General features: G+C 70.3%; 107 protein-coding genes (2 of these 107 only partly in view). 55 read left to right on the top strand and 52 right to left on the bottom strand.

What is annotated here, in order from left to right:
* Nucleotides 1–262 carry the beginning of a TetR/AcrR family transcriptional regulator gene (locus tag RS86_RS14155; RefSeq protein ID WP_045272861.1) on the bottom strand. 689 nt of this gene lie to the left of the window's left edge, so 262 of the gene's 951 nt are visible here — the first part of the coding sequence; it begins with the start codon at nucleotides 260–262; its stop codon lies beyond the left edge, outside the window.
* Between the two features lie 114 nt (nucleotides 263–376).
* Between RS86_RS14155 and RS86_RS14150 the strand changes: the two genes are divergently transcribed.
* Both RS86_RS14150 and RS86_RS14145 read left to right on the top strand, forming a co-directional pair.
* Nucleotides 377–1,300 carry an ATP-binding cassette domain-containing protein gene (locus tag RS86_RS14150; RefSeq protein WP_045272860.1) on the top strand — a complete coding sequence of 308 codons (924 nt, stop codon included), beginning with the start codon at nucleotides 377–379 and terminating at the stop codon, nucleotides 1,298–1,300.
* The gene (locus RS86_RS14145) at nucleotides 1,297–2,121 is read left to right on the top strand and encodes an ABC transporter permease (protein WP_082076793.1); all 825 of its coding nucleotides are present in this window, start codon (nucleotides 1,297–1,299) and stop codon (nucleotides 2,119–2,121) included. Before RS86_RS14150 ends, RS86_RS14145 begins: the two co-directional genes overlap by 4 nt.
* A 131-nt stretch (nucleotides 2,122–2,252) precedes the next feature.
* On the opposite strand, the gene RS86_RS14140 is transcribed toward RS86_RS14145, so the two are convergent.
* Nucleotides 2,253–2,675 carry an ArsR/SmtB family transcription factor gene (locus tag RS86_RS14140; protein WP_045272964.1) on the bottom strand — a complete coding sequence of 141 codons (423 nt, stop codon included), beginning with the start codon at nucleotides 2,673–2,675 and terminating at the stop codon, nucleotides 2,253–2,255.
* Nucleotides 2,676–2,751: 76 nt separating this feature from the next.
* Here RS86_RS14140 and RS86_RS14135 point away from each other — a divergent pair, with 76 nt between their 5' ends.
* The 4 genes from RS86_RS14135 (at nucleotide 2,752) to RS86_RS14120 (ending at nucleotide 7,498) form a co-directional block, all read left to right on the top strand.
* A complete protein-coding gene (locus RS86_RS14135; RefSeq protein WP_082076792.1) occupies nucleotides 2,752–4,182 on the top strand; it encodes a TrkH family potassium uptake protein in 1,431 nt (476 codons plus the stop codon).
* Between the two features lie 123 nt (nucleotides 4,183–4,305).
* A complete protein-coding gene (locus RS86_RS14130) occupies nucleotides 4,306–4,977 on the top strand; it encodes a potassium channel family protein (RefSeq protein ID WP_045272962.1) in 672 nt (223 codons plus the stop codon).
* Between the two features lie 158 nt (nucleotides 4,978–5,135).
* Nucleotides 5,136–5,924 carry an ABC transporter ATP-binding protein gene (locus RS86_RS14125; RefSeq protein ID WP_045272859.1) on the top strand — a complete coding sequence of 263 codons (789 nt, stop codon included), beginning with the start codon at nucleotides 5,136–5,138 and terminating at the stop codon, nucleotides 5,922–5,924.
* Nucleotides 5,906–7,498 carry a hypothetical protein gene (locus RS86_RS14120; protein WP_045272858.1) on the top strand — a complete coding sequence of 531 codons (1,593 nt, stop codon included), beginning with the start codon at nucleotides 5,906–5,908 and terminating at the stop codon, nucleotides 7,496–7,498. Before RS86_RS14125 ends, RS86_RS14120 begins: the two co-directional genes overlap by 19 nt.
* 76 nt (nucleotides 7,499–7,574) lie before the next feature.
* Here the strand turns inward: RS86_RS14120 and proC are convergent, their stop codons facing one another.
* Nucleotides 7,575–8,411: a pyrroline-5-carboxylate reductase gene (proC, locus tag RS86_RS14115; RefSeq protein WP_045272857.1), complete on the bottom strand. Its 837-nt coding sequence runs from the start codon at nucleotides 8,409–8,411 to the stop codon at nucleotides 7,575–7,577.
* 127 nt (nucleotides 8,412–8,538) lie between these two features.
* Here proC and RS86_RS14110 point away from each other — a divergent pair, with 127 nt between their 5' ends.
* Complete coding sequence (locus RS86_RS14110; protein WP_045272856.1) at nucleotides 8,539–9,510, top strand: cation diffusion facilitator family transporter; 972 nt, start codon at nucleotides 8,539–8,541, stop codon at nucleotides 9,508–9,510.
* A gap of 16 nt (nucleotides 9,511–9,526) precedes the next feature.
* A complete protein-coding gene (locus RS86_RS14105; protein WP_045272855.1) occupies nucleotides 9,527–10,417 on the top strand; it encodes an alpha/beta hydrolase in 891 nt (296 codons plus the stop codon).
* A gap of 225 nt (nucleotides 10,418–10,642) precedes the next feature.
* Here RS86_RS14105 and RS86_RS14100 read toward each other — a convergent pair whose 3' ends face one another.
* Nucleotides 10,643–11,110: a nucleoside deaminase gene (locus RS86_RS14100; protein ID WP_327037103.1), complete on the bottom strand. Its 468-nt coding sequence runs from the start codon at nucleotides 11,108–11,110 to the stop codon at nucleotides 10,643–10,645.
* A gap of 95 nt (nucleotides 11,111–11,205) precedes the next feature.
* Between RS86_RS14100 and RS86_RS19940 the strand changes: the two genes are divergently transcribed.
* The 3 genes from RS86_RS19940 (at nucleotide 11,206) to upp (ending at nucleotide 12,726) form a co-directional block, all read left to right on the top strand.
* Nucleotides 11,206–11,817, top strand: a complete 612-nt coding sequence (locus RS86_RS19940) for a hypothetical protein (RefSeq protein WP_152642184.1) — start codon at nucleotides 11,206–11,208, stop codon at nucleotides 11,815–11,817.
* The gene (locus RS86_RS14090) at nucleotides 11,814–12,014 is read left to right on the top strand and encodes a DUF6186 family protein (protein ID WP_045272854.1); all 201 of its coding nucleotides are present in this window, start codon (nucleotides 11,814–11,816) and stop codon (nucleotides 12,012–12,014) included. Before RS86_RS19940 ends, RS86_RS14090 begins: the two co-directional genes overlap by 4 nt.
* Before the next feature lie 79 nt (nucleotides 12,015–12,093).
* Nucleotides 12,094–12,726, top strand: a complete 633-nt coding sequence (upp, locus tag RS86_RS14085) for a uracil phosphoribosyltransferase (protein ID WP_045272853.1) — start codon at nucleotides 12,094–12,096, stop codon at nucleotides 12,724–12,726.
* A 37-nt stretch (nucleotides 12,727–12,763) separates the two neighbouring features.
* On the opposite strand, the gene RS86_RS14080 is transcribed toward upp, so the two are convergent.
* Together RS86_RS14080 and nadE are read right to left on the bottom strand one after the other, a co-directional pair.
* On the bottom strand, nucleotides 12,764–16,480 hold the full coding sequence (locus tag RS86_RS14080) for a TM0106 family RecB-like putative nuclease (RefSeq protein ID WP_082076790.1): 3,717 nt from the start codon (nucleotides 16,478–16,480) through the stop codon (nucleotides 12,764–12,766).
* Between the two features lie 90 nt (nucleotides 16,481–16,570).
* Nucleotides 16,571–17,389, bottom strand: coding sequence for an ammonia-dependent NAD(+) synthetase (gene nadE, locus RS86_RS14075; RefSeq protein ID WP_045272852.1), 819 nt, complete (start codon nucleotides 17,387–17,389; stop codon nucleotides 16,571–16,573).
* Nucleotides 17,390–17,501: 112 nt separating this feature from the next.
* Here nadE and RS86_RS14070 point away from each other — a divergent pair, with 112 nt between their 5' ends.
* From RS86_RS14070 to RS86_RS14050, 5 genes are all read left to right on the top strand, one after another.
* Nucleotides 17,502–18,059: a nucleoside phosphorylase gene (locus tag RS86_RS14070; protein ID WP_045272851.1), complete on the top strand. Its 558-nt coding sequence runs from the start codon at nucleotides 17,502–17,504 to the stop codon at nucleotides 18,057–18,059.
* A 106-nt stretch (nucleotides 18,060–18,165) separates the two neighbouring features.
* Nucleotides 18,166–19,770, top strand: coding sequence for a carboxyl transferase domain-containing protein (locus tag RS86_RS14065; protein WP_235281783.1), 1,605 nt, complete (start codon nucleotides 18,166–18,168; stop codon nucleotides 19,768–19,770).
* Between the two features lie 113 nt (nucleotides 19,771–19,883).
* Nucleotides 19,884–21,923 (top strand): acetyl/propionyl/methylcrotonyl-CoA carboxylase subunit alpha, encoded by a 2,040-nt coding sequence (locus RS86_RS14060; RefSeq protein ID WP_045272958.1) that lies wholly within the window; start codon nucleotides 19,884–19,886, stop codon nucleotides 21,921–21,923.
* Nucleotides 21,920–22,405, top strand: coding sequence for a MaoC family dehydratase (locus tag RS86_RS14055; protein ID WP_045272849.1), 486 nt, complete (start codon nucleotides 21,920–21,922; stop codon nucleotides 22,403–22,405). Before RS86_RS14060 ends, RS86_RS14055 begins: the two co-directional genes overlap by 4 nt.
* On the top strand, nucleotides 22,402–23,220 hold the full coding sequence (locus RS86_RS14050) for an HpcH/HpaI aldolase/citrate lyase family protein (RefSeq protein ID WP_045272848.1): 819 nt from the start codon (nucleotides 22,402–22,404) through the stop codon (nucleotides 23,218–23,220). Before RS86_RS14055 ends, RS86_RS14050 begins: the two co-directional genes overlap by 4 nt.
* 44 nt (nucleotides 23,221–23,264) lie before the next feature.
* Here the strand turns inward: RS86_RS14050 and RS86_RS14045 are convergent, their stop codons facing one another.
* Nucleotides 23,265–24,626: a nitrate/sulfonate/bicarbonate ABC transporter ATP-binding protein gene (locus tag RS86_RS14045; RefSeq protein WP_045272847.1), complete on the bottom strand. Its 1,362-nt coding sequence runs from the start codon at nucleotides 24,624–24,626 to the stop codon at nucleotides 23,265–23,267.
* A 97-nt stretch (nucleotides 24,627–24,723) separates the two neighbouring features.
* Nucleotides 24,724–26,469 (bottom strand): ABC transporter permease, encoded by a 1,746-nt coding sequence (locus RS86_RS14040; RefSeq protein WP_045272846.1) that lies wholly within the window; start codon nucleotides 26,467–26,469, stop codon nucleotides 24,724–24,726.
* Nucleotides 26,470–26,685: 216 nt separating this feature from the next.
* On the opposite strand from RS86_RS14040, the gene RS86_RS14035 reads away from it, so the two are divergent.
* Nucleotides 26,686–27,066: an ArsR/SmtB family transcription factor gene (locus RS86_RS14035; RefSeq protein WP_045272845.1), complete on the top strand. Its 381-nt coding sequence runs from the start codon at nucleotides 26,686–26,688 to the stop codon at nucleotides 27,064–27,066.
* A gap of 16 nt (nucleotides 27,067–27,082) precedes the next feature.
* Here the strand turns inward: RS86_RS14035 and RS86_RS14030 are convergent, their stop codons facing one another.
* Nucleotides 27,083–27,661, bottom strand: coding sequence for a TetR/AcrR family transcriptional regulator (locus RS86_RS14030; RefSeq protein ID WP_045272844.1), 579 nt, complete (start codon nucleotides 27,659–27,661; stop codon nucleotides 27,083–27,085).
* Between the two features lie 88 nt (nucleotides 27,662–27,749).
* On the opposite strand from RS86_RS14030, the gene RS86_RS14025 reads away from it, so the two are divergent.
* From RS86_RS14025 to RS86_RS14010, 4 genes are all read left to right on the top strand, one after another.
* Complete coding sequence (locus RS86_RS14025) at nucleotides 27,750–28,907, top strand: acyl-CoA dehydrogenase family protein (protein ID WP_045272843.1); 1,158 nt, start codon at nucleotides 27,750–27,752, stop codon at nucleotides 28,905–28,907.
* A gap of 95 nt (nucleotides 28,908–29,002) precedes the next feature.
* Entirely contained in the window at nucleotides 29,003–29,263 is a 261-nt protein-coding gene (locus tag RS86_RS14020) for a hypothetical protein (RefSeq protein WP_045272842.1), read from the top strand.
* Nucleotides 29,264–29,306: 43 nt separating this feature from the next.
* Nucleotides 29,307–31,127, top strand: a complete 1,821-nt coding sequence (gene glmS / locus RS86_RS14015; protein WP_045272841.1) for a glutamine--fructose-6-phosphate transaminase (isomerizing) — start codon at nucleotides 29,307–29,309, stop codon at nucleotides 31,125–31,127.
* A 97-nt stretch (nucleotides 31,128–31,224) separates the two neighbouring features.
* Complete coding sequence (locus tag RS86_RS14010) at nucleotides 31,225–32,409, top strand: thiolase family protein (protein WP_045272840.1); 1,185 nt, start codon at nucleotides 31,225–31,227, stop codon at nucleotides 32,407–32,409.
* 32 nt (nucleotides 32,410–32,441) lie between these two features.
* Here the strand turns inward: RS86_RS14010 and RS86_RS21095 are convergent, their stop codons facing one another.
* From RS86_RS21095 to RS86_RS13995, 3 genes are all read right to left on the bottom strand, one after another.
* A complete protein-coding gene (locus tag RS86_RS21095; RefSeq protein WP_045272839.1) occupies nucleotides 32,442–35,459 on the bottom strand; it encodes an AAA family ATPase in 3,018 nt (1,005 codons plus the stop codon).
* Entirely contained in the window at nucleotides 35,459–36,640 is a 1,182-nt protein-coding gene (locus RS86_RS14000; RefSeq protein WP_045272838.1) for an exonuclease SbcCD subunit D, read from the bottom strand. Before RS86_RS14000 ends, RS86_RS21095 begins: the two co-directional genes overlap by 1 nt.
* Before the next feature lie 130 nt (nucleotides 36,641–36,770).
* Nucleotides 36,771–37,079, bottom strand: coding sequence for a GNAT family N-acetyltransferase (locus RS86_RS13995; protein ID WP_152642182.1), 309 nt, complete (start codon nucleotides 37,077–37,079; stop codon nucleotides 36,771–36,773).
* Between the two features lie 328 nt (nucleotides 37,080–37,407).
* Between RS86_RS13995 and RS86_RS13985 the strand changes: the two genes are divergently transcribed.
* On the top strand, nucleotides 37,408–38,130 hold the full coding sequence (locus tag RS86_RS13985) for a winged helix-turn-helix domain-containing protein (RefSeq protein WP_045272836.1): 723 nt from the start codon (nucleotides 37,408–37,410) through the stop codon (nucleotides 38,128–38,130).
* 207 nt (nucleotides 38,131–38,337) lie between these two features.
* Nucleotides 38,338–39,285: a DNA-3-methyladenine glycosylase family protein gene (locus RS86_RS13980; protein WP_045272835.1), complete on the top strand. Its 948-nt coding sequence runs from the start codon at nucleotides 38,338–38,340 to the stop codon at nucleotides 39,283–39,285.
* 33 nt (nucleotides 39,286–39,318) lie between these two features.
* Here RS86_RS13980 and RS86_RS13975 read toward each other — a convergent pair whose 3' ends face one another.
* The 4 genes from RS86_RS13975 to RS86_RS13960 form a co-directional block, all read right to left on the bottom strand.
* The gene (locus tag RS86_RS13975) at nucleotides 39,319–40,149 is read right to left on the bottom strand and encodes an ABC transporter ATP-binding protein (protein ID WP_045272956.1); all 831 of its coding nucleotides are present in this window, start codon (nucleotides 40,147–40,149) and stop codon (nucleotides 39,319–39,321) included.
* Nucleotides 40,150–40,223: 74 nt separating this feature from the next.
* Nucleotides 40,224–41,273, bottom strand: coding sequence for an iron chelate uptake ABC transporter family permease subunit (locus RS86_RS13970; RefSeq protein ID WP_419177702.1), 1,050 nt, complete (start codon nucleotides 41,271–41,273; stop codon nucleotides 40,224–40,226).
* Nucleotides 41,266–42,273, bottom strand: a complete 1,008-nt coding sequence (locus RS86_RS13965; protein WP_045272834.1) for an ABC transporter permease — start codon at nucleotides 42,271–42,273, stop codon at nucleotides 41,266–41,268. The genes RS86_RS13970 and RS86_RS13965 overlap by 8 nt, the downstream gene beginning before the upstream one ends.
* 19 nt (nucleotides 42,274–42,292) lie before the next feature.
* Entirely contained in the window at nucleotides 42,293–43,285 is a 993-nt protein-coding gene (locus RS86_RS13960) for a siderophore ABC transporter substrate-binding protein (RefSeq protein WP_045272833.1), read from the bottom strand.
* Between the two features lie 104 nt (nucleotides 43,286–43,389).
* On the opposite strand from RS86_RS13960, the gene RS86_RS13955 reads away from it, so the two are divergent.
* Complete coding sequence (locus RS86_RS13955) at nucleotides 43,390–44,157, top strand: siderophore-interacting protein (protein WP_045272832.1); 768 nt, start codon at nucleotides 43,390–43,392, stop codon at nucleotides 44,155–44,157.
* Between the two features lie 38 nt (nucleotides 44,158–44,195).
* Here the strand turns inward: RS86_RS13955 and RS86_RS13950 are convergent, their stop codons facing one another.
* Nucleotides 44,196–44,873, bottom strand: a complete 678-nt coding sequence (locus tag RS86_RS13950; protein ID WP_045272831.1) for an HAD family hydrolase — start codon at nucleotides 44,871–44,873, stop codon at nucleotides 44,196–44,198.
* A 3-nt stretch (nucleotides 44,874–44,876) separates the two neighbouring features.
* Nucleotides 44,877–45,287 (bottom strand): RidA family protein, encoded by a 411-nt coding sequence (locus RS86_RS13945; RefSeq protein ID WP_045272954.1) that lies wholly within the window; start codon nucleotides 45,285–45,287, stop codon nucleotides 44,877–44,879.
* A 174-nt stretch (nucleotides 45,288–45,461) separates the two neighbouring features.
* Here RS86_RS13945 and RS86_RS13940 point away from each other — a divergent pair, with 174 nt between their 5' ends.
* From RS86_RS13940 to RS86_RS13925, 4 genes are all read left to right on the top strand, one after another.
* Complete coding sequence (locus RS86_RS13940; protein WP_235281782.1) at nucleotides 45,462–45,686, top strand: hypothetical protein; 225 nt, start codon at nucleotides 45,462–45,464, stop codon at nucleotides 45,684–45,686.
* Nucleotides 45,687–45,714: 28 nt separating this feature from the next.
* Nucleotides 45,715–46,131, top strand: coding sequence for a VOC family protein (locus tag RS86_RS13935; protein WP_045272829.1), 417 nt, complete (start codon nucleotides 45,715–45,717; stop codon nucleotides 46,129–46,131).
* A gap of 549 nt (nucleotides 46,132–46,680) precedes the next feature.
* On the top strand, nucleotides 46,681–47,094 hold the full coding sequence (locus RS86_RS13930; protein ID WP_045272828.1) for a VOC family protein: 414 nt from the start codon (nucleotides 46,681–46,683) through the stop codon (nucleotides 47,092–47,094).
* A gap of 117 nt (nucleotides 47,095–47,211) precedes the next feature.
* Nucleotides 47,212–47,628 (top strand): VOC family protein, encoded by a 417-nt coding sequence (locus RS86_RS13925; RefSeq protein WP_045272827.1) that lies wholly within the window; start codon nucleotides 47,212–47,214, stop codon nucleotides 47,626–47,628.
* A 79-nt stretch (nucleotides 47,629–47,707) separates the two neighbouring features.
* On the opposite strand, the gene RS86_RS13920 is transcribed toward RS86_RS13925, so the two are convergent.
* On the bottom strand, nucleotides 47,708–48,394 hold the full coding sequence (locus RS86_RS13920) for a MarR family winged helix-turn-helix transcriptional regulator (RefSeq protein ID WP_082076789.1): 687 nt from the start codon (nucleotides 48,392–48,394) through the stop codon (nucleotides 47,708–47,710).
* 94 nt (nucleotides 48,395–48,488) lie between these two features.
* Here RS86_RS13920 and RS86_RS13915 point away from each other — a divergent pair, with 94 nt between their 5' ends.
* Nucleotides 48,489–50,657, top strand: a complete 2,169-nt coding sequence (locus RS86_RS13915) for an MMPL family transporter (RefSeq protein ID WP_045272826.1) — start codon at nucleotides 48,489–48,491, stop codon at nucleotides 50,655–50,657.
* 27 nt (nucleotides 50,658–50,684) lie between these two features.
* On the opposite strand, the gene RS86_RS13910 is transcribed toward RS86_RS13915, so the two are convergent.
* The 3 genes from RS86_RS13910 to RS86_RS13900 form a co-directional block, all read right to left on the bottom strand.
* The gene (locus tag RS86_RS13910; RefSeq protein ID WP_045272825.1) at nucleotides 50,685–52,148 is read right to left on the bottom strand and encodes an MFS transporter; all 1,464 of its coding nucleotides are present in this window, start codon (nucleotides 52,146–52,148) and stop codon (nucleotides 50,685–50,687) included.
* 83 nt (nucleotides 52,149–52,231) lie between these two features.
* Nucleotides 52,232–53,566, bottom strand: a complete 1,335-nt coding sequence (locus RS86_RS13905; protein ID WP_045272952.1) for a M20/M25/M40 family metallo-hydrolase — start codon at nucleotides 53,564–53,566, stop codon at nucleotides 52,232–52,234.
* A 10-nt stretch (nucleotides 53,567–53,576) separates the two neighbouring features.
* Nucleotides 53,577–54,338 (bottom strand): CPBP family intramembrane glutamic endopeptidase, encoded by a 762-nt coding sequence (locus RS86_RS13900; protein WP_045272824.1) that lies wholly within the window; start codon nucleotides 54,336–54,338, stop codon nucleotides 53,577–53,579.
* Between the two features lie 55 nt (nucleotides 54,339–54,393).
* On the opposite strand from RS86_RS13900, the gene RS86_RS13895 reads away from it, so the two are divergent.
* On the top strand, nucleotides 54,394–55,161 hold the full coding sequence (locus RS86_RS13895) for an SDR family NAD(P)-dependent oxidoreductase (RefSeq protein WP_045272823.1): 768 nt from the start codon (nucleotides 54,394–54,396) through the stop codon (nucleotides 55,159–55,161).
* A 28-nt stretch (nucleotides 55,162–55,189) separates the two neighbouring features.
* Here the strand turns inward: RS86_RS13895 and RS86_RS13890 are convergent, their stop codons facing one another.
* Together RS86_RS13890 and RS86_RS13885 are read right to left on the bottom strand one after the other, a co-directional pair.
* Nucleotides 55,190–55,843, bottom strand: coding sequence for a response regulator (locus RS86_RS13890; RefSeq protein WP_045272822.1), 654 nt, complete (start codon nucleotides 55,841–55,843; stop codon nucleotides 55,190–55,192).
* The gene (locus RS86_RS13885; RefSeq protein ID WP_082076788.1) at nucleotides 55,840–57,621 is read right to left on the bottom strand and encodes a sensor histidine kinase; all 1,782 of its coding nucleotides are present in this window, start codon (nucleotides 57,619–57,621) and stop codon (nucleotides 55,840–55,842) included. The genes RS86_RS13890 and RS86_RS13885 overlap by 4 nt, the downstream gene beginning before the upstream one ends.
* A gap of 143 nt (nucleotides 57,622–57,764) precedes the next feature.
* Here RS86_RS13885 and RS86_RS13880 point away from each other — a divergent pair, with 143 nt between their 5' ends.
* Complete coding sequence (locus tag RS86_RS13880; protein WP_045272821.1) at nucleotides 57,765–59,309, top strand: CitMHS family transporter; 1,545 nt, start codon at nucleotides 57,765–57,767, stop codon at nucleotides 59,307–59,309.
* Nucleotides 59,310–60,097: 788 nt separating this feature from the next.
* Here RS86_RS13880 and RS86_RS13875 read toward each other — a convergent pair.
* From RS86_RS13875 to RS86_RS13840, 8 genes are all read right to left on the bottom strand, one after another.
* Nucleotides 60,098–61,747: an amidohydrolase gene (locus RS86_RS13875; protein WP_045272820.1), complete on the bottom strand. Its 1,650-nt coding sequence runs from the start codon at nucleotides 61,745–61,747 to the stop codon at nucleotides 60,098–60,100.
* 42 nt (nucleotides 61,748–61,789) lie between these two features.
* Nucleotides 61,790–62,269: a DUF3237 domain-containing protein gene (locus tag RS86_RS13870; RefSeq protein ID WP_045272819.1), complete on the bottom strand. Its 480-nt coding sequence runs from the start codon at nucleotides 62,267–62,269 to the stop codon at nucleotides 61,790–61,792.
* 13 nt (nucleotides 62,270–62,282) lie between these two features.
* Nucleotides 62,283–63,962 carry a nickel ABC transporter ATP-binding protein NikE gene (gene nikE / locus RS86_RS13865; protein ID WP_052680281.1) on the bottom strand — a complete coding sequence of 560 codons (1,680 nt, stop codon included), beginning with the start codon at nucleotides 63,960–63,962 and terminating at the stop codon, nucleotides 62,283–62,285.
* Nucleotides 63,959–64,819, bottom strand: coding sequence for an ABC transporter permease (locus RS86_RS13860; protein WP_045272818.1), 861 nt, complete (start codon nucleotides 64,817–64,819; stop codon nucleotides 63,959–63,961). The genes nikE and RS86_RS13860 overlap by 4 nt, the downstream gene beginning before the upstream one ends.
* Entirely contained in the window at nucleotides 64,816–65,769 is a 954-nt protein-coding gene (locus RS86_RS13855) for an ABC transporter permease (protein WP_045272817.1), read from the bottom strand. The genes RS86_RS13860 and RS86_RS13855 overlap by 4 nt, the downstream gene beginning before the upstream one ends.
* A 99-nt stretch (nucleotides 65,770–65,868) precedes the next feature.
* Nucleotides 65,869–67,482: an ABC transporter substrate-binding protein gene (locus RS86_RS13850; RefSeq protein ID WP_235281781.1), complete on the bottom strand. Its 1,614-nt coding sequence runs from the start codon at nucleotides 67,480–67,482 to the stop codon at nucleotides 65,869–65,871.
* A 117-nt stretch (nucleotides 67,483–67,599) separates the two neighbouring features.
* Nucleotides 67,600–68,058 carry a DUF3237 domain-containing protein gene (locus RS86_RS13845; RefSeq protein ID WP_045272815.1) on the bottom strand — a complete coding sequence of 153 codons (459 nt, stop codon included), beginning with the start codon at nucleotides 68,056–68,058 and terminating at the stop codon, nucleotides 67,600–67,602.
* Nucleotides 68,058–69,725 carry a CocE/NonD family hydrolase gene (locus RS86_RS13840; protein WP_045272814.1) on the bottom strand — a complete coding sequence of 556 codons (1,668 nt, stop codon included), beginning with the start codon at nucleotides 69,723–69,725 and terminating at the stop codon, nucleotides 68,058–68,060. The genes RS86_RS13845 and RS86_RS13840 overlap by 1 nt, the downstream gene beginning before the upstream one ends.
* Nucleotides 69,726–69,916: 191 nt before the next feature.
* Between RS86_RS13840 and RS86_RS13835 the strand changes: the two genes are divergently transcribed.
* Nucleotides 69,917–70,489 carry a TetR/AcrR family transcriptional regulator gene (locus tag RS86_RS13835; protein ID WP_045272813.1) on the top strand — a complete coding sequence of 191 codons (573 nt, stop codon included), beginning with the start codon at nucleotides 69,917–69,919 and terminating at the stop codon, nucleotides 70,487–70,489.
* Between the two features lie 546 nt (nucleotides 70,490–71,035).
* Here RS86_RS13835 and RS86_RS13830 read toward each other — a convergent pair.
* Together RS86_RS13830 and RS86_RS13825 are read right to left on the bottom strand one after the other, a co-directional pair.
* Nucleotides 71,036–72,163, bottom strand: a complete 1,128-nt coding sequence (locus tag RS86_RS13830; protein WP_160299695.1) for an HNH endonuclease — start codon at nucleotides 72,161–72,163, stop codon at nucleotides 71,036–71,038.
* 83 nt (nucleotides 72,164–72,246) lie between these two features.
* Nucleotides 72,247–72,762, bottom strand: coding sequence for a methylated-DNA--[protein]-cysteine S-methyltransferase (locus tag RS86_RS13825; protein WP_045272811.1), 516 nt, complete (start codon nucleotides 72,760–72,762; stop codon nucleotides 72,247–72,249).
* 137 nt (nucleotides 72,763–72,899) lie between these two features.
* Between RS86_RS13825 and RS86_RS13820 the strand changes: the two genes are divergently transcribed.
* Both RS86_RS13820 and RS86_RS13815 read left to right on the top strand, forming a co-directional pair.
* On the top strand, nucleotides 72,900–73,358 hold the full coding sequence (locus RS86_RS13820; protein WP_045272810.1) for a carboxymuconolactone decarboxylase family protein: 459 nt from the start codon (nucleotides 72,900–72,902) through the stop codon (nucleotides 73,356–73,358).
* A gap of 33 nt (nucleotides 73,359–73,391) precedes the next feature.
* Nucleotides 73,392–74,318 (top strand): sigma-70 family RNA polymerase sigma factor, encoded by a 927-nt coding sequence (locus RS86_RS13815; protein ID WP_045272809.1) that lies wholly within the window; start codon nucleotides 73,392–73,394, stop codon nucleotides 74,316–74,318.
* A gap of 41 nt (nucleotides 74,319–74,359) precedes the next feature.
* Here RS86_RS13815 and RS86_RS13810 read toward each other — a convergent pair whose 3' ends face one another.
* Nucleotides 74,360–75,481 carry a DUF4232 domain-containing protein gene (locus tag RS86_RS13810; RefSeq protein WP_082076787.1) on the bottom strand — a complete coding sequence of 374 codons (1,122 nt, stop codon included), beginning with the start codon at nucleotides 75,479–75,481 and terminating at the stop codon, nucleotides 74,360–74,362.
* A 119-nt stretch (nucleotides 75,482–75,600) separates the two neighbouring features.
* Here RS86_RS13810 and RS86_RS13805 point away from each other — a divergent pair, with 119 nt between their 5' ends.
* Genes RS86_RS13805 through RS86_RS13795 form a run of 3 tightly spaced genes read left to right on the top strand, consistent with a single transcriptional unit; the run spans nucleotide 75,601 to nucleotide 77,596 of the window.
* Nucleotides 75,601–76,182: a cation transporter gene (locus RS86_RS13805; RefSeq protein WP_045272808.1), complete on the top strand. Its 582-nt coding sequence runs from the start codon at nucleotides 75,601–75,603 to the stop codon at nucleotides 76,180–76,182.
* A gap of 20 nt (nucleotides 76,183–76,202) precedes the next feature.
* A complete protein-coding gene (locus RS86_RS13800; RefSeq protein ID WP_045272807.1) occupies nucleotides 76,203–76,565 on the top strand; it encodes an ArsR/SmtB family transcription factor in 363 nt (120 codons plus the stop codon).
* Nucleotides 76,565–77,596 carry a cation diffusion facilitator family transporter gene (locus RS86_RS13795; protein WP_045272806.1) on the top strand — a complete coding sequence of 344 codons (1,032 nt, stop codon included), beginning with the start codon at nucleotides 76,565–76,567 and terminating at the stop codon, nucleotides 77,594–77,596. The genes RS86_RS13800 and RS86_RS13795 overlap by 1 nt, the downstream gene beginning before the upstream one ends.
* Before the next feature lie 10 nt (nucleotides 77,597–77,606).
* Here RS86_RS13795 and RS86_RS13790 read toward each other — a convergent pair whose 3' ends face one another.
* Entirely contained in the window at nucleotides 77,607–78,359 is a 753-nt protein-coding gene (locus tag RS86_RS13790; protein ID WP_052680279.1) for an AAA family ATPase, read from the bottom strand.
* Nucleotides 78,360–78,466: 107 nt separating this feature from the next.
* Between RS86_RS13790 and RS86_RS13785 the strand changes: the two genes are divergently transcribed.
* Nucleotides 78,467–79,414 (top strand): endonuclease/exonuclease/phosphatase family protein, encoded by a 948-nt coding sequence (locus RS86_RS13785; protein WP_052680278.1) that lies wholly within the window; start codon nucleotides 78,467–78,469, stop codon nucleotides 79,412–79,414.
* Nucleotides 79,415–79,422: 8 nt separating this feature from the next.
* Here the strand turns inward: RS86_RS13785 and RS86_RS19935 are convergent, their stop codons facing one another.
* Nucleotides 79,423–80,025, bottom strand: coding sequence for a hypothetical protein (locus RS86_RS19935; protein WP_152642181.1), 603 nt, complete (start codon nucleotides 80,023–80,025; stop codon nucleotides 79,423–79,425).
* Nucleotides 80,026–80,029: 4 nt separating this feature from the next.
* Nucleotides 80,030–81,298, bottom strand: coding sequence for an ammonium transporter (locus tag RS86_RS13770; RefSeq protein WP_045272803.1), 1,269 nt, complete (start codon nucleotides 81,296–81,298; stop codon nucleotides 80,030–80,032).
* Nucleotides 81,299–81,464: 166 nt separating this feature from the next.
* Between RS86_RS13770 and RS86_RS13765 the strand changes: the two genes are divergently transcribed.
* Nucleotides 81,465–82,508: a zinc-dependent alcohol dehydrogenase family protein gene (locus tag RS86_RS13765; protein WP_045272802.1), complete on the top strand. Its 1,044-nt coding sequence runs from the start codon at nucleotides 81,465–81,467 to the stop codon at nucleotides 82,506–82,508.
* A gap of 36 nt (nucleotides 82,509–82,544) precedes the next feature.
* Here RS86_RS13765 and RS86_RS13760 read toward each other — a convergent pair whose 3' ends face one another.
* The 6 genes from RS86_RS13760 to RS86_RS13735 all read right to left on the bottom strand — a co-directional run bounded on the left by RS86_RS13760 (nucleotide 82,545) and on the right by RS86_RS13735 (nucleotide 89,815).
* A complete protein-coding gene (locus RS86_RS13760; protein ID WP_052680276.1) occupies nucleotides 82,545–83,471 on the bottom strand; it encodes a CPBP family intramembrane glutamic endopeptidase in 927 nt (308 codons plus the stop codon).
* A gap of 113 nt (nucleotides 83,472–83,584) precedes the next feature.
* Nucleotides 83,585–84,805, bottom strand: coding sequence for an RNA polymerase sigma factor (locus tag RS86_RS13755; protein ID WP_045272801.1), 1,221 nt, complete (start codon nucleotides 84,803–84,805; stop codon nucleotides 83,585–83,587).
* On the bottom strand, nucleotides 84,802–85,170 hold the full coding sequence (locus RS86_RS13750; protein ID WP_045272800.1) for a YciI family protein: 369 nt from the start codon (nucleotides 85,168–85,170) through the stop codon (nucleotides 84,802–84,804). The genes RS86_RS13755 and RS86_RS13750 overlap by 4 nt, the downstream gene beginning before the upstream one ends.
* Nucleotides 85,171–85,236: 66 nt before the next feature.
* Nucleotides 85,237–86,808, bottom strand: a complete 1,572-nt coding sequence (locus RS86_RS13745; protein ID WP_045272799.1) for an MFS transporter — start codon at nucleotides 86,806–86,808, stop codon at nucleotides 85,237–85,239.
* 105 nt (nucleotides 86,809–86,913) lie between these two features.
* The gene (locus RS86_RS13740; RefSeq protein ID WP_045272798.1) at nucleotides 86,914–88,827 is read right to left on the bottom strand and encodes a heavy metal translocating P-type ATPase; all 1,914 of its coding nucleotides are present in this window, start codon (nucleotides 88,825–88,827) and stop codon (nucleotides 86,914–86,916) included.
* Between the two features lie 94 nt (nucleotides 88,828–88,921).
* Nucleotides 88,922–89,815 (bottom strand): LysR family transcriptional regulator, encoded by an 894-nt coding sequence (locus RS86_RS13735; RefSeq protein ID WP_052680275.1) that lies wholly within the window; start codon nucleotides 89,813–89,815, stop codon nucleotides 88,922–88,924.
* A gap of 78 nt (nucleotides 89,816–89,893) precedes the next feature.
* On the opposite strand from RS86_RS13735, the gene RS86_RS13730 reads away from it, so the two are divergent.
* Genes RS86_RS13730 through RS86_RS13720 form a run of 3 tightly spaced genes read left to right on the top strand, consistent with a single transcriptional unit; the run spans nucleotide 89,894 to nucleotide 93,833 of the window.
* Nucleotides 89,894–91,477: an aminotransferase class I/II-fold pyridoxal phosphate-dependent enzyme gene (locus tag RS86_RS13730; protein WP_235281780.1), complete on the top strand. Its 1,584-nt coding sequence runs from the start codon at nucleotides 89,894–89,896 to the stop codon at nucleotides 91,475–91,477.
* Nucleotides 91,474–92,940, top strand: coding sequence for an amino acid permease (locus RS86_RS13725; RefSeq protein WP_045272797.1), 1,467 nt, complete (start codon nucleotides 91,474–91,476; stop codon nucleotides 92,938–92,940). Before RS86_RS13730 ends, RS86_RS13725 begins: the two co-directional genes overlap by 4 nt.
* Complete coding sequence (locus RS86_RS13720; protein WP_045272796.1) at nucleotides 92,937–93,833, top strand: universal stress protein; 897 nt, start codon at nucleotides 92,937–92,939, stop codon at nucleotides 93,831–93,833. The genes RS86_RS13725 and RS86_RS13720 overlap by 4 nt, the downstream gene beginning before the upstream one ends.
* A gap of 18 nt (nucleotides 93,834–93,851) precedes the next feature.
* Here RS86_RS13720 and RS86_RS13715 read toward each other — a convergent pair whose 3' ends face one another.
* The 3 genes from RS86_RS13715 to RS86_RS13705 form a co-directional block, all read right to left on the bottom strand.
* Entirely contained in the window at nucleotides 93,852–94,547 is a 696-nt protein-coding gene (locus RS86_RS13715; RefSeq protein ID WP_235281779.1) for an NADPH-dependent F420 reductase, read from the bottom strand.
* Nucleotides 94,548–94,620: 73 nt separating this feature from the next.
* Nucleotides 94,621–95,541 carry a S1C family serine protease gene (locus tag RS86_RS13710; RefSeq protein ID WP_045272795.1) on the bottom strand — a complete coding sequence of 307 codons (921 nt, stop codon included), beginning with the start codon at nucleotides 95,539–95,541 and terminating at the stop codon, nucleotides 94,621–94,623.
* 144 nt (nucleotides 95,542–95,685) lie between these two features.
* The gene (locus RS86_RS13705) at nucleotides 95,686–95,892 is read right to left on the bottom strand and encodes a three-helix bundle dimerization domain-containing protein (protein ID WP_045272794.1); all 207 of its coding nucleotides are present in this window, start codon (nucleotides 95,890–95,892) and stop codon (nucleotides 95,686–95,688) included.
* Nucleotides 95,893–96,303: 411 nt separating this feature from the next.
* Here RS86_RS13705 and RS86_RS13700 point away from each other — a divergent pair, with 411 nt between their 5' ends.
* Together RS86_RS13700 and RS86_RS13695 are read left to right on the top strand one after the other, a co-directional pair.
* The gene (locus tag RS86_RS13700) at nucleotides 96,304–96,936 is read left to right on the top strand and encodes a LysE family translocator (protein ID WP_200892813.1); all 633 of its coding nucleotides are present in this window, start codon (nucleotides 96,304–96,306) and stop codon (nucleotides 96,934–96,936) included.
* A 271-nt stretch (nucleotides 96,937–97,207) separates the two neighbouring features.
* Nucleotides 97,208–97,963 carry a class I SAM-dependent methyltransferase gene (locus RS86_RS13695; RefSeq protein ID WP_045272792.1) on the top strand — a complete coding sequence of 252 codons (756 nt, stop codon included), beginning with the start codon at nucleotides 97,208–97,210 and terminating at the stop codon, nucleotides 97,961–97,963.
* 12 nt (nucleotides 97,964–97,975) lie between these two features.
* On the opposite strand, the gene RS86_RS19930 is transcribed toward RS86_RS13695, so the two are convergent.
* Nucleotides 97,976–98,503 (bottom strand): hypothetical protein, encoded by a 528-nt coding sequence (locus tag RS86_RS19930; protein WP_052680274.1) that lies wholly within the window; start codon nucleotides 98,501–98,503, stop codon nucleotides 97,976–97,978.
* A 169-nt stretch (nucleotides 98,504–98,672) separates the two neighbouring features.
* Between RS86_RS19930 and RS86_RS13685 the strand changes: the two genes are divergently transcribed.
* Together RS86_RS13685 and RS86_RS13680 are read left to right on the top strand one after the other, a co-directional pair.
* The gene (locus RS86_RS13685) at nucleotides 98,673–99,374 is read left to right on the top strand and encodes a response regulator transcription factor (RefSeq protein WP_045272791.1); all 702 of its coding nucleotides are present in this window, start codon (nucleotides 98,673–98,675) and stop codon (nucleotides 99,372–99,374) included.
* A 137-nt stretch (nucleotides 99,375–99,511) separates the two neighbouring features.
* A complete protein-coding gene (locus RS86_RS13680; RefSeq protein WP_045272790.1) occupies nucleotides 99,512–99,817 on the top strand; it encodes a hypothetical protein in 306 nt (101 codons plus the stop codon).
* A gap of 55 nt (nucleotides 99,818–99,872) precedes the next feature.
* Here the strand turns inward: RS86_RS13680 and RS86_RS13675 are convergent, their stop codons facing one another.
* Nucleotides 99,873–100,763, bottom strand: coding sequence for an AraC family transcriptional regulator (locus RS86_RS13675; RefSeq protein WP_152642179.1), 891 nt, complete (start codon nucleotides 100,761–100,763; stop codon nucleotides 99,873–99,875).
* 218 nt (nucleotides 100,764–100,981) lie between these two features.
* On the opposite strand from RS86_RS13675, the gene RS86_RS13670 reads away from it, so the two are divergent.
* The 3 genes from RS86_RS13670 (at nucleotide 100,982) to RS86_RS13660 (ending at nucleotide 103,808) form a co-directional block, all read left to right on the top strand.
* On the top strand, nucleotides 100,982–101,605 hold the full coding sequence (locus tag RS86_RS13670) for a TetR/AcrR family transcriptional regulator (RefSeq protein WP_045272788.1): 624 nt from the start codon (nucleotides 100,982–100,984) through the stop codon (nucleotides 101,603–101,605).
* An 859-nt stretch (nucleotides 101,606–102,464) separates the two neighbouring features.
* Nucleotides 102,465–102,983, top strand: coding sequence for a hypothetical protein (locus tag RS86_RS13665; RefSeq protein WP_045272787.1), 519 nt, complete (start codon nucleotides 102,465–102,467; stop codon nucleotides 102,981–102,983).
* A 24-nt stretch (nucleotides 102,984–103,007) separates the two neighbouring features.
* Nucleotides 103,008–103,808, top strand: coding sequence for a diacylglycerol/lipid kinase family protein (locus RS86_RS13660; protein WP_235281778.1), 801 nt, complete (start codon nucleotides 103,008–103,010; stop codon nucleotides 103,806–103,808).
* A 279-nt stretch (nucleotides 103,809–104,087) separates the two neighbouring features.
* Here RS86_RS13660 and RS86_RS13655 read toward each other — a convergent pair whose 3' ends face one another.
* Nucleotides 104,088–104,438 carry a hypothetical protein gene (locus tag RS86_RS13655; protein ID WP_045272786.1) on the bottom strand — a complete coding sequence of 117 codons (351 nt, stop codon included), beginning with the start codon at nucleotides 104,436–104,438 and terminating at the stop codon, nucleotides 104,088–104,090.
* A 446-nt stretch (nucleotides 104,439–104,884) separates the two neighbouring features.
* Here RS86_RS13655 and RS86_RS13650 point away from each other — a divergent pair, with 446 nt between their 5' ends.
* The 4 genes from RS86_RS13650 to RS86_RS20825 are packed head-to-tail and all read left to right on the top strand — an operon-like array spanning nucleotide 104,885 to nucleotide 107,713.
* On the top strand, nucleotides 104,885–105,586 hold the full coding sequence (locus tag RS86_RS13650; RefSeq protein WP_052680273.1) for a GAF and ANTAR domain-containing protein: 702 nt from the start codon (nucleotides 104,885–104,887) through the stop codon (nucleotides 105,584–105,586).
* Nucleotides 105,587–105,623: 37 nt separating this feature from the next.
* The gene (locus RS86_RS13645) at nucleotides 105,624–106,403 is read left to right on the top strand and encodes a GAF and ANTAR domain-containing protein (protein WP_082076783.1); all 780 of its coding nucleotides are present in this window, start codon (nucleotides 105,624–105,626) and stop codon (nucleotides 106,401–106,403) included.
* Between the two features lie 57 nt (nucleotides 106,404–106,460).
* Nucleotides 106,461–107,552, top strand: coding sequence for a fatty acid desaturase family protein (locus RS86_RS13640; RefSeq protein WP_082076782.1), 1,092 nt, complete (start codon nucleotides 106,461–106,463; stop codon nucleotides 107,550–107,552).
* A complete protein-coding gene (locus tag RS86_RS20825; RefSeq protein ID WP_045272785.1) occupies nucleotides 107,549–107,713 on the top strand; it encodes a hypothetical protein in 165 nt (54 codons plus the stop codon). Before RS86_RS13640 ends, RS86_RS20825 begins: the two co-directional genes overlap by 4 nt.
* A gap of 198 nt (nucleotides 107,714–107,911) precedes the next feature.
* Here the strand turns inward: RS86_RS20825 and RS86_RS13630 are convergent, their stop codons facing one another.
* Together RS86_RS13630 and RS86_RS13625 are read right to left on the bottom strand one after the other, a co-directional pair.
* A complete protein-coding gene (locus tag RS86_RS13630) occupies nucleotides 107,912–108,706 on the bottom strand; it encodes an MBL fold metallo-hydrolase (protein WP_045272784.1) in 795 nt (264 codons plus the stop codon).
* 669 nt (nucleotides 108,707–109,375) lie between these two features.
* Complete coding sequence (locus RS86_RS13625; protein WP_045272783.1) at nucleotides 109,376–109,876, bottom strand: hypothetical protein; 501 nt, start codon at nucleotides 109,874–109,876, stop codon at nucleotides 109,376–109,378.
* 118 nt (nucleotides 109,877–109,994) lie between these two features.
* Here RS86_RS13625 and RS86_RS13620 point away from each other — a divergent pair, with 118 nt between their 5' ends.
* On the top strand, nucleotides 109,995–110,504 hold the full coding sequence (locus tag RS86_RS13620) for a TIR domain-containing protein (RefSeq protein WP_045272782.1): 510 nt from the start codon (nucleotides 109,995–109,997) through the stop codon (nucleotides 110,502–110,504).
* On the top strand, nucleotides 110,504–111,185 hold the 5' portion of the coding sequence (locus RS86_RS13615) for a macro domain-containing protein (RefSeq protein WP_052680272.1). 173 nt of this gene lie beyond the right edge of the window; only the first 682 of its 855 coding nucleotides appear in the window; its start codon is at nucleotides 110,504–110,506; its stop codon lies beyond the right edge, outside the window. Before RS86_RS13620 ends, RS86_RS13615 begins: the two co-directional genes overlap by 1 nt.

Below are 111,185 nucleotides of genomic sequence, written 5' to 3'. Positions count from 1 at the left end.
CCTGCATGAGCAGCAGGAGATCGTCCTTCGCCGTGACGTAGCGGTAGAGCGACATCGGCGTGAAGCCCAGCGTCTTCGCCACGGCCGCCATCGACACGGCTCCGAGCCCCTCGCCGTCGGCGAGCGCGACGGCCGCCTCGACGATGCGCTCCACGCTCATCTCGCGCTTCGGACCGCGCTGGGGACTTGCGGCCATGCCCCAGGCCAGGGCGATGCCGCGCGGCAGGTCGGGCAGGTCGGCGGGGTCGGGCTCTTCGGTCATGACTCCAGGATAGGACTGTTTATTGCATAAACAGTGTGTTACCGTCATAAACAGTTTCATCCATACACAGATTCATCCATGGCAGAGATGCCTCCACGACAGAAGGGAACGACGATGACCACGGCCATCGAAGTCGCAGGACTCACCAAGCAGTACCGCGGCACCCCCGTCCTGCGCGGCGTCGACCTCGCGGCCGAGCAGGGCGAGATCGTCGCGCTGCTCGGATCCAACGGCGCCGGCAAGACCACGACGATCTCGATCCTCACGACGCTGACCCACGCCGACGCCGGCACCGCGATCGTCGCCGGATGCGACGTGCGCCGGGATCCCGAAGGGGTGCGGCAGCGGATCTCGCTCACCGGGCAGTCGGCCGCGGTCGACGACGCGCTCACCGGCGTGGAGAACCTGGTGATGCTCAGCCGGCTCTCCGGCCTCACCCCGCGCGCCGCCCGCCGCCGCGCGGACGACCTGCTGGCGCAGTTCGCTCTCGCCGATGCGGCGGGACGCAAGGTCAAGACCTACTCCGGCGGCATGCGCCGCCGTCTCGATCTCGCCCTGAGCTTCGTCGTCACACCGCAGGTGCTCTTCCTCGACGAGCCCACGACGGGCGTGGATCCTCGCAGCCGACTGGACCTCTGGGAGGTCATCCGGGGCCTCGCGGATGCGGGCACCACGGTTTTCCTCACCACCCAGTATCTGGAGGAGGCCGATCGGCTCGCGGACCGCATCGCCGTCCTGCACGAGGGCCGCATCGTCCGCACCGGGACCGCGGCCGCGCTCAAGGCGCAGTTCGGCAGCGACGTGCTCGTCGCCGAGGGCGCGGACGGATCCTCCCTCGCGGAGATCGCGACGGACGGATCGATCGACGGCATCCGCCGCGCGCTGGACGAGCTCGAGGCCGCGCATCCGGCGGCACGCGTCCAGCTGCGCCGGCCCACGCTCGACGACGTCTTCCTCACCCTCACCGCGACCGGCGACGCCGAGTCGACCACCGCGACCGGCGACGCCGATCGCACGACCCTCCGGGAGTTCGCATGAGCGCTCTGTCCCCCGCCGCCTCCGCCCTCGCGCCGGTCGCGTCGCCTCTGCCGGGGATCCGCCCGCGCCTGCGCGGATTCGCCGCCGAACGCGTGTTCGTCCGCCGCAGCCTCATCCTGTCCCTGCGCGACGGCGAGACCCTGTCGATGTCGATCATGCTGCCGGTCACGCTCATGCTGCTGTTCACCTTCGTGTTCGGCGGCGCGATCGAGAACGACGGCAGCTATGTCGACTACGTCGTGCCGGGGATCATCCTGCTCTGCGCCGGGTTCGGCGCCGCGTCGACCGCGACGTACGTCTCCCGCGATATGTCCACCGGGATCATCGACCGCATCCGCACGATGCCGCTGCGCCCCGGATCCGTGCTCACAGGGCACGTCGTCGCGAGCCTCGCGCGCAACCTCGTCTCGACCGCCGTCGTGTTCGGCGTCGCGCTGCTGCTCGGCTTCCGTCCGAGCGCGGGACCTGTGCAATGGCTCGCCGCATTCGGCATGATCGCCGTCTACATCCTCGTGATCACATACCTCTACGCCGCGATCGGCCTCGCCGCCGGCAGCCCGGAGGCGGCCGCGGGGTACGGGTTCATCCTCATGTTCGTGCCGTACCTGTCCAGCGCGTTCGTCCCCGTGCACACGATGCCGACCTGGCTGCAGTGGGTGGCGGAGAACCAGCCGATCACGCCGATCATCGAGACGATCCGCGGCCTGCTCATGGGTACGCCTCTGCAGGCCCAGCCCTTCTGGGCGCTGGGCTGGTGCGCGGTCATCCTCGCGATCTCGGTGCTGTGGGGCCGCTGGCTCTTCGGCAGGGCGCGGCGCTGAATCGGAGCCGGGTCCGGATCCGGCTCAGGCGGTTTCCGCGGCACGTGGCTGCGGGCGGCGGTCAGGCGCTGAGGCTCATCCCGCGGGGCTCAGGCGCTGTGGCTCATCCCGCGGGGCTCAGGCCCTGTGGCTCAGGCCCCGAGGCGCTTGAGCGCCGTCTGCACCACGTGCTTGGCGCTCGCGGCGGCGCGCCCCACGACCTCGGCCGCGTGCGCCGCGCCGTCGGGAAGCGGCGGAACCCCGACGAGTCCCGAGATGTCGGGGGCGGAGTCCCCGTAGGCGTCGGCCAGGAACGGGACGAGCCAGTCGTCGACCTGTTCCAGGGGCGCCGCCTCGATGCTGTAGAAGCGGCGCTGGCCGTCTTCGCGGACCGTGACGAGCTCCGCCTCGCGCAGCACCTTGAGGTGCTTCGAGACGGTGGGCTGGCTGATCCCGAGTTCGCTGACGATCTGCGTCACGCTCGTGCCGGCATCCCCTTCCTCGGACCGCTGGCGCAGGAGCTGAAGGATGTCCCGTCTCGTGCCGTCGGCGATCACGTCGAAGATGTCGGTCATGCCTTCACAGTAGCCGCGCCGCGGGCGGAGTACCATGACGAAGGCTTGGCGGACGGAGGATCGGAGGGGCTCGACCATGGCGCGCACCGCTGCCCCGCGATCCTTCTCGGAGGTGGTCCGAAGGACCGTCCGTCTCGGCAAGACCCTGACGACCTCCTCCCCCTCGCGATTCGCGATCGTGGTGTTCTCTGCGCTCATCCTGATCACGACGGCGCTGCTGTCGCTGCCGATCGCCAGCGCCGACCGTACGGTGACGCCGCTCGCCGATGCGCTGTTCACAGCCGTCTCCACGATCTGCGTCACGGGCCTGTCGACCGTCGACATGGCGACGCACTGGTCGGGCTTCGGGCTCGGCGTGGTCTTCGTCGGCGTCAACATCGGCGGCCTCGGCGTGCTGACCCTCGCGAGCGTGATGGGCCTCGCGATCTCGAAGCGCCTGGGCCTTCGCGCCAAGCTCATCGCCGCGGGCGACACCAACCCGATGCGTGCGCACGGCGGTCCCGTGAACGAGAGCCAGACCGTGCGCCTCGGCGAGGTCGGGTCCCTGCTGCGCACCGTCGCGATCTCTGCGTTCGCGATCGAGGCCGGCCTCATCGTCCTGCTCTACCCTGCGCTGCTGACGGCAGGGGTGGATCCGGTCACCGCCCTGTGGGAGGCGCCCTTCTACGCGGCGATGGCGTTCACGAACACCGGGTTCACCCCGAACCCCGGAGGGCTCGCGCCGTTCGCGCAGAACTACTACGTGCTCAGCGTGCTCATGCTCGGCGTGTTCCTGGGAAGCCTCGGCTTCCCCGTCATCTACACGCTCGCGCGGCAGCGCTGGCACGTGCGCCGCTGGTCGCTGCACGCCAAGCTCACGGTGCTCACCACGATCGTGCTGTTCGTGGTCGGCGCGGCCGTCTTCCTCCTGCTCGAGTTCGACAACCCGAAGACCTTCGGATCCATGGACGCCGGCGACACGACGTTCCAGGCGTTCTTCCTTTCGGCCATGACGCGCTCCGGCGGCTTCAGCGTCGTGAACATGGGCGATCTCAACGGATCCTCGATGCTCGCCGCCTCGATGCTCATGTTCGTGGGCGGCGGTTCCGCATCCACGGCGGGCGGCATCAAGGTGACCACGCTCGCCGTGCTCGCCCTGGCCGTGATCAGCGAGGCCAAGGGGCGCCCGTCCGTGCAGGCGTTCGGCCGCCGCATCCCCTCGGATGTGCAGCGCGTCGCGCTCAGCGTCGTCGCCTGGGGTGCGACCACCGTCGCGCTCTCCACGATCGCGATCAGCCAGCTCACGAAGTTCTCCGTCGACGAGGTGCTCTTCGACGTGGTCTCGGCGTTCGGCACCGTGGGGCTGTCGACCGGCGTCACCGAGAGGCTCCCCGACTCGGCGACCTACATCCTCGCCGCGACGATCTTCATGGGTCGCGTCGGCACGGTCACGCTCGCCGCGGCCGTGGCCGCGACCTCCCGCACCCAGCTGTACTCGCTGCCGGTTGAGCGGCCGATCGTCGGCTGACCGCCGGGGTGGCTGTCGGCTGGCAGGGGCGCCGCGGTGGCGGACAGGGTCGCCGTGGCGGCGGACAGGGACCCGGCGGTGGCGGACAGGGTCGCCTCGGCGGCGGACAGTAAAGTGGGCGGCATGGTTGAAGTGCTGCGCAACGACGCCCCGGTGCTCGTGATCGGGCTGGGCCGCTTCGGCGCCGCCTGCGCCGGCGAGCTGGACCGTCTCGACCGCGAGGTGCTCGCGATCGACACCAATCTCGAGCTGGTGCAGAAGTGGTCGGAGCGGGTCACGCACGCCGCGCAGGCCGATACCCGCAACATCGACGCGCTGCGTCAGATCGGCGCCCAGGACTTCCAGGTCGCCGTCGTCGCCGTGGGGTCCTCGATCGAGGCGTCGGTGCTCATCACCGCGAACCTGGTCGACCTCAAGGTGCCGCAGATCTGGGCGAAGGCGGTGTCCCAGTCGCACGGCAAGATCCTCGCCAGGGTGGGCGCGAACCACGTCGTCTACCCGGAGCGCGAGGCCGGGGAGCGGGTCGCGCACCTCGTGAGCGGCCGCATGCTCGACTTCATCCGCTTCGACGACGACTTCGTGCTGGCCAAGATGTACCCGCCGAAGTTCATCCGCGGCGTCGGCTTGAACCAGTCCGGCGTGCGCAGCAAGTACAACGTGACGGTGGTGGGCGTGAAGAGCCCCGGGAAGCCGTTCCGCTACGCCGAGGCGGACACCGTCGTCACCAACCACGACCTCATCATCGTGTCGGGCACCAACAGCGACATCGAGCGGTTCTCCTCGCTGGATCGCTGACCCCCGCGCTCCCTCAACTCCGCGAGACTCCATCTGGGCGACGAGACTGCACGTTTGAACCGCAGTCTCGTCGCGGAGTTGGAGTCTCGCGGTCAGAGATCGGCATGTCCATCGCGCGGGGGATGCCGGCCAGGGGCGGCGCGTGGTCGGATGGAGGCATGACCGACCCCACAGCGCCCTTCGCGGCCGCGCCGCCGGTGCTCTCCCTCCAGGGCCTTCGCAAGCAGTTCGGGCAGAAGGTCGCGGTCGACGACCTCTGGCTCGACGTCCCCGCCGGATCCATGCTCGGCCTGCTCGGCCCCAACGGTGCAGGCAAGACCACGACCCTCGCGATGACCACGGGCCTGCTGCGCCCCGACGCCGGCACCGCCCGGGTGCTCGGCGCGGACGTGTGGCAGGATCCGGCCGCGGCGAAGGGCCGCATGGGCGTGCTGCCGGACGGCGTGCGCATGCTCGACCGCCTCACCGGCGCCGAGCTGCTGCGATACACCGGGCTGCTGCGCGGCATGACCGAGGCCGAGGTGGTCGGCCGCTCCGGCGAGCTGCTCGAGGCGCTGGGACTCGCCGACGCCGGCAGCACGCTGGTCGTGGACTACTCCGCGGGCATGCGCAAGAAGATCGGCCTCGCGTGCGCGCTCATCCACGCGCCGCGCCTGCTCATCCTGGACGAGCCTCTCGAGGCCGTCGACCCCGTCTCGGGCGAGACGATCCGGCAGATCCTGCGGGCCTTCGTCGCCGGCGGCGGCACGGTCGTGCTGTCCAGCCATGTGATGGAGCTCGTCGAGTCCCTGTGCGATCGTGTCGCGATCGTCGCCGAGGGGCGCCTTCTCGCAAACGGCACTCTCGACGAGGTGCGCGCGGGCGAGACCCTGCAGCAGCGCTTCCTGTCCCTGGTCGGCGCGCACGAGCTCGGATCGGAGACGCTCGCATGGTTGCGCTCCTCGTAAGCCTGCGCTGGCGCCAGCTCGGGCACCAGCTCGGACGCAACCCGTGGATGATCGTGTCGCTGATCATCTCTGGGATGATCGCCCTCGGACTGCTGACCGCCCTGGCCGCTGGCCTCGTGGCGCTGCGGATCGCCGCGCCCGACGCGGCCGTGCGCACGCTGGTGCTGGTCGGCGCCGGCATCGTGCTGGTGTGGTGGATCGGCTCGATCGTGGTGAGCGTCGACGACTCGCTCGCCCCTGAGCGCTTCGCCCTGCTGCCGGTCACGGCGCGAGCGATGCTGCCGGGGCTCGTGGTCGCCGGCGCCACCACGATCGGCGGCATCGGCACGACCGTGGCACTGCTGCTCATGCTCGTGGGGTGGTCGGTCAGCCCGCTCGCACTCGTGGCCGCCCTGATCCTGATCCCGCTCGCGCTCGCGACGTGCGTGCTCGGCGCCCGCGTGGTCAGCGGCCTGCTCGCCGGATGGCTGGCCGGTCGGCGCACGCGCGATCTGGTGATCACGCTCGGCGTGCTGCTCGTCGCCTGCTCCGGCCTGCTGATCAACGTGCTCGTGCGCGCGTTCGCGCGGCTCTCGGATCCCACGGCGGTCCTGCCTGCGATCGCCGATGCCGCCGGATGGACGCCGCTCGGCGCCGTGTTCGGCGTCCCCGCCGCGCTCGCCCAGGGCGATCTGCTCGCAGCCGGCCTCCGGCTGCTGATCGCCCTCGCGACCGCCGCGGCCCTGTGGTTCGCCGCGCGCGGGCTGCTCGCCGCACGCCTGGTCGCGCCGATCCAGAGCCGCGGCGGCGGACGCGTACGCTCGGGCGGGCTGCTCGATCGGATCCTTCCCGCCACCGCGATCGGGGCGATCGCGGCCCGCACCCTGCGCTACGCCACGCGCGACCCGCGCCAGGTGATCAACACCGTGATGATGCTGCTGCTGCCTGCCCTGCTGATCGGGGTCGCTCTGATGAACGGGCGCGGCGAGGGCTCGTTGGCGCTCGGCCCCGGCACGATCCTCATCCCGTCGATCAACGCGCTGCTGATCGGCACCATCCTGCAGCTCGGCATCGCCTACGACAACGACGCGATCGCGCTGCACATCCACACCGGCGTGCCAGGTCGGGCGGATCGCGCCGGCCGTCTGCTCGGGTTCGGGATCATCGCCGTGCCCGTGACGCTCGTGCTGTGCGTCGCGGCGAGCGTCATCGCAGGACGGATCGACCTCCTCCCGGCCAGCCTCGGCGCGGCCCTGGGGCTGGGGGCGGCGGCAGCCGGGATCGGCGTCTGGGTGGGTGCGTTCCTGCCCGGCCGCGCGCCCGCTCCCGAGGCGAATCCGTTCGGACGCGGATCCTCGGGCGGGGTGCAGTCGATGGTCGCGATGATGATCATCACGCCGCTCAGCCTCGTGATCGGAGGGCCCGCGTTCGGCCTCGCGATCGCCGCGATCTGGACGCCGTGGCTCGGCTGGCTGAGCCTCGCGCTCGGCGTGGTCTGCGGCGGACTCGCCGCGTGGGGCGGCGCGGTGCTCGGCGGTCGGATCCTGGAGCGGCGCTGGCCCGAGGTGCTCACCGAGGTCGCCAGCGAGGCGTGAGGCGGCGGGCCGGCGCTCCCCGACTCGAGGAGCGCCGGCCCGCGACTCAGGCTCCGGCGGCTCAGGCTCCGGCGGCTCAGGCTCCGGCGGCGAGTTCGCGCGCCCGGGCCAGCGCGGCGTCGGTCGCCCGGGAGAACAGGCCGTCCAGGTCCGCATCCTGCAGCACCGCGATCGCACGCTCGGTCGTGCCCTTGGGGCTCGTCACGCGGCGGCGCAGCTCGGCCGGGTCCTCCCCCGACGCCTCCAGCAGCGCGGTCGCGCCGATGAAGGTCTGCTCGGCCATGAGACGCGCCTCGGGCTCGGCGAAGCCCTTGCCGATCGCGGCCTTGGTGAACTCCTCGATGAGCAGGAAGACGTACGCGGGACCGGATCCGGAGATCGTCGAGAGCGGGTCGATCTGCTCCTCCGCGACCTCGATCACGGATCCGACCGTCTCGAAGAGCCGGCGCACGAGCGCGCGCTCCTCGTCGGTGACGTCCGCGGCCGCAGCGAGCCCGGTCACCGCGCGGCCCACGGTCGCGGGGGTGTTCGGCATGGACCGGAGCACGCTCGTGCCCGCGGGCAGGTGCGCGGCGAAGGTGGCCAGGGTGACGCCGGCCGCGATGCTCACCACGATCGCGTCCTCACGCAGATGCGGGGCGATCTCGTCGAGCAGATCCGGCACCATGGCGGGCTTCACGCCGACGACGACGATGCGCGCGCCGGCCGCCACGTCGTTGCCGTCGGGCTGCTGCTCGAGCGCGATCGATCGCACGCCGGGCAGTCCCTCGAGCTCGGAGGCGCGCGCGGACGTGCGGTTGGTGGCGGTGATGCCGCCATCGACCGGGATCGCGCTGGCGACGAGGCCGCGCAGGATCGCGCCTCCCATCGAACCGGCACCGAGGAACGCGACAGAGGGGAGTGCATCGACCATGCGGCCATCCTACGAGCCGAGGCTCGCGGTGCGCCCGGATCCCCTGCTCGAACTCCGCGGGCGATCGGCGCCGCCATGCGCGGATCGGCTCAGTCATGGGCGGCACCGCCCGACATAGACTCGTGGCATGAGTGCATCCGGTGGCGGCAAGGCGATCCTGGCGGCGTTCCTCGCGAACCTGGGCATCGCGGTCGCGAAGCTCGTGGCCTGGCTGCTCTCCGGATCCGCCTCGATGCTCGCCGAGGCGATCCACTCGGTCGCCGACTCCGGCAACCAGCTGCTGCTCATGCTCGGCGGCCGCAAGGCGCAGCGCAGAGCCGATCGCGAGCATCCCTTCGGCTACGGCCGCGAGCGTTTCGTGTACGCGTTCGTCGTGTCGATCATCCTGTTCTCAGTCGGCGGCCTTTTCGCGATCTACGAGGGCGTGCAGAAGCTCATCGAGCCGCACGAGATCGACCGGACCTGGTGGTGGCTGCCGCTCGCGGTGCTGGTGGTCTCGATCGCGCTCGAGTCGTTCTCGCTGCGGACCGCGATCAAGGAGAGCAACCACGTCCGCCCGAAGGGGCAGTCGTGGGTGTCGTTCATCCGTCGCGCCAAGGCGCCGGAGCTGCCCGTCGTGCTGCTGGAGGACACCGGGGCGCTGGCGGGTCTCGTCTTCGCGCTCCTCGGCGTCGGCCTCACCCTCCTCACCCACAACCCGGTCTTCGACGCGCTCGGCACGCTCATGATCGGCCTGCTGCTCGTGCTCATCGCGGTGGTGCTGGGCATCGAGACCAAGAGCCTGCTGGTCGGCGAGGGCGCGAACGAGGCCGACTACGACCGGATCGTCGACGCGATCCTGGCGGGCGACGAGGTCGAGAAGCTCATCCACATCAAGACCCTGTACCTCGGCCCCGACGAGCTGCTCGTCGCCGCGAAGATCGCGCTCACCTCGGACAAGACCGTGCGCGCGGCGGCGGACGACATCGACGCGATCGAGATCCGCATCCGCGAGGCCGTGCCGGCGGCGCGGGTGATCTATCTCGAGCCCGACATCTACCGTCCGGCTCTGGATCCCACCCCGCCCACCGACACGTTCGTGCTGCGTTCGGCCGACTGACCGGCGCGGAACCGTCGTGGTCGATCCGCTCGCCGAGGCGCTCGCCGACCCCACCCTGTCCGCGGACGCGCGGCAGAAGCTGCAGAACGTCCAGGACGTGCTGCACGCCGACTCGCAGGCGCGCCTGATCTCGCTGTTCTTCGAGGGCGAAGAGCCGCGCGCCGCGGTGGCGTTCGGCGACTTCGATGCGGCCGAGCTGATCGTGGTCGTGCTGCACGGGATCGACACGGATCTCGCCGCCTTCCGAGGCTGGGCGGGCATCGCCCAGCGGCTGTGCGCCGACACGATCCGCGCCAGCGCGCTGCGCGGCGGATCCGTCCGCATCGCGACCGTGGCCTGGTTCGGCTACGACTCGGGAACCCACCTGTCTGCGCTCGCCACCAAGCACGCGACCGTGGGGGCGGCACGGCTCGCGGGAGATCTGGTGCGCATGCGGCACCGGCATCCCCGTGCGCGCATCGCCGTGCTCGCCTACTCTTACTCGTCGACGCTGTTCGGTGAGCTCGTGCTCATGGACGGCGCGGGCCCGGTCTCGATGGCGTTCTCGATCGCCTCGGCGGGGATGACGCACATGGCCGCCGACGCCGTGGCGGAGGCGATCTCGAAGCGCGAGTTCTCGTTCTACGCCACGGAGGCTTCGAGCGACGCGACCGCTCCCCTGGGACGGCTGGGCGCGCATCCGGTCGACCCCCGCGACATCGAGGGGACGATCGTGTACGGGTCCGATGGCGGGCCCATCCCGGGCTCGGGCGGTCAGCAGGGCGAGGCCACCGACGGCCACGCGTCGCAGACCGAGGTCGACGAGCGCGGCGGACGGCACCCCGGGTACTTCGATCCGCAGGCGCAGGCGTACCTTGTCGCGCTGCAGCGCCTGGCCCGGCTCGCGTCGCGGCGTCCGAAGGCTTGACGGGCGGGACGGGGCCGGGTCGGGCGGGACGGAGCCGGTCGGGACTCGCGGGGCTCTCGGGGCTCTCGGGGCTCTCGGGGCGAGCGTTCGCCGGTTTGGGGCGCGATCCGCCGGTTTGGGGCGCGCCAGGACACCCGAACGTGGCGGGACGCGCCCCAAAACCTGGAGCTGCGCCCCAAACTCAGCCGTCCCGGACCGAGACCGGATCCCGGATCCTGTCTCGGGTCAGCGTCGCTCGGCGAAGAACGCGCGCAGTTGCTCCACGGCCTCGTCCTCGCGAACGCCGCCGACGACCTCGGCGCGGTAGGGCAGCCGACGGTCGCGCAGCACATCGTAGAGGGATCCGGCGGCACCGGCCTTGTCGTCCCAGGCGCCGAACACGACGCGCGCCACACGGGACTGCAGGATCGCCCCCGCGCACATCACGCACGGCTCCATCGTGACCACGAGGGTGCAGCCGGTGAGGTTCCAGGATCCCTGCGCCACAGCGGCCGCGCGGAGCGCGACGATCTCGGCATGGCCGGTGGGATCCGCCGTCTCCTCGCGGTTGTTGCGTCCCTCGGCGAGGATCCGGCCCTCCGCGTCGAGCACGACGGCGCCGACGGGGATCTCGTCCGCCTGGGCGGCCTCGGCGGCCAGCGCCAGCGCGCGATCCATCGCCGTGTCGTCCGTGACGATTCGTGGTGCGTTCACCGGTCCTCCCGACGGTCGAGCCTAGCCGGAGGGCCGCTGCAGGTCTCCCCCGATCCCGGCCGGATCCCGCCGCTCCCCCGCGTCGCGTGAGTAGCATGCGGATCAGGGGTGTCATGGGCGCTCAGGCGGATGCGGAGGCAGGCGCGGCGGGCCGCCCGTCGCGCGCGCTGAGCTGGCCCGTCCTGTGCTGGGTCGCGGTGCTGGTGCTGATCGGGATCGTCCAGGTCGTGCGCGCGCAGTGGCTCGACACGGTCGTGTTCTTCGGCGCGGCCCTGCTCGTCGTCGCAGCCCGGTGGACGCCTCCCCTCACCGCGCGCCCCGTGCCGCTGCGGGTGATCATGGTGGGCGCGGCGCTCGCTGGACTCGTCGTGGGCGTGCTCCCCCGCCATGGCGGCGGCATGGTGTCGGCCGTGGCCGCGATCGGGATCGCCGCCCTCGCGCTGGCGTGGCCCGGCTCTCCCGAAGGACCACGACCGTGGACGCCCGGCCTGCGGCGGCTGGCCTGGATATGGAGCGGGATCCTGGTCGCCGGCTGCCTCTGGGAGCTCGCGCAGTTCATCCTCAGCCGGATCCACCCCGATGCGCCCTCCTACGCGCTCAGCGACCTGCTCGACCCGCTGCTCGACGGCGTGCCCGGCAGGATCCTGTTCACCGCGGCCTGGCTGGCCGGCGGCCTCTTCCTGCTACGGAGAGGACCCCGGCGATGACTCTCCTCAGCATCGCCTACTTCGCCCTGTGCGCCGCTCTGCTCGCGCTGGGCACGTGGCGGATCCGGCGCGCGGATCCGGACGCGACCGTGACCGCGCTGTTCGACCGGCTGCTCGATGATCGCGCCGTGCGCATCGCGGTGGTCGTCGTCTGGTGGTGGCTGGGCTGGCACTTCCTCGCCGGCACGACGCTGTGACGGGCACGCTGTCACGGGCACGACGCTGTCACGGGAATCCGCGCATCGCACGGCGCTCAGGGCGAAGTACCCTGTACCTATGCGTGTGCACGTCGCCGACCACCCCCTCATCACCCACAAGCTGTCGGTGCTGCGCGATGTGCGCACCCCGTCGCCTGTGTTCCGCCAGCTCACCGAGGAGCTCGTGACGCTGCTCGCCTACGAGGCGACCCGCAATGTGCGGGTGAGCCCGGTCGAGATCACCACCCCGGTCACCACGACCATGGGCGTCAAGATCTCCGAGCCGCGGCCGATCGTCGTCCCGATCCTGCGTGCCGGTCTCGGCATGCTCGAGGGCCTCGTCAAGCTGCTGCCGACGGCCGAGGTCGGCTTCCTCGGCATGGTCCGCGACGAGGAGACCTTCGAGCCGACGACCTACGCCGAGCGCCTCCCGGACGATCTCAGCGGACGTCAGTGCTTCGCGATCGACCCGATGCTCGCGACCGGCGGATCCCTCGCGGCCGCGATCCAGTTCCTCTTCGACCGCGGTGCGGACGATGTGACCGCGATCTGCCTGCTCGGCACGCCCGAGGGCGTCGAGGCGATCGAGAGGCTCGTGGGCGACCGCAACGTCACCCTCGTCCTGGGCGCACTCGACGAGCGCCTGAACGAGAAGGGCTACATCGTGCCCGGCCTCGGCGACGCAGGAGACCGCCTGTACGGCACGGTCTGAGGCGAGCCCGGTCGCCGCGGGCCCCGCGACGCCGCGCTCACCGGTTCGGGATCCACCCCACCGGCTCCGCCTCGACCGGATCCATGTCATCCGGATCCGCACGGTCCTGATCCGCGTTCGCGCCAGCCGGCCCCGCGGAGTACTGCCCCGCATCGTCGCGGTCGGCGCCGACGAGGTGCGCGAACGCGCTGAGCCGGGCGACGCCCTCGGGCGTCCACGGGAGATCGTCGAGCAGGGCCGGCGAGTGCACCAGGTAGGCGGCGACCTTGGCCCGCGAGATGGCCACGTTGAGCCGGTTCTGCAGCAGCAGGAACTCGGGTCCGCGCGGGGCGTCCCGCCCGCTCGAGGCGGCGAGCGACGTGATCGAGACCACGGCCTCCCTGCCCTGGAAGTTGTCGACCGTGCCCACCGCGACCTCGTCGAGACCGGCCTCGGCGAGCACATCGAGGATCAGCTGCTTCTGCGCGTTGTAGGGCGCGACGACGATGACGTCCGCCTGCTCGAGGACCCGCGGGGGCGCGCCCTCCATGCCGTCGGAGTACTCCCGGCCGATCAGCGCGCGGACGATCCGGATGACCTCCGCAGCCTCCTCTGGCGACTGCGTGGCGTTGCCACGATGCCGGATCGGCCGCACGTGCAGCCCGGGCTCGACGCCGTCGATCACGCGCCGCTCCGTGCCGGGCGCGGAGGCGAGCGCACCGGCGTACGCGAGCTGCGAGACCGGGGCCGCGACCTCGGGGTGCATCCGCCAGGAGCGGGCGAGGAAGGCCCCGTGCGCGGGATCGATCACGGCCTTCTCGTGCATGACCCAGCCGAGCGCCGAGGTGTCGACGGGTTCGGGGTGCGTGCCCTGGCTGACCTGCGGCAGCTGCTGCGGGTCGCCGAGGAGCAGCAGGCGCTGCGCGGAGACGGCGACCGCGATCGTGGAGGCGAGCGAGAACTGACCCGCTTCGTCGATCACGAGCAGGTCGAGCTCGCCGCGCTGCACGCGCCGGGTGCTGGAGAAGTCCCAGGCGGTGCCGCCGACCACGCAGCCGCGACCCGCAGAGGCCTGCTCTGCGAGGTACCCGGCCATCCCGTCCTTGCGGATCACGGTGAAGACGGGTTCCTGCCCGTGCGGATCCTTCGGCGCCTTCGCCACCTGCTCGCCAGGCACTCCGGCCGCGACCACCCGGTCGAGCAGGTTCTCCACGATCGCGTGCGACTGCGCGACCACGCCGATGCGGTATCCGTGGTCGTTCACGAGCCGGGCGATGACGTGCGAGGCCGTGTAGGTCTTGCCGGTGCCGGGAGGGCCCTGCACGGCGAGGTAGCTGCGGTCGAGGTCGAGCACGCCCCGCACGATCGCATCGGCGGCGTCTGCGCTGCCGCCGGGGTGCCCGTCGGGTCCCGTCTCCACGACCGGCAGCGGCCCGCCCGAGAGCGTGTGCGGCACGATCCGGCGCAGCACATCGGTCGCCGGATCCTGCGGGAACTCCGGTGACGCCGACAGCACGGATCCGGCCCATTCCTCGATCGCGCCCTGCAGGGAGTTCACCCGGGGCGGTGAGGCCGGGGTGAGCGCGAGCGGCAGCTCGTCCCAGGTCTGCCCGCCGATCGAGCGCTCCCGGATCCGGTACCCGTCGTCGAGCACCTCGACGATCTCGACCTCGTGCGGCACGTGGATCACGCGGGTGGGGAACTCTCCGAAGAACGGCGCGGGGGCCTCGTACAGCGCGAAGGGACTGCCGCCGACGTTCAGGGTGCTTCCCGGCGCGACCTCGCCGTGCAGGTCGACGAGGCGCGTGACCGCGCGGGCGCCCTCCTCCTGCCCCCAGTCCTGCGCGACCGCAGAGCGGTCGGGGTCGACCCGCAGTACGTCGCGCGTGGACTCCCACAGCGTCACGGGTTCGCGCAGGCGCTGGAAGTGCGAGATCCAGAAGCTCTTCGCCTCGCGCGGGAAGTAGTCGATCGCAGCGGCAGCGACCCGGTACGTCTGGCCGTCTCCGCCCTCCGCCTGCACGCGCTGCCCCTCGGCCTGGAGCGCGAGCGAGAGCGGCGCCGGTTCGTAGGCGCGGGTCTCCGGCTCGTCCGGCGGCGCCGGCAGCACACCGGCCTCGCGCGCGAGACCCACGAGCCAGTTGCGCAGGCGGCGCGTCGAGACGCAGTCGTAGCGGTTGTAGTCGGCGAGATCGGCGAGGATCCCATCGGCCTCGGCCGTGCGCCCCGAGGCGGCGAGTCCTCGCGCCTGCACGTACTGGACGATCGAGTCGTCGCCCTTCTGCACATCGCTCGTGCGCACTTCCGCGCCCATGTAGAGCGGCTCGAGCTTCTTGATCGAGTACGACCGGGATCCGATCCGCACCGTCCGCAGCACCAGCGGGTACAGGTCGACGAACACGCCCTCCCGGAGCAGCCGGTCGACCTCGGCCTCACCCACGCCGTAGCGCTCCGCCATGTTCTGCAGGTGCGAGGTCTCGTACGGCGCGTAGTGGTAGATGTGCATGTCGGGGTGCGCCGCGCGCCGCGCGGCGACGAAGTCGAGGAAGTCGAGCAGCGCCTGCCTCTCCGCCGCGAAGTCGTGCGCCCACAGCGCCGAGTACTGCTCCGCATCGTCGACCCAGCCGAACAGGTAGTCGAGGCCCCACAGCTTGTTCTCCTGGGGTTCGCCCTCGCACTGCTCGGTGTAGAGCGGATCCCCCTCGAAATCGAAGAACAGGTCGCCGCGGCTGGGGCGCGGCATCATGCCGATGGCCGCGGCGGAGACGACCTCGAACGGCGGCACCGGATGCGCGTCGGCGGCGCCTTGCGCGTCGGCGGCGATGGCCGCGGACTCGGCCTCCGCGGCCATCGCGGCGAGCTGCAGCCGGGCCTGCGCGCGCAGCGCCTCGAAGGTCTCGGTGCTCATGCCCTCTGGGGCATCGGCCGTGGCCGCGAGGTCGTCGATCGTCCGGATGCCCGCGACGCGGAGGCGCGCCCGCTGCACCGGACGCATACGCGCGACGAGCAGCAGGTCTCGGTGCGCCACGACCTCGAGCTCGCATGTGGCGCAGCGCCCGCACGCGACGATCTGCAGGTCGCCGCGGTCATCGCCCCAGGCGAGCGGGGCACCGACCGCGCCCTCGTCGATGCGTCGGTCGGCGATGAGGGCGCGCAGGCGGGCCCTCCGCACGTGGAACAGCGGCAGCAGATCGCTCACCGCATGCGTCGAGATGCTGCGGTCGCCGAGGATCAGATCCACCTCGTCGGAGCGCGGAATGCCCAGCCGATCGAGCTGGTCGACATATGCCGCCAGCTGCATGAGCGCCGTGACCCTGGCCGTGCGGGCGAGCTTGGAGTCCTGCACGCGCCACCGGCCGTCCGGGTCGCGGCTCAGGAAGTCGGCGAACCCGACGAACTCGGGCGTCGAGAACGCGGCCTGGTAGACCACCGTCGCCTCGGACCGCAGCGCGCGCAGCGTGTCGGCGACGACGCCCGCGAGCGCCTCGGCATCGGTCGACGACACCTTGGGCAGTTCGATCACGCCCGGCCCTCCGTCGACGGATCGCCCGTGCTCGGCGATGTAGTCGTCGAGCACCACGAGCTCGTGCGCATCGCCCATCGCCGCGGCGCGGGCGAGCGTGGCATCCTCCGGATCCTCGACCGGTTCGACCCGCCCGAGCTTCGCGTCGACCGCGCGTGCCCAGGCGAATTCGCATTCCGCCGCGAGCTTCAGATCCGTAGCGCTCCAGATCACGCGCTTCCGGTCGGATCCGGAGGGGGTGATCACGCGCACGACGGCTCCTGTCTTCGGGTGGCGACCGATCAGGCCGTCGCTTCGACCCTAGACGGGACCGCCGACATCACCGGGTCAGGACCCCCCGCCTCAGCGCCACCAGGTGTCGTCGGGCGTGACCGGCTGGCGGCGCTTGTGCGAGGTGGCGAGGTAGCGCGCTTCGATGCGCTCGGCCGCACTCGCCTCGACCTGGCGCCCCTCCAGGAAGTCGTCGATCTGCTCGTAGGTGAGCCCGAGTTCGTCCTCGTCGGCGCGCCCCGGCGTGCCGTCGAGGAGGTCGGCCGTCGGCACCTTGTAGGCGAGGCGGTCCGATGCGCCGAGCTCGAGCAGCAGCGCGCGCCCCTGCCGCTTGGTGAGCCCCGCGAGCGGCGTGAGGTCGGCCGCCCCGTCGCCGAACTTCGTGAAGAACCCGGTCACCGCCTCGGCGGCGTGATCGGTGCCGATCACGAGCATGCCGCGCTGACCGGCGATCGCGTACTGCGTGACCATCCGCAGACGCGCCTTGATGTTGCCGCGGTGGAAGTCGGCGACGTCCTCCAGGCCCGCGGCCTCGAGGTCGTTCTCGAGGCCGTCGACCCCGTGCTCGATGTTGACCTCGACGCCCTCGTCCGCGGCGATGAACGCCATCGCCGCGGTCGCGTCGTCGGCGTCGTGCTGCACCCGGTAGGGCAGGCGCACGGCGATGAACGTCGCCTCGCCGCCCTCGGCGCGCACCTTCTCGACGGCGAGCTGCGCGAGGCGCCCGGCGAGCGTCGAGTCCTGCCCGCCCGAGATCCCCAGCACGTAGCCCTTGGCACCCGTGCGCCGGAGGTAGTCGACGACGAAGCCGACCCGGCGGTCGATCTCGGCGGCGGGGTCGATGTCGGGACGCACTCCGAGATCGGCGGCGATGTCCTGCTGCAGGGTCATGCTTCTCCTTCGGTCGTGGAACCAGTATGCGTCGATTCCGGTTGCTGAGCCTGTCGAAGCACCGGCGCGTGAACGCAGGCGACGCTCGGACCGCGCCTGCGAGGATGGAGGCATGAGACTCCTCGTCGCCGCCCTCGCGTCCGAACTGCAGGCCTTCCCCGAGTCGCTGGAGGGTTTCGACCGGCTCGTGACCGGCCCCGGCAAGCTCAAGGCCGCCTACGGCCTCACCCGCGCGCTCGACGCGGCCGCGTACGAGGAGATCGTCGTCGTCGGCACGGCCGGCGGAGTGGATCCGGAGCTCCCGGGTGGCGTCTACGAGATCACCGCCGCGATCCAGCACGACGTGCAGGATCTGGACGGCGTGATCGGCCAGCACGTCTCGCTGCCGCCGCGCGTCGCGACCGGCCGCGACGGCCTCGTGATCGCGACGGGCGACAGCTTCGTCGACGATGTCGCGGTGGTCGAGCGGATCCGCGGCCTCGGCGGGGTCCTCGTCGACATGGAGACCTACGCCTACGTGTGGGTCGCCGACCAGTTCGACGTGCCGATCCGCGTGCTGCGCGCGATCTCCGACACGGCCCAGGACGGCGCCACCACGGTGTGGGACGAGACCGTCGCCGCCTGCAGCATCCAGCTCCGCGACCGCATCGGCGACGAGTACGGGGTCTGAACGCGCGCACTCCGGGCGAGTGACCCGTGGACATTTCAGTTAACGCTCGCTAATCTGAATCACGAGTCCCATCCTCGCCCGATGGCCCTACCCGATGGAGGGTTCCGTGCCGCAGTCATCCGCGCCGAGCGCGCCAGCGCCGACCTACCGGGAGCTCGTCGACGAGCTGCGCGTGCGCCGCGCAGAGGCTGCTCTCGGGGGACCGGAGAAGTCCCGCATCCGCCACACCGAGCGCGGCAAGCTCCTCGCCAGGGACAGGGTCGACCACCTGCTCGACGTCGGCAGCCCGTTCCTCGAGGTCGCGCCCCTCGCGGGCTACGGCCTGTACGGCGGCGACGCCCCTTCGGGCGGCGTGGTCGCGGGGATCGGACTCGTCCACGGCCGGCATGTCATGGTCGTCGCGAACGACGCCACGGTCAAGGGCGGCACCTACTACCCGATCACGGTCAAGAAGCACCTGCGCGCGCAGGAGATCGCGGCCGAGAACCGGCTGCCCTGCATCTACCTCGTGGACTCCGGCGGCGCGTTCCTGCCGATGCAGGACGAGGTGTTCCCCGATCGCGACCACTTCGGCCGCATCTTCTACAACCAGGCCAGGATGTCCCGCGACGGCATCCCGCAGATCGCGGCGGTCATGGGCTCGAGCACCGCGGGCGGCGCCTACGTCCCTGCGATGAGCGACGAGACGGTGATCGTACGCAACCAGGGCACGATCTTCCTCGGCGGCCCTCCGCTCGTGAAGGCGGCGACTGGCGAGGTCGTGAGCGCGGAGGACCTCGGCGGCGGAGAGGTGCACACCCGGGTCTCCGGCGTCGCCGACCACCTCGCAGAGAACGACGAGCACGCGCTGCAGATCGTCCGGGACATCGTGGCGACGCTGCCGCCCTCCCCCGGCCTCGCGGATCCGGTCGCCGCGGTCGTGGAACCACCCGTCGTCGATCTGCTCGACGCGGTCCCGGTCGAGCTGACGGTGCCGTACGACGCGCGCGGGATCATCCGCGGCATCGTCGACGACGGCGCGTTCACGGAGTTCAAGCCCGAGTACGGCACCACGCTGGTGACCGCGTTCGCGCACATCCACGGACACCGCGTCGGGATCATCGCGAACAACGGGGTGCTGTTCGGGGAGTCGGCGCTCAAGGGAGCGCACTTCATCCAGCTCTGCGAGCAGCGCCGCACGCCGCTGCTGTTCCTGCAGAACATCACCGGCTTCATGGTCGGTCGCGAGTACGAGGCGAGCGGCATCGCGAAGCACGGCGCGAAGATGGTGAACGCCGTCGCGACCGCGTCGGTCCCGAAGCTCACGGTCGTCGTGGGCGGATCCTTCGGCGCCGGCACCTACTCGATGTGCGGGAGGGCGTACTCGCCGCGGTTCCTCTGGCTCTGGCCAGGGGCCCGCGTGTCGGTCATGGGCGGACCGCAGGCCGCGTCGGTGCTGTCGACCGTGCGTCGCGATCAGATCGAGGCGGCGGGCGGATCCTGGTCGACCGAGGAGGAGGCCGAGTTCCAGGCCCCGATCCGGGCCGCCTACGACGAGCAGGGCAGCCCCTACTACTCCACGGCCCGGTTGTGGGACGACGGGATCATCGAGCCGGGCCAGACCCGCGATGTGCTGGGCCTCGCGCTCGACGTCGTCATGCGGGCCCCTTCGACCGACCAGCCGGCCGCCGGTGCAGCATCCGGCGGGCAATTCGGCGTCTTCCGGATGTGAGTGAGATGCGTCATACAGAGCCGGTTGACATGCGCCGCACTGAGCAGGGCCCACGCGCCCCGGAGGCTCCGGGCAGCGCGAAGCGCCGACCGGAGGGGGGCGTGGGGCGCGAGATGTTCGACACCGTCCTCATCGCCAATCGCGGCGAGATCGCCTGCCGCGTCATCGCGACGCTGCGCCGACTCGGGATCCGCTCCGTCGCCGTCTACAGCGACGCCGACGCCGGATCCCGGCACGTCGCCCTCGCCGACGTCGCCGTGCGGATCGGCCCCGCCCCCGCAGCGCAGAGCTACCTGAACATCGACGCCGTGCTGGACGCCGCCCGGGCGACCGGCGCACAGGCGATCCACCCCGGCTACGGCTTCCTCGCCGAGAACGCCGCATTCGCGCAGGCGTGCGCCGACGCCGGGATCGTGTTCATCGGGCCGACCGCGGACGCGATCCGCACGATGGGCGACAAGATCACGGCCAAGCTCGCCGTCGCCGAGCGCGACGTGCCCACGGTGCCGGGAATCGCCCGCCCAGGTCTCAGCGATGCGGACCTCATCGCCGCGGCGCCGGGCATCGGCTATCCGCTGCTCATCAAGCCCTCGGCGGGCGGCGGCGGCAAGGGCATGCACGTGGTCGAGGACGAGGCGCACCTCGCCGACGCCATCGCCGCGGCGCGGCGCGAGGCCGCCGCGAGCTTCGGCGACGACGCGCTGTTCCTGGAGCGCTACCTCACGACCCCGCGGCACATCGAGGTGCAGATCCTCGCGGACGCGCACGGCCGTGTCGTGCACCTCGGCGAGCGCGAGTGCTCGCTGCAGCGCCGGCACCAGAAGGTGATCGAGGAGGCGCCGTCCCCGCTGCTCGATGCGGCCACGCGTGCGGCGATCGGCGCGGCGGCCTGCGAGACCGCCCGCAGCGTCGACTACCGCGGCGCCGGCACCGTCGAGTTCATCGTCGAGGCCGCGAGGCCGGACGAGTTCTTCTTCATGGAGATGAACACGCGACTGCAGGTGGAGCATCCCGTCACGGAGCAGGTCACAGGGCTCGACCTCGTGGAGCAGCAGCTGCTCATCGCCGCAGGCCACGCGCTCGCCTTCGCGCAGGACGACGTCGTGCTGCGCGGCCACAGCATCGAGGCGCGCATCTACGCCGAGGATCCCGCCTCCGGCTTCCTGCCCACGGGCGGCCGGGTGCAGCGCGTGATCCACCCCGGGGGCGAGGGGATCAGGGTCGACACGGCGATCGCCGACGGCCTGGACGTGTCGATCGACTACGACCCCATGCTCGCGAAGATCATCGCGCACGGCGCGGATCGCGACGAGGCCCGCCGCAGGCTGGTGCGGGCGCTCGACGAGACCGCGGTGTTCGGCTTCCCGACGAACGTGGAGTTCGTGCGGGCGCTGCTCGAGCTTCCGGAGGTCGTCGCGGGCGACCTCGACACCGACCTCATCGCCCGCCGCTTCGACGACCTCGCGTTCGCCGAAGCCGATGCGCGCGTGTTCGCGGAGGCGGCGCTGCTGCTCGACGACGCCCGCGTGCCAGAGGCCGTGACGGTGTCGAGCCCGTGGAGTCGCCTCGACGGCTGGCGCCTCGGCATCCCCGCCCCGCGCCGCTATGCGCTGGTCTGCGGCGAGCGCCGCGCCGAGGTGCTCGTGACCGGATCCGGATCCGCCCTGTCGGTCGCGGTCGACGGGTCCTCCCCCGTCGCGGCGGCGCGGCGCGCCGAGCAGCCCTCGGGGTGCACGATCACGATCGACGGCGTCACCCGCACGATCGCGGCGTACGCGACCGGATCCGATCGGATCGCGGTCGCGCACGCGGGTGCGGTCTTCGAGGTCGCCGTGGACCGCGTCTCGCACGGCGGTGCCACCGCCGCGGAGACGCAGCCCCATCTGGACTCCCCCATGCCGGGGACGGTCGTGCTCGTGCACGCGTCCGACGGCTCCAGGGTCGAGGAGGGCGACCCCGTCCTCGTCGTCGAGGCGATGAAGATGGAGCACGTGCTGCGCGCGGGCGTCACCGGCACCGTCTCGCTGCACGCGGCGCAGGGCGACACCGTCGCGCGCGGACAGACCCTGGCGACGATCACCCCCGATGCCGGCGACGCGACATCCGATGACGCGGCATCCGACGCGCCGGGCGAACCACAGGAGACGACGTGAGCGAGAAGCGCATCGAGCAGCGCGGACTCTACTTCGAGGAGTTCGAGGAGGGCGCGGTCTACCTGCACCGCCCAGGACGCACGGTCACCGAGGCCGACAACGTGCTGTTCACGACCCTGACCATGAACACCCAGGCCCTGCATCTGGATGCGGCCTGGAGCGCCGGCACCGAATTCGGCGAGCGCCTGGTGAACAGCATGTTCACCCTGTCCACACTCGTCGGGCTCTCCGTCGCGCAGCTCACGATGGGCACGATCGTGGCGAACCTCGGCTTCTCCGACGTGTCCTTCCCCGCCCCCGTGCGGATCGGCGACACCCTCTACGCCGAGACGCTGATCGTGTCGAAGCGGCTGTCCTCGTCGCGCCCTGGACAGGGCATCGTGCAGTTCGCGCACACCGGGCGCAATCAGGACGGCGCCGTGGTCGCCCTCGCCACGCGGTCGACGCTCATGCAGTGCCTTCCCGTCGAGGAGAGCCGATGAGCGCCGCGATCCACGGCCCCGCCCTGCTGTTCTGCCCCGCGGATCGTGACGACCGCTACGCCAAGGCCCTCGCCGCCGCCGACACGGCGATCATGGACCTCGAGGACGCGGTCGCGCCGGACGACAAGCCCGCCGCCCGCGCGAAGGTCGCCGCCTCGGCACTGGATCCGGAGCGCACGATCGTGCGGGTGAACCCGGCGAGCACCCCCGACCATGCGCTCGACCTCGACGCCCTCGGCGGCACGGCGTATCGCGTGGTGATGCTCGCCAAGGCCGAGTCCGCCGCCGACCTCGACGCCCTGCACGCCGCCGGCCTGCAGGTGCTCGCGCTGTGCGAGACCGCGCGCGGCGTCGTCCACGCCGAGGAGATCGCCGCGCACCCCGCGGTCATCGGGCTCATGTGGGGCGCGGAGGATCTCGTCGCGAGCATGGCAGGGCGGTCGAGCCGGTTCACCGCGGGCGCTCATGCGGGCCGGTACCGCGACGTCGCGCGCCACGCGCGCTCCCGCGTGCTGCTGGCGGCGAAGGCCTTCGGGAAGGCGGCGATCGACTCCGTGCACCTCGACATCGCCGATGTCGAGGGCCTCCGCGCCGAGGTGCTCGATGCGGCGGCCAGCGGCTTCGACGCCACCGCCTGCATCCACCCGAGTCAGGTCGCGGTGATCCGCGAGGGCTATGCCGCGACGCCCGCCGAGCGGGACTGGGCCGAGCGGGTGCTCGCCGAGGCCGAGCACCGGCCTGGGGTGTTCCGCTTCGAGGGACGCATGGTCGACGAGCCCGTGCTGCGCCAGGCGAGGGCGATCCTCGCGGGCTGACCCGGACTCAGGCAGCCGGGCCGGGCGCGAACGTGCCCCCGAGCTCAGTCCGCAGCGCTCCCCGCGGCCAGATGCCGCTCCGCCTCGGCGGCGAGCTCGCCGAGCACGAGCTCTCCCGTGTCGGCGTCGTAGTCGTACAGCTCCCCGTAGCGCCCCCAGTCGATCGCGATGTCGAGCTGCTTGCGGGCGTCCTCCGCCGTGTATCCGCGCCGCAGCAGATCGAGGAAGAAGTCGTCGCGCAGCGCGCCGTCGTCGCTGTTCTCCAGCGCCTTCACGATCGTCCTGATGAGCGGCACGTTCTGCACCGCGCGCGCCGCGAACAGCTCTTTGCTGGTCTGGATATCGGCGGTCAGCCACTCCCGCCCTCCCCCGCGGAGGAACGCCTGCGCGCCCTCGACCTCGAGCAGTCCCAGCAGCTGCGCGGCGTCCACGAGTGGCAGCAGGTCGTCCACCTCGAACGACAGCTCGTCGGCGAGATCCGGCAGATCGGTCTGCCCGTTGTGCGCATGCACGATCTCGATGAGGCCGGCGAGCCCGCCGACCGTGATGTCCGGCAAAGGGTGGCTGAGGGGGCTCGGCGCCGAGGCCGGGACCGCGGTGCGCTCGGTGTCGGTGAGCACGGCGTAGAGCGCATCGATCGTGGCCTCGAACGACGGGCTGCGGCGGTCGCGCGGGCGGGGCAGCAGGATCGGGACCTCCCCCTTGATGTGCCCTGGATTGGATCCCAGCACGATCACCCGGTCGGCGAGCAGCACCGCCTCCTCGATGTTGTGCGTCACGATGCAGATCGCGGAGGTCGGGAAGTCCGGCTGCGCCCAGAGCGACATGATCTCGCCCCGGAGGTTCTCCGCGGTCAGCACGTCGAGCGCCGAGAACGGCTCGTCCATGAGGAGCGCGTCGGGGCGCAGCACCAGGGCGCGCGCGAAGCCCACGCGCTGGCGCATGCCGCCGGAGAGCTCGCGCGGATACGCGGACTCGAATCCGTCCAGGCCGATCACGTCGATCGCGGCGAGCGCCCGCTCCCGGCGCTCCGCCGCGGGCACGCCGCGGGCCTCGAGACCCAGCTCGACGTTGGCCTGCACCGTGAGCCACGGCATGAGGGCGAACGACTGGAACACCATCCCCACGCCGGGGTTCGCGCCGTCGAGCCGCTCCCCGCGGTAGCGCACCTCCCCGGTCGTCGGCGCGATGAGCCCCGCCATCGTGCGCAGCAGCGTCGACTTGCCGGATCCGGACTTGCCGAGCAGGGCGACGATCTCGCCCTTGCGCAGCGTGAGCGAGATCTCCGACAGCACGTCGAGCGTGGTGCCGTCGGCGGAGGGGAACGACTTCGTCACGCGATCGATGTCGATGAGCGGCGCGCCGGTCTCCAGCGTCACGGGCGTGCGAGCGGTCTTCAGTGCCATGGGGCACCTCCTACAAGAGTCGGGAATCAGGAATCGGGAATCAGAGATCAGGTCAGATCAGGTCAGATCAGATCAGGTCAGGTCAGGTCAGGTCAGGTCAGGTCAGGGAGAAGCGCTTCTCGGCGATCCGGTACAGGCGGCGCCAGAACAACCGGTTGATGCCGACGACGAACAGCGTCATCACGATCACCCCCACGAACGTGCGGGCGAAATCCCCCGCCGCGGTGGCGTTCGCGATGTAGGCGCCCAGGCCTGTCGCGGTGAGGGTGGTGTGGCCGTAGCCGACCACCTCCGAGACGATCGACGCGTTCCAGGCGCCGCCGGCCGCGGTGATCCCTCCGGTCACCCACGAGGCGAACACCGCGGGCAGGATCAGCCGCTTCCAGCGGAGCCACCGCGAGACGCCCAGGTTCAGCGACGCCTCGCGCAGATCCGCCGGGATCGCCGAGGCGCCGGCGATGACGTTGAACAGGATGTACCACTGCGCGCCCAGCGCCATCAGGAATATGCCGCCGATGTCGAGGCTCACGCCCGTCGCGATGAGCAGCAGCGTGAAGAACGGGAACAGGAAGTTGGCGGGGAAGCTCGCGAGCACCTGCACCACGGGCTGCGCGAACCGGGTGACCCTGGGATTCATCCCGATCCACACCCCGATCGGAACCCAGATCAGCGTCGCCACGAGCACGAGGACGACGACCCGGGCGAACGTGACGAGGCCCAGCAGGATCGCGGTCCCGAACTCCGCCAGCCCGACGGATCCCTGGATGTAGATCAGCAGTTCGATCGCGCCCCAGGCGATGAGCAGGCCCACGACGACGCCGAAGACGATGTCGCCGGCGCGACGCCGGCCGGCGTTCACTCGGAGCGGGCGATCGGCGAGTCCGAACGGCCGGGTCGCGGCGTCGAGCCCGCGGCCGACCGGACGCAGGACCATGCCCAGGTAGCGCGGCACGCCGGAGTGCCGGAGCACGGCGAGCGTCATGCTGCGCTGCGGGACGGCGGCCGAGGTGTCGCCGGTGCGGAACTTCTCCGCCCACGCGGTCAGCGGGCGCCAGAACAGCGTGTTCACGCCGATCACCATGAGCACCATCACGCCGATCGCGAGGAGGATCGCCGGGACGTCCTGCTGCTCGGTCGCGGCGGCGACATACGATCCGATGCCGGGCAGGGCATAGGTGTGGTTGTTGACCGAGATCACTTCGGACGCGACGAGGAAGAACCAGCCGCCGCCGAAGCTCATCATCCCGTTCCAGACCAGGGGGATCATGCCGCTCGGGACGTCCAGCTTCCAGAAGCGCTGCCACTTCGTGAGCCGCAGCAGTCTCGCCGCCTCGTCGAGCTCACGGGGCTGCGTGGTCAGGGAGCTGTAGAACGCAAAGGTCATGTTCCAGGCCTGGCTCGTGAAGATCGCGAACACCGAGGCGCATTCCAGACCGAGCATGGATCCGGGGAAGAGCACCAGCCAGATCGTGAGCGTGACCGACAGGAACGCGAGCACCGGCACCGACTGCAGGATGTCCAGCAGCGGGATGAGGATCTTCTCAGCCCGACGCGACCGCGCCGCCACCGTCGCGTACGCGAAGGTGAACAGCAGGGATGCGAGCAGCGCGACGAACATGCGCAGGAGCGAGCGCAGCGCGTAGTACGGCAGGTGCGCCGGGTCGGTGGAGACGCTCGCCGCCGCGTTCGCGGGGGTGAACGGTGCGCCCACTCCCTCGGCGAGGCGGATCAGCAGGAACAGCAGCACCGCGAAGCCGACCAGCACGACGGCGTCGGCGATGAGGCGGGTGCGCGAGCGGGCGCCGACGGACGTGTGGCCGGCGAAGGGACGGAGGATCGTCATGGCGGGCTCCATGAGACGAGCGCCGCCCGAGCGAGCCGCTGATCAGGAGGTCAGCGGCGCATCCGGCGAGCGCGGAGGAAGAGGGGACGGGATTGATCAGCAGGATGACTCACCGTCATCACCTCCTCGGCTCGCGGTCGGACGGCCCGCGCACCGGGCCACGAAGTACGATAGCCTCATTCAATCGGTTGCGCAAATGAATGCAGGAAGGATCCCGTGAGCACGCCCTACGAAGGCCGCATCCCCGCCACCCCCGAGCGCCTCGCCGCCGCCGCGGGGACGTTCGACCTGCTCTCGGTGCCTGGTCGGCTGCATCTCGTCTGGCTGCTCGCCGGCGGGGAGAGCGACGTGACGACGCTCTCCGAACGCACAGGGGCAAGCATCCCCGCGACCAGCCAGCAGCTCGCCAAACTGCGCGCCGCCGGAGTCGTTTCCTCTCGCCGCGAGGGCCGGCGACAGCTGTACCGCGTGGACGACCCGCATATCGTGACGCTCGTGCAGGCCATGTTCGAGCACATCGCCGCCGACGGCACGATCGCCCTCGATCCGGATGAGCGCCGCCCTCCCCGAAGGCCGAGGTTCCAGTCCGCGGGCTGACCCCGCGCGGGGCCCGTCAGCCGATCAGCACGCGCCGCGCGGCGCCGGAGAGTATTCCGCGCTCATCGGCCGAGACGAGCTTCTCGGTGCTGTGCGCCGTGGAGTTCAGCAGCCCGAACACCGCGTGCATCGCCACCTGGAGATCGGCCGGCGCGATCTCGGGGCGCAGCCGGCCGACGACCTCGGCCCAAAGATCCAGATACTGCCGCTGAAGCTTGCGCACCTGGCGATTCGCGACCTTCGGGAGCGTGCCCAGCTCGCGGTCCTGCACGCGGATGATGTCGCGATGAGCGAGCGCGAACGTGAGGTGGAAGTCGATGAGGTCGTCCAGCACGTCCAGATCCGAGGAGTGCGGCGCGGCGATGATCTCGGATCCGCCCTGCAGCAGGAACTCGCTGGTGCCGATCAGGATCTCCTCGAGCATCGCGTCCTTGCTCGGGAAGTGCCGGTACAGGGCCGGTCCGCTGACCCCGACCGCGGTGCCGAGCTCGCCGATCGAGACGGCATGGAACCCGCGATCCGCGAAGAGCCGGGCGGCGGCGTCGAGGAAGAGCTGCCTCGTCCGTGCCTTCCCCTGCGCCCTCGCGGTGGTCATCCCGTAAGGATAGCGATCCTGGACAGTCGAGTGAACGCGCGCTAACATCTATTTCAGTTACCGATCGTTCACTGAGGAGCTGGTCTGCGTGTCCGAGACGATCCCGTCCGAACTCCCCGAGGAGTACCGCGAACTGTCCGCGACCGTCCGCGATTTCGCGGAGCAGGTGGTCGCCCCGGCGTCCGCGCAGCACGACCGCGAGCACAGCTTCCCCTACGAGGTCGTCGCGGGCATGGCGGAGCTCGGTCTGTTCGGCCTGCCCTTCCCCGAGGAGTACGGCGGCATGGGTGGCGACTACTTCGCGCTCTGCCTCGCCCTCGAGGAGCTCGCGAAGGTCGACCAGAGCGTCGCCATCACACTCGAGGCCGGCGTCTCCCTCGGAGCCATGCCGATCTTCCGGTTCGGCACCGAGGAGCAGAAGCAGCGCTGGCTGCCCTCCCTCGCCGCGGGCACGCAGCTCGGAGGATTCGGCCTCACCGAACCCGATGCGGGCAGCGACGCCGGCCGCACCCGCACCACCGCACGGCGGGACGGGGACGAGTGGGTCATCAACGGGTCGAAGCAGTTCATCACGAACTCCGGCACCGACATCACCGCCTTCGTGACGGTCACCGCGGTCACGGGCGAGACCGAGCGGGGCAAGGAGATCTCGACGATCATCGTGCCGTCCGGGACGCCGGGCTTCGTCGTCGCCCCGCCCTACGACAAGGTCGGCTGGAACGCCTCGGACACCCACGGGCTGTCGTTCGACGACGTGCGCGTGCCGGAGGGGAACCTCCTCGGCGAGCGGGGGCGCGGCTACGCGAACTTCCTGCGGATCCTGGACGAGGGGCGCATCGCGATCGCGGCCCTCGCGGTCGGCGCGGCACAGGGCTGCGTCGACGACGCGGTCCGCTACGCGAAGGAGCGCCAGGCGTTCGGCACGCACATCGGCGGGCATCAGGCCATCGCGTTCAAGATCGCCCGGATGGAGGCGCGCGCACTGGTCGCCCGCCGCGCCTACTACCACGCGGCCGCGCTCATGCTCGCAGGCAAGCCCTTCAAGCAGGAGGCGGCGATCGCAAAGCTCACCGCGAGCGACGCCGCGATGGACAACGCGCGCGACGCCACCCAGGTGTTCGGCGGCAACGGGTTCATGAACGAGTACCGCGTCGCCAGGCACTACCGCGACTCCAAGATCCTCGAGGTCGGCGAGGGCACGACCGAGGTGCAGCTCATGCTGATCGCCCGCAGCCTCGGACTGTGACCCTCTAGCCGCACGCCCTGAACACTTTTGACGAGATCTGCCCGAATTCGGGCAGATCTTTGTCGTTCGCGGCCCCGGATCCGCATACTCGACTCATGACCGACGATGACCTGATCCAGCGGATCGTGGCGTCCACCGGTCTGCCGGCGAGCGTCGCCGCGCGGGTCGTCGATGACGTCCTCGCCTGGTACGACGAGCCCGTCGAAGCCTTCGTGCGGCGCCGCCACGCCGAGCTCCAGCTCTACGGCACGCGCAACGCGGAGGCCTTCGCGCTCATCGCCGCCGAGCTGCGCGATCGTCGCGTCGCCGCCCCGGAGCTCTCCGAGCGGCAGCTGCGCCGCATCGTGTACGGCTGAGCCCGGCCCGTCCCCTTCCCCCCTACTCCTGAGGAGACCCACCATGTGCGGAATCGTCGGTTACATCGGCCATCAGGCCGCCGCCCCCGTCCTCGTCGAAGGCCTCACCCGCCTCGAGTACCGCGGTTACGACTCGGCCGGCATCGCCGTGCTCGGAAGCAAGGGCACGACCTCGATCCGGCGGGTCGGCCGGGTGCGCGAGCTCGAGGCCGCGCTGCCGAAGCGGCTCACCGGCACGGTCGGGATCGGCCACACCCGCTGGGCGACCCACGGTCCCGCCCTCGAGCAGAACGCGCACCCCCAGCGCAGCCAGGACGGCCGGATCAGCGTCGTGCACAACGGCATCATCGACAACGCGGCGGCCCTGCGCGCCCATCTCACGCAGTCCGGCGTCGAGCTCCAGAGCGACACCGACACCGAGGTCATCGCCCACCTGATCGCCCAGGCGGACGCGGAGACCCTCGAGGAGGCGGTGCTCACCGCCCTCGCCCGGATCACCGGCACCTACGCCCTCGCCGTGCTGGACGAGCGGCATCCAGAGCGGATCGTCCTGGCGCGCAGCGGATCCCCGCTGATCATCGGCATCGGCGACAAAGAGATGCTCGTGGCCAGCGATGTGGCGGCCCTCGTGCGGCACACTGACCGGGTCGTGCACTTGAACGACGGCGAGCTCGCGACCGTGACCGCGACCGGGTTCAGGACGTTCGACCGCGGCAACAGCCCGACCAGTTCGGAGCCGGTCGAGATCAGCGTCGCGGCGGAGGATCTCGAGCTCAGCGGCTACGAGCACTACATGCTCAAGGAGATCCACGAGCAGCCCGACGCCGCGGCGATGGTCCTGCGCGGCCGGCTCGATGAGAGGTTCGCGACTGCCCGCCTGGACGGGCTCGGACTGGATCCGCGGGAGCTCCGCAGCTTCCGCCGGATCAAGATCCTCGGCTGCGGATCCGCCTACTACGTCGGCCAGCTGGGCGCGCAGCTCATCGAGGACCTGGCCCGGATCCCCGCCGACGCGGAGGCCGCGTCCGAGTTCCGGTACCGCCAGCCCATCATCGAGTCGGACACGCTCTACGTCGCGGTGAGCCAGAGCGGCGAGACCGCCGACACGGCGTTCGCCGTCGAGGAGATCAAGCGCAAGGGCGGCCGCGTGATCGGCGTCGTCAACGTCGTGGGCTCGACCATCGCCCGCACGGTCGATGGCGGGATCTACCTGCACGCAGGACCCGAGATCTCCGTCGCCTCCACCAAGGCGCTCACGAACATGGCGCTCTCCTTCGCCCTGCTCGCGCTGCACCTCGGGCGTCTGCACGACCTGTCCCACGCGGACGGCCAGCGGATCCTCCGCGGACTGCAGCGCATCCCCGAGCAGATCCGGGAGATCCTCGAGGACGCGGATCCGATCGCGGCGGTCGCCGAGGACATCGCGAAGGCGCAGAGCGCTTTCTACATCGGGCGGGTGCGCGGGTTCCCCGTCGCCCGCGAGGGCGCGCAGAAGCTCAAGGAGATCAGCTACATCCACGCGGAGGCGTACCAGACGAGCGAGCTCAAGCACGGCCCGCTCGCCCTGATCGACCCGCACATGCCTACGGTCGCGCTCATCCCGGAGGACGAGCTGACCGACCGCAACCTCGCGGCGGCCGAGCAGATCCTGGCGCGCAAGGGTCCGCTGATCGCCATCACGCACGCCGGGGTCGATCTCGCGCACCTCGACGCGCGAACGATCGTCGTCCCGAAGAACGAGCCGGAGCTGGATCCGATCCTGCTGACCATCCCGACCCAGCTGCTCGCCTACCACGCGGCGGTCCGGCTCGGTCACGATGTGGACAAGCCCCGCAACCTCGCCAAGTCCGTCACGGTGGAGTGACGTCCGTCTTCGATTCGAAGCGCGCGAATGGCGGCCATCGCGCCGCGGATCGAACCATTTGCGCGCTTCGAAACCTCGGCCGGAGGACAATGGCAGGATGAGCAACTCTGGGTTCTCCGGCCGGGACGCGGTCATCGTCGCCGCCCGCCGCACCGCCGTCGGCATCGGCAAGCCGGAGCGCGGGGTCTTCAGCGGCGTGCACCCCGTCGACCTCTCCACGCACCCGATCCGGGCCGTGCTGGCCGACACGGGCGTCGATCCGGCCCTCGTCGACGATGTGCTGTGGGGCTGCGTGTCGCAGGTCGGCGAGCAGTCCTTCAACGTGGGCCGCAACGCCGCCCTCGCCGCGGGGCTGCCCGAGCACGTGCCGGGGATGACGATCGACCGCCAGTGCGGGTCGTCGCAGCAGGCGATCCAGAGCGCGGCCGCCGCGATCATCGCAGGCCACGCCGACATCGTCGTGGCGGGCGGGGTCGAGGTCATGTCCCGTGTGCCGATGTTCTCCAGCGTCGGTTCTGTCAACGGCATCGAGCAGGATCCCTACGGCCCGCTCATGCACGAGCGCTTCCCGGATCTGGGCAACCAGGGCGTGGGCGCAGAGCTCATCGCGCGGAAGTGGGGCCTCACCCGCACGCAGCTGGACGAGTTCTCGGTGCGCTCGCACCAGAAGGCCGCCGCGGCGACCGCGGCCGGGCTGTTCGCGGACGAGATCGTCCCCGTGACCACGGCCGCGGGCGTGGTCACGACGGACCAGGGCATCCGCGCGGACTCCACGGTCGAGCGCCTGGCGACCCTTCCGGCGCCGTTCCTCGAGGGCGGCGTGGTAACGGCCGGCAGCGCCTCGCAGATCTCCGACGGCGCGGCCGCCGTGCTCATGATGATGAGCGCGCGCGCCGCCGAACTCGGACTCGCCCCGATCGCGCGCGTGCACAGCGTCGCGGTCGTGGGATCGGATCCGATCCTCATGCTCACCGGGCCCATCCCGGCCACCGCGAAGGTGCTCGCCCGCGCCGGCCTCGGCCTCGCCGACATCGGCGCCTTCGAGGTCAACGAGGCGTTCGCCCCGGTCGTGCTCGCATGGCTCGCCGAGACCGGCGCAGATCCGGATCTCGTCAACCCGCGCGGCGGGGCGATCGCCCTCGGCCATCCCCTGGGCGGATCGGGCGCGCGTCTGACCACGACCCTGCTGCACCACATGCGGCAGAACGGGATCCGCTACGGCCTGCAGACGATGTGCGAGGGCGGCGGCATGGCCAACGCCACGGTGTACGAGCTGCTCTGACGACCGGTTCAGGCGTTCAGGCGTTCAGGCGTTCAGGCGTCGATCACGCTCGGACCCTCGGGCGTCGCGCGCACGGTGATCTGGGCCGGGATCTGCTCCTGCATGGCCTCGACGTGGCTGATCACGCCGACAGTGCGGCCGCCCGCGCGCAGCTCGTCAAGCGTGCGCATGGCGACGTCGAGCGTCTCGCCGTCGAGGGATCCGAAGCCTTCATCGATGAAGAGCGTGTCGAGCTGGATGCCGCCGGCGCGCGCCGTGACGACCTCGGCGAGCCCGAGCGCGAGAGCGAGCGAACCGAGGAACGTCTCGCCGCCGGAGAGCGACTGGGCGGGCCGGGTCTGCCCCGTGAACGCGTCGAAGACGACGATGCCGAGGCCCGAGGCGGCTCCGCGCGCCGCCCTGGCGTCGCTGTGCTGCAGCTGATAGCGCCCTGACGACATGTCGGAGAGGCGCAGGTTCGCGGCGGCGACGATCTCCTCGAGCTCCGCGGCGAGCACAAAGGTCTCGAGGTTCATCCGGTAGGTGTTCGCCCCGCGCCCGGCGACCGTATCCGCGAGCCGCTGCAGAGTCTCGTGCTCCTCGGCCGCCGCAGCGCCACGCGCGTGCTCGGCCGCCGCGGACTCGAGGAGGGATCCGAGCTGGGCGCTGGTCACGCCCGCGCGGCTGGCCTCGTCGACGGCGGTCGTCCACGCCGTACGCGCATCGGATTCGGCGGCCTCGTGCGGGGCGAGGTCGATGAGTTCGTCGGGGAGGGTGCGCAGCTCGAGATCGAACAGGATCGCGCGCTCCTTCGTGCGCTCGGCGGCGTGTGCGGCGATCCGTTCGTCGAGCGCGGCCTGGTCTGCGGGGCTGCGCAGGGCGGCTCCGGCGGCGGCCGCGTCTTCGAAAGGGGACGCAGCCAGGGCCTCCTGCTGCTCGGCGAGCGCGGCGGAGGCGGCCTCGGCGCGGGCGTGGCGCTCCTCGAGCGCCGTGGCGAGGCCCTGTGCCGCGCCGATCCGCGCGCTCGCATCGGCCACACGCGCGGCCACGGTGGCGAAAGCGCCCCGCGCCTGCGCGACGGACTCCTGGGCGGATGCGAGTGTCTGCCGGGCGAGGGCCAGACGCTCGCTCGCCTCGGCGTGACGCACGGACAGGTTCGCGATCTCGCTCTCGAGCCCCTCGGCCGCCGCCCGCCGCTCGGTGAGACGGTGTTCGGCGTCCGCGGCGGCGGTCGTCGCCGCCACCGCAGCGTCCCGTTCCGCGCCGGCAGCGGAGAGCTCGGCCTCCGCGGCCTCCACCGTCCGCCCATCAGCATGCGCCGTGGCCGCGGACAGGGCGGCGTCCACCGCGGCCAGCGCACTCGTGGCGAGGCGCACCTGCTCCGCCGAGCGCTCGCGTGCCTCAGTGGCCTCTGCCACGTCCTCCGCCGAGACCGGATCCGCGTGCGCGGCCGGTGCCGGATGCTCCGTCGCCCCGCACACGCTGCAGGCCTCACCAGGGATCAGCGCCTCGGCGAGCTCACCGGCCATCCCGGCCTCACGGCGGCGGCGCAGGTCCGCGGCATGCGCGAACGCGGCCGCGGCCTCCTGCTCGCGGTCGGCGACCGTTCGCTCGGCCGCTCCCCGTTCCTCGGTCCGTGCCACCACGTCTCTCGCCCCCGCGAGCCGCGAGGCGGCCTGCGCGACCGTGGCCTCGAGGTCGGCCGCGCGATCGGCCCGCCGGCGCAGGTCGTCGCGCTCGGCGGTCAGCGCGTCGATCGCGGCCGGCAGGGCCGCACGCTCGTGCTCGCGGGCGGCGCGCTCCACGGCCGCGGCCTCCGCCTCGCTCTGCGCGGTGGTCACCGCGGTCTCGTAGGCGGCGAGCTGCGCCTCGGCCGTCGCCGCCTGCTGCCAGGCGCCGCTGGACCGGGTGAGGGCGGACGCCCACTCCCGCAGCGCCTCCGCCGAGGATCCCTCGGGAAGGTCGTCCTCATCCGCCGTGCGACCACGCCACCCCTTCTCGGCGGCGGCGACCTCCAGTGCGGCGGCCGTGGCGGCGTCCGCCGCGCGCTCCGCGGTGCTCAGCACATGGCGGAGAACCTCGGCGGCCCTGGCGTCGTCGAGCGTCCGGCGGTCTGCGGCGATCCGGCCGGCGGCGGCGTCGAGGGCGGTGAGCGCGGAACGGGCCCGATCCCGCTCGGCCTGCGCCTGCCGCTCCTCGCGCGCGACCGCCAGCGCCACGCTCGCGGTGCGATGCGCGGACTCCGCCTGATCCCGTTCCTGACCGCGCTGCTCGTGACGGTAGTCGGCGCGTGCCTTGGCCCGGCGCAGGGCATCCAGGCGTCCGTCAAGGGACGGGGCCGGCTCGTCGGATGCCGGCGACTCGGCATCCGTCCTGCTCGGATCGGCGCTGTGCAGGGCGTTCTCGGCGACGAGCTTCTCGGCCTGCTCGACGCGGGCGATCACGGTCGCGCGGCCCGCGCCCAGCGCCTGCTCGGATGTCCGACGGCGCTCGTCGAAGCGCGCCTGGTAGTCCTCGAACCGGCCGGTGCCGAAGAGCCGGCGCAGCAGCGACTGCCGTTCCCGGCTGTCGGCGAGCAGGAACCGCGCGAAGCGCCCCTGCGCGAGCAGGATCACCTGCAGGAACTGCTGCAGGTTGAGCTGCAGGATCTCGTCCAGCGCGTGCGCGACATCGACCTCGCGCGCGGCCCGGCCGATCCAGTGCCCGCCGACGGACTCCTCCAGCGCCACCGAGGACGCCTGTTTCGTCAGGCCGCCGCCGCGCTTCGCAGGGCGCTGATACTCGGGCGATCGCGTCACCCGGTATCGCCCGGAGACGGTGCTGAACTCGACCACGACCTCGGTGGCATCCGCGGGTTCGCAGTGGTCGCTGCGCAGACGCTTCTCCCCGCCCTCGTAGCGCGGGACATTGCCGTAGAGCCCGAAGCACACGGCGTCGAGGATGCTGGACTTGCCCGCACCGGTACGCCCGCCGATCAGGAAGACGCCGTCGTCGGCGAACGCGTCGAAGTCGATCGCCTGCCGTTTCAGGAACGGGCCGAAGCCCTCGATCTCGAGCCGATGCAGGCGCACTAGACCAGCGCCTCCGCCAGAGTGCGGTCGTCGAGCACCTCGCGGATCAGTTCCTGTTCGCGCGGCGTCGCCCCGGCCCCGTTCCGCACGTGCGCGAGGAAGGCGTCGATGCGCTCCTCATCGGTCGCGGCCGTGCGCAGGCGCTCGCTGTACGAGCGCTCCTCGACGGACTCCATCCGCAGGGGTTCGTGCTGCACGAGCGCACAGAACGGGTACTTCTCGCGCAGACGGCGCATGGGTTCGGTCTGCGGGAGGTCGTCGGTGTAGACCGCGCACACCCAGTCGTCGACGTGCGCAGCCACGTTCTCGGCCGAGAGGATCTCGTCGAAGGATCCGGTCAGCGTCACGAGCCGGCGCGGCACGGGAAGCTCCAGCCACTGCGCATCGACCGTGCCGTCCGCGGCCAGGTCGACGAGCCACGACCCCCGGGGCTTGTGCTGCTCGCCGAAGCTGTAGTGCAGCGGCGCACCGGCGTACCGCACCCACTCCGTGAGCGCCTGGCGCCCGTGGATGTGCCCGAGCGCGACGTAGTCCGCGCTGTCGAACACCGACACCGGCACCATGTCGATGCCGCCCTGGCGGATCTCGCGCTCGAGGCCGACCGTCGGGTCGACGCCGGCTGCGAAGCAGTGCGCGATCACGACCGAGCGGCCGGGGTGCTCCGCCATCCCTGCGCGCACGAGCCCCATCGCGTGTGCGAGGGTCTGCGCCTGCGTGCGCAGCGGGCGTCCGTCGGCGGCGTCGGCGGCGCTGTCACCAGCCCAGTACTGCCGCACGATCGCCGGTTCGAGGTAGGGGATCCCGAAGAACCGGACCGGTCCGTCGGCGTCGTCGATCGTGATCGGCTCTCCGATCGTGCGCGGATCCGTCACGACGTGGATCCCGTCGCGCAGCAGCCGCGCCTGGAAGCCCAGCCGAGCCGCGGAGTCGTGGTTGCCGCTGGTCACGATCACCCTGGCACCCGTGGCGTGCAGGGCGACGAGCGTGTCGGTGAGGAGCGTGTAGGCGGGCGCCGCCGGGGTCGCCGAGTCGAACACGTCGCCCGCGACGACGACGACGTCGACGTCGTTCTCCCGCACCTGCACGACCAGCGCGGCGAGCACCTCGGCGAGAGCTTCCAGGGTGGAGTGCCCATGGAAGGTCCGGCCGATGTGCCAGTCCGAGGTGTGCAGGATCTTCATGCCCACCACGCTACGGACGGGGTCGGACATTCCTCCGAGGCGTGCCGGAGATGCGGCCGGAGGATGAAACCTCCTCCGTTCCCGCGGGCGCGTAACACAACGTCACACACGCTGCGCGGAACGATAGGGCTCAGCGCACGCGGAGCAGATCGGCCCGCTCGGGGTGCGCGTCGAACCAGTCCGCGACGTACCAGCAGACGGCGTCGATGCGCCTGTCCCCGCGTGCGGCGATGTCGTCGACGGCACCGGCCACGACGATCGCGGCATAGCCGGATCCGCGGAATGACGGGACCGTGAAGGCTCTCGTCAGCGCCATGGTGCGCCCGTCGTCGTGATAGTCGAGCACGCTCAGCAGGACGCCGTCGCGCGTCAGCGTGTAGCGCGAGGCGTCGGCCTCGCGAGTGAGCACGAACCGGTCAGAGCTTGAAGAGATCCCCACCGTTTCACGCTACGCCCGCATTGTTCGACCGGGTCCGTTTTGACATAGGAGGTCACCGTCGGTAATAATCGGCCCCATGACCACCAACGCACGCCCCTTGTCCGCCCAGGAGGCGAACGGGACGACCGGGATGATGATGCCCGGTTGCGTTGGCATGTGTTGCCGAATGTGTCGCTGAAGCCACAGAACTCTGTCTGACTCGCTCGTCGTGATCTTCGCGGGCTGAGTCTCCGAGCACCCATCCGCGTGCTCGTCTTCCGGCTCGCCGGTCACTTCGCAACACTCTCCGAGTCGTCGACCGACTCCTTCCTTCCAAGGACCCATCATCATGTCGAACACCGCCCTCCTCGAGCGTCCCGTCACCGTCTCCCCCGTCGCTGCGCCCCGTCTGCACGCGGTGCCGCGCACCCAGATCGACGCTCCGGCGCCCGCCGCCGACGCCCCGCCGGCCCGCTCGCCCCGCGGCTTCGCCCTCTACGTCGGCCTCGACGAGCTGAAGGCCGCCACGAACGGCGTGAGCCTGCCCCTGCTCGTCGATGCCCTCCGCCGCACGCTCGCCGAGCTCGCGCCCGATGCGGAGACCCACGCCACCGTCGCGCTCGCGCCGCAGGGCACCGGCGGCCGCGACCTCGATGTCGTGCGCCTCGCGCTGCACGAGCCCGGCGCGATCGCCCGTTCCAAGGCGGAGGCCGAGGAGCGCGAGCCCGAGGACGGCGGCGGAGTCGTCGTCGACATCTCCCGCAAGCGCGTACTGATCGACGGCGACTCCGCCGCGTTCACCTACAAGGAGTTCGAGCTGCTGCAGTACCTCGTCCTGCGCGAGGGCTCCACGATCGAGCGCAGCGAGCTCGTCGGCGCGCTGTGGCAGACCTCCGACGAGGAGGCCCCGGGCGAGCGCACGATCGACGTGCACGTGCGCCGCCTGCGCGCGAAGCTCGGCCGCTACGAGGACATCGTCCGCACCGTCCGCGGTGTCGGCTACCGCTTCGACCGCCACGCCGACGTCGCGATCCGGTACGGCGTGGGCACCCCCTCCCCCGACCGGTTCTGAGGCTCTGCGGGCTCGCTTCCACACGGCAGGCTCAGGCACCGGATCCTGCCGGTTGCACCGGATCCTGTCGAAAGCACGGCTTGTCCACGCGAAGATCCGGCGCACTCGACGACTTCCCGTACACCCGACGACGACGAACGGATCCCGCAGAGAAGCGGATCCCGATCCTGAGGTCCGCCTGTCGGCGCACGGATCTAGGGTGTTCCCATGACCCTCGCCGCGGATCCCGCTCCGCGCACCTGGCCGGTGCGCGAGACCGCGTACCGCCCGCGCGGGCCGCTCGATCTGCAGGCCACGCTCGGCGTCCTGGGCCGAGGGCCGCGCGACCCCGCGTTCGTGCGCGACGGAACCGTGCTCTGGCTCGCGCTGCGCACCGAGGCCGGCATCGCGACGCTCGCGCTGCGCGCCGGATCCGGCGAGGTGCGGGCGAGCGCCTGGGGGCCCGGCGCCGACGCGGCCCTCGACCTCGTCCCCGCGCTGTGCGGCGCGCACGACGACCCCGACGGGTTCGACCCGTCCTCCCACCCGCTGCTCGCGACGACCGCGCAGCGGCATCCCGGCGTCCGTCTGACGCGCACGGGCGCGGTCTTCGACGCGCTCGCCGGCGTCGTCCTCGAGCAGAAGGTCACCGGCCTGCAGGCGTACGGTGCCTGGCGCTCCCTTGTCACCCGCTTCGGCGATCCCGCGCCGGGCCCGGTCCCTCGTCCGATGGCCGTCGCCCCCGATGCCGAGGGCTGGCGCCGGATCCCGTCCTGGGCCTGGCATCGCGCGGGTGTCGAGCCGCCGCAGTCCCGGACGATCGTGCGCGCCGCCGAGCGCGCCGCCAGCATCGAGCGCGCCGTGCACGCCGCCACGGACGGCCCCGCGCGGGACAGGGTGCTCACGAGCCTGCCCGGGATCGGGCTGTGGACGTCCGCGGAGACCCGGATCCGCGCCCTCGGCGACCCCGATGCGGTGAGCGTCGGCGACTACCATCTCCCGCACGAGGTCGGGTTCGCGCTGACCGGGCATCGCACGGACGACGCGGGCATGCTCGCGCTGCTCGAGCCCTGGGCGGGGCATCGCCAACGGGTCGTGCGCTTGATCCGGATGAGCGGCGCTCAGGAGCCGCGACGCGGGCCGCGCCTGGCCCCGGAGGACCACCGGAAACGGTGAGCGTCCCGCTACCGGACCGCGACCGGCGAGCGCCTAGTGCCAGACGGCGAGCGGACCGTCCGGGCCGTCGATCACGGTGACGGGGGTCTCGAACACGTCGGTCAGCACGTCGCTCCGAATGATGTCGGCGACCGGGCCGAACGCGATGACCTCGCCGTCCTTCATCGCGCAGATCCGGTCGGCGTAGCGCGCGGCGAAGTTGATGTCGTGCAGCACCACGACCACGCTCTTGCCGAGCTCGTCCGAGATCCGCTGCAGGTGCCGCATCATGCGCACCGCGTGCTTCATGTCGAGGTTGTTGAGCGGCTCGTCCAGCAGCACGGTGCCGGTGTCCTGCGCGAGCACCATCGCGACGTAGGCGCGCTGGCGCTGCCCGCCGGAGAGCTCGTCGAGGTAGCGCTTCTCCAGCTCCCCCAGTTCGAGGAAGTCGATCGCACGGCTCACGGCCTCCTCGTCCGCACGGGTGAGCCGGCCGCGCGAATGCGGGAACCGGCCGAATCCGACCAGCTGGCGCACGGTCAGACGCGTCACGAAGTGGTTCTCCTGGCGCAGGATCGACACCACCGTGGCCAGATCCTTGGACTTCGTCGCGCCGACGTCGAATCCGGAGATCCGGATGGATCCCTGATCCATCCCGAGCAGCCGCCCGATCATCGTGAGCAGCGTCGACTTGCCGGCGCCGTTCGGGCCGATCAGGGCGGTCACGCCCCCGGCGGGGATCTCCAGGTCGACCGGTCCGATCGCCACGCCGGCGCTCTTCCCCGTCCGGTCCCCGTACCGCTTGCGCACCCCCGCGATCGAGATGCCCGCCTCGCCTGCGCTCCCGCCCCCGGTCCCCCCCTCCCCTTGACCGCGAGACTTCATCTGGGCGACGAGACTGCGGGCGCGAACCGCAGTCTCGTCGCGGAGTTGGAGTCTCGCGGATCTGTCGGTGGCGCTCATAGGCGTCCCTTCCTGAGCAGGACGAGCAGGAAGACGGATCCGCCGACCAGCTCGATGATGATGGAGACGGCGCCCTGCGCCGAGAAGAGGTGCTTCATCACGAAGTACGCCCCGCCCAGCACCGCGATCGCGGTGAGCACGGCGACAGGCAGCACGAGCCGATGGTCGTGCGTGTCGGCCAGCTGATAGGCGAGGGTCGCGACGAGGAAGCCGAGGAACGTCATCGGCCCGACCAGCGCAGTGGAGGTCGCCATGAGCACGGCCACGAGCAGCAGCACGCGCAGCTGCTCGCGCCGATGGTCGACGCCGAGCGCGTTCGCCGCGTCGGGCCCGAGCGCCAGCACGTTCAGGCGGCGCGAGCGCAGGACGAGGAGCGCCGATCCGGCCAGGCACAGCGGGATCGCGAGCGGCAGATAGGAGGCGTCCGCGTTCGCGACGCTTCCGAACAGCCGGGCGGCGAGCACATCGAACTCGCTCGGGGTGAGCAGCCGCTGCATGAATGTGGACACGGCGCCGAGCCCGCCGCCGATCACGATCCCGATCAGCAGCATCACGTGCATGCTGCCGCGCCGACCGGACAGCAGCCAGCCGTAGAGCAGGACGGCGAATCCGGTCATCAGCACGATCTGCAGCGCGAACTGCGGCACGCCCTGCAGGGCAGTGACCCCGGCGGCCCCGAGCAGGAACACGGCCGTGGTCTGGATCGCCGTGTAGAGCGACTCGAACCCCATGATCGACGGGGTCACGATCCGGTTGTTCGCCGCGGTCTGGAAGGCGACGGCCGCGGTGGCCTGCGCGATCGCGACCACGAGGATCACCAGCACGCTCGTCACGCGCAGCTGCACGACCCGCCAGAACCCGTCGGTTCCGAACGGCACGGGGTTGCCGTGCACCAGCAGTCCGATCAGCGCTGCCGCCGCGAGGACGGTCAGCACCGCGATCACGAGGACGTACCGTCGCCGCGCACGGGCGGTCGGGAACGCACCGGACGTGCGCTCGGCCGCCGGCGTCGCGGGCGCTTGCGCCAGGCTCAGCACCTCAGCCACGGGAACGCTGCCTCAGGATCAGCACGATGAACACCGCGGCCCCGACGAGGCCCAGCACGAGAGACACGGGCACCTCGAACGGCATGATGATGGTGCGTCCGATGAGGTCGCACACCGTGACCAGCCCCACGCCGAGCAGGCACACCCAGGGCAGGTTGCTGCGCAGGTCGTCGCCGCGGATCATCGACACGAGGTTCGGCACGATCAGTCCGACGAACGGCAGGTTGCCGACGACGACTGTGACGACTCCGGTGGTGGCGGCGATGAGCACGGTGCCGAGCAGGACGACCCTGCCGTGGTTCAGGCCCGCGTTCGTCGCGATCTCCTCGCCGAGCCCTGCGATCGTGAAGCGATCGGCCACGATGAAGACGATCACCCCGACGATCGCGACGATCCAGAGCAGCTCGTACTGCCCCCGCAGCACAGCGGTGAAGCTCCCGGCGAACCACACGCCGAGCGTCTGCAGCGTGTTGGTCGAGAGGGCGAGGTAGGTCGAGATGGATCCGACGACTGCGCCCAGCATGATCCCCACGATCGGCACGATCAGGGAGGACCGCAGGGACACGCGTCGCAGGAACGCGAAGAACACCAGCGTGCCGACGAAGGCGCAGAGCACCGCCCCGAGCATCCGCAGCGGGATGCTCGGGTGCGGCACCAGCACCGACACGGCGAGGAGGCCCAGCCCCGCCCACTCCGTCGTCCCCGTGGTGGTCGGCTCGACGAAGCGGTTCTGGGTCAGCATCTGCATCACCAGGCCCGCCATCGCCATCGACGCCCCGGCGAGCACGAGCGCGGTCGTGCGCGGGATGCGCGTGATCGCGAACATCTCCGCGCCGTCGGCGGATCCGGTCACGTCGTAGACGCCGACGAAGAGCGACAGCACGAGGAGCCCGGCGACGAGGAGGATGCCGACGAGCAGGGCGGGGTCGAAGAGTCGCGCCCTGCCCCGGGCAGCAGCGGAAGCGCTGCCCGGGACGGGGCGGGTGAGCGGAGCGGTCATGGCCTGATGCGACGAGGCGTCAGCTCTTCTTCGCGCTCTTCTCGAGAGCGTCGGCGAAGGAGTTCAGGAACGTCGTGTACGTCTGGATGCCCTCGTTGAGGTAGGTATCGGTGGGCATGTAGACGACGTGCTTCTGCTGGATCGCGGTGACGGAGGCCAGCGCCTGGTTCTTCTCGAGGATGTCCGCGGCCTGCACATAGGAGGCGTCGTCCTTCGCGAACACCGCGTCGCGGTCCATCACGAGGATCCAGGACGGGTTCGACGCGGCGATCGCCTCGACCGAGATGTCGTCGCCCTTGTGGTTGTCGTCGGCGCCCTCGACCGACAGCGCGGGCTTGAGGCCGAGGATGTCGAACACCGGGCCGAGCGTGCGGCCGACCTTCGGCGCGAGGTAGCCGATCTTGCCGCCGGACGTGGTGACGGCCATCACACCGGATCCGTCGTAGGCCTTCTTGGCGCGATCCACCGCCTTGTCGAAGTCGTCGACGAGCTTCTTCGCCTCCTTCTCCTTGCCGAAGACCTCGCCGAGCACGGTGACCTGGCGCTTCAGCTCGGCGTCGAAGGGCTGTCCGTCGCGCGGGTCGAGTTCGAGGATGGTCGCATCGGGGACGAGCGCGGCGAGCTTGTCGTGGTGCTGGGTGAAGCGCTGCCCGTTCACGATGAGGTCCGGCGCCACGGCGACGACCGACTCGAGGTCCGGCTCCATGTGGGTGCCGAGGTCGATGATGCTCTTGTCCTTGACGTAGGAGACCGTCTCCGGCATGAGCGACACAGCGGCGGCCTTGACCGGGATGCCCCAGTCCGCGAGCGTCTGGAACGTGCGGTTGTCGGTGGCGACGACCGAGGCCGGAGGCGTGGAGATCGTGTGCTCGCCGTTGTTGTCCTCGACGGTCACGGTGCTGGCCTTCGCGCTTTCCGTGGGGGCCGCGGCGGGGCCGGAGGCGCAGCCTGCGAGGGCGACGACGGCGGCGAGGCCGAGCGCGGTGGCGGTGAGGATCCGAGGCACGGACATGGAGATGCTCCTGTTCTGCGGGATGTGCTGTGTGCGCGACCCCGATCAGAAAAGTTAGGTTCACCTAACTTCAACCTGGGCCCTACACAGGTTAGCCTTACCTTATGAACAACGCGAAATCCGGCTTCACCCTGGCGCGACGCCCGCTCGAGCTGCGCTTCCGCACGCTGACCCTCGCCGCCCGCGAGTGGATCGCGCCCGATTTCGTCCGCGTGCGCCTCACCGGATCCGACCTCGCCGGCTTCGATTCTCTCGGCGCGGACGACCACATGCGGCTCTTCTTCGTCGACGCGCCGACCGACTCGGTCGAGGAGCTGCGCGCCGCGCCGAGCCGCGAGTACACGCCCCTCGCGTGGGGCGAGGACTGGCTCGACGTCGAGTTCGCCGTGCACGGGGACGAGGGCGTCGCCGCCCCGTGGGCCGCGACCGCGCCGCTCGGATCCGTCGTCGGCGTCGGGGGCCCGCGCGGGTCTCTGGTGCTGGAGGGCGAGCCCGACGGCTGGCTCCTCGCCGGCGACGAGACCGCGATCCCGGCGATCCGGCGCTTCGCCGCCCGCATTCCCGCCGGCGTCCCCGCCCGCATCGCGATCGAGGTGCGCGGCGCGGAGCACGAGCTGGCTCTCGACGCACCGGTGCCGGTCGAGTGGATCCATCGCGGCGGCGCGCCGGCGGGATCCGTCCTGACCGAGTTCCTGGGCGCGCTCGCGGAAGCGGATCGTCCGGGCGAGGCCCCGTTCGTCTTCGTCGCGGCGGAGTCGTCGATCGTGAAGCCGGGCCGCGCCCTGCTCGAGCGCTGGGGCGTCGACACCGCGCAGGCCATCGTGAAGGGCTATTGGAAGCGCGGCGAGGCCGAGTACCACGCGCCGCATTGACGGGTGCGGTCTGGGGGTGGAAGGCGGCCCGTACGCACTCAGTCGGCGAACACCAGCTCGTCCAGCGAGCCGACGCTCACCACGTCGGGATCGCGTGCCCCGGTGCGAGCAAGGTGCACGGCTTGCAGCCCCGCCGCGAGCGCTCCACGGACGTCGGTCTCGAGCGAGTCGCCGATCATGACGGCCTCGGACGCGGAAACGCCCAACCGGTCGAGCGCCGCGGCAAAGGCGCGCGAGTCGGGCTTGCCTGCCGCCAGGTCGGAGGAGCACACGACGACATCGAGGTGCGGGCCGAATTCGAAGCGGTCGAGCTTCCCCTGCTGCTGCGCTCTGTCGCCGTTGGTGAGCAGCCCCACGATCAGCCCTGCTTCCTTAGCCCGACTCAGTACCGGAAGCGCATCGTCGAACCGCCGCAGACCGGCCGCGTACCTGGTGCCGTACCGCGCGAAGATCGTCGAGGCATCCTCGTCCGTCAGGTCTCGCTCAAGGAAGTCGCGCGCCCGATCGCGTCGCTGGTCCTCGAAGTCGATCTCGCGACGCTGATAGCGGCGATAGTGCCGCTCCGCAATCGCATCCCACCGCTCGATCACTCCGTCGTCATGGATGCCGTGTTCCGCGGCGAAGGCCACCGCGGCCGCATCCTGCGCGCCGCGTTGGTCGAGTAGCGTGCCGTCGAGGTCGAAGATCGCCGCACGCAACAGCCGGCGAGAGAACATGGATCAGTCCTCCTCCAGGACCGCGGCGACGGCCTCGATCTCGACCAGCTGGTCGTCGTAGCCCAGCACCGTGACACCCATGAGCGTGCTGGGCACATCGTGGGGGCCGAACGCGTCGCGCACCACGGCCCATGCGGCGACGAGGTCCGTCTGCCGAGCCGAGGCGACGAGAACGCGCGTGCTGATCACGTCGGTCAACGTCGCTCCGGCAGCCGCGAGCGCCGTCTTGAGGGTCTCGATGCAGGCGGCGGCTTGGCCGGCGTAGTCGCCGACCGCCGCCGTGGAGCCGTCGCGGTTCAGCGGGCAGGCGCCGGCGAGGAAGATCAGCCGCGCGTCCTTCGGCGCGGTGGCCGCGTAGGCGTACTGCGCGACATCGGACAGCTGCGCTGAGCGGATGAGGGTCACGGCGGTCATGTCCTCAGTCTGTCGCAGTGCTCGTTGGGCCGTCGGATGGCGCGTCGCCGACGGATCGATCCGCACATCCACGCGGCGGGATCCGTTCTTCACAGATCACGTGATCGGCGACCACCGCCCCCTGCGCCTCTGGCATGCTCGGACGAACGATGCGACGATGAGGACGTGGGTTTCATGAACGACGCGCAGATCTGGACGATGATCGGGGCCTTCACCGCGCTCATGCTCGGGATGATGACGATCGTCTCGACGCTCTTCATCCGCGTCCTGCGCGCGGAGATCGGCGGGCTCCGATCCGAGGTGAACGGCCGCTTCGACGTCATGAACGCGCGCATGGACGGCCTCGACCGGGATGTGCAGGCGCTCGTCAAGCGCACCTTCGGCCTCGACCGGGACTGAGCGCAGCGCGGTCGGGCAGACTGGCCGCATGCCCCTTTTCGATCACCTCGGCCTCACGGTCGAAGACCTCGACCGCGCCTTCGCCCAGTGGAACCCTGTGCTCACGGCGCTGGGCTGCACGCCCGAGGACGGCGAGATGGAGGGCGGGATCGCCTGGTGGCGCGAGGACGACACCGAGCTGATCCTCTACCGCGCGCCGGAGCCGGGCGGCGAACCGCACCGATACGGGCGGATCGGCTGGCAGCATCTCGCCTTCGCTGTCGACTCGCGCGCCGAGGTGGAGCGCCTGCACACCATCGCCGTCGATGCCGGCTGGACGACGGTGCGGGATCCGAAGGTCTTCACGCGCTTCTCGGATCGCTACTACGCCTCGTTCGTGGAGGACGACAACGGCATCCGGATCGAGTTCATGTACAACCCGCCGCGCGAGTCCGTCGAGGGCTGAGGACCGCAGACCTCCCGCCGCGGCCCGGGTCCCGGGCTCCGGGGGCCGCGCTCCGGGCGCTTCGCGTCTCGCGTCTCGCGTCTCGCGTCTCGCGTCTCGCCGAGTGCACGGCATCGTGACGAGTGCACCGGATCCGCGCGCCCACAACCGGTGCACTCGGCAACATCCCGTGCGCCCGGCGACAACATCGTCACCGGCGCGTCAACAACCCGCGCAGTCGGCAACACCCCGCACGACCCGCGAGTGCACGGCATCATGACGAGCGCACGGCAACCGCGCACCCCCAACCCGTGCACTCGGCAACAACCCGTGCGCCCGTTGAGAGCCCCCGTCAACAACCCGTGCACCCCGCGAGTACACGGCATCATGACGAGCGAACCGGATCCGCGCGCCAACAGACCGTGAGCTCAGCAACATCCCGTGCCCCTGGCGAAACCCCCGCAACGGCGACGCCCACACCCGTGCACTCGCCCACGACCCGTGCACTCACAGCCCCGCCCGCAGATCCGCACCTCGCGCTTTGTCCGCGGCATCCGCGATGCTGGGGGCATGGCCACTCTCGATCACCTCGGCATCAGCGTCGACCACGTGCCCGGCGCCTCCGCGCAGTTCGATCCGGTGCTGAGCGCACTCGGGTACACCCGCAGGCACGACGCTCCCGATCTCGCCTACTGGCGGCAGGACGGGTTGCCCGAGATCCTGCTCTACCCCGCTCGCGACAATGCGGACGGCCCGCATGAGCACGGCCGCGTCGGCTGGCAGCACCTCGCGTTCGCCGTCGACACACGCGCCGAGGTCGACCGCGTGCACGACATCGCGCTCGATGCGGGCTGGACGGCCGTGCGCCCGCCGAAGGAATACCCGCGCTTCAGTGATCGCTACTACGCCTCGTTCGTCGAGGACGACAACGGCATCCGGATCGAGATCGTGCACAACCCGCCGCGGGACGCGTCAGCGGGCTGATCCGCGACGGGTCGGAGGGCTGATCCGCGACACCCCATTGCCGATGTCGGAGGCTCGATCCAGACTGATCGTGCGCACATCCTGCGCTTTCATCCTGAGCTCCGACGGAGGACGCCCATGACCAACCTCAATCCGTACATCTCGTTCCGCGGCGACGCCCGCGCCGCGATGGAGTTCTATCAGCAGGCCCTCGGTGGCGATCTGCAGGTGATGACCTTCGGCGACATGCCGGGCATGCTGCAGGATGAGGCCGAGCAGACGCTCGTCATGCACGCTCAGCTGACCACTCCCGGCGGTCTGGTGCTGATGGCCTCTGACACCCCCGGATACATGGAGTACAAGACTCCGCAGGGCGTCTCGGTGTCGCTGAGCGGTTCCGACGAGGCCGAGATCCACGCCGCGTGGGACAAACTCGCCGACGGCGCCACTGTCAGCCAGGACTACGGTCCCGCGCCGTGGGGCGGTCAGTTCGGCATGCTCACCGATCGGTTCGGCGTCGACTGGATGTTCTCCGGTGGAGAGGGCAACGCCTGATCTGCACGCAGGGGCCCGCCGGGCGGCACCAGACCTGACCGGGCGGAGCCACGCCTGACCGGGCCCCCGTGATTCAGAACTAGGGCAGAGCCGGGCCTGACCGGGCTCGGGGCGCTGGGCCCGGCGTTGTTCCGGGCTCAGCGCCCCCCGTGTCGCTTTCCGCCCACTCGACGCCGTCGAGTCCGAGTTCGCCGGTCATGTCGCGCAGGAATCGGATGACGACCTCGCGCTCGCCCTCGGTCAGACGCGCGGCGGAGTGGAACCGACGCGCCTGCTGACGACCGACGGTCTCCATCGCCGCCCGCTGCGTCTCGGGCGTGATGGTGATCGCGAGCGCCCGCCGGTCCGAGGGGTGCGCGGCGCGGGTGACGTGCCCCCCGCGCTCGAGCCGGTCGAGCAGTTTGGTGGTCGACGCCGTCGAGATGCCCAGATGCTGCGCGATCCCGCCCGGCGTCGCGACGGCCCCGCGATTCGCGCACACGATGAGGTAGTGCAGCGCGCGCATGTCGGTCTCGTTGAGCTTCATGTACCGGCGGGACGCCTCCGCGAGACGCTGCTCCGCGTCGCGCAGCTCGCCGAGAGAGGCCATCAGCTCGCCGATCTGCCGGATCGCGCCCGCATCGACGCCGGCCCGGTCGAGCAGCACGCCGTCCGGATCGCTCGCCTCGATGTCGTAGACGGCGCCCGCTTCGACGCCATCGCGGTTCGGCGCCCCGGTGCGCGACACGAGCCCGTGCTCGTCCGCCTCGTCGCGCCGTTCCGCCATGCCGTCATGCTACACCGAGGGTCTTTTCACGCCAGGATGATTACTTGCCAAGCTAGCTAATTCGATCTATCCTGCCGGAGACGGAAGGAAGCCGATGACCGCCCCGCAGCACCTCGCACACCCGCACCGACCCCGCCGCCTCCTGCGGATCCTCCTGCCCGCGCTGATCATCCTCGGCTGGCTGGTCGCGGCGTCGCTCGGCGGACCGCTGTTCGGCAAGGTGGACGAGGTCTCCTCGAACGACCGCACGGCGTACCTCCCCTCCTCCTCCGACTCCGCCCGCGTGCAGGAGCTGCAGACCCGCTTCGCCGGATCCGACGAGATCCCCGCGATCGTCGTCGCCGCTTCTGAAGAGACGCTCACGGACGCGCAGCGCACCGCGCTTTCGGACGCGGTCGCGGCCACGACCGGCATCGACGGCGTCGGCGACGACGTCTCCCCCGCGCTCCCCTCCGACGACGGCAGGGCCATGCAGGCATTCGTGCCGATCCGCTCCGGCGCCGACCTCGGCGACGTCGTGGCGGAGATCAGGGCGTCGCTCGAGAAGGCCGCGCCGGACGGCGTGCACGTCTACATCACCGGCCCCGCCGGCTTCAGCGCCGACCTCGTCGCCGGCTTCGCGGGCATCGACGGGATCCTGCTCGGGGTGGCCCTGGCGGCCGTGTTCGTGATCCTCGTGCTCGTCTACCGCTCGCTGCTGCTGCCGGTCGTCGTGCTCATGACCAGCCTGTTCGCGCTCTGCACCGCGCTCCTGCTGGTGTGGTGGCTCGCGAAGTGGGGCGTGCTGCTGCTCAGCGGGCAGACCCAGGGCATCCTGTTCATCCTCGTGATCGGCGCCGCGACCGACTACGCGCTGCTCTTCGTCTCACGCTTCCGCGAGGCACTGCGCGTCGAGCACGATCGCGCGAAGGCCGTGCTCGCAGCGTGGAAGGGCTCGTTCGAACCGATCCTCGCCTCGGGCGGCACCGTGATCGCGGGGCTCCTCTGCCTGCTGCTCAGCGACCTGAAGTCGAACAGCGCACTGGGCCCGGTCGCGGCGATCGGGATCGCGTTCGCGATGCTGTCCGCGCTCACCCTGCTCCCTGCCCTCCTCATGGCCTTCGGGCGTGCGGCGTTCTGGCCGCGCCGCCCCGTGTACGCGCCCGAGATCGTCGCGGCCGAGGGCGGCATGCCTTCGAGCGGCGTGTGGGCGCGCCTCGCCGAGCTGATCCGGCGCCGCTCCCGGGTGATCTGGATCGCGACGACCCTTGTGCTCGCCCTCGGGACGGTCGGGGTGCTGCAGCTCGACGCTTCCGGTGTGCCGCAGTCCGACCTCGTGCTCGGCTCCTCGCAGGCGCGCGACGGGCAGAAGGTGCTCGGCGAGCACTTCCCGGGCGGATCCGGCAGCCCGGTCCAGGTCGTCGTCGCGAAGGATTCCCTGCAGAAGGCGGCCGATGCGCTGCTCGCGGACAAGGGCATCGACGGCGTCACGGTGACCGCGAAGGACTCGCCGAGCGGATCGGCGCCCGTGACGAAGGACGGCGTCCAGCCGGTCGGGCGTCCCGGGACCCCTGCCCCCGATCCGACTGTGGTCGAGGGCGACGTGATGCTGCAGGGCACGCTCACCGCGGCAGCGGACTCGACATCTGCGGAGGACACGGTGCGCCGCCTCCGCACGTCGCTCGAGAGCACGGGCGCCGTCGTCGGCGGGGTCACCGCGACCGCGATCGACACCAATGACGCCTCCCTCCACGACCGCACCCTGATCATCCCGGTCATCCTCGTCGTGATCATGCTGATCCTGATGATGCTGCTGTGCGCGATCGTCGCCCCCGTGCTGCTGATCGTGACGACCGTGCTGTCGTTCGGCACCGCGATGGGCGTCTCCGCACTCGTCTTCAACGGGATCCTCCGCTTCCCCGGGGCGGATCCGGCCGTGCCGCTCTACGGCTTCGTCTTCCTCGTCGCGCTCGGGATCGACTACAACATCTTCCTCATGACGCGCGTGCGCGAGGAGAGCCGGATCCACGGCACGCGCGAGGGCGTGCGCCGAGGGCTCGCGATCACCGGGGGCGTCATCACCTCGGCCGGTCTCGTGCTCGCGACGACGTTCGCGGCGCTCGCGGTGATCCCGATCCTGTTCCTCGCGCAGCTGGCCTTCATCGTGGCGTTCGGCGTGCTGCTGGACACGTTCGTGGTGCGCTCACTGCTCGTGCCCGCCCTCGTGCACGACGTGGGCCGCGCGGTGTGGTGGCCGTCGAAGCTGTCGCGCGCGGAGCGCTGAGCGCCGCCGCGACCCCGGGGGCGGATGTCAGCCGATCGCGGGCTCCGTGGCGGCGGCCTGGCCGGCGCGATCGGTGAACGCCTGCTTCGGCACGAACAGCAGCAGGACGGCCGCGGCGAGCGCGGTCGCCCCGCAGACGACCCAGACCGTCACGTAGCCCGAGAAGGATCCGGCCGTGCCCTCGGCCGCGGCGGATCCGGCGACCGCGTGCATGAGCGCGATCCCGAACACGCACGAGGCGATCGCGCCGCCGACGGTCTTCACCGAGTTGGTGAGGCCCGTTGCGACGCCGGTCTGGGTGTGCGGTGCCGCCGAGGCGGCCGCCGCCGGGAGAGCGGCGACGAGGGCGCCGGATCCGATCCCGACGATCACCATGTTCGTGATGACCTGCCCGTAGGCGGCGTGGAAGGGGAGGAACAGCAGGAACCCGATCCCCACGAGCACCGAGGCGCCGATGAGCGTGATCCGGGGCGTCGCGAACCGCGCGATCTGCGGGTAGCCGAGGGCGCCCGCGATCATCGCGACGAGGTAGACCCCGATGATCAGCGAGGTCGCGAATCCGCTGGTGCCGAGGCCGTAGCCGTAGACCGCCGGATCCGTGCGGGCGAAGGTCGACAGCGGCGCCTGCGCGCCGAGCACGCTCACGCCGAACAGGCCGGCCGTCAGGAACACCGGGCCGAGCGCGGGGCTGCGGAACATCCGCACGTCGATGAGCGGATCCGGCTGACGCAGCTCCCACAGGGCGAACGGAACGATGAGGAGCACGCCGAGGGCGATCACGATCCAGGACAGCGGGTTCGCGACGCCGCCCGGCAGGCGCAGCAGGCTGAGCCCGCCGGTCAGGCCGATCAGCGACAGCGAGATCAGCACGAGCCCTGTCGTGTCGAAGACGCCGCCGGTCTTCTCCGGCGACTCCTTCACGCCGAACAGGATCACGAAGAAGCACGCCGCGATGAGCACAGCGGGCACGAGCAGCACCGCCGTGAGCGGCAGCACGTCGATGAGCGCTCCGCCGACGAGAGCTCCGATGATCGCGCCGCCCTCGAGCGCGGCGACCAGGATGCCGGCCGCCTTCGCGGTGATCGCAGAGCTGCCCTCGATGCGCCGGGCGCGCGACCAGATCAGCGCGATCTCCAGCGGCAGCCAGACGACGTAGAAGCCCATCATCGCCCAGGCCACGAGGAAGACGCCGAAGGTGTCGGTGAACGGCAGCACGAAGGCGGCGACCGCGGTGATCGCGGTCGAGATCAGCAGCATGCGCTTGCGGCCGATCATGTCGCCGAGCTTCGCGAAGGCCGGCACCACCAGGGCGGACAGCATGAGCTGGGCGCCCTCGAACCAGTTCACGTCGGCGTCGTGGATGCCCAGATGCCGCGCGATGTCGCTCAGCATCGGCGTGTAGTAGCCCTGCAGCACACCGCTGGTGAACTCGACGAAGGCCAGGAATCCGATCACGGCGACCAGGGTGCCGAGTGTGGCGGTGCGCGTCATCGCGGCTCCTTCATGCGGTCCCGGGGTGTGGGCGGGACATGGTGCGACCGCGTCGAGATGCTCGGCGATCGCAGCGGGTCAGCTCACTGTAGCCGCTCGATGAGCGCGCGGTGGAACCGCTCCCCGCGCTCGAGCGCCGCGATCTCGACGCTCTCGTCCACGCCGTGGATCGTGGCGCGCTGCGCGTTCGACATCTCGAGCGGCGCGAACCGGAAGACCGCCGGCGCGAAACGGTGGAAGTGCCGGGAGTCGGTCGCCTGCATCGTCACGTACGGCACGGCGGGGATCCCCGGGTGCGAGGCGGCGAGCGCCTCCGCGAGGAGTGCGAACGGTGCCGTGTCCGTGGGCGACTCGGGCGACGGATCACTGCCCTCCAGCACCTCGACGCTCACGAGCGGATCCGCGATCCGCCGCCGCACGCGTGCGGCGGCGCTCTGCACCGTCTCGCCGAGGGCGATCCGCAGGTTCACGGTGGCCGAGGCCTGCGACGGCAGGACGTTCGCGGCGGTGCCGCCGGACTGCATCGTGGGGGCGACGGTCGTGCGCACGAGCGCCGCTGCCTCGCCGCCGAGCGCCGCGAACACCCGCGCTGACACGGGCGGGAGCGCGCCGAGCGTGCGCAGCAACAGGCGCGCGGGCCCGGAGGCACCACCGGCGAGCTGGGTCAGCATGCGCGAGATCGCCCGCGGCGTGCGCGGACGGAAGGTGCCGGGGCCGAGCCGCTCGACGGCGCGCGCGATGCGACGCACCGCCGTGAGGGGCGGCGGGGCCGAGGCGTGGCCGCCCTCGCCGCGTGCGGTGAGCTTCACCGTCATGACGCCCTTCTCCCCGACGCCGATCATGGCCGCCCGCCCCGGCACGAACGGCAGGGGCGCGTCGACCACCGCCCCGCCCTCGTCGACGACGAGCCAGGGCACGATGCCGCGTTCCTTCAGCACATCCGCGATCGCGATCGCGGCGGATCCGAACGTCTCCTCGTTGCCGCCGAAGGAGAGGTAGACGTCTCGGGCGGGCGTGAACCCCTCGGCGAGCAGCTTCTCGACCGCCTCGAGGATCACGATGAGAGGCCCCTTGTCGTCCAGCGCGCCGCGGCCGTAGACGGATCCGTTCTCGATCACGCCCGCGAACGGCGGATGCGTCCAGGCGTCGGACTCGTCGACGGGGACGACGTCGTAGTGCGCCATGAGCAGGAGCGGTCCGTCCGCCGCCTGTCGGCGCCCCTCCCACCGGAACAGCAGTCCGAAGTCGGTGTGGCGCTCGAGGGACAGTTCGGCGTGCACCAGGGGGTAGAGCTCGGCGATGAGCGCCACGAAGTCCTCGAACGGCGCGGATCCGCGCTCGTCCAGCTCGGCGGACACGGTGGGCAGCTGGATCATCCGGGACAGGCGCTCGGCGACCCCGGGAACAGGAGCGTTCATCGTGGCCATGCTAACGGCGGCGGATCGCGACCGCGGTGAGCACGATCCCCCAGACCAGCTCGAACGCCATGACCGCGATCTGGTACCAGACCGGCGCGGCCCCCGGGGAGAGGAACTGCGTCCAGTCTCCGAGCCCGTGCAGGAACGCGAGCGCCCAGACGGATCCGATCAGCAGCCTCGCCCCCGCGAAGCACACGCCGAACGTGGTCGCGCTGAGCACCTGCCACCAGGTCTCGTCCCAGGTCTTGCCGAAGAACAGGCCGTTGCCGACATGCCAGAGCCCGAACACGAGCGTCGTGGCGAAGACGCCGGCCCAGGGATGGCGACGCATCACCGCGCCGAGCGCGAGCCCGCGCGCCGCGGTCTCCTCGGAGATCCCGACGGCGAGCATTCCCGCCGCCGTGCTCAGCATGATCCCCGCGGTGCCGGCGAGGCCCGGCACGCCGGTCTTCCCGATCCAGATGTAGGAGAGCTGGATCGCGAGCACCGGCAGCAGCCAGCCGAGCGACTCGACGCGGCCGGCGCGCCAACCGGCGAGATCCCGGATCGTCCGCCACTCCCACCATCCCGCTCGCCGCAGCAGCAGCGCCACCGCGAGCGAGATCGCGAGACTGAGCCCGTTGGTGAGCACGACCCCCAGGTGCGGGAACCATCCCGGATGCAGGGCGGGCATCGGAATCGAGCCGAACCCGTACGTCGTGACCCACCACGCGAGCATCACGAGGGCGGCGCCGGCCCACGGCCGCCAGCCGGTCGTGGGGGATGAGGTCACGGGCGCAACGCTACCGGGCCTCCCCCGCGCATGCACCAGCTCATAGGCTGGCTGCATGACCACTCCGCACCCGTCTTCCGCAGGATCCCGTCCGCAGGCCGTCATCAGCGGCGGCGGAACCGGGATCGGACTCGCCTCTGCGCTGCGTCTCGCGCGGGACGGCTTCGACCTCGTGCTCCTCGGCCGCCGCGAGGCGGTCCTGCAGGAGGCCGCCGACCGCATCCGCACCCGGACCCCGGACGCCCGCGTGCAGACGATCGTCGCGGACCTGCAGGATCCGGACGCCGTCGAACGCGCCGTGGGCGAGATCGCCGGCGATGTCGACGTACTGCTGAACAACGCCGGCGGCAACGTGCTGGATCGCGGCGAGGGCCTCGCCGGCATCGCCGCCAACTACGAGGCCAACATGCGCCTGAACGTGCTCACCGCGGTCCTGCTGACCGAGGCGCTGCTCCCCCGCATCACGCGGCCGGGCGGCCGGATCATCTCGATCAGCTCGATCGCGGCGCTCCGCGGCGCGAACGGCTACGGTGCGGCCAAGGCAGCGATCCACGGCTGGATGATGGGGCTCGCGGCCGAGCTCGCCGCCGAGGGCGTGACGGTCAACGCGGTCGCGCCGGGATACGTGCCCGACACCGGATTCTGGGACGGACGGCGCACGCCGGACATCGTGTCGTCGCGGCTCGCACAGGTGCCGATGAACCGCGCGGGAACGCCGGACGAAGTCGCCGGCGCCGTCTCCTATCTCGCCGGGCCGGAGGGCGGCTGGACCACGGGGCAGATCATCCAGGTCAACGGCGGAGCGCTCTTCGGCCGGGGCTGAAGACCGCCCGCACTGGCCGCCCGCACTGTCACGCCCGCCGCGTGTAGCGATGCTCCGGACGGCCTGTGGCGCCGTAGCGGAGCCGCACCTCGACGGCCTCCCGTTCGGCGAGAGCGGCCAGGTGTCGTTGCGCGGTGGCGCGGGAGATCCCCACGCGCTCGCCGATCTCAGCGGCCGAGGCCTCGTCCTCGCCCAGCGCGGCCAGCACGACCTGCTCGGTCGCAGACCTCGAGGGCGATGCGGCCTCTCCGGATCCGTGCAGGATCGCGAGCGCGCGATCGAGGTCCTTCTGCGGCAGGGCGCGATCGCCCGAGAGCAGGTTGCGGAATCGCGCGTAGCGATCGAGAGCGCCGACGAGGGCGCGCTGCTCGAACGGCTTGATCAGGTAGGCGTGCGCGCCCGAGCGCAGCGCACGCCGCACGGTCGCCGGATCGTCGGCCGCGGAGACGACGATCGCATCCACGCCGGCCTCGCGGACGAGTCCGATCCCGTCGCCGTCGGGCAGATAGACGTCGGCGACGAGCAGGTCCGGCGCGAGATCGCGGACGGCAGCCCTGGCCTCCGCGATCGTGCGCACGGGCTCCAGCGCGACGAAGCCGGGGCGTTCGTCGACGATGGCCTGATGCAGACGACCGACCCGGAAGTCGTCGTCCAATACGAGGGTGCGGATCGGATCCGTCATCTGCTCTCTTCCTTCTCCGGTCGGTTCCCTGCACGCTTGTCCGGTCGGTTCCCTGCACGCGTCTCGAGTCGGCTGCCTGCGGGCCCGCGTTCGCCGGGATCCGCGCGGCCGAGCTCTCCGAGGGGCGCGACCGCGCCGTCGAGGCGGGCCGCGAAGACCGCCCCGTGGGCGTCGCCGCCGCGGTCGATGACCCACAGGTCGCCGCCTCCGCGACGGGCGATCTCCCGGGACAGGGGCAGGCCCAGCCCGTGGCCGTGCACCGCGCCGGCGTCGGCGGGACTCCCTGTTCCCGGGCTCGCGCCGGCGTCATCCGCGGGTCCCGCAGCGTCGGGCTCCTCGACGGGGGCCGCATCGAGTCCCGCCCCCGAATCCGCGACCGTGACGACGAGGGCGTCATCATCGTCGAGCACGGCGACCTCGACCCAGCGCGGCGCATCTCCCGCGACGGCCGCGGTCACGGCGTTGTCGACGAGGTTGCCGAGCACCGCTGCGACGTCCTCGGCCGCGACCACGGCGCCGAGCAGGTGCGTGTCCTCCGCGATCCGCAGCGTCACGCCGCGCTCGGACGCCTCGAGCGCCTTGGCCCCCAGGAACGACTGCAGGAACGGATCGCTCAGCCGCTCCCGCCCCGCCATCGGGAAGTCCACGGACCCGCGTTGCATGAGCTCGGCGAGGAACTCCCTCGCGTCCTGCACGCGCTCCGCGTCGATGAGTCCTGCGGCGACATGGATCCGGTTGGCGAACTCGTGGCGCTGCACGCGCAGAGCCGCGGTCATCGTGCGCACGCTCTCCAGCCGCTCCGAGAGCGCGATGAGCTCGGTGCGATCGCGGATCACGGCGACGGTGCCGAGCGCACGCCCTTCGCGCTCGACCGGACGCGTGTCGAGGTAGAGCACCCGTTCCCCGAGCACGACCTCGGAGAGCGCCCGTGCCCCGGAGGCCGCATCGCGCACCGCGTCGGGAAGGCCGGTCCGGTCCAGCGGCATGCCGACGAGGTCGCGCACTCCGAGCAGGCGCTCGGCGGCGGCGTTGCAGACCCGCACGATGCCGCCCTGGTCGACCGCGAGCACCCCGTCGTCCACGCCGTCCAGCACGGCGGTCTGGTTCTGCACGAGCGCGACCAGCTCCTCCGGCTGCACGCCGAGGGTGAGCCGCTCCCAGCGGCGGCGCAGCATGAGCGCCGCGATGCCCGCCAGCAGCAGCGATCCCGCGGCGGCGATGCCGATCACCGCGAGCAGCGGCGGCAGGTCGTCGAACACTCCCGCGCGCGCGAAGCCGACGCTGACCTCGCCGACCGGTACGCCTCCGTCGTCCCGCACGGGCACCTTCGCGCGCGCCGAGTCCCCGAGCGTGCCGGCCTCCCATTCGACGACCTCGTGCCCGGCGAGCACATCCTGATACGGGGTGCTCACCTCCTGCCCTAGGCGATCCGGATCGGGATGCGCGAGGCGGATCCCGTGGTCGTCGGTGATCACGACGAAAAGCGCTCCGGTGCGCGCGGCGATCGCGGTCGCGGTGCGCTGCAGCACACCGGCCTGCAGCTCAGCGACCGGTGGCGTGCCCGGCTCGGCCGAGGCGCGGGCGACCTCCGCGCGGACCTCCGGATCCTCCGCCAGCGTGCGCGCGATCCCCAGCGCGGAGGACTCGGCCTCGGCACGGAGCTGCTGCACGGCCAGGACGAGGTAGACCCCGGTGCACAGCGCGACCACGAGCACGACCGTCGCGAACTGCAGCAGGAGGGTCCGCGTCGCGAACCGCACCCGACGCGTCACAGGCATCCGTCCTCCTTGAGCAATATGCGCAGAAGTCACGCTACGCGCACAACGCGGGGAATGCGACTTACCGGGGCCGGCGCGCGCGTCGCCCCTAATGTCGGCGAGGTCCGTCGATGACGACAGGCGGATGACGAAGGAGTCAGCTCATGCCCACGGTGCTCACCGGTCTGCTCGCTGCGGCCCAGGACAAGCCCTCGTACGACATCGCTTTCGCGCCGCCGGAATGGGTTCTGGTGATCCTCGGCTTCGTGATGGTGCTGGTCTTCATGACACTGATCATGACCAAGCGCCTCACTCCGATGGTCGCGCTGATCCTGGTCCCCACCGCGTTCGGCCTCTTCGCCGGCGCGGGGCTGGGCCTCGGCGACATGATCCTCGACGCGATCGGCAAGATGGCGCCGACCGCCGCCTTGCTGATGTTCGCGATCATGTTCTTCGGCATCATGATCGACGTCGGCCTGTTCGACCCGCTGATCCGCGTGATCACGCGCGTGCTGGGAGACGATCCGGCCAAGGTCGTCGTGGGCACCGCTCTGCTCGCCGGTGCGGTGTCGCTGGACGGCGACGGATCCACGACGTTCATCATCACCACCTCGGCGATGCTGCCGATCTACCTGCGCCTCGGCATGAACCCCGTGGTGCTCACGTGCGTGGCCGGTCTCATGAACGGCACGCTCAACATCGTGCCGTGGGGCGGCCCCACGGTGCGCGCCGCGACCGCGCTGAGCCTGCAGCCCACCGACGTGTTCGTGCCGATGCTGCCCTCGCTCGGGGTCGGCCTGCTCGTCGCCCTCGGGTTCGCCTGGATGCTCGGTCTGCAGGAGCGGCGCCGACTCGGCGCGCTCGACGAGAGCCGTCTGACCGGCACCGCCGAGAGCGGGCTGCTCGCGGCCATCCCCGCGATCTTCCGCGGCGCCGACGCCAAGCCCGGCGCTCGCGCTTCGCTGCGCACGGGCAACATCGTCACGGTCGCGCACGGTCACGGACCCGTCGCCGCTGCCGGGGTCGACCCGGCCGACACCGCGATGGCCGACACCATGCTCGACCCGAACCGGCCCACGCTGCGCCCGCGGCTGATCTGGTTCAACCTCGCCCTCACGATCGCCGTGATGGTGCTGCTCGTGATCGACATCATGCCGCTGCCGTACGTGTTCATGGTCGGCGCCGCGGTGGCGCTGCTCGTGAACTTCCGCAAGCTCAAGGACCAGGCCTCCGAAATCGTCGCGCACGCGCCGAGCATCGTCGGAGTCGTCTCCATGGTGATCGCCGCGGGCGTGCTCGTCGGCGTCCTGAGCGGCACCGGCATGGTCGATGCGATGGCGAACTGGATCACCACGGTGCTGCCGCCGCAGCTCGGCCCGTTCCTCGCGCCGATCACGGGCGTGCTGTCGATCCCGTTCACGTTCCTGATGTCGAACGACGCGTTCTACTTCGGCATCCTGCCTGTCCTGTCCGAGAGCGCCGCGCACTTCGGCATCGCTCCGGTCGAGATGGCCCGCGCTTCCATCACCGGCCAGCCCGTGCACCTGCAGAGCCCGCTGGTTCCGGCGATCCTGCTCCTGGTCTCGCTCGCGAGCGTGAACCTCGGCGATCATCACCGCAAGGTGCTGTGGCGTGCGCTCGTGGTCTCGCTCGTGATGCTCGCGGTCGGGGTCCTGACCGGCGCGATCCCGTTCTTCGTCGCGCAGTAGTCGTTCGGGCCTGCCGGCCGAAAGGACTCAGGCCGCGGCGTGGGGTTCGACGGAGTCCGTCTCCACGAACATCACCCGGGGCGGCGGCGCGTCGGTGTGCTCGACGCCCGCGGGAGTGATCCAGACGATGACACCGCCCGCCCGCTGCTCGGCAGCCCAGCGCCAGCGGGGGTCCAGGTCCGGATGCTTCAGGGCGTGGTGGGTCTCGCAGAGGCACGCGAGGTTGTCGATGTCGTCTTAATCTGACCTTTATGAGCAGTGTGCTGGGGTTGAGCGTCCGGTCGCAGTGTCTGCGCGGGCTTCCGCGGATAAGACGGGTGCAACGTTCGTCGCAGGCGCCTCTCTGACCGAACAATCGAAACCGCAGCCCATAGCCATCTCTTCCGTGAAGCCCAGCATCATCCGGGCTGCCGCCCTCCGCGTCGCGGAGGTGGCCCTCACATCAACACGCATCGCAGACTGCGTGGCCACGACATCGTCGGCAGACAGTCAGAACGACCGGGAGAAGATCTGAACTCAGGGAAGTAGGGTCAGGCGCCGCGCTCCGCTCCGCTACGCGCGCCACCCTCCCCAAGCGGAAGAAGGAAGACCGAAGCGAGCCTGGAACTGGCAACCGAGCCGTCAGCCTGTCCCAATTTCCCTTACTTAGTCGAGCGTGTAGATCAGCCCGATGAGTACCTAGCCAGCCTGGGTCAGGGCGGCACTCACTCCCTATCCTTGTGCGACGCCCACTGCTTGGCGAACAAACCAAGTGGTTCTGTCTGGGTTCTTTAGCGAGGCTCTGCCTCTCAGAGCTGGAACACGACCTCGCCGGCGACCACTGTCACTGCGGTGCGCGCTGACGCGATCGCAGCGGTCGGGAGATCGAACGGATTCTCGGTGGCAACGGCGAGGTCGGCCCGCTCTCCTACGCGTACTCGGCCGGGGCGTCCGAGTACCAGCTCGGTGGATCCACTCGTGTAGGCCGCGAGTGCCTGCTGCAGAGTGAGGGCCTGGTTCTCGGCGTCGAGGGTAGATGGCTCGGCGTCGACGGTGAGGGTCGGCGCGTCGATGCCGGGCGGAAGCGGTGCCCAGCGATTGACCGTCACGTGGATCGCGAGCCAGGGTTCGGCGGGCGAGACTGGCCAGTCCGATCCCATCGCGAGTGCGGCGCCGGCGTCGGCCATGGTGCGGAAGGGGTAGCCGTGCAGCATCCGTTCCTCGCCGATCATGCTGGCCAGGAAAGGGTCGGGCGAGGCCCATAGGCCCTGGATGTTCGCGGTGATCCCGAGCGGGCCGAATCGTTTGGCGTCGTCGGGCTGGACCAGCGATAGGTGCGCGATGTGGTGGCGCGGGCCGGCGCCGTTGGCCGCCCGGGCTGCCTCTATTGCGTCCAAGGCGACGCGGATGCCCCGGTCGCCCATGATGTGCAGGTGCAGGGCGAAGCCGGCAGCATCCAACTGCTGCACGAAGTCGCGGATTGTATCCTCATCGAAGTGCAACTCGCCGGCGAAACCGTCACCGTGATTGCAGTAGGGCTCGAACAACGCGGCCGTCCCGCCGTGCGGGACGCCGTCGATCATCGCCTTGGCGGTCGAGGTGGAGTAGCCTGCTGCCGCGTTGTGCTCGCGCAGCTCGATGAAGTGCGCAACCAGCGCCGGCACGTCCTCGCGCCGCAGTCCGGGGGCGATCCATAGTGCGCCGGAGGTGCTGCTCTTCAGGGTGCCGTCGGCGATCCCGCGCAGGTAGCCGATCGTGCAGTCCGCTTTGCCGTTGTACTCGCCGAGGATTGCCTCGTGCCAGCCTGTGACGCCGAGCGACCACAGGTGGTTCTGCGCGTTCAGCAGCCCCTCGTAGATCTCATCGTCGGTCGCTGGCGGAATGATGCGCCCCACCAGCTCCGCGGCCGTCTCGTTGAGGTAGCCGGTCGGGTCGCCGACCTCGTCGAGACAGATCTCGCCTCCGTGCGGCTGCGGGGTGTCGCGGGTGACGCCGGCGAGCTGGAGCGCCTTCGAGTTGACCCAGAGCGTGTGGTGGCCGGCGTCATTCAACGCTACGGGGCGGTCAGGCTCGATCGCATCCAGCATCTGCCTGGTTGGCATCGGGAAGAGCTCGTGGTCCCAGCCGCCGCCGGTCAGCCACGCCCCTTCGCTGTGCTCGGCGGCTGCGCGGATCAGGTCGAACGTCTCCTCGACGCTGCGCGCGGGGGTGAGATCCAGGCTCAGTCGCTCCACGCCGGCGAACGACGCGTGCACGTGCGCATCGACAAAGCCAGGGTGGATGAGTCCCCCCGCCGCGTCAACCACACGCGTCTGTGCGCCGGCGAGCTCGCGCACGTAGGGGTCGGACCCGACGCGCACGATGCGGCCCGCGGCGATGGCGACCGCCGTGTTGTCGGTGAGGACGGCGCCGTCGAACACGCGACCGCCGATGATGACGAGATCTGCGGATGCAGTCATGCTCAGTTCTCCAAATCTCCGGGCGAGGCCCGGTCAGGCTACTCAGGTCAGGCGGAACACGCGGATGATGACGAAGCCCGGCTCGGCGCGTGCATACCCGACAAACTGGGACACGGTGAGCCAGCGCAGTTCGGGATGCTCGGTGCGGAAGACGAATGCGGTGCGGTAGTAGAGGTCCCGCTCGGAGATGTCCTCGCCCTGCAGCATCCGCTCGAACGTGGGTTCGTCGGTGCGCCAGATGCCGCGGTTGACGACCTCAACGGCCGCCCGTCCAGCGGTCACATCGGCGGAGATCACGTAGCGCGCATCGAGTGTCACCGTCAGTCCCTGGCCGTTCCACCAGTCTCCGCCCGAGTCAAGCACGACGCCGCGGAGCCGCGGCCCGGTGACTGTGCCGCCGGAGACCTTGGCGAAGTGAAGGCCCTCGCCGAAGGTGCTGCCGCCGAGCGGCAGGGCGTCGTCGACGCGGCAGCGCAGCTCGAAGCAGAACTCGAAGCCGGGTTTGATCAAAGGTTCGGTCATGGTCCGTCTCGTCTCATCGGGGGATGATGGTGCTGCGGGTGACTGTCGGCATGGACTTGGTGCGTCCCAGCCGGCGCCGGCGAGGGCTCCACCCCTCGCGCGGGATCGAATCCAGAAGTAGCTTCGTGTATTCCGCTTGCGGATTGTCTAGGATCTCGGCGGCGGTGCCGCGCTCCTCGATCACTCCCTGGCGCATGACTACGACGTGGTCGCACAGCCGCCGGATCACGGTGAGATCGTGTGTGATCATAAGCAGGGCGACACCCGTCATGCGACGGATCCGGTCTAGCAGCGTCAGGATCTCGACCTGGGTGGTGACATCCAGGGCTGACACTGCCTCGTCGAGCACGAGCAACACCGGGTCGGCGGCCAGTGCACGGGCGATCGCGACGCGCTGACGCTGCCCGCCGGAGAGGGCACGCGGGCGCGTGTCCAGCAGGGCCTCGTCGAGGCGCACCTGCGCCATCAGCTCCGTCACGCGGGCGGCCACGGCTTCCTTGGCGACTTTGGGACGGTGCACCCGGACCGACTCCGTGAGGCACTGCCGGATCGTCTGACGGCGATCGAGAGACTGATACGGATCCTGGAACACCATCTGCGCGATCTTCGCTCGCGCACGCCTCTCCTTCCCGCGCCGCGCCGGCACGCTCCAGTCCTGACCGTCCACGGTGATCCTGCCGCTGTCGGCGCGCTCCAGACCGAGCAGCACCCGGGCGGTGGTGGACTTCCCGGATCCGGATTCGCCGACGATCCCGAGCGATCCGCCAGGTGCGAGCTGCAGGGAGACGTCGTCGACGGCGACGAGCGTCTCCTTGGCGCCGCTCGCCGCGCGCACCTGGTAGGTCTTGCGCAGATCCTCGATCGAAATGACCGGCTGCTCCGCCGCGGCGTTCGCTGCGATCGGTGGGACCTCGTCCAGGGCTGCTGACATGAGCAACTGCGTGTAGTCGTCGGTGGCGTCCTGTCGCATTGTCGCCGCGTTCAACGTCTCGACGATGCGTCCGTGTTGCATGACGTTGACACGGTCGCAGACCGCGCCGGCGAGGGCCAGGTCGTGTGTGATGAACAGCAGCGACAGCTCTCGGTGCGTGCGCAGGTCGGCGATGACAGCCATCACCTCTTCCTGGGTGGTCACATCCAGTGCTGTCGTGATCTCATCGGCGAGCAGGATGTCTGGATCCATCGCCAGGGTGGCCGCGATCATCACGCGCTGCAGCAGACCACCCGACAACTCGCCGGGATGCTGATGCAGCCGCCTGCCGGGGTCGTTGATGCCGACCTCGTCGAGCAGCTCTATCGCGCGTGCGCGTGCGGTCGAGGGTTTCACGCCGGCGACGTGCACGAGCGCTTCTGTCATGAAGTCGCCGATCGTGCGCAGCGAGTTGAGGTGCGCACGGGGCGTCTGGAAGACCATACCCAGACGGTGCGCGCGCAGATCGCGCAGCGCGCGGGGCGTCATCGTGCTGAGATCCTGGCCGTCGATGCGGATCGTGCCGCTTGTGCCGAACCCCTCAGGGAGGAGTCCTGCGACGGCCCGCACCGTGAGTGTCTTGCCTGAACCAGACTCCCCAACCAGCCCAATGGCTTGGCCTCGCTGCACCGACAGCGAGCTGCCGAATACCAGTTGACGAGGCCCATCTGCACCAGGCGCGAAGATGTCGAGATCCGCGATCTCCAACACGGGAACGGTCATGAGTCCTTCTCCTCAGCCCAGACGGTGACTCTGGCGCCGATGATGCCGACGGCTAGCACGGTGATGACGACGAGAGCCGCCGGGAACACGGACTGTTCGGGGGCGCCTGCGAGGATGCCGGCCTGGCCCGTGGAGATCATCGATCCCCAGTCGGGGTTCGGCGGCTGCTGGCCGAGGCCCAGGAACGATATGGCCGCGAGGTCGAGCATCGCGTAGCCGAATCCGATGGCCATCTGCGCTGCGACGATCGGGATCATCGCCGGCAGTAGGTGCCGGAAGCACATCGCCCAGCTGGACACCCCCTGCACGCGCAGAGCCGCCATGTACGGCTTTCCCAGCTCGCGGGATGCGGCGGTCTGCGAGAGCCGCGCAACGACGGGGATGTATGCGATCGATAGCGCGACGACGGGTGCGACGAGTCCCTTGCCGAACATCGCCACCGCGAGCACGGCGACCACGAGGCCAGGAATGGCGAAGATGACGTCGATGATCCGGGCGATCGTGCCGCTGACCCACCCGCCGAACCACGCGCCGACGAGTGCGAAAGCCAGCCCGAAGAGCGTCGAGAGGATCACGACGGCGATCGGGGCGAATACGCTGGCCTGCGCGCCCGCGAGCACCCGGGACAGGATGTCGCGACCCAGGTCGTCCGTGCCGAAGAGGTGATCGATGCTCGACGCCCCGTTCACCTCGCCGGACAGCTGATACGGGTCGTAGGGCGCGATCCACGGTCCGAGCAACGCGGACACGGCGATGACGCCGAAGAAGATGAGGGCGACGATGAACGTCCAGTCGTGCTTCGCCGCGCCGGTGGCAACGGCGGGGACTTGACCCTTGGTGAGCTGAATGATGCTCATTCTCTGCGCCCTCCGACGACGCTGGTCGGATCGATCAGGATGCTGATGAAGTCGGCGATGGCGTTGAGCACCACGAAGATCGTCACCAGGATGAGGGACAGGATCTGCACGACCGGAAGGTCGGAACGGGAAGCGGCCTCCACGAGCAGCGACCCGATGCCGCCGAGACCGAACGCCACCTCCGCGATGGCGGATGCGGCGAACAGGCCGGCGATCGTGGTTCCGGAGATCGCGAGGATCTGCGGCGAGGCATTGCGGAACACATGCACGGAGAAGATCCGTCCGCGCGGAATGCCGCGGACACGGGCCGTGTCGACGTGCTCCGAATGCAGCTGGGCGACCAGTGAGCTGCGGGTGATGCGGCTGATGTATGCGAGGAACAGCACCGCGAGCGAGACTGCGGGTAGGACGAGGTGCCAGAGTCGGTCCCCGAAGCCGTCGCCGGCGCCGAAGACCGGGAACCAGCCGAGAGATTGCGCGAACACCCAGATCAGCAGGATTGCGATGACGAAGGTCGGCAACGCCATCCCGAGCGAGGTGAGGACGCTCACGGCGCGGTCGACGGCGCGGCCGCGCGTGGCAGCCAGGATGCCGGAGCCCACACCGAACACGAGGATGAGCGCGACCGTCAGCAGCACGAGCTGCACGGTGATGCCGAACCGCGGCGCGATGAGGGTCATCACGTCTGTCTTGTAGACGAAGGAGCGCCCGAAGTGTCCTTGCATCGCACCGGTGAGCCACTCCCAGTACCGCGCCCACACAGGGGCATCCAGGTGGTACTCGGCACGGATCTGGGCGATCAGTTCCGGGGTCGGCTTGGCCCCGCCCGCGAGCGTGGCGATGGGATCACCCGTCAGCAGCAACGTCGAGAAGATCACGACGCTCGCGAGGAAGAGGGTCAGCACCAGGCCGCCGAGTCTGCCGAGCAGAATACGGGTCAGTGCGTTCATGACGCGTTCATCTCCCTTTCCAGTTTCGCTGTCCTTTGTCTGGGTGAGCGGCCGGGGCCGCGGTCCCGGAAACCACGGCTCCGGCCACTCACGCGATGATCACTTTCCGCCGAGGCGCAGAGCCCAGGGGCTGCTGTAGACGGCAACGGAGGTCACGACACCAGACAGCTTGTTGTTCAGGTAGGTGAGCTGGTATGTCCCTGCAAGGGTGACCTGAAGCTGGTCCGGTGCGAAGAGCTTCTGCGCTGCCACGAACTGCTCGGCGGCCGTCTTCTGGTCGGTCGCATTGCGCGCGGCCGACATGCCCTTGGTCACCTCGGGGTTGTTGTAGTTGCTCCAGTTGAACACCCCGCCCATTTCGGCAGGCATCAGGAACAGAGAGGGGTAGCCCAGGATGCCTGGCGTTTCCAAGTAGCCCTGAGTGGCGACGAAGTCGGTGCCATCCCGCTTGCTCGGGTCGTAGAACAGTGCGCCGAAGTCGGAGGCCTGCATCTCGTCGATCTTTATGCTCAGACCAATCTCCTTGCCCGCGCTCTGCACGATCGTCGCCGTCTGCAGGAATTCCTTGGCGCCCGCGGGAATGGCGATCGTGAGCGGCTTGCTCAGATCGGCGCCGCTCGCCGCCAGGAGCTTCTTGGCGCCTTCGATGTCCACCTTCGGCGCGGGGAGCGCGTCGTAGCCGGCCTGGTAGATCGAGGCGTCTTCCTTCGACTGGAACGAGAACTCGGGGACGATCGTCTTCTGCACGTACCCGAGACCGTTGACCACCGTCTTCAGATACTGCTCCCGGTCGATCGCCATGCTGAGAGCCTGCCGGACCTTCGGGTTCGCAGCGGCGCTCGTAGCCGAGACGGGACCAAAGCTGTACGACGCCGTTGAGTGGCCGACCGTAAGCGTTCCGGCACCATTGCCCTGGAACGCCGCCTTCGAGGAGGGCGATACGTTGATTGCCCCGTCGATCTCACCCTGGGTGAGCGCGGTGGTCAGCGTCGAGCTGTCGGACACGAACTTGTAGTTCATGTTCTTCACCAGCGGGGCGCCGTTCCAATAATCCTCGTTCGCCACCGTGTCGATCTCGGTGCCCGGCTTCCAGCCGCCCTTGTCGAGCTTGTAGGGGCCGGTGCACATCAGACCCGCGTCCGCGGTGCCGAGCCCCTGGCCTGCAGCCTCACCGAACTTCTTCTGCATGACGGCGCTGCCCTGGCCGGAAATCGCGTCTCGGAAGTCGCTGTCCGGCGCGACGAAGTGCACGGTGACCTCGTCCGGACCGGTGGCGACGATGCCGCCCGGCGCGACCAACGCGAACGCGCCGTACCACTGCGACGCCGGGTTGGTGTTCAGGTTCAGGCTGTAGACGACGTCGTCCGCGGTGACGGGGTTACCGTCCCAGAACTTTACGTCGCTGCGGATCTTGATGACGAACGTCACCGGATCTGCCCACTCCGCGCTCTCGGCGACGCCGGGCTTCACGGAGAAGTCCGGCTGCAGCGAGAGCAGGTTGTCGCAGAGGTTCGGGATGATCAGGTTCGCCGACGACGCCGGGTTCAGCGTCGCAGGCTCGCCTTCGACGATCGCCCAGGTGACCTTGTCGACAGCCTTGGTGCCGGCCGGCTGCGCGTCGACAAGCGTGATCTTCTTGCCATTGTCACCGTCGGCTGCGTTGCCGCCGGTCCGGGGCGAGCACGCGGTCAGCGCGAGCGCGGCGACGCACACGAGCGCGCCGGTTGCGAGTCCGATTCTTTTCATGGTGCTGTTCCGTTCGGGAGGAGGGATAGGGAATCTAAGGATGGAAATGGGTCGAGCCGCTGTTTAGTTCTCGGGTCAGTCGGGTCAGTTGAGCAGGAAGACGCGGATGCAGACCTGGCCGTTCTCGTCGCGTGCGAGCCCGACGAACTGGTTCTCGGCCAGCCAGCGGTGCTCAGGGGCGTCGGTCTGAAAGACAGGTGCGGTGCGGAAGTAGAGACCGGGCTCGTCCTCCGGGATATCCTCGCCTTTCTCCATCCGTGCGATGAGCTCGGGCGCCGCCCGGAAGTAGCCGCGATTGATGATGTCGATGACGGCGCCGTCGTCGGCCTGGAGAAGATAGCGCGCTTCCAGCTGGGCGGTGCCGAGCCGTTCGACGGCCCAGTCGCCGCCGCCCGCCAGCACTGTGCCATTCAGTCGGAGACCGACGACGCTGCCGCCGGTGACCGGGGTGAACGAGAGACGCTCCTCCGGACCACGGCCGATGTGGACATCGGGGGCGATACCGGCGCGGATCTCGAAGACGTATTCCAGGGTGGGCTCCATCACGGCAGCTCTCCTTCCAGGACGGTGAGGGCGAGGGCGAACGCATCTGCGCCACCGACGACGAGCCGCTGGCGATTCGCCTGCAACTCGCCTCCGGTCCACGGATCCGCCCCGGTCCCGTTCTGCGGCAGGAACTCGGGGTAGTCGCTACTGGAGACGTGCACGCGCAGACGATGTCCAGCGCGGAGCCGGTACCCGACGTGACCGAGGTCGATCTCCAGCGTCTCGGGAGACGTCGCATCGCGCAGCTGGAGCTGACCCCGGGCGATCCGCAAGGCCGAGCCATCAGGGGCGACATCGAGCAGGCGCACAAAGCAATCCAGTACCGGGCCGTCCGAAGCGACCCGGGCTGAAACGGCCACGGGCCCTGCGAGATCCACGTCTGTCTCGAGGACGGCGCCGTCGAAGCGCAGCACGTCATCGCGATCGCCGATCGATGCTTCATCCGGCAGCGTCAGGAGGTACGCGAAGGCGTCCGGCACGCTGGAGGGAACGAGGTCGACCGGGTCATGGATCCACTCAAGCGTCGTCGGCTCGACGGGCCGCTCGACGCGGAGGGAACCGTCTGCCGTGGCATAACGGGTCAGGGTGCGCACTCCGGCAGGCGGCCAGGTGGCGCTCTCCCGCATGCCTTCGGTGCCCGCAAGGTTCCACGCGACACGCGGGATGTCGGAGGCAGAGCCGTTGCCGCGGACGAACACCTCGAAGAAGGCGAGAGTCGGGTCCAGCGTGCGCGGCAGCAGGGCACGGATCTGCGCCTCAGTGCGATCCATGACGCGATCACCGTCTGCCTCGATCAGCTGGAAGCCCTCGTGGTCGATCGGCTCGATGCGGAGGTAATGGTGCGCATCCCAGTTCGGGTGCTGCTTGATGGCCTTGACATCCGCCCATGAGAGCGGGGCGCAGTTGTCCCACCAGCCGATCGTGTGCAGCACCGGCACGGAGCGCCCTGCGAAGGGGCTTCCCTGCGGGAACCGCGGCAGCAGCACGGGATTCGGGTACCACTGGTCGTACGACAGTCCCCGGTGGCCGATCTGTGTCATGAACGCTTCCGCCTGGGCCGCGAAGTCACGGCGGGACCAGTCCGGCTCCCAATACAGCGCGTCGTTCTCGAAGAACTGTGTGAGCGGATACATGTAGGTCACGCCCCACTCCACGCGACGCGTGCGGTCGCTGGCCTCACGGCGCACCGGCTCGCCGAGCTGGGTCCCCGTGACCCGCGGCGAGATCGCCTTCAGCGCGGGGTGCCCGCTCGACGCAGCTGCCCACTGGGTATAGCCGTAGTAGCTGTCGCCCCACATCGCGACCCGGCCGTTCGACCACGCCTGCTGAGTGATCCACTCGATGGTGTCGTATCCGTCGTCGACCTCGTTGACGTTGAGAAGCGCGTCGCCTTCCGAGCGGAACTTGCCCCGCACATCTTGCGCGAGCACCCGGTAGCCGTGCTGTGTGAGGTACTCGGCGATGAGCGGGATGAAGCAGTACACACCCGACTTGTCGTACGGCAGCCGGATGAGGATGGTGTCGCCGGGAGAGTCATCGACGATCCCGGGCGCACCCGGCAAGTACAGGTCAGCAGCCAGCAACACGCCGTCGCGAGTACGGATCCGGACCGCGTTCGAGAGCGGGCTCTCGGGCGCCGGGGGGATACGGACGATGCTGGGCATGTCACTCCTTTGAGACGGCCGCAGACTCGGGATGATCTGCGGGTGAGAAACAAGCTATGGACACGCCCGTAAATAGTCAAGTCCGACTAGACTAGAATTCACAAGGTCGTTACATTGGCCTGAGGCAGGCAACTCACCCCCGCGTCAGCGCGGAGTCCGCGATCGATGCCAGACACAGACAGGAGGCACTCATGGCACGCCCCTCGGTCGCCACCGAACGTCGGGAGCAGATCCTCGACGCGACCATGAACACGATCGCTGAACACGGCATCAGCGGCACGACACTCGATCGCATCGCCGATACCGTCGGCATGTCGCGCGGACACGTCCGCCACTTCGTCGGCAACCGCGACCAGCTGCTGCTGGACACCGCGATCGCCGTGTTCGGGGATGAGACCGGGAACGTGGGGTCCATTCTCCCGCCGCACGTCGCGACCATCAACGACGCGCTCGACTACCTGTTCGGACCGGATTTCAACGCCCCTGACCGCGAGAATGCGGTTGTGCTCGGTCTCGTCGAGCTGTCGCGCACGACTCCGGAAATCGCCGACGTGCTCACAACGGCGTATACAGCAACACGCGTGCAACTGGCCGAGCTCGTCACGATCGCAAAGCCCAACGCGTCCGCCGGCGCCTGCATCACAGCCGCGTACGGCGTGCTCACGTGCGCACTGGGGTCAGTCTTCCTCGGAGACTTCGACAAGGATCCGACGCGGATGGAGCGCTCACGCGCCGCCGCCGATGCCCAACTCGCCGCCATCTGACCGCGGCCCTCAGTTTCATTCCGGGGAGGATTTGAATTCGTCTTTGACGGTGTTCCCGCGACGATGACCTGTAGGCCGGCGCCCTCGAACGCGGTGCGTTGGTCGAGTACGATGCAGTCGTCGGTGATGAGTGTGTCGAACAGGCCATCCTCGCCGAGGGTATCGAACGCGCGGCGTTTGATCTTGCTGGAATCGGTGATGATGCTCGCGGCGCGGCGCGAGCCCGTAGACGGCGGCCTCGCGTTCGTTGCGCACGGTCAGCCCGATTGTGGGAAAGCATCTCATGTTCGCGGAGTTCTCCTGGGTGCTTCCTAACTCGGCGACCCCGCCGTCAGGCCGCTCTGTCTCGTTCGACAATGGTGCGGGTAAGGCCATCCCCGGGTTTCCTCAGGCCAGTTAGCGTCGCCCACTGAGCCACCAGCAGGCCGACGCGCGAGTCCGCGTCGAGAATCGAAGCTGTCAGAGCCTGGGCAGACGCAAGCCCGAGCGCCGACATTCGGGGCGCCGACGCCATGGGCCGCCACACACTCATCGCGACCCATGGGGTCAGGGGTCCGCCTTACAACTTGTGCCGTTGCAGGGGTCGGTGGGACCGCCTCGGGCGAAATCGTGATTGTGATCGATCTGAGTTCGCCGGGCGGGCTGGCGGCAGCCGGGGAATCGGCACGTGCGATCCCGGGCGCGAAGCTGTCGTCTCATGGCTTCCGGGATCCGGTACGGGCTGGTGCGGACGACCCTGCCCTGCACGTCGAGCTCGAGTCGCTCCCAGCTGAACGCCGCGACGGCGAACCGGCGGGCGAGGTCCGGATCCATCGGGCCGCGCCCGTCGAGTTCTGCCATGCGGTCATCCCGACCGAGGAGCGTGGACTCGGCGACCGTGACCTGCACCGTCGCGCGGATGCCCGTGATGATGTCGGCGTCATCGGCGATCCGGCCGGTGAGCACCCTCAGCAGGAAGCGGTCGAACCGCACCTGATCCAGCCGCTGCGCGCCGCCGGGGCGGTCCTCGTCGCCCGACTCGCGACGCGCCTGCTTGGCCGCGTCGACGATCGTCCGGGCCTCCTGCGTGAGCAGGTCGTATGCCGCGTGGATGAGCGCCGCGGGACCACTCGCATGCATCGTGGCCTGTCCCGCGCCGTCGTCCGTCACGGTCACCGCGCGGTCGTCGTGGGCTCGCCGGTGCGCATCGGTCAGCGCGATCGGAGCCACGGCAGCGGCGACGGACTCGGCGAAGGCCTTCGTGCGCGCCCGGGACTCGGCCGCGGCGAACGGCACGACCTGCGCTTCGTACTCGGCGAGCGCCGAGGTGTCGTCGTGGGGGATGTCGGCAGCGGCTTCGATGACGACCTCTGCGTGGGCGAGGGACACGTCTCCCGCTTCCAGAGCGGCGCGGGCTCCGGGGAACCGCTCGTGCAGAACGTGGCCGGTCGCGAGCATCTTCGCCGCGGTGTGGCGGGACAGATGCAGCCCCGCCGCGACCTCGGAGATCATCGAGCGCTCCGCCTGGTCGAATCCCGCGGATCCGGCCGGGACCTCCTCGAGCAGCAGCGCAACCCTCTCGTGTGCCAGGGCCGCCTGTCGCGCCTGCATCCGCGCGACCTCACGCCCCAGCTCCGCGCACTCCGCCACGATCTCCGCACTGCGGCGGAGGTAGTGATCGAGCGGCTTGTCCATGCCCTCAAGCATAGAACATATCTTCGATAAAGGGAAGAGTTATCCACAGGCCTCGCGTCGTTGCCGCGTCGTTGCAGCACCGCTCAGAACAGCGCCGTCGGCAGGGCTCCCTCGTGCTCGAGCAGCCAGCGCTTGGTGAGCAGACCCTCGCCGGGAGCTCCGCCGGAATAGCCGCCGAGCCCGTCGCTCGCGACCACGCGGTGGCACGGCACGATGATCGGGATGGGGTTGGCGCCCATGATGGCTCCGATCGCCCGCGCGGGCACCGTCGTGCCACTGCGCTCCGCGAGCTCGCCATAGGTCACGGTCTGACCGTGGCCGACCGTGTCGTAGAGCGCGTGGAGCACCGCGTTGGTGACGTCGGACTGCGGGCCGAGGTCGAAAGGCAGGTCGAAGCCCGACCGCTCCCCCGCGAAGTACGCGCCCAGCTGTGCGAGCGCCTCGGCGAGCAGCGGATCCCGCTCGGCGTCCTGGCTCTCTCCCGGAACCGACGCCACGGACCGCCCCGCGCGGGGCCAGGTCACCCGGGTGATCGCGACCCCGTCGCTGTGCACCGCGATCACGCCCACCGGAGTCGCGATCGAGCCGGAGTAGGTCATGCCGCGATCGTACGCCCGGGGTCGGACACGCCCGTGTCTGCGCCCCTGTCACACTTCGGCCCCCGGATCCGACAGTCCTGATGAGAGCCGCACGAGTGCCCGCGAGACCTGCGGGCCCGGCCACGGAAGGAACGACGATGACCAGGATCGACATGGCCCGCACCAACAAGCTCGGCTACGCCGCAGTGCTCGGGATGGAGGCGTACTCCCGCAAGAGCGTGGAGCCGCGGCTGTACGAGCTCATCAAGCTGCGCGCCTCGATCCTGAACGGATGCGGCTTCTGCGTCGACATGCACGCGACCGAGGGCGCCAAGCGCGGGATCCCGCAGCGCACGCTGCACGCGGTCGGCGCGTGGCAGCACGCGAAGGGCTTCTTCGATGCACGCGAGCTCGCGGCGCTCGCCCTGACCGACGCGGTCACTCAGCTCGGCCCCGAGACCGTGACGGACGAGATCTGGAACACCGCTGCGCAGCACTTCGACGACGGAGAGCTCGGCGGGCTCGTGATGGCCATCTGCACGATCAACGTGTGGAACCGCATCGCGATCGCCACCGAGATGGCGCCGCCGATCGACGACAAGCACCCGATCGTCTGAGCGGTGTCCGACCCCGGGCGGTACCGTGGGCCCATGACCCTCGTCTCCCCTGCCACCCGTGCGTGGCAGGCGGAGCGGGGGCGCCTCATCGGCATCGCGTACCGGATGCTCGGCGACTACGGCCACGCCGAGGACATCGTGTCCGAGGTCGCGATCGAGGCCCTGCAGCAGGAGCGCGCCGAACGCCCCGATCCCGACGGGCCCGAGGCGGACATCCCCTCTGCGGCGGGGCGCGTACGCTCCTGGCCCGCGTGGCTGACGACCGTGTGCGTGCGCCGCTCGATCGACCGCGTGCGCGCACTCGCCGCGATGCGCGAGGACTACATCGGCCCGTGGCTGCCGGAGCCCGTCGCAACCTCGCGGCTGCCCGAGGACGCGGTGGCCGATCGCGAGCTGCTCTCGCTCGCGCTGCTGCACATGGCGGAGCAGCTCGCGCCCGAGGCGCGGGCCGCCATCGTGCTGCACCGGGCGTTCGGGATGTCGGCCGTCGAGATCGCGCCGATCCTGGAGAAGTCGCCCGCCGCCGTGCGGCAGCTCGTCTCCCGCGGCGAGCGCCGACTGCGCCTCGCCGACGATCCCTCCGTCACGCGCGCGGCGGATCCGGCCGCGCTCGGCGCTCTGCTCGCGGCGGTCGAGCACGGTGATATCTCGGGCGTTCTCGCTCTGCTCTCCGACGACGCGATCCTGTGGAACGACGGGGGCGGCAAGGTCAGCGCCGCGCGCAACCCGATCTTCGGCGCCGACCGTGTGCGGCGCTTCCTCGTGGGCGTGCTGCATAAGGCGACCGCCGACCCCGCGCTGCCGTTCTCCGTGCAGCGGCTCGACGTCAACGGAGAACCGGCGATCGCGTTCCTGCGCTCCGGCCGCACCGATGTGCTCGCCCTCGAGTTCGGCGCCGACGGGCTGATCCACGGGCTCCGTCAGGTGTGCAACCCGGACAAGCTCGCATACGTGCTCTGACCCGGGCGCCCGGGCCGGACGCGTCCTCGCGATGCTGCTCCTCAGCCGACGACCTGATCCGCCTGCCATGCCGTGAGGTGGAGTTCGGCACCCGGCACGACGTCGAAGCCGTTCGTCCAGATCTGGCGCGTCTCGCCGGCGCGGACCGCCGCGTGCAGGCTGCGCGCCACCAGCTGCCCCTGAGTGGAGTTCGCGTCCCACCCGATCCCCGCCTTCGCGGACGCCCCCGGCGCGAGCGTCACGGGCGCCGCGCCCGGATCGGACGCCATGAAGGAGCTCCCGCGCTGCAGATCCACCTCGATGACGTGCCCGTTCTGGTCGCCGAACGCCACGTCGGGATACCCGTTCAGCACGCACGCCTTCTCGGAGACATTGATCGCCTGCAACGTCTGCAGCCGGTGTCCGGTCGCTCCGTCCACAGGCGGAGCGAGGAGCTCCAGCTGCTCCGCGGTGCAGGCACCGGTTCCCGGAGTCTCGGCGGACGGAGCGACTGTCGGCACGGCGATGCCGGGCGCTGCGGGATCCGGCGCGGCGGCGCCATCGGGATCCGACGGGGTCGGTCCGCGATCGGCGGCGATAGCCCGCTGCGCGGCATCGTTCGCCCCCGCCGAGACCGCGGGCAGGGCTGCCGCAAGCACCACGACGGCCGCTCCCAGCACGGCGACGACGCGCGCCGCCGGGGCGTCTCGCCGCACCTCGGGGGCGGACCGCTGCCGCACGACGCTCGCGGGGATCCAGCCGACGGCGAAACCCCAGAACACCGCGAGCATCGTCGAGCCCGCCGCCCCGATGGCCGTGCGGAATCCGCCCCAGGAGACGGCCGCGACCATGGCACCGAGATCGAGAACTCCGCCGACCGCGAATCCGACGATCACCGCCGCCAGCCACGCGGCGAGGAACGTGCGCGCGCCTCGACGGTCCAGCAGCATGATCGCGAGGACGTAGCCGCCGCCCACGAGGAGCACGGCGATGGCGTGCAGCAGGATCGCCCATCCCGGAGGGGCGCCGAAGAACTGTCCGTTCATCGGCGAGGGCACGATCTGTCCGAGTGTCGCCAGGGATCCCCCGGCCGATGACAGCAGGTACGGCAGCCACCCGCACAGCACCCACAGCGCTGCGAGCATCCCTCCGCCGAGCAGACGTCGTCCCATACCCGTGCCCATCGCCCCCCGATCCGTCCTCGCCACCCTAGCGGGACGCCTTCCCGGACAACCGGCGATCGCGACCGGCCGACGCCACCATCCACAGCGCCTTCATCGGACCCGCCCCTACCGTCAGGCCCGTGCCCGCAGACCGCGTCCGCCTCCGCCGCGCCGGCATCGTGCTGGAGATCATCACGCTGGCCTGGAACGTGGTCGGGGTCGTCCTGCTCGGATTCCTCGCCTACCGATCAGCGTCCGTCGCCCTGCTCGGATTCGGACTGGACAGCCTCATCGAGATCGGCGCCTCGACGGTGGTCGTCTGGGAACTGGTCGGCGCGGATGAGCGCCGCCAGCGTCTCGGCCTCCGCCTGATCGGCATCGCGTTCGGACTGCTCGCGGTCTACCTGCTGGCCCAAGCGGTCGTCGCGCTCACGTCCGGCCACCGCGCGACGCCGCTGCAGGGCGGCATCTGGTGGACCGCTCTCACCGCCGTCGCCATGTTCCTCCTGGCTTTCGGCAAGCATCGCGTCGGGCGCGCTCTGCAGGATCCGGTCCTGCTCACGGAGGGCAAGGTGACACTGGTCGACGGGATCCTGGCTGCGGCGGTTCTCGTCGGCATCCTCCTGAACGCCCTCTTCGGACTGTGGTGGGCAGATCCGGTCGCGGGTCTCGTCATCGTCTTCTACGCCGTCCGCGAGGCTGTGCACGCCCTGCGCGGGTGAGCATCCGTTAGTATCTGCGTATGAGTGCAGATAAGCAGGCATGCGGATACTCGCCGGACAGTTCCTACGTCGAACTGGCCGTCGAGGTGTTCTCGATGCTCGCGGATGCGACCCGCGTGCGGATCGTGCTCGCGCTCGGCGAGGCCGGGGAACTCTCCGTCAACCACCTCGCCGACATCGTCGACAAGTCCCCTGCCGCGGTCTCCCAGCACCTCGCGAAGCTGCGCCTCGCCCGCATCGTCTCGACCAGACAGGACGGTCAGCGCGTGTTCTACCGGCTCGAGAACGAGCACGCCTCGCGGCTCGTCGCCGACGCGATCTTCCAGGCCGAGCACTCGCTCGGCGGGACTCCCCGCCACCACCACGCCGACCAGGACTCGTGATGCACGAACACCCGCACGATCACCACGACCACGAGCACCACGACCACGCGCACGAGCACGAGCACGACCACGACCACGACCACGAGCACGAGCACGGGCACACCCATCCCGCCGGCTTCCTCGGCGTGCTCCACGGACTGTTCGTGCCGCACACGCATGACGCCGCGGATGCGATCGACGACGCCATGGAGGCCTCGAGCGCCGGCATCCGAGCGCTCAAGATCAGCCTGGTCATCCTCCTCGCCACCACGATCCTGCAGGCCGTCGTGTTCTTCCTCAGCGGATCCGTCGCTCTGCTGGCCGACACCGTGCACAATTTCTCCGACGCGCTCACGGCGATCCCCCTGTGGGTCGCGTTCCTGCTCGGACGCCGCGCCGCGACGCGCCGGTACACGTACGGGTTCGGGCGCGCCGAGGACCTCGCCGGCCTGTTCATCGTGTTCGTGGTGCTGCTTTCCGCGATCGTCGCGGCCTGGCAGTCGATCGAACGGATCCTGAACCCCCAGCCCCTCCACAACGTCGGCTGGGTGATCGTCGCCGGCGTGATCGGATTCCTCGGCAACGAGGCCGTCGCGATCTACCGGATCCGCGTCGGCCGTCGCATCGGATCCGCGGCGCTGGTCGCCGACGGCGTGCACGCCCGCACCGACGGCTTCACCTCGCTCGCCGTCGTCCTCGGCGGGCTCGGGGTGCTGGCGGGATTCCCGTTGGCGGATCCGATCGTGGGCGCGCTCATCTCGGTCGCCATCTTCGTGCTGCTCATCGGCACCGTGCGCAGCATCGGCCGACGGCTGCTCGACGGCGTCGAGCCGGAGCTCGTGGAACGGGCCCGGCACGCCCTGGAGCACGTCGACGGCATCTCCGCGGTCGAGCGGGTCCGTCTGCGCTGGGCCGGCCACCGGCTCGAGGGCGACGCCATCATCACGACCGCCGGCGACCCCGTCGCGATCGCCGCCGAGGCGGAGCAGAGCGTCCGCACGCACGTGCACAACCTCGACGGGTTCCTCGTCGGGGTGCGCGCCGCGCCCTGACGGTCCCGCCTCAGTCCAGGAGGTGCCTGGTGTAGCGCCCTGGCTCGTCGAGGAACGACCGCCAGTGCCGCACGAGCTCCAGATCCTCCCAGACCGCCGGGCGGAGCCCCCACTCCCCGACCTCGAGGATCCTCGCGCCGGGCAGAGCCGCGAGGACCGGCGAGTGGGTCGCGCAGAGGACCTGCCCGCCTTCCTCGGCGATCCGGCGCAGCACCGCGATGAGGCTCAGGGTCGAGGAGAACGAGAGCGCCGCCTCCGGCTCGTCGAGGCAGTAGAAGCCTGGGTCGTCGAACCGCGATTCGAGCAGTGCGAGGAAGGATTCGCCGTGGCTCATCTCGTGGAACAGCGGCTCCGGTCCTGGCGAGGGGTTCTCCTCGAGGTACGTGTAGAACGAGTGCATCGTCTCGGCGCGCAGGAAGAACCCCCACCGGTTCGCGCCCACACCGCGCTGGATGCGGAGCCAGTCCGACAGCGGGGACTCGGTCGGCCGCGTGCTGTGCCTGGCCTGGCGGGATCCGCCCTCCGGCGAGAGTCCGTAGGCGATGGCGATGCCCTCGACCAGCGTCGACTTGCCGCTGCCGTTCTCGCCGACGAGGAACGTCACACCGGGGTCGAGGTCGATGCCCTCCCGCAGCACCTGCGCGACAGCGGGAATGCTCGCAGGCCAGGCGCGGCCGGGGGCGGGGGCATCGTCGGCAGGATGCACCGCGACCACGGGCTGCTGCCGGCGTCGGCGGCTGCCCGGGTCCCAGAACGGATCCATGACGCTCCCTTCGGCGATCGGCTCCGCTCCATTGTGCCGGGCCGGACCGACAGAGTCCTGGCCGGACCGTCAGCGGTTCCCCAGACCCGGACCGGGAGGATTGATCCGTGAGCCAGGCGACGAGAGAGCAGGTCAGGGCGCGACGCGCGACGCCTCGTCGGGGCGCCGTGATCGCGATCCTGCTGATCACCGCCGCGCTCACCGTGATCGTGCTGCTGGGCGGGATCCCCGGCCTGATCGGGACCGGGATCGCCGTTGTCCTGCCCTGGCTGGGATTCGCCCTCGTCCCCCTCGTGGTCGCCGCCCTGCTGATCCGGCCGCGCACGGCGTGGATCACCGCGGTGCCCCTGGTCGCCTGGACCATGGCACTGTGGGGGTTCCTCCCGGTGCCGTGGCAGGGCGATCCGTCCGCCGGGGACCACGGGCTGCTGATCGCGACGCAGAACGTCGAGGCGGGATCCGGCACCGGAGCCGCGTCCGCCCGCACCCTCGCCGACGGCGGGGCGGGGATCCTTGCGTTCACGGAGCTCGACGCCGACTCCGGATCGGCGATCGCGGACGAGCTCGCCGACTCCTATCCGCACGCCTACCGCGTGGGCACGGTCGGGGTGTGGAGCCGCTACCCGATCCTCGACGAGGAGGCGCTCGATCTCGGGCTCGGCTGGAAGCGCGCGCTGCGGGTCGAGGTCGACGCTCCCGGCGGCGCCGTGAGCGTGTACGTGGTGCACGCTGCCTCGCTGCGCCCTGGCGCGCAGAGCGCCAGGGACGGCATGCTCTCCGCGCTGGGCGAGCGGATCCGCGACGACAAGAGCGCTCGCGTGATCGCCCTCGGCGACTTCAACGCGGTGTCGACGGATCCGGCCCTCTCCCCGATCGCCGGCGCACTGGGCGAGGTGCGATTCGGGGGGATCGGGCCGTCGTTCACCTGGCCCGCATCGTTCCCGGTGGTCCGGATCGACCACGTGTTCCAGCGCGGCTACCCCTCCGCCTCAGGGCGGACCGCATCGGCCGGCGGCAGCGACCACCTCGCGGTCGTCGCCGCGCTCGGCGGCTGACGCCCAGATCAGCCGACGACCATGAGGACCCGGGCGTCATCGGCGACGATCCCGGGTCCAGGGGCGACCACGCCGTCGCCCGTCATCGCGGACGGCAGCACCAGCGCCTCCATCGCCGCTGCCGTGCTGCCGCCCGTGCTCACCCGCCCGGAGCGCACGACGATCGCGCGCACTCCGTCGGGCAGGATCGATGCTCCGTGCAGATCCGCGAAGACGAGCGCCGGTCGCGCCCGCGCGGTCACCGTGGACAGGACGAGGACCCGGCTCAGCTCCGCGGCACGGAGCCGTGGCCTGCGCAGCTCCAGAAGAGGATCGGTGTGACGCAGCACGCGCTCCTTCCGCAGCCCCACCGACGCCCCTGGTCCGACGTCGACCTGCGGCCCGCCGATCCCGGCGAGCACGTGCGTCGCCTCGTGAGCCAGGTGCAGGATGCCCGCAGGCCCCCGCAGCTCGACCAGTTGCAGGGTCCAGTGCAGTTCGCCGTTCGCGCCGCGCCGTCCGCAGATCTCGCGCACATGCCCGCCTCCCGCGGCGAGACCGCGCCTCGGCAGACTCCGCAGCTGCAGGAGTTCGGCCGGGGCGGTGCTCGCCGCGAGGGAGACGGGGTTCATCGGCTCAGGCCCGTGCGCCGGTGAGGACATAGCCCTCTTCGCCGTGCACCACGGTGTCGAGCCCGGCGATCTCGTCCTCGTCCTTGACCCGGAAGCCGAGGGTCTTCTCGATCACGAAGCCGATCGCGTAGGCGAGGACGAAGGAGTACACCAGCACCGCACCGGCGGCGAGCGCCTGCGCCGCGAGCTGTGCGAAGTTGCCGCTGTAGATCAGGCCCGTGCCGTTCGCGAAGATGCCGAGGTACAGCGTCCCGATGATGCCGCCGACGAGGTGGATGCCGACCACGTCGAGGGAGTCGTCGAAGCCGAGCTTGAACTTCAGATCGATGGCCAGCTGGCAGACGGCGCCGGCGAGCAGGCCCAGCACGACCGCCCAGATCGGGGTCAGCGAGGCGCAGGCCGGGGTGATCGCCACCAGACCGGCGACCGCACCGGACGCCGCTCCGACCGAGGTCGGCTTGCCGTTGCGGATCTTCTCCATCACCAGCCAGCTCAGCAGCGCCGCGGCAGGGGCGGCGATCGTGTTCACGAACGCGACCGCCGCGGTGCCGTCGGCGGCCAGCTCGGAACCGGCGTTGAAGCCGAACCAGCCGAACCACAGCAGCCCCGCACCGAGCAGCACGAACGGCGGGTTGTGCGGAACGTCCGCGCCCTTCTGGAACCCGAGGCGCTTTCCGAGCACGAGGGCGAGGGCGAGGGCCGCGGCGCCCGCATTGATGTGCACCGCGGTGCCGCCGGCGAAGTCGATCGCGCCGACGCCGAGCAGGTCCTGCAGGCCGTGCGTGACCCAGCCGCCGTAGGCGAAGCTGCCGTCCTTGTTCAGGCCGAAGTTGAACACCCAGCTCGCGACCGGGAAATAGACGACCGTCGCCCAGATGCCGGCGAAGATCATCCAGGATCCGAACTTCGCGCGGTCGGCGATCGCGCCGGAGATGAGCGCGACCGTGATGATCGCGAACGTGGCCTGGAACGCGACGAACGCGAGCGGCGGGTAGGCGGCGTCCTTCGGCACCTCGAGCAGATTCGACAGTCCGATCGAGGACCAGTCGATCGTCCATGGTGCGACGGTGCCGTGGTTGCCGGGGAAGGCGATCGCGTAGCCGTAGATCACCCACAGCACGCCGATCAGGCCGATCGCGCCGAAGCTCAGCATCATCATGCTGATCACGCTCTTGGCCTTGACGAGGCCTCCGTAGAAGAACGCGAGGCCGGGGGTCATCAGCAGCACGAGGGCCGCGCAGATCAAAACGAAGGCGGTGTTTCCCTGATCCATGAGGTCCGCTCCTCTCTGTCAGGACGCTCCTGCAGCGTCGGGTGAGGTCAGACTGTCACTCGCGCGTTTCGCCTCGACGCGCGCAATGTTTCGGATCCGTTTCGTCGCGCGCACCCTGCGTGAACAAGCTGTGACGAGGACCCTGGCGGCCTGGCAGGATGAGGCCATGCGTGCAGTGGTCTTCGATGCGGTCCGTGCCCAGCCCGAGGTGCGCGAGGTTCCTGAGCCCGGGCTCCCGGCCGACGGGGTGCTGGTGCAGGTGAAGGCGACGGGCATGTGCCGGAGCGACTGGCACGCCTGGGCAGGGCATGACGACATCGCGTTCCCGCACGTGCCGGGACACGAGCTCGCCGGGATCATCGCCGCCGTGGGGCCGCAGGTGACCCGCTGGCGGGTCGGGGATCGCGTGACGGTGCCGTTCGTCTGCGGCTGCGGGCGCTGCGAGTGGTGTCTCTCCGGAGATGCGCAGGTCTGCCCCGACCAGCAGCAGCCGGGCTTCACGCACTGGGGGTCGTTCGCCGAGGTCGTCGCCCTGCACGCCGCAGATGTGAACCTCGTCGCGCTCCCCGACGAGGTGGACTTCGCCACGGCGGCGAGTCTCGGCTGCCGCTTCGCGACCGCGTTCCGGGCACTCGTCGGACGCGCCGGGGTGCGCGAGGACGAGTGGGTCACCGTGATCGGCGCAGGAGGCGTCGGCCTCAGCGCCGTCATGATCGCGAAGGCGTGCGGCGCCAGGGTGATCGCGGTGGACCGCAACCCGGAGGCGCTCGCGGTGGCGAGGGAGGTCGGCGCCGCGCACACGCTCCTCGCCGACGGAACCGACATCCCGGCCGCCGTCGCCGCGCTGACCGGCGGGGGCAGCCACGTCTCCGCCGACGCCGTCGGCAGCGAGCAGACCCTCGCCGACGCGATCCTGGGGCTCCGCCGGCGCGGCAGGCACGTGCAGATCGGCCTGCTCCCGCCGATCGACGGGCACCCCCGCGTGCCGATGGAGCGGGTGATCGGCTGGGAGCTCGACCTGCTCGGCAGCCACGGGATGGCGGCCGCCGACTACCCCGCGATGATGGACCTGATCGCCGAGGGGCACCTGGCGCCGCAACGCCTCATCGAGCGCACGATCGGGCTCGAGGAGGCGGCGGCGCTGCTGCCCGCTTTCGACCGCGCGACCGTGGCGGGCATGACCATGATCGATCCGCAGCGGGTCGGCTGACGGTCGCCCCTCGCGTCGCTCCTCTCGTCGCTCCGATCAGGTCGACGGCACGGGCGCGGGCGCAGCCGAGGGCGCGGTCAGACCAGGGGATCTGGCGCCCTTCGGCAGGCCGAGCCGGCCCTGGGTGACGAGGATCAGCACGACGGCCGTCACCGTGAAGCCGATCAGCACGGGCAGCAGCCCGTAGTCGTTGAAGATCGGCGCAGGGAACAGCGGCGCCCCCACCTTGTTCGCGAAGGTGTTGAAAGAGGCGTGCATCAGCATCGTGATCAGCAGGCTGCCCGCGGCGTGGTTGAAGACCCAGGTCATCATGATGGTCAGCGCCGTGATCATCACGACGAACATCACCATGTTCGCCGCGGTGGGCGGGGTCCAGACCCCGCTCCAGAAGAGCGGGAAGTGCCAGAACGCCCACAGCAGGCCGAGGATGATGCTGCCGACCAGCGGACCGTGTCGCTCCTGCAGGCGCGGCAGCGCGAACCCTCGCCAGCCGGGCTCCTCGCCCAGCGGGCCGCCGAGGAGGAACGTCATCAGGAACGCCAGCGGGTACGCGGCGAGCAACGGCCCCACGATGGGCTGGAACGACGACAGCGCGCCCGGCACGACGATCGTGCCGAGAACGATGATGATCGGCACCCCGACGAGCAGGAACAGGTACCAGACGATCCCGACGCGCCAGTGCACATACCGGCGCAGCAGGCGGACGACTCCCTCGCCTCCCTCAGTCACGCCCGTCATGACGAAGGCGCCGACGGTCGGCCCGAACGTCGCGGCCACGACGGCGATCGCGATCGCGGGCTTCGGCAGGGCGGGCAGCACCCCCTGCGCGGACAGCGCGACCGGCACCTCGATCAGCCAGGAGAAGAGGTAGGCGATCACGAAGTAGGAGGTGAGCGGATGTCGCGCGAGCAGTCCGCGGGACTCCGCACGCGAGGATCGACCGAGATTGCCGACGACAGCCATGATGATGACCTTTCCGCCCGCGACGGGCCCGCGTCCCTGCGGGTCAGTCGTTCGCCATGCCTCAGTGTTCCACTCGCCGGGACGGGCCGCCAGAGGTGATGGCGCACCCGGGCTCAGCGCCGCAGCCGGGCCGCACGGGCGCGCAGATAGTCGCGCTCCGGGATCGAGAGGGTCGCCCTGGCCGCGTCGAGGTACTCCTCGATCGCCTCGGCGGTGCGCCCGGCGCGTTCCAGCAGATGCGCGCGCACGGATGCGATGCGCCGCCGGTCGCCGCGCACCCGCAGATCCGCGATCCCGTCGATCGCGGCCAGACCCGACTCCGGGCCGTGCACCATCGCCTGCGCGACGGCGCGGTTGATCGTCGCGACAGGGTTGCCGGTCTCGAGCTCGAGCAGGCGGTACAGGGCCAGGATCTGCGGCCAATCCGTCGTCTCGGTGCTGGGAGCGTCGTCGTGCAGCGCCGCGATCGCGGCCTGGATCGCATAGGGGCCGTGGCGCCCGGCGGCGAGCGCGGCGTCGAGGATCTCCGTGCCCTCGACGATCCTGTCCCTGTCCCACCGCAGGCGGTCCTGCTCGTCGAGCGGGATCAGCTCGCCGCGAGCGCCGGTGCGCGCGGTCCGGCGCGCATCGGTGAGCAGCATGAGCGCGAGCAGACCAGCGACCTCGACGTCGTCCGGGCGTTCGCGGTGCAGCATCCGGGCCAGGCGGATCGCCTCGTCGCTGAGCCGCACGTCGTTGACGTCGGCGCCTTCGCTGGCCGTGTGCCCCTCGGTGAACATGACGTAGAGCACGGCGAGCACCGGATCCAGACGGTCGTCGGGGTCGGACGGCTCAGGGAAGACCGCCCCGACGGCGCGGATCCGCGCCTTCGCCCGGCTGATCCGCTGGGCGATGGTCGCCTCGGGCAGCAGGTGCACGCGGGCGATCTGGGCGGTCGAGAGGCCGGCGACCGCGCGCAGCGTGAGCGCCACCTGCGCCGGCATCGTCAGGGCGGGATGGCAGCACAGCCGGAGCACCTCGACGCTGTCGTCCGCGTGCGCCGCCTCGGCCTCGGCGAGGGGCCGCCAGGCGTCGGCGTAGGCGTGCTCGCGCTCGCGGCGCTGGTGCTCGCTGCGGATCCGGTCGATCATGCGGCGTCGGGCGACCGTCAGCAGCCAGCCCTTCGCATCCGCAGGAGCGCCCTCGGTCGGCCACTGCTGGTGCGCGGCGAGGAGCGCCTCCTGCACCGCGTCCTCGCACAGGTCGAGCTGGGCTGCGCCGTAGCGGCGCAGCAGCGCGGCGAGGACCTGCGGCGCGTTGCTGCGCCACAGGTCCTCGAAACCGCGATCGGTCACACGTCGGTCCCGGCGGAGAACATCACGGGGCGGACCTCGAGCGCGAGACCGTCGATCGCCGCGTCCGGGATCTGGCGGGCGAGCTCGACGGCGCGCTCCTCGGACTCGACCTCGATCAGGTAGTACCCGCCCATGAACTCCTTGGTCTCGGCGAACGGCCCGTCGACCACCTCGGGCGAGCCGCCCGCGGCGCGCACGACCTTCGACTGGCTGGGGTCGGCGAGGGCGACGGTGCCGAGCATCTCGCCCGAGGCGGTGATCGTGTCGATGAAGGCCTGGTGCCCCTCGCCGATCGCCTGCATCTGCTCGGCGGTGAGCGCATCCAGCACGTCCTGCCGCACCTGCATGAGGATCATGTACTTCATGGTCGTTCTCCTTCGATTCGTCGGGGGGACCCGATGTCCGCCTCGATATGTGGTCGGAGCCGATGCTCAGTTCTCGACATCATTCTGCGCGCCGAACGCCGGGATGTGCCGGAGTCGCACGGCGGTGACCCCGGCGAGCGCGAGCATGGCGATGGCGGCGACGAGGGCTGCGACCTGCAGCGACGAGGTGAAGGCCACGCCCGCGACGGCGCGCGCCACAGGATCCGCGACGCCGAGGGCCGCGTCGATCCCGGCCGACACGGCGTGGCGGTCGGCGGCGTCCAGCCCCGGCGCGCCCGCCACGAGGAGGCGATACACGGCGGTCGTCAGGCTGCCGACCACGGCGATGCCGAGCGCGTAGCCGAACTGGCCGCTCGCCTCCTGCGTGGACGCGGCGGACGACGCCTGCTCGACGGGCACACTGCCGAGGATCACGTTCGTGCCGAGCGTCGGAAGGGCCGATGTGCCGAAGCTCACCACGCTGAAGCCGACGACGAGAGGCCAGGGACCCGTTCCCGGCGTGATCTGCGCCATGAGCACGAGCCCGGCGGCGGAGAGCGCGAGGCCGGCGGCGATGAGCAGGCCAGGCCGGATCCGCTTCGCGAGCAGCGGCATCGTGAGGAAGCCCGCGGCGCCGGTCAGGGCCGGCGGCACGGTGAGGAGGCCGGCCGCGAGCGGATCCGCCCCGGCGACCGCCTGGAAGTATTGCGTGTCGAGCATCATCAGCGGACCGGTGAGCATCGTCATGAGCAGCATCGTGAGGAGCACCACGCACACCCCGCGGTGGCGGAACATCGCGAGGTCGAGCAGAGGCGCATGCCCCGCGCCACGGGAGAGGGCGCGCTGACGCCGCAGGAACACGACGAGGAAGACCACCCCGATGATCAGGCTCGCGACCGCGAGGAAGGCATCGCCGGAGCGGGCCGCCTCCTTGATGCCGAAGACGATCGGCAGCACGGCCAGCAGGGACAGCGGCACGCTGACCGCATCGACACCGCCCCCGGTGCGGTGCGGGTGCGCCGTCGAGACGTCCGCGACGAGCAGGGGGAAGACCACCAGCACGAGCGCCATGACCGGCACGGCGATGAGGAACACCGCGCCCCACCACCACAGGCTCAGCGCGATCCCGCCGACCACCGGTCCGATGATCATCCCGCCCATGAGGCAGGTCATGAACACGCCGATCGCGATCGCCCGCTGCCCCGAGTCGGGGAAGAGCCCGGTCAGCAGTCCGTAGAGCGACGGAGCGAGCGCCGCGGCACCGACCCCCATGACGGCCCTCGCGGCGATCAGCATCTCGGGCGAGAGGGCGAACGCCGCCGCCAAGGACGCGAGGCCGAAGACCGTCGCACCGAGCATCGCCATGCGCCGCCGGCCCAGATGGTCGGCCAAGCCGCCGAACGCGATGAGCAGCCCCGCGAAGACGAAGCCGTACCCGTCCACGATCCAGAGCTGCTGCACCGCATCCGCGTGCAGTTCCCGCGCGATGCTGGGCAGCGCCAGCAGCACCACGGACGTGTCGATCGCGGTCATGAGGGCCGCGGCCGCGAGCACCGCGAGCCCCAGCCACTCCCTGGGTCCGGCGGGCGAGCCCGCGCGCGTGCGCGCCCCTGCCGCCGGCCGTGCGCCTTCCGTCACTTCTCCGTCTGTGCGAGTCATGCCCTGTGGTCGGAGCCGATGCGCGGTTCTCGACACCACCCCGTTCGGCGATGAGCGAAAGGCGGGGCAGGTCTCGCTGAGCGCTCAGCCGCGTATCGCGGGACGCCCTTCCGCCGCCGCCTTCTCCGGGGCCTGCGCCGCGAAGTCGCGCTCCGGGGTCAGCGGGCCGCGCAGCGCCCGCAGCGCGTACAGGATCGTGGCGAGATCCACGAGCTCCTGCGCGAGAGCGCCCACGACGGCGGGGATCACCCCGGTCATCGCCACGATCATGAGCGCGACGCTCAGCCCGATGCCGATCCAGATCGCGGTGAGCGCCACCCGCACGGTGTGCCGGCCGATCTCCACCGCGTGCGCGACCTTCGCCAGCGAGTCCACGAGGATCACGGCGTCGGCGGCCTCGCCGGCGGCGGTCGCGCCCTTCGCGCCCATCGCGATCCCCACGTCGGATGCGGCGAGCACCGGGGCGTCGTTCACGCCGTCGCCGACCATCATGAGCGGGCGCGGACGCAGGTCGCGGGCGAGCCGCACCTTGTCGTCCGGCAGGAGTTCGGCGTGCACCTCGGCGATGCCCACCTGCTCGGCGATCGGATCCGCCGTCGCGGCGGTGTCGCCGGTCAGCATCACGATCTGCCCCACGCCGTGATCGCGGAGCCAGGCGACGACGCCAGGCGACTCAGGGCGCGGAGCATCGGCCAGCACCAGGGCGCCGGCGTGGCGCCCGTCGATCGCGACGTAGGCCGCCGCCTGCCCCGCCACGAGGTCGGTGCGGGCGAACTCCGGCACGAGGGAGGCGATGTACGCGGGCTTGCCCACGACCACCGTCCGGCCGCCGATGCGCGCCATCACGCCGTTCGTCGCGACCTCGCTCGCGTCCTCGGCCGTCTCGGGAGCGAGGCCGCGGTCGCGTGCCGCCGCACGGATCCCCGCCGCGAGCGCGTGCGAGGAGTACTGCTCCGCCGATGCGGCGAGTCCCAGCACCTCCGCCGCCGTGAACCCGGCCGCGGGCCGGACGTCCACGAGGGCGGGCCTGCCGCGGGTGAGCGTGCCCGTCTTGTCGAACGCGGCGGAGCGCACCCGCGAGAGCGTCTCGATGACCGCCCCGCCCTTGAGCACGATCCCGTCCTTCGCCGATCGCGACAGGCCGCCGAGGAACGCGACGGGCGCGGCGATCAGCAGCGGGCACGGCGTCGCCAGCACCAGCACCTCGGCGAACCTCACCGCCTCGCCGGAGAGCGCCCAGGCGATGCCGCCGAGCAGGAGCGAGACCGCGGTGAACGGGATCGCGAACCGGTCGGCCAACCGCACGACGGGCGCTCGCGAGTCCTGCGCCTGCCGCACGAGGGCGAGGATCTGCTGGTACTGGCTGTCGGCGCTGCGCCGCACGGCCCTCGCCCGCGCGATATGGGTGCCGTTGACGGCGCCGGAGAGCACGGTCTCCCCCGCGGTGCGCGTCACGGGCAGACTCTCGCCCGTGAGCGAGGACTCGTCGAAGGAGACCTCCTCGGTCAGGAGCTCGCAGTCCACGGGCACGATCTCGGAGGGGCGGATCAGCAGCAGGTCGCCGATCACGACCTCGTCGACGGGTACGTCCCGGACGAGTTCGCCGTCGCCCTCTCCCTCGGTCGTGACGACGTGCGCGGTCTGCGGCGAGCGCTCGAGCAGCGCGGTCAGCTCCCGCTTGGCACGGCGCGCGGCGAAGTCCTCGAGGGCCTCGCCCCCGGCCAGCATCAGCACGATGATGAGGGACGCGACATACTCGCCGACCGCGAGGGTCGCGACCATGGCGACGATCGCGAGCACGTCCAGCCCGAACCGGCCGCGGAGCATCTCCCGGATCATCTGGATGAGCGTGCCCAGCACGAAGCCGCCGACGACGATCGTCGCGATCCATCGGGCGATCAGGCCCTGACCTGCCGCGCTCAGTGCGAGGACCGCGACGAGCGTCAGGAGCGCGAGGGGGATCACGGGCTGTCGTCGCAACGCCTTCAGCACTGCCATGTCTCGATGTCTCCCTTTCCGGCCGCGCGGGGATCTCCCCCTGGCTCCACCCTGCTCCGGCTCCGGGGAGGTTGCAAGCGACGTCGACCGGGGATTACCCGCCGGCGGGCGCGCGCAGTGCCCCCTCGAGCGCCCGCCGCGCTGCCGTGCCCACCGTCGGCGCCGTGACCAGGAAGATCCGCCGCTCGAACACGGCGTCGGCGATCTCGACGGTGGCCACGGCGTCCAGATGGGCCGGCAGCGCCAGCTCTGGCACCAGGGCGACGCCGAACTCGGCGGCGACGTACGCCGCGACCACGGCGTAGTCGTCGCTGCGCATCGCGATCCGCGGAGTGAAGCCCGCTTCCTCCGCGGCGCGGGCGAGGGCCGCATCGACCGGATCGGCCTCGGTCGCACCGGCGATCCAGCCCTCGTCGCTGAGGTCCGCGAGCGGCACGCCGGTGCGCCCGGCGAGAGGATGCGCCGGCGGCACGATCACCGCGAGGTGCTCCTGCCGGACGGGGATCATCCGGAATCCCGGCGGCAGGATCGTCGGCCGCCCCGGGGCGTCGTAGACGATCGCGGCGTCGAGGCGGAGGCCCACGACCGCCGCCATCAGCGGGTCGAGCTCCGCCTCGGAGACGAGCGGCTCGAAGCCGGCCCCCTGCAGCGCGCGCACGACCTGCGGCAACAGCCGCGCCCCGGCGGAGGGGAACACGCCGATCGCGATCCGCCGCCGCTCGGAGGCGAGCAGGTCACGGACCTCGTCGACGGCCCGCTCCGAGCGGTCCAGGATCGCGATGGCGTGCGGGAGCATCGCCTCGCCGACAGCCGTGAGGCGGGTGCCTCCGGATCCGCTCGTGACGACCGCCGCGCCGAGCTCGCGCTCGAGGCCTCGGAGGTGATGGGTCACCGTGGGCTGGCTCCACTGCAGCGCCGTCGCCGCGCGCAGGACCGAGCCCTCGTCGGACACCGTGCGCAGGGCCCTGAGCTGCCGCAGATCGAGCATCGTCGCTCCATAATAGGTATTGACCAATGAAGAATTATCTTCATTCCTCATCGTATCCCTCCCCGCCAGAATCGATCCGTGACGACAACCACGCCCTACGCCGACGCCATCCGCCGATTCGCCGCACGCGACCTGCAGCGCCTCAACGTCCCTGGGCACAGCGCCGATCCTGCGGCCGCCCCGCTCCTCGCGGACTTCTTCGGCGACGACGTGCTGCGCTACGACGTGGAGCCGCTGCTGGACGGCATCGACAAGGGGTCCGACAACCCGCTCGAGGAGGCGCGCGAAGCGGCCGCCCGGGCGTGGGGGGCGCGGCGCACCTGGTTCCTCACGAACGGCGCGTCCGAGGCGAACCGGATGACGGCGCTGGCGCTGGCGGCGTTCCGCACCCCGGACGAGATCGTGGTCGCGCAGCGGAGCGCCCACTCGAGCTTCTTCGACGGCATCATCCTCGGCGGACTCGACCCCCGCTTCGTGACGCCGACGATCGACGAGCACCACGGCATCAATCACGGCGTGACGCCCGCCGCGATGCGCGACGCGCTCGAGGGCGCGGACGCGAAGGCGGCCTACATCATCAGCCCGAGCTACTTCGGCGCGGTCGCCGATGTCGAGGGCATCGCCGCGGTCTGCCACGAGGCCGGCGTTCCGCTGGTCGTCGATGCCGCATGGGCCGCGCACTTCGGCTTCCACCCCGAGCTGCCCGCCAACCCGATCGCCCTCGGCGCCGACCTCGTCGTCTCCTCGACGCACAAGATGGGCGGCAGCCTCACCCAGTCGGCCATGCTGCACCTCGCCGAGGGGCCGTATGCGGAGGAGCTCGAGCCGCTCCTCGACCGCGCCTTCCTGTTCACCCAGTCCACGAGTGCGAGCTCGCTGCTGCTCGCCTCGCTCGATCTCGCCAGGGCGACGCTCGAGGACGGCCACGACCGCCTCGCCGCCTCGCTCGCCGCGGCCGCCGCGCTGCGCGACGCCGTGCGCGCGACCGGACGCTTCCCGATCGTGAGCGACGGGTTCGACGCCTTCCCCGACATCGTGGGGCACGACCCGCTGCGGGTGTCGATCGACGTCGGAGCGGCGGGGCTGCACGGCCACACCGTGCGCGAGGAGCTGCTGCGCTCGGCCGGGATCATGACCGAGATCTCGACGGGATCCTGCATCGTCGCATTCGTCGGCCCCGGCACCACCCCGGATCCGGCCCGGTTCGTCGCGGCGCTCGAGGCCCTGCAGCCGGTCGGCGATCTCGCCGCGCGCGGCGATGCGGGCTCGATCACGCTGCCGAAGACCGGCCCCGCCGTGATGCGCCCGCGCGATGCGGCGTTCGCGCACACCGAGATCGTCTCGGCCGAGGACGCGGTCGGCCGCGTCTCCGCCGACTCGCTCGCCGCCTACCCGCCCGGGATCCCCAACGTGCTGCCCGGTGAGATCCTCACCGCCGAGACGATCTCGTTCCTGCGCGGGATCGCCGCGACCCCCGGCGGCTACGTGCGCGGCGCGGCGGACGCGCTCGTCGACGGCGTGCGCGTCGTCGTCGAGGAGTCGGAGCGGCGCACCCTGATCCGACCGAAGACCACGCGCATCGGATCCGCCGACGCGCGTTCCCGAACCGGCCTGCGACGTGCAGCGACGCCGTCGCCCGTGAAAGAACAGGTAACCGCATGACATCGATCGCCCAGCAGCTCCTCCGGCGCAAGCCCATCGCCCGGGAGGCAGGCGATTCCCCGCTCAGACGCACGATCGGTCTCCTCCCGCTCATGGCGATCGGGATCAGCTGCACGATCGGCACGGGGATCTTCTTCATCATGTCCCAGGCGGTGCCGCTGGCCGGTCCCGCCGTGGTGTGGTCGTTCGTGATCGCCGGCATCGTGGCCGGCCTCACCGCCCTCTGCTACGCGGAGCTCGCGGGGGCGGTCCCCGTCTCGGGATCCACCTACTCCTATGCGTACGCGACCCTCGGCGAGGGCATCGCCATGGTCGTCGGCGCCTGCCTGCTGCTCGAGTACGCGGTTTCCGCCGGCGCGGTCGCCGTGGGCTGGTCGCAGTATGTCAACGAGCTCATCGGCAACCTGTTCGGCCTGCACCTGCCCGCCGCGCTGAGCAACGCTCCGGAGGAGGGCGGCATCGTCAACCTGCCCGCGGTGATCCTGGTCGCGCTCTGCGCCGTCCTGCTCGTACGCGGCACCAAGGAGTCCGTCGTCACCAACGCCGTCATGGTGTGCATCAAGATCGCCGTGCTGCTGTTCTTCATCGCCGTGGGGATGACCGGATGGAACTCCGACCACTTCGCGAACTTCGCTCCCTACGGGATCGGTGGCATCGCGGCGGGCGCCGGAGTGATCTTCTTCTCCTTCGTCGGACTCGACGCGGTCTCGACCGCGGGCGAGGAGGCGAAGAACCCCAAGCGCAACCTGCCGCTGGCCATCCTGCTGGCGCTCGCGGTCGTGATCGTGCTCTACGTCGGCGTCGCCCTGGTCTCGGTCGGCGCGCAGGCCGCCGGCAAGTTCGACGGGCAGGAGGCGGGGCTCTCCGAGATCCTCGCCCATGTGGTGGGCAGCCCGTGGCCGGGCACGGTGCTGGCGGCGGGAGCCGTGATCTCGATCTTCAGCGTCACCCTCGTCACCCTGTACGGCCAGACCCGGATCCTGTTCGCGATGTCGCGCGACGGCATGGTCCCGCCGATCTTCGGGAAGGTCAACGAGCGCACGCGCACCCCCGTCCAGAACACGATCATCGTGTCCGCCGTCGTCGCGGTGCTCGCGGGCGTCATCCCGATCAGCTTCCTCGCCGAGATGACGAGCATCGGCACGCTCGCCGCGTTCCTCGTCGTGTCGGTCGGCCTCATCATCCTGCGTCGCCGCGAGCCGGATCTGGAGCGCGGCTTCAAGGTGCCGCTGTACCCGATCACGCCGCTCCTCTCGATCGCCGGATGCCTCTGGATCATTACCCAGCTGCGGCCCGTCACGATCTTCGTGTTCGCGATCTGGGTCGCCCTGTTCCTCGCGTTCTACTTCTTCTACGGACGCCGGCGCTCCGTGCTGCAGCCCGGCAACCAGCCGCCCGGCGCCGATGTGCCGTTCACCTCGGTCGTGCGCCAGCCTGGTCCGCTGGAGCGGAGCGAGCGATGACGCTCCTCGTCGGACTGGACACCGCGCGCCGATCGTCCTCGGTGCTCGCCCTCGCCGCCCAGCTCGCGAACTCGCTCGACACCGACCTCGTGGTCGCCGCCGTCGTCTCCTCCGCCTGGCCGCCCTCGCGCGCGAGCGTGGATCAGGAGTGGCAGGCTCACAACCGCGAGGCGGCGGACCAGGTGCTCGATCACGCCGCGAGCGTGCTCGGAGGCGCCGTGAAGGCGCGCTACCTCGTGCACGAGGCGGCCTCGGCCCGGCGCGGACTTCTCGAGCTCGCGGAGCAGGAGCACCCCGACGCCCTCGTGCTCGGATCCGCGGTCCGCGGCGAGCCCGGAAGGATCGCTCTCGGGGCCGTGTCGGAGGCGCTGCTGCACGCCTCCCCCGCTCCCGTGGCGATCGCTCCGGTCGGCTACCGGGCGCGCGTGGATGCGCGGTTCGACCGCTTGACGGTGGCGTACGGGGGATCCGGCGCCGCGCAGGACCTCATCCCCGGTGCGGCCGCCGTCGCCGCCCTCGGCGGGGTGCGCCTGCGGATCGCGTCGTTCGCCGTCCGCCCGGACGCCGAGCTCGGAATCCTCGCCGGCGCGGGCGGCCGCGCGGAGGATCCGGTCCTGGTCGAGTGGGAGGGGCAGATCCGCGACCACGTCACGACGGTGCTCGGCGAGATCGCCGACCCGGCTCCCGCCGTCGACGGGCTCGCGGTCGGCGTCGGCGCTTCGTGGGCGGCGGCGATCGACGACGTCGGCTGGAGCGAAGGCGATCTGCTGGTGGTCGGATCCAGCTCGCTCAACCCGCTCGCGCGCGTGTTCCTCGGTTCGCACGGCACGAAGATCGTCCGGAACGCGGGCGTGCCCGTGCTCGTGGTGCCACGGGCGGCCGCCTGGGGCTGAGCGCTCGACCGCGGTTGCTCAGGAGTTCGGTTCCGCCGCGCGGGCCCTCGCCACGACGATGCCGCGCTGCGATGTCGGGAACCGCTGCAGCATCGCCCGCAGCTCCGCGGCGTCGACGTCGGCGCCGAAGGCCTCCGCGCCGGGTTCCAGCATGATGCCGCTCGCGAGGCCGCCGGCGACCACCGGATCGAACCCGAGGTCGTCGACCACCCGGGCCACCCGCGCCACGTCGTCCGGATCGTCCCCGGCGATCGCGATCGCCTTGCGGTCGGAAGTGCCGGCGGGCCGGGTCTCGTCCTCGAGGTCCTGGTAGCCCATGTGGTTGAAGGCCTTCACGACCCGGGATCCGGCGAGGTGCCGCTGCACGGTCTCGCTCGTCGACGTGCGCGGATCGTCGAGGTCTCCGCGGAGTCCGTCGCCCCACCAGTAGTTCATGGCGTCGATCACGAGCTTCCCCCGCAGCAGCTCGGCCGGCAGGGTCGCGTGCCTGCTGAGCGGCAGGGCGAGGAGCACGGCGTCGGCCTCGCGCGCGAGTTCCGCCACGCCGACCGCGGTCGCCCCGAGCGCCCGCGCCGCACGCGCGATCCGGGCCGGATCCGACGATGCCGCGAGCAGCACCCGGTATCCGGCCGACACCGCGAGCCGGGCGAGCACGCTGCCGACCCGCCCGGCGCCGATGATGCCGAGCGTCTCGATCCGGGATGCCTCCGCCACGTCGCCATCGTATCCAGGGTGCACGCGTTCCCTTTCGGGCCCCGAGCCTGTCGGGACGCGTGCAGGACGCGCGTCAGCCGAGCCGGAGCTCCTCGGGCTCCAGCACCAGGTCGATCAGGGCGCCGCTGCGCAGCACGACCATCTCCATCCGCCGCCCGATCGCCCCTTCGACCATGACCCGCTGCAACCCGGTCGGGTCGTAGACCGCGATGCCGTCGATCGAGAGGACGATGTCGCCGGCCCTGGCGCCGGCGATGGCAGCGGGGCTCCCCGGGACGGTCGAGATCACCTGCATGCCGGTCGGGGATCCGACCTTGGCTGCAGCCTCGGGGGTCAGTGCGACCTTGGCACCGGCCACCCCCAGCCAGGCCCGCCGCATGCGCCCGAACGCGGCGAGCGTGTCGATGATCGACAGGGTCGTCGCGTTGATCGGCACGGCGAGCCCGAGCCCGATGCCCGCGACCGCGGTGTTCACCCCGACCAGCCGGCCCGCGCTGTCGGCGAGCGCTCCCCCGCTGTTGCCGGGGTTCAGCGCGGCGTCGGTCTGGATCACCTCGTCGATCACGCGCCCCGACGCGGTCGGCAGCGAACGGCCGAGCGCCGAGACGATCCCCGCGGTCACGCTGCCCGCGAGTCCCAGCGGATTCCCGAGCGCGACGACCAACTGCCCGACTCTGAGGTGCGCCGCGTCGCCGAGCGGAACCGGATCGGGGATCCGCCCCTGGGCCCGCAGCACGGCCAGATCCGACAGCACATCGGACCCGACGACCTGCGCCTGGGAGGAGGAGCCGTCGGTGAAGGCGAGGCCGACCTCGCGCGCGCCGGCCACGACGTGCGCGCTCGTGAGCAGAAGGCCCTCGCGGAACACCGAGGCGCTCCCGGCGCCGGCTCCGCCGTCGGTGCGGACGCTCACGGCGGCGACCGAGGGCAGCACCGTCTCCGCGACGCGCACGACCGTCGCCGAGTAGGCGTCGAGCGCTTCGCTGTCGTCCATGACCAGAGTCTCCGCCCGGCTCCACGGCCCGCGGGCGGAGTTCGCCCAGGGCTGACGCGACGCCGACCGCTCAGACCTCGGGTGCGGGGTCGAGATCCAGGTGCCGGCGCAGCGCGGCGGTGAAAAGCCCGGGATCCCGCCGCCTCAGTGGACCGGGCGCTCGATCCGCGCGCGGGCTTCGCGCTCGACGAGGACCGGCACGAAGTCGCGCACCCTGGCCCGCTCGAACGATCGCTGCGCGTCTCGGACGGCGCCGTCGATCTCGATCTCCGCGGTCTGGGGGAACCTCGCCTGGAGACGTTCGATGACGTCGGCGATCGCCTTGTCCTCGTCGGACGGTTCTCGGGTCATGGCGCCATCGTCGGCTTCCGCCTGCACCCCTGTCAAGAACACCCCCGGGATCCACACTGAGTTGGTGGCTGACTCCCCCGGATATCGAAGGCTCGGATGGGGCAGTTGCACGATCCGTGAACACCTGCACGATCGATCCGCCGAATCCGTCGTGCATCCGTACCGTGATCGTGCAGGCGCCCACCTCACCGCCGACGCGCAGGTCCGAGCCCCCTCTCCCGCGCTGGCCCCGGCACCCCCTTCCACATTCCGGGTCGTCCCCATGAGCGGAGCCCATAGCGTCCGCTCATGGGGACGACCCGGAAGTGGAGGCGGCGGAGCGGCGACAGCCGGGGGGGCGACGAGGTCCGGCGCTCCTGACCGGATCTGGCGCACGAGCGGATCCGGGCATAGGTTCTTCTCGTGCCGTCCATGGAAGCCCTCATCGCCTTCGCCCTCACATCCCTCGTCCTGATCGCCGTCCCTGGGCCGAGCGTGCTGTTCGTCATCGGACGCTCGCTCGCGTGGGGTCGCAGCGCCGGTCTCTGGAGCGTGCTGGGCAACGAGCTCGGCAGCCTCGTCCCGATCGGGGCGGTGGCGTTCGGCGTGGGTGCCATCGTCGCGCAGTCGGTGGCGCTCTTCACGGTCGTGAAGGTGCTCGGCGCGCTCTACCTCGCCTATCTCGGCATCCAGGCCATCCGCCACCGTCGCGACGGCATCGGAGACGACTCCGAGACGAGCCCGCGACGGGTGTCGCCGTTCGTGGTGCTGCGGCAGGGATTCATCGTCGGCGCCACCAACCCCAAGACCATCGTCTTCTTCGTCGCGGCGCTCCCCCAGTTCGTGGATTTCCACGCCGGCGCCGTTCCGCTGCAGATGATGATCCTCGGCCTGGTCTTCACCGTCATCGCGTTCGCGTGCGACGGGACCTGGGCGCTCATCGCCGGATCCGCACGGGACTGGTTCGCGAAGTCCCCGCGCCGGCTCGCCGCGGTCCGCGGCACCGGCGGCGGCATGATGATCGGCCTCGGCGGGGTGCTCCTGCTCGCGGACAACAAGGCCTGACGGAGAGGCCGCGTCCTACCGGGCGTTCTGAACGAGTTTCCGCGCGGCCCGCTGCGTGAGGTGGCGGTCGACGATGAGGCCCACCTTGATCCGCTCATCCTCAGCGTCCGCGACGCTTGGCGCGAGGATCCAGGACGCGACGCCGTGGATCTGGATGCCGCCGGGGAACCAGGTGGCGACCCAGACCGCGAGCAGGGTTGCGACGATCTTCCGACGCGCGGGCGGCGACTCGGCCGACAGCCCCGGGCGGGCACCGGGATAGCGTGGTCGGGTGAGGTCTTTCGAGGAGCTGGTGGCGGAGGCGGAGTCCGCGGATGTGAGCGGCTGGGGATTCGGCTGGCTCGACGGTCGTGCCACCGAGGAGCGCCCGCCCTGGGGATACTCGGGCCTCCTCGCGGATCGGCTCAGCCGAGCGAACTCGGCCCTCGACATCGACACGGGCGGTGGGGAGGTCCTCGCCGAGGCGTCGGTGCTTCCGCCGCGCATGGTCGTCACGGAGGGGTGGGCGCCGAACGCCGAGCACGCTCGGACGCTGCTCGGCCCGCGAGGAGTCGATGTCGTCGAGTCCTCGGACGGTCCCCTCCCCTTCCGCGGCAGCTCCTTCGACCTCGTCACCTCTCGCCACCCGGTCCACCCCGACTGGACGGAGATCGCCCGCGTCCTCGCGCCGGGAGGACGCTATTTCGCACAGCATGTGGGCGCGGCCTCGGCGTTCGAGCTGATCGAGCACTTCCTCGGGCCGCTCCCGGAGCAGCGGACGGGACGGGACGCCCACGCCGAGGCCGCCGCCGCAGAGGCCGCGGGCCTGCTCGTCGACGGCCTGCGCATCGCGCACTGCCGGATGGAGTTCTTCGACGTCGGCGCTGTCGTCTGGATCCTCCGGAAGTGCGTCTGGTGGGTCCCCGGCTTCACGGCGGCCGCCTACGAGCCGCAGCTGCGAGAGCTCGATCGGACGATGCGTGCCGGTGAGCCCTTCATCGCCACGTCCGCGCGGCACCTGATCGAGGCCTCGAAGCCGCGGACCTGACCGCGGACCGCGTCAGCGCCGCAGCGCGGCGGGCCGGGGTAGGCCGAGGTCCTCGATGAGGTCGCCGAGAGCACGGTCGAGCTCGGCGCCGGCCTGCGCGACCTTGTTGACGCCGAAGCCGCCGAGCAGGGCGCTCGGCACCTCGAAGCTCAGCGTCGTCCCCGGCGCCTTCGACGTGTGCATCTCGATGCGCAGCGGCGAGGAGAGCATCGTGCCCGGATCGTGGCGGAACAGCCGCGCGGCGATTCCGTGGTGGGCGATCAGCCACACCACGCTGCGGGCGTCGCTGCCCGCATGCTCCATGAGCGCGTCGGGGCGAGAGGTCCAGACCCGGACGAACCCGCTCGACGCCTCCCATTGCAGCCCGCGCACGAACGCCGCCCAGTCGCCGCCGCGCAGTTCGGCCAGCGCCTGCGCGTCGGACAGCGCGGGGACCGTCTCTTCGAAGGCCGCGACCAGCGCGTCGAACTGCGCGTTCGTCTCCAGCTGGATCCGTCGTCCCCCGTGCTCGAAGACGGTCTCGTCCGCGTCGTAACTCACCGGATCATCCTCTCGCAGCGGCGGGATGCTCCGGGCCGCTCGGCCTTTCACCCCTAGGGGTGAAGACAGTCACCCCGGCGACGGTTAGCGTGGGGTCCAGCGACAGTGGATCGACGGACGGTTCGGCCCGGCCGGGCGGATCACTGCAGCGGGAAGAAGGGCTGAACCCATGAGTGAGTCCGACGACCGGGGCGAGAGGAAGGGCGGCTCGGGCGCCGCCTTGCTGCGCACCGCTCTGGTGAACGACTACGAGGTCGTCGTGCGCGGTCTCGCGTCGATGCTGCGCTCGTACCAGGACGTCGTGCAGGTCGTAGAGCTTGACCTGAACAAGCCGGTCAGCGAGTCGGTCGAGATCGCCCTGTGCGACACCTTCGGATCCACCCTGGGGGACCGCGCCGACGTGCGGGACCTGGTCGCGAATCCGCGGGTCGACCGCGTGGTGGTCTACTCGTGGGCTCACGACGAGAGCTCGATCCGCGCCGCGATCGCGAACGGCGCCGACGGCTACGTGTACAAGGGCATCCCCGCCCGCCAACTGGTCACGGCGCTGCAGCAGATCCGCGCGGGCGGACCTCAGGTCTGGGTCGACACCCAGGGCCGGCCGCCGATCACCGCGGGCGACTGGCCGGGCCGGGAGGAGGGGCTCACCGTCCGCGAGTCGGAAGTGCTCGCACTCATCACGCAGGGCCTGTCGAATGCGGAGGTCGCCGAGCGCACGCACCTCTCCATCAACTCCGTCAAGACCTACATCCGCTCCGGCTACCGCCGCATCGGCGTGACGTCCCGCACGGAGGCCGTCTTGTGGGGCGTGGAGCACGGATTCCGCCCCGACCGGCTGCGCGTGAGCGACCCCGAGATCCCCGCGGGCTGAGCCCGACGACACCATCCCCCACCGCGGGTCCGCATCCTCGATCCCCGTCGCGGATCGCGTTCCCCGCATCCGATCTATTGCGCTTTCTTGGCACGGGTTCTCGTGGCGATACAGCACACCGAAGGAGAGAAGCCGACATGGGCGCCCTTTTCTATGGCAGTTCCGAACACCGGATAGACATCGACGATGTGGCTCTCGCCCATCTCAAGGTCGTGATCGCGACGAAGCTGCGCCGCAACGAGAGCTTCACCCTGTCCTGGCGCCACGACGAAGGGCAGCCTCGCGGCAGATCGACGATCTGGCTGCACCCGTCCGTCCAGCTGCGGTTCGAGTTCGACGAGCCAGAGCCGCCGTCCCTGGACCCCGCCCGCATCCAGACCTACGCGAACTCCGCGAACACCTCGGGCGGGATCCTCGTCCCGGACGAGCACATCCTCGGGTAAGGCGCGGAGATCGCGCGCAAGGTCAGAACGCATCGACCATGGCGCCGCACCGCCATCAGTGACGGTGCGCGTTGCGCAACTTGAGGGGCGATGGCAGACCGGCCCAGGCGAACGCCCGACGCAGAGCCGCAGCATCGCGAAACCCCGCGTGGGTCGCGATCTCCCCGACTCCGAGGCGCGCATGACCAGACCTGCTCATCAGGTCTCGCGCCAGCTCGACTCGCGACCGACGCAGATCATCGGCCGGGGTGCTCTCTGCAGCGGCGAACAGTCTCTGGAGTTGCCGGATCGACATGTACAGTTCTCGGGCGAGGGCCGCCACTCCGAACTCCGGATCGGCTCGTCTCATCAGGATCAGGGAACGCGCCCGCTCGACGTCCGGAGTTGCTCTGGCTAGGTTCACTCCGCTCTGGGGAATGGCTTCGAGAAGCACCCCGAAGACCATCTCCGCAATCAGGCGCTCGACGAGATCGTCGGTATGCGGGGTTCGCGCGAACGACTGCCCAAGCAACGACGCCAAGAACGCGTGCAGTCCGCTTCCCAGAGCGCTCACCGGGATCCGCTCCGCCAGCGCGTCGACGCCCGATTCGATCTCGTCCAGCGTGTCCCAGGGGACCCATGCGCCCATCACCGTTCCGGCCTCCACGGCGGTCACCGAGACGGCACGATGGGGATGCAGAAACACAAGAGTCCCCGGTGCGACCTCCCGCGGTACTGCTTCGATCCCCCGGACCTCCAGCGGGACCGCCGCCACGAGGATCGCGGCCGTCTCCGACCCGTCGTCGGGCTGTTCCGACCAGCGCCACATGGCATCACGGTCGATCGAGTGCTGGCTCACGAGGACACTGCGATAACGCAACGCAACGCCAGCGTGCTCCCGCTCGCCTCGAAGGAGCCGTGTCACCGCACCGACGCCCACCGCACTGTCTGTCACGACAATCCCCATCGCCGACCTCTCCATCGAGCCCACGGGCGCAACTCCGCGGCGACGAAACTGACGCGGCAGAACGGGGCGCTGAGGGCCGCTCAAGCGGCCTCAGGACTCCCCACCTCCCCAGCATCGGCGCAACGGGCTCATCCCCAGAGGAAAAATTGTACGTCGTTCAGTATCTGATCTCAATCGCCATCCGAACTCGTGGCGACCTTGCGGACTAGGCTCGGAGCGTGGCGCACCGAGGCATCTATCCGAAGGGCGTGGCACGGCGGGATGAGATCCTCGACCGAGCCCTCGAGCTCGTCGGGAGCAAGGGCTACTCGAACGTCTCACTGAGGGATATCGCCGAGCGCGTCGGCGTCCGACCAGCCGCCCTCCTGCACTACTTCGACTCGAAGGAAGAGCTCTTCACCGAGATCCTTCGACGCCGCGACGAGCGCGACGAAATGTCTCCGTCCGCCGAATCGGCCTCGGCCTCACGCGAGGCATATCTGCAGATCGTGCGCCACAACGCCGATGTTCCTGGCCTCATCGCTCTCTACTCGCGCCTGGCCGTCGACGCCGCCGATCCCGACCACCCGGCGCACTCCTTCTTCGTCGCTCGAAACGAGATGCAGCTGCAGTTCACGAACGAGTTCGCCGGCGGCCATGGGGACGTTCCTGCCGGGATGCCACTGTCGGTCGACATGACCACGCGCATCATGGTCGCGGTCACAGACGGACTCCAGCTGCAGTGGCTCATCGATCCGGACGTGGACATGGCTGCAACCATCGACGCGCTCCTCGACGTCCTGGTCCCGGCCCTGCGCGCCTCTACCCCGCAGCAACCGCCGCGGCACGCGGACGGCGACTGACCAGCGTCAGCCACGGACCACGCGAGGTTGCCGGAGCAGTGCAAGGCTGGCGAGGCGTTTCGGGAAGCACGTTTGAGCGTGAGCGCGACCTCTCGACAGTCCTGTTCGATCTCACGAAAGTTGTCAGAACGTGAGACAGGAGATCGACATGGTCCCGCGGTTCGGCGGTGGATCCTTGTTCGCAACTTGTCTCATGACAGGTGTCAGGATTCGACTCGGCCCGTGCTCGGACGCTCCAGAGCGACAACTCAAGCTGCCGAGGTTCCCAGACACTCGCGTGGTCTCTCGCACTCAGCGCGGACCAGGCAACGACGCCGCTCTCTCACACGCATTCAAGGACGTCCACCGCACCACCATGCGTCGTTGCACGCCCGCACGATGAACGCCCCGCCGAACAGGAGCTCAGCCCTGCGTCCCCGGCCCAAGATGGTCGAGCTCCTGTCCGGAGTCTACGCGCACTTCACGCGAGAGGGGGGCCGCGCCCGATTCTCCCCTGCGGTTCGCCCCGTGACTCCGTGCACGCCAGGGGCTTTCCAGCCCTCGCGGCGCTGCTGCGGCCGACCGGGTTGCTCGCGGCGTCTGCCGCTCCGATGTGATCACGAGGGTGCGATATCGGGCACGACGACTCTGCCGGTTCGTCGATCGTCGATCATCGACTCGAGGATCCCGAGAAAGCGAGGGTCGAGACTCGCGGGGACGCCCGTGTCGAAATCGAAGCGGAACGGCATCGTGGTCAGCAGCTCGATCCGATCCGGGCTCTCGGCCTCAGCGTTTCTCGGAACCGGTCACGACGTATGCCCGACGCGCAGGGCGATCCGCGCCTGTGAGTCCGCACATGTTGGGGGCGTAACGTCCGGTTATGAACGCACAACTGAAGAACGCGGAGCTGAGCTCCGAACTGCTGGGTCTGAGATCGGTTCTGATCGGGTCGCTCCCCGCGACGCTGATGACGAAGGACGCTCCGGACCGCTACACCGTGGAAGCGGTGTTCACGCGCAAGACGGATCGCGACGAGGTCGCCGCGATCCAGGGCAACGAGATGCGTGCCCGCCTGTCCGCAAAGGGATACTCGACCGTCGAGCTGCACGTCGCCGACCGTCGCCTGGAGATCACGAACACCAACCTGGAGGAGCTCCGCGATGGACTCGGGAGCATCATCGCCGAGCTCCTGGCCGAGATCAGTGCCTCCCTGCAGGCCGAGCGCGAAGTCGCCGCCGGTCGTTTCCAGGACGCCTCCGATCGGGAGCAGGCGCGCGCGGCCGACGTCGCGGCGCTGGCCGAGTCGGTGACCTTCACCCGTCGTCCGGCTGTCGACGTCTTGGACGACGAGTCGCGCATCGAGGACTGGGTCGAAGAAGGCGGTGCCGTCCGCGCGTAGGGACGACACCTACGAAGAGGGCGTATGGATGACATCCGCGCGCGTCCGCGCGGCGACACAGCAATGCGGGGTGCGGCTCTCCGGCCCACGCAGGACGATGCGTCCCTCGACAGCCGTTCCTCGACTCTCGGATCGGGGCGAAAGCGCGCGGCGGTGGTCTTCAACCCGGTGAGAGTCGCGATAGACCAGCTCCGCGATGTCGTCGCCGAGCACGAGAACCGACTCGGCTGGGGGGAGAGCTGTTGGCACAAGACCAGCAGCGAAGACGCGGGACGATCTGCTGCGGAGCGCGCACTCGCGGACGATCCCGACGTGGTCATCGCCGCGGGTGGCGACGGCACGGTCCGCGCTGTCGCAGAGGTGATGCAGGGAACCGGAATCGCGATGGCGCTCGCGCCTTCGGGAACAGGCAACCTTCTCGCTCGGGAGCTGGGCCTGCCGCTCAACGACCTGCCGACGTGCGTGTCGGTCGCGTTCTCCGGTGCGGGGCGCGAGGTGGATGTCGGCATCGTCGACGTCCAGGACGAGTGGGGTGATCGACGCACGCGGGCATTCGTCGTGATGGCGGGAATCGGACTCGATGCGGAGATGGCCGAGAACACGAGCGCGGTCACGAAGGCGCGACTCGGCTGGTTCGCCTATGTCCGCCCCATCGCGAGATCCGTCATCGCAAACAGGCTCTTCCACCTCGACTACCGGGTCGACGAAGGACCCCCGAGGTCGACCCGCGCGCACACGGTCATCGTGGGAAACTGCGGAACCCTCACCGGCAACTTGCTCCTCTTGCGGACGCGATCATCGATGACGGGCGACTGGATGTGGTGATGATGCGTCCGAAGGGGCGCTTCGGGTGGGCGCGTATCGGGACTCGACTCGCGTTCCAGGGCATCGCGCGACGCTCGAGGTTCAGCCGGACGTTTGTCGACCAGACGGCGGAGCTCCACTCGCTGGCGTACGCCCAGGGGCGTCGATTCGAGGCTCGATTCGACTGCCCGCACATCCTCGAACTGGATGGTGATTCCTTCGGCCACGTCATCCGGGTCCGGGTCAGCGTCCGCCCGCACGCGCTTCTGCTGCGCTCCGCCACAGCCTGACCGCGAACGCTCACCGGACAAGGACCTCGCTCGCGCCCAGAGCCAAAGAACACCGGCAGGGGCCCATGTCCTCCTTGGTGAGTTGGATGCCTCCTGACGTATTCGCCGAGTACGCCAGGTCCTCGAGATACTGGCGGCTCAGCTCCGTCCCATCGGAGTCTTCGAACTCGAACCTCAGCGGGATACCCGGGTGGAGCCAGATCGTGCTGCGCCCGGGCGGCTCATCGTCGCGATGCGGCCAGGACAGGGTGAAGCTCTCGCCGCGGCGCAGCTTCGTCGTGACCACGACGTGCACGTGGGCGAGAGTACGGCCTTCGATGTGAACGGCGAACGCCGACCCGCCGTAGTAGATCGTTCCCATGCGAGTACCTCCTCGCTCCCTCAACGGGGCCGTGCCCCGTTGAGCCCCGGCCTGCCTCCGACCGCGCTGCGCACGGGCTCACGATGTCGGAGCGGGCATCGGATCCGCACGCGATGGCGTCCGCGGTATCCGGGCGAGCAGGGGGGTGAGGTCGATCTGCTGAGTCCGCGGGAGCTCTATGTCTGCGGGGCGGATCGTGGAGGCGTGCACCACGCCCGAGTGAAGGGGCTGCGGAACGTCCATCGGGTCTCCTGGTTCAGCGTCAATGAACGCTGCCGGGGACTGGAGCAACGCGCCCAGCGTACGCGCACGCTGAGATCTCGGTCAAGACCTCGCGCCCACGCGAGTGGGGACGAGTAGGGTGAGGGGACGCGTGATGGACGCTGCGCGTGCGATCGGCACGCGCACAGCGTGCTGACTCCCTCGAGAGCGATGGCGAGCGGTTCATGACGGACGCGTTCCATGCGGGGAGCGGCGCTCCCCCGGCGGGTATCCCCGAGTGGGAGTGGGGTGATGACCTCTGTGCACCCTTCGTTGAGCTGCTGCCGGTCTCCGGTGCATCGATCTCCGTGCTTCGCCGTGACGGCGACGCGACGACGGTGTGCACGAGCGATGCCCTTGCGCAACGTCTCGACGCCATGCAATTCGCCCTCGGTGAGGGTCCGCGCTGGGTCGTGGCGCGCACGGCGAAGCCATCCTTCAGCGCTGATGTCGCCAAGGAGAGCCACCCGGACTGGCCTGTCTTCGGTGCCGGCCTCCCGACGCTCGGCGTCGGCGCGTTGTTCGCCTTCCCGATTCTGTCCGGCCCGGTGCTGCTGGGCGTCGTCGACCTATATCGACGGGCACCAGGGGCGCTCGATCGCGATGCGACAGCTCGGGCGCTCTCCCTCGCGAGAAGGGTCGCGGTTCCGGCGGTGCGGGAGGCGATGCGCGCCGCCTCCGAGGGAGGGGGCCCGGGGGCGAAGCGGCATAGCCTGCGCCGCGAGGTGCATCAGGCGGCCGGCATGGTCTTCGTCCAATTGGACGTGACCACGGCCGAGGCTCTCGCGCTCCTGCGGGCGTACGCGTTCTCTACGGGGCGTCCGCTCGAGGACGTCGCCCTCGACGTGGTCGACCGGACGCTCGACTTCCGCGATCTGCCCGGCTGATCCCCGGCGTAGCATGTCTGACATAGAAGGGCGGCACATGACCAGCGCATCCAGAGAGGACCGTCTCAACGCCGCCTTCGTGATGGTCGCCGACTCGCTCACCGATGACTACGACGTCGTCGAGCTGCTCCACACGCTCATCAGCGAGTGCACGGAGATCGTGAACGTGCAGGCGGGCGGCCTCATGCTCCTCGATGCCGACGGGGAGCTCCAGGTGGTGGCCTCGACCACGGAGAGCGCCGAACTCGTCGAGGTCCTGCAGCTCGCCGCCGGAGCCGGCCCGTGTCTGGACTGTTTCGCGACGGGCGAGCAGGTCTCCGTGCCCGATGTCGCCGCGGCCGCCCGATGGCCTGCGTTCCAGGAGGAGGCGCTGCGGCGCGGCTTCCGTTCCGTGCATGCGATCCCCCTGCGGCTGCGCGGAGACACGATCGGGACGATGAACCTCTTCGGCACATCGATCGGCGCGTTGAGCGCCCGTGACGCGAGCGCAGCCCAAGCGCTCGCGGATGTCGCCACCATCAGCATCCTGCAGCAACGCATCTCCGCGCACGCGCAGCTGATAGCCGAACAGCTGCAGAGGGCTCTCGACAGCCGGGTCCTCATCGAGCAGGCCAAGGGGGCGGTCGCCCAGGTCAACGGCACGTCCATGGACGAGTCCTTCACACTGCTGCGAGGCTACGCCCGCGACCGGAACCTTTCGCTCCACGCCCTCGCGGAGGCGATCACGAACCGTTCCCTCCCGATCTCGGCCCTGACGACATCGCACGAGGACGAGCGTGTGAGCTCTCGCCGACCCGCCGCGCGCAAACAGGAGTAGCCTGGGAAGCAGATCCGCTCGAGACCCCGGCGCGAGAACGCCGAGAGGAGCGGGATCATGACAGTCCAGAACGCCGGTCGCCCAGCATCGAACTTGGGCCCGGTGCGCCAGGCCGGCAACAGCGATTACACCGATCTGGCGCGGATGGTGAAGTCCGCGGGGCTGATGCGCCGCAGATACGGCTACTACTGGACGAAGCTGGTCTGCGTGCCCGTGGTGGTCGCCGCGGCCGTCGTGCTGTTCATCGTGATCGGCGACACCTGGTGGCAGATGTTCACCGGAGTGCTCTTCGCCGTCCTCTTCACACAGATCGCCTTCCTCGGGCACGATGCCGCGCATCGCCAGATCTTCCGCTCCGGTCGCTGGAACGACTGGGTCAGCCTCATCCTCGGAGACCTGTTCGTCGGAATGAGCTACGGATGGTGGCAGCACAAGCACACCCGGCACCACGCCAACCCGAACATGATCGGATCCGACCCTGACATCGATCTTCCCGTGATCGCCTTCACCCCGGAACAGGCCGCGAGGGACCGCCCACCGTTCGCACGCTGGGTCATCTCCCACCAGGGCGTCTTCTTCTACCCCGTCCTGCTGCTCGAAGGAGTGTCCTTGCACGCCTCGAGCGTGTACCGCGTCTTCCATCGGGAGCGGCTCGCGCGGCGTTCGTTCGAGATCGGCTTTCTGATGATCCGGATCCTGGGATACCTCACTCTCGTCTTCCTCGTGCTCTCTCCGGACAAGGGTGCCGTGTTCCTCGCCGTGCAGCTCGGAGTGTTCGGGTTCTACATGGGCGTCTCCTTCGCCCCGAACCATAAGGGCATGCCGCTCGTGCCGCATGACATGCGTCTCGACTTCCTCCGTCGTCAGGTGATGATGAGCCGGGACATCCGCGGGAACTGGTTCGTCGATGTCGCGATGGGCGGGCTGAACTATCAGATCGAGCACCACCTGTTTCCCTCGATGGCCCGGCCCTATCTGAAGCATGCCGCGCCGATCATCGCCGCGTACTGCCGCGGCCACGACGTCCCGTACGTGCAGACGGGACTCTGGGCCTCCTACGGGATCGTCCTGCGTTACATCAACCGGGTGGGCCTCGGGGAGCACGATCCGTTCGCCTGCCCTCTCCTGGAAATGAGGCAGAGCATATGACCGTCATCATCCTCCTCGCCGTGATCTGGGCGATCGTCGCGATCGTCGGGTTCGCGTTCAAGGGGCTCCTGTGGCTTGCCATCGTCGGCATCGTCCTCTTCATCGGCACCGTGGCCATCGGCATCACCCGTCGAGTGATCAACCGCAGCCAGAGACGGTGACGGGACGCGGGATCTGGTCGAACCGGTCATTCTGCGGATCAGAAGTCGTTCGCGGAGGCCTTGACATAGGTGCGGGCGTGTCGTCGGAGCCATCTCCATGGCGGAACCCGACGCGGACCTCTCCTGCATCCGCTATCCGTCTCCGTGGCCTGCCATGACAACGAGATGCCCTGGCACGCAAGACAGTCCGCGATGCAGTCAGATCACGACGAACCGCCGCGCGCCGTCTGTCACCACGATGCGTCCGAAGCGCATCTCGGGGAGGTGCGCCGCGACGAGCAGGTCTCCGGTGACCGCGGCGTCGTCGGCGAAGCGATTGCGGACCGCGGAGGCCGCCTGAGGGTCGACGTCCCAGACGACGGTCCAGTCGGGTTCGCCGAACTGCACCGTCGAATGGACCACGTCGCCGAGCAGCACCGCCCGCTCGGAACCGGACGAGAGCACGAAGACCGTGGTGCCTGGCGTGTGCCCGGCGGCCCAGCGGGCATCGATGCCGGGAGCAACGACATGGTCGCCGTCGAAGAGCTCGAGCTGCTTCCCGAGCGGCGTCAGTTTCTGTGCGGCTGCGCCGACCGCGTGCGCACCTGCGACGAAATGCTCCCAGTCGGCGGCGTGCGCGCGATAGGTCGCGTTCACGAATGTCACCCGGTCCTCGACGGTGGCCCAGCCGATGTGATCGAAGTGCAGGTGGGTGAAGAGGACGTCGGTGACGTCGGCCGGCGCGACCCCGTGACTGCGGAGCTGGACGAGCAGATCGCCGCCACGATAGCCGTACGCGTCGACGGGGCCCACGCCGGCGTCCACGAGCACGACGCGATCACCGGTGCGGACCAGGAAACCTCCGACGGGAAACTCCCAATGTCCGTCGGACCCGAACGATTCCGGGTGACAGCGCCAGGCATCCGGAATGCCGAACCGAGAGATGATCTCGCTCGCGTCCTCCTGCCCGGTGCCGTCGAAGAGGGGCTCGATGTCGATGTCGCCGATACGCACCGAACCACGCTACCGGCGCCCATCGACACGCCGGCTTCATCGGCCGTAGGGAAGCACCACCCGTTGACGAGCAGGCACGGCCCGGCCGCTGGTGCTGTGCCGCCTGAATCGCGCTCGAACGATATCGGCGCACCGCCCCGCGGACAGCACGTCGGGCTCGACGAGCGCCGCCGGCTCGAGCACGGGCTCCGTCGACTCGCGTCGAGCAGTCTGTCCGATCTCACGAAAGTTGTCACTTGATGAGACGCAGAACCCCGGGAAAAACGGGTGAGCGATGCACTGCTGAGGCTGCCGGCTGGCTCACGAAACCTGTCGGCAACCGCGTCCGCGTTGAAGCAGTCATCACCTTGCTCAAAAACGTCTGGCCTGCGGTTTCGGCGCGAAAGATTCCGGCAGGGGGGCGGCAGGTGCTCGAAAGGCGTGTCTGACCACAACTGGACACCCATCGCGGTTCCACCAGACACGATCGCTCTTGAGCGGCTGACGGAACGTGTCGTCACCGAGGGCGATAGTCCGGTGACGACACAGATCCGATCACGGATTCGGTCTCGGTCGAGGGCTTGGCGGGCGCGGCGCCGGCGGCGGTGTGGCCTTGGGCGGCGACTCACGGACGACTCGTGACGGCCGCTGGGGTGGTGGCGGCGGGGGCGGGGGTGTCTGAGATCCCATCTATTCACCTCCTCCGCAGGACACGTGCACGATGCTGATCACCAGGTCGGCACTGATGGAGGCAGCTAGTAATGCGAATCCGACCACCAGGACGGCGCGTCGGCGGTACAGGGATCTTTCCCGCTCGAGTAGCACGCCGTTTTTCCAGTGCAGGATGTTCCTGCGGGCCGTCACGGGCGGCTGGGCCCAGAACGTTTCTTCGGCTTCGAGGATCGGTACTTCCTTCGCTGTGCGCATCAACAGCAAACCCACCCCGACTAGCGCGGACAGGACGGCGAGGACGGCGGGAATCACCACTGCCGATGACACCTGCAGGCCTGAGGTGACACCGGCGGCTGCGATGAGAACCGAGGCGCGGGTGGTGATGCCGGCGGAGGCGGTTTCGGCGGCGGCGAGTTGACGGTCAACGTCCGCGTCGAGAGCGGTGATGAGTTCGCGTTGTGCGCGGAGCGCAGGGGGACGTGGCGTGCCGCGACCCGTGCGCCTGATCCACCCTGTCATGCGAAAACCGTACCGGGCACCACCGACATCGCGGTGGAGTCGCAGATCGCACGTGCACGATGTCGGAGCGGCACGGTATGAATGAAGAGACCAACACTGTCGTTGAATTGGGGAACCTATGAGCTATCGCAACAAGACCTACGTCGCTTTCGCCAGCGAAGACATCTCGTCCTACCGTCTGATGGAGGCGTGGCGCGAGAACGACAAGATCGATTTCGATTTCTTCGACGCGCACGATCTGTACATCTCTCGCGACACCAGCAAACCGGAGACGATCAAACGCAACCTGCGTGAGCGGCTGAAGAACGCCAAGCAGATCGTGCTCCTGGGCAGCGCGAATGCGAAGAAGAAGGGCTCAGACGGGACGTCGTTCCTGGCTCACGAGGTGAAGGTGATGGCCGAGTTCAACTTGCCGATCGTCGTCGCCAACCTCGACGGGGACCGCACCATCGACCGCAACTTCATTCCCGATCCGTTGTTGGAAGCGGACTACTACACCCTGTCGGTGTCGTTCCAGCCGAAGATTATCCAGTTCGCTCTCGACAAGTATGTACCCGGTTTCGCCTCGAGTAGCTCCACCGGCCCGCACTACTACAAAGAAAACGTCTACGCCCAACTCGGCCGGTGATGGAGTCTGTACGGCGGGATATCCGCACCCGACGGTTCTGGAAGATCCTCACTACCCAAGCATTCGCCCTGTTCGGTGCGTCGGCGGCGGTGGCGGGCGCCATCGCCTTGTTCGCACCCGACCTGTTCACCCAACACGGCTGGATTGCATGGTGCGCCCTGATGGCGTCCCTGTTGTACGGGCTTGCGCAGGCTTGGCCACGTCCTATCGAAACCACCTACCAGTCGCCGGCAACGGTGATCAAGCTCATCCGCGGTGACCTGTTCGCCCAGCATGACGCGCACCTGATCATCGGTGTCAGTGACACGTTTGACACCGCTGCCCCGCACATCTCACCCAACAGCGTGCAGGGGCAGTTCCTGGACCGCATCTACGGCAGCGACGGCGCTCAACTCGATGCGGATATCGACGATGAGCTCAGTCATGTGGATCCCGTCGGCACGGTGGCCGGCAAGCAGGGCAAGACGGTGCGGTACCCACTTGGGACGACCGTGACGCTGCGTGCGAATGCGCGCCGCTTCTTCCTTGTGGCGTACACGCTGATGGATAAGGGCAGCACCGCCTCCTCCACGACCGATGGGGTGTGGAACAGCCTCAGCGAGCTGTGGAAAACTGTGCGAAGCAATAGCAATGGTGGACCGGTGTGTGTGCCGATGATCGGCGGGGGACAGTCCAAACTCT

The sequence above is a fragment of the Microbacterium azadirachtae genome (assembly GCF_000956505.1).
In the GTDB taxonomy this organism is placed as follows: domain Bacteria; phylum Actinomycetota; class Actinomycetes; order Actinomycetales; family Microbacteriaceae; genus Microbacterium; species Microbacterium azadirachtae_A.
Note: the sequence above shows the minus strand (reverse complement) of the source record. Positions and strands in the feature narration are given on the sequence as shown.

What these genes read in the sequence shown, in the direction of transcription:
- RS86_RS14000 (WP_045272838.1), bottom strand. Translation starts at nt 36,640, where the DNA reads ATGAAGATCCTGCACACCTCGGACTGGCACATCGGCCGGACCTTCCAT.
- RS86_RS13765 (WP_045272802.1), top strand. Translation starts at nt 81,465, where the DNA reads ATGCGTGCAGTGGTCTTCGATGCGGTCCGTGCCCAGCCCGAGGTGCGC.
- RS86_RS14110 (WP_045272856.1), top strand. Translation starts at nt 8,539, where the DNA reads ATGAGTGCATCCGGTGGCGGCAAGGCGATCCTGGCGGCGTTCCTCGCG.
- RS86_RS13620 (WP_045272782.1), top strand. Translation starts at nt 109,995, where the DNA reads ATGAGCTATCGCAACAAGACCTACGTCGCTTTCGCCAGCGAAGACATC.
- RS86_RS13675 (WP_152642179.1), bottom strand. Translation starts at nt 100,763, where the DNA reads ATGGGGATTGTCGTGACAGACAGTGCGGTGGGCGTCGGTGCGGTGACA.
- RS86_RS13800 (WP_045272807.1), top strand. Translation starts at nt 76,203, where the DNA reads ATGAGTGCAGATAAGCAGGCATGCGGATACTCGCCGGACAGTTCCTAC.
- RS86_RS13870 (WP_045272819.1), bottom strand. Translation starts at nt 62,269, where the DNA reads ATGACCGAACCTTTGATCAAACCCGGCTTCGAGTTCTGCTTCGAGCTG.
- RS86_RS20825 (WP_045272785.1), top strand. Translation starts at nt 107,549, where the DNA reads ATGACCGTCATCATCCTCCTCGCCGTGATCTGGGCGATCGTCGCGATC.
- nikE (WP_052680281.1), bottom strand. Translation starts at nt 63,962, where the DNA reads ATGACCGTTCCCGTGTTGGAGATCGCGGATCTCGACATCTTCGCGCCT.
- RS86_RS13825 (WP_045272811.1), bottom strand. Translation starts at nt 72,762, where the DNA reads ATGACCTACTCCGGCTCGATCGCGACTCCGGTGGGCGTGATCGCGGTG.
- nadE (WP_045272852.1), bottom strand. Translation starts at nt 17,389, where the DNA reads ATGACCCTGCAGCAGGACATCGCCGCCGATCTCGGAGTGCGTCCCGAC.
- RS86_RS13910 (WP_045272825.1), bottom strand. Translation starts at nt 52,148, where the DNA reads ATGACGCGCACCGCCACACTCGGCACCCTGGTCGCCGTGATCGGATTC.
- RS86_RS14145 (WP_082076793.1), top strand. Translation starts at nt 1,297, where the DNA reads ATGAGCGCTCTGTCCCCCGCCGCCTCCGCCCTCGCGCCGGTCGCGTCG.
- RS86_RS14130 (WP_045272962.1), top strand. Translation starts at nt 4,306, where the DNA reads ATGGTTGAAGTGCTGCGCAACGACGCCCCGGTGCTCGTGATCGGGCTG.
- RS86_RS13725 (WP_045272797.1), top strand. Translation starts at nt 91,474, where the DNA reads ATGACATCGATCGCCCAGCAGCTCCTCCGGCGCAAGCCCATCGCCCGG.
- RS86_RS13950 (WP_045272831.1), bottom strand. Translation starts at nt 44,873, where the DNA reads ATGTTCTCTCGCCGGCTGTTGCGTGCGGCGATCTTCGACCTCGACGGC.
- RS86_RS13625 (WP_045272783.1), bottom strand. Translation starts at nt 109,876, where the DNA reads ATGACAGGGTGGATCAGGCGCACGGGTCGCGGCACGCCACGTCCCCCT.
- RS86_RS13985 (WP_045272836.1), top strand. Translation starts at nt 37,408, where the DNA reads ATGTCGAACACCGCCCTCCTCGAGCGTCCCGTCACCGTCTCCCCCGTC.
- RS86_RS19940 (WP_152642184.1), top strand. Translation starts at nt 11,206, where the DNA reads ATGCGGATCAGGGGTGTCATGGGCGCTCAGGCGGATGCGGAGGCAGGC.
- RS86_RS13790 (WP_052680279.1), bottom strand. Translation starts at nt 78,359, where the DNA reads ATGGATCCGTTCTGGGACCCGGGCAGCCGCCGACGCCGGCAGCAGCCC.
- RS86_RS13890 (WP_045272822.1), bottom strand. Translation starts at nt 55,843, where the DNA reads ATGACGGATCCGATCCGCACCCTCGTATTGGACGACGACTTCCGGGTC.
- RS86_RS13915 (WP_045272826.1), top strand. Translation starts at nt 48,489, where the DNA reads ATGACCGCCCCGCAGCACCTCGCACACCCGCACCGACCCCGCCGCCTC.
- RS86_RS13720 (WP_045272796.1), top strand. Translation starts at nt 92,937, where the DNA reads ATGACGCTCCTCGTCGGACTGGACACCGCGCGCCGATCGTCCTCGGTG.
- RS86_RS13930 (WP_045272828.1), top strand. Translation starts at nt 46,681, where the DNA reads ATGGCCACTCTCGATCACCTCGGCATCAGCGTCGACCACGTGCCCGGC.
- RS86_RS13700 (WP_200892813.1), top strand. Translation starts at nt 96,304, where the DNA reads ATGGAAGCCCTCATCGCCTTCGCCCTCACATCCCTCGTCCTGATCGCC.
- RS86_RS14045 (WP_045272847.1), bottom strand. Translation starts at nt 24,626, where the DNA reads ATGGCACTGAAGACCGCTCGCACGCCCGTGACGCTGGAGACCGGCGCG.
- RS86_RS14050 (WP_045272848.1), top strand. Translation starts at nt 22,402, where the DNA reads ATGAGCGCCGCGATCCACGGCCCCGCCCTGCTGTTCTGCCCCGCGGAT.
- RS86_RS13750 (WP_045272800.1), bottom strand. Translation starts at nt 85,170, where the DNA reads ATGAAGTACATGATCCTCATGCAGGTGCGGCAGGACGTGCTGGATGCG.
- RS86_RS14150 (WP_045272860.1), top strand. Translation starts at nt 377, where the DNA reads ATGACCACGGCCATCGAAGTCGCAGGACTCACCAAGCAGTACCGCGGC.
- RS86_RS13640 (WP_082076782.1), top strand. Translation starts at nt 106,461, where the DNA reads ATGACAGTCCAGAACGCCGGTCGCCCAGCATCGAACTTGGGCCCGGTG.
- RS86_RS14090 (WP_045272854.1), top strand. Translation starts at nt 11,814, where the DNA reads ATGACTCTCCTCAGCATCGCCTACTTCGCCCTGTGCGCCGCTCTGCTC.
- RS86_RS13965 (WP_045272834.1), bottom strand. Translation starts at nt 42,273, where the DNA reads ATGACCGCTCCGCTCACCCGCCCCGTCCCGGGCAGCGCTTCCGCTGCT.
- RS86_RS13645 (WP_082076783.1), top strand. Translation starts at nt 105,624, where the DNA reads ATGACCAGCGCATCCAGAGAGGACCGTCTCAACGCCGCCTTCGTGATG.
- RS86_RS14060 (WP_045272958.1), top strand. Translation starts at nt 19,884, where the DNA reads ATGTTCGACACCGTCCTCATCGCCAATCGCGGCGAGATCGCCTGCCGC.
- RS86_RS13710 (WP_045272795.1), bottom strand. Translation starts at nt 95,541, where the DNA reads ATGGACGACAGCGAAGCGCTCGACGCCTACTCGGCGACGGTCGTGCGC.
- RS86_RS13835 (WP_045272813.1), top strand. Translation starts at nt 69,917, where the DNA reads ATGGCACGCCCCTCGGTCGCCACCGAACGTCGGGAGCAGATCCTCGAC.
- RS86_RS13875 (WP_045272820.1), bottom strand. Translation starts at nt 61,747, where the DNA reads ATGACTGCATCCGCAGATCTCGTCATCATCGGCGGTCGCGTGTTCGAC.
- RS86_RS13810 (WP_082076787.1), bottom strand. Translation starts at nt 75,481, where the DNA reads ATGGGCACGGGTATGGGACGACGTCTGCTCGGCGGAGGGATGCTCGCA.
- RS86_RS13760 (WP_052680276.1), bottom strand. Translation starts at nt 83,471, where the DNA reads ATGGCTGTCGTCGGCAATCTCGGTCGATCCTCGCGTGCGGAGTCCCGC.
- RS86_RS13885 (WP_082076788.1), bottom strand. Translation starts at nt 57,621, where the DNA reads ATGCCTGTGACGCGTCGGGTGCGGTTCGCGACGCGGACCCTCCTGCTG.
- RS86_RS13960 (WP_045272833.1), bottom strand. Translation starts at nt 43,285, where the DNA reads ATGTCCGTGCCTCGGATCCTCACCGCCACCGCGCTCGGCCTCGCCGCC.
- RS86_RS14135 (WP_082076792.1), top strand. Translation starts at nt 2,752, where the DNA reads ATGGCGCGCACCGCTGCCCCGCGATCCTTCTCGGAGGTGGTCCGAAGG.
- RS86_RS13740 (WP_045272798.1), bottom strand. Translation starts at nt 88,827, where the DNA reads ATGGCAGTGCTGAAGGCGTTGCGACGACAGCCCGTGATCCCCCTCGCG.
- RS86_RS13685 (WP_045272791.1), top strand. Translation starts at nt 98,673, where the DNA reads ATGAGTGAGTCCGACGACCGGGGCGAGAGGAAGGGCGGCTCGGGCGCC.
- RS86_RS13975 (WP_045272956.1), bottom strand. Translation starts at nt 40,149, where the DNA reads ATGAAGTCTCGCGGTCAAGGGGAGGGGGGGACCGGGGGCGGGAGCGCA.
- RS86_RS13925 (WP_045272827.1), top strand. Translation starts at nt 47,212, where the DNA reads ATGACCAACCTCAATCCGTACATCTCGTTCCGCGGCGACGCCCGCGCC.
- RS86_RS13735 (WP_052680275.1), bottom strand. Translation starts at nt 89,815, where the DNA reads ATGCTCGATCTGCGGCAGCTCAGGGCCCTGCGCACGGTGTCCGACGAG.
- proC (WP_045272857.1), bottom strand. Translation starts at nt 8,411, where the DNA reads ATGGTCGATGCACTCCCCTCTGTCGCGTTCCTCGGTGCCGGTTCGATG.
- RS86_RS13830 (WP_160299695.1), bottom strand. Translation starts at nt 72,163, where the DNA reads ATGGACAAGCCGCTCGATCACTACCTCCGCCGCAGTGCGGAGATCGTG.
- RS86_RS13795 (WP_045272806.1), top strand. Translation starts at nt 76,565, where the DNA reads ATGCACGAACACCCGCACGATCACCACGACCACGAGCACCACGACCAC.
- RS86_RS13895 (WP_045272823.1), top strand. Translation starts at nt 54,394, where the DNA reads ATGACCACTCCGCACCCGTCTTCCGCAGGATCCCGTCCGCAGGCCGTC.
- RS86_RS13815 (WP_045272809.1), top strand. Translation starts at nt 73,392, where the DNA reads ATGACCCTCGTCTCCCCTGCCACCCGTGCGTGGCAGGCGGAGCGGGGG.
- RS86_RS14030 (WP_045272844.1), bottom strand. Translation starts at nt 27,661, where the DNA reads ATGACCACCGCGAGGGCGCAGGGGAAGGCACGGACGAGGCAGCTCTTC.
- RS86_RS13860 (WP_045272818.1), bottom strand. Translation starts at nt 64,819, where the DNA reads ATGAGCATCATTCAGCTCACCAAGGGTCAAGTCCCCGCCGTTGCCACC.
- RS86_RS13980 (WP_045272835.1), top strand. Translation starts at nt 38,338, where the DNA reads ATGACCCTCGCCGCGGATCCCGCTCCGCGCACCTGGCCGGTGCGCGAG.
- RS86_RS14070 (WP_045272851.1), top strand. Translation starts at nt 17,502, where the DNA reads ATGAGACTCCTCGTCGCCGCCCTCGCGTCCGAACTGCAGGCCTTCCCC.
- RS86_RS13920 (WP_082076789.1), bottom strand. Translation starts at nt 48,394, where the DNA reads ATGGCGGAACGGCGCGACGAGGCGGACGAGCACGGGCTCGTGTCGCGC.
- RS86_RS13840 (WP_045272814.1), bottom strand. Translation starts at nt 69,725, where the DNA reads ATGCCCAGCATCGTCCGTATCCCCCCGGCGCCCGAGAGCCCGCTCTCG.
- RS86_RS14010 (WP_045272840.1), top strand. Translation starts at nt 31,225, where the DNA reads ATGAGCAACTCTGGGTTCTCCGGCCGGGACGCGGTCATCGTCGCCGCC.
- RS86_RS13905 (WP_045272952.1), bottom strand. Translation starts at nt 53,566, where the DNA reads ATGAACGCTCCTGTTCCCGGGGTCGCCGAGCGCCTGTCCCGGATGATC.
- RS86_RS13680 (WP_045272790.1), top strand. Translation starts at nt 99,512, where the DNA reads ATGGGCGCCCTTTTCTATGGCAGTTCCGAACACCGGATAGACATCGAC.
- RS86_RS13665 (WP_045272787.1), top strand. Translation starts at nt 102,465, where the DNA reads ATGAACGCACAACTGAAGAACGCGGAGCTGAGCTCCGAACTGCTGGGT.
- RS86_RS14040 (WP_045272846.1), bottom strand. Translation starts at nt 26,469, where the DNA reads ATGACGATCCTCCGTCCCTTCGCCGGCCACACGTCCGTCGGCGCCCGC.
- RS86_RS13940 (WP_235281782.1), top strand. Translation starts at nt 45,462, where the DNA reads ATGAACGACGCGCAGATCTGGACGATGATCGGGGCCTTCACCGCGCTC.
- RS86_RS13935 (WP_045272829.1), top strand. Translation starts at nt 45,715, where the DNA reads ATGCCCCTTTTCGATCACCTCGGCCTCACGGTCGAAGACCTCGACCGC.
- RS86_RS13705 (WP_045272794.1), bottom strand. Translation starts at nt 95,892, where the DNA reads ATGACCCGAGAACCGTCCGACGAGGACAAGGCGATCGCCGACGTCATC.
- RS86_RS13855 (WP_045272817.1), bottom strand. Translation starts at nt 65,769, where the DNA reads ATGAACGCACTGACCCGTATTCTGCTCGGCAGACTCGGCGGCCTGGTG.
- RS86_RS14020 (WP_045272842.1), top strand. Translation starts at nt 29,003, where the DNA reads ATGACCGACGATGACCTGATCCAGCGGATCGTGGCGTCCACCGGTCTG.
- RS86_RS14120 (WP_045272858.1), top strand. Translation starts at nt 5,906, where the DNA reads ATGGTTGCGCTCCTCGTAAGCCTGCGCTGGCGCCAGCTCGGGCACCAG.
- RS86_RS14140 (WP_045272964.1), bottom strand. Translation starts at nt 2,675, where the DNA reads ATGACCGACATCTTCGACGTGATCGCCGACGGCACGAGACGGGACATC.
- RS86_RS13655 (WP_045272786.1), bottom strand. Translation starts at nt 104,438, where the DNA reads ATGGGAACGATCTACTACGGCGGGTCGGCGTTCGCCGTTCACATCGAA.
- upp (WP_045272853.1), top strand. Translation starts at nt 12,094, where the DNA reads ATGCGTGTGCACGTCGCCGACCACCCCCTCATCACCCACAAGCTGTCG.
- RS86_RS13945 (WP_045272954.1), bottom strand. Translation starts at nt 45,287, where the DNA reads ATGACCGCCGTGACCCTCATCCGCTCAGCGCAGCTGTCCGATGTCGCG.
- RS86_RS14125 (WP_045272859.1), top strand. Translation starts at nt 5,136, where the DNA reads ATGACCGACCCCACAGCGCCCTTCGCGGCCGCGCCGCCGGTGCTCTCC.
- RS86_RS13880 (WP_045272821.1), top strand. Translation starts at nt 57,765, where the DNA reads ATGCCCACGGTGCTCACCGGTCTGCTCGCTGCGGCCCAGGACAAGCCC.
- RS86_RS13955 (WP_045272832.1), top strand. Translation starts at nt 43,390, where the DNA reads ATGAACAACGCGAAATCCGGCTTCACCCTGGCGCGACGCCCGCTCGAG.
- RS86_RS19935 (WP_152642181.1), bottom strand. Translation starts at nt 80,025, where the DNA reads ATGAACCCCGTCTCCCTCGCGGCGAGCACCGCCCCGGCCGAACTCCTG.
- RS86_RS13650 (WP_052680273.1), top strand. Translation starts at nt 104,885, where the DNA reads ATGACGGACGCGTTCCATGCGGGGAGCGGCGCTCCCCCGGCGGGTATC.
- RS86_RS13845 (WP_045272815.1), bottom strand. Translation starts at nt 68,058, where the DNA reads ATGGAGCCCACCCTGGAATACGTCTTCGAGATCCGCGCCGGTATCGCC.
- RS86_RS13660 (WP_235281778.1), top strand. Translation starts at nt 103,008, where the DNA reads ATGGATGACATCCGCGCGCGTCCGCGCGGCGACACAGCAATGCGGGGT.
- RS86_RS13770 (WP_045272803.1), bottom strand. Translation starts at nt 81,298, where the DNA reads ATGGATCAGGGAAACACCGCCTTCGTTTTGATCTGCGCGGCCCTCGTG.
- RS86_RS13820 (WP_045272810.1), top strand. Translation starts at nt 72,900, where the DNA reads ATGACCAGGATCGACATGGCCCGCACCAACAAGCTCGGCTACGCCGCA.
- glmS (WP_045272841.1), top strand. Translation starts at nt 29,307, where the DNA reads ATGTGCGGAATCGTCGGTTACATCGGCCATCAGGCCGCCGCCCCCGTC.